At 44.9% G+C, this 115,343-nt stretch carries 82 protein-coding genes, 1 tRNA gene and 10 pseudogenes (2 of these 93 running past the window's edge); 71 read left to right on the plus strand and 22 right to left on the minus strand.

Translation table 11 applies throughout. From position 1 onward, the window contains the following. From mazG to ACUN2T_RS07590, 9 genes are all read left to right on the plus strand, one after another. Nucleotides 1-405 carry the 3' portion of a nucleoside triphosphate pyrophosphohydrolase gene (gene mazG, locus ACUN2T_RS07550; protein ID WP_445496943.1) on the plus strand. 381 nt of this gene lie to the left of the window's left edge, so only the last 405 of its 786 coding nucleotides appear in the window; the start codon falls outside the window, past its left edge; it ends in the stop codon at nucleotides 403-405. Nucleotides 406-920: 515 nt separating this feature from the next. Further along, on the plus strand, nucleotides 921-1,778 hold the full coding sequence (locus tag ACUN2T_RS07555) for a hypothetical protein (RefSeq protein WP_445496944.1): 858 nt from the start codon (nucleotides 921-923) through the stop codon (nucleotides 1,776-1,778). Then, nucleotides 1,771-2,598: a DUF692 domain-containing protein gene (locus tag ACUN2T_RS07560; protein WP_445496945.1), complete on the plus strand. Its 828-nt coding sequence runs from the start codon at nucleotides 1,771-1,773 to the stop codon at nucleotides 2,596-2,598. Before ACUN2T_RS07555 ends, ACUN2T_RS07560 begins: the two co-directional genes overlap by 8 nt. Further along, nucleotides 2,595-3,833, plus strand: a complete 1,239-nt coding sequence (locus ACUN2T_RS07565; protein ID WP_445496946.1) for a hypothetical protein — start codon at nucleotides 2,595-2,597, stop codon at nucleotides 3,831-3,833. The genes ACUN2T_RS07560 and ACUN2T_RS07565 overlap by 4 nt, the downstream gene beginning before the upstream one ends. Next, nucleotides 3,830-4,600, plus strand: a complete 771-nt coding sequence (locus ACUN2T_RS07570) for a phytanoyl-CoA dioxygenase family protein (RefSeq protein ID WP_445496947.1) — start codon at nucleotides 3,830-3,832, stop codon at nucleotides 4,598-4,600. The genes ACUN2T_RS07565 and ACUN2T_RS07570 overlap by 4 nt, the downstream gene beginning before the upstream one ends. Before the next feature lie 118 nt (nucleotides 4,601-4,718). Then, nucleotides 4,719-5,762 (plus strand): pyridoxal phosphate-dependent aminotransferase, encoded by a 1,044-nt coding sequence (locus ACUN2T_RS07575; protein WP_445496948.1) that lies wholly within the window; start codon nucleotides 4,719-4,721, stop codon nucleotides 5,760-5,762. 7 nt (nucleotides 5,763-5,769) lie between these two features. Beyond that, complete coding sequence (locus tag ACUN2T_RS07580; RefSeq protein ID WP_445496949.1) at nucleotides 5,770-6,582, plus strand: hypothetical protein; 813 nt, start codon at nucleotides 5,770-5,772, stop codon at nucleotides 6,580-6,582. Then, nucleotides 6,582-7,376, plus strand: a complete 795-nt coding sequence (locus ACUN2T_RS07585) for a TauD/TfdA family dioxygenase (RefSeq protein ID WP_445496950.1) — start codon at nucleotides 6,582-6,584, stop codon at nucleotides 7,374-7,376. Before ACUN2T_RS07580 ends, ACUN2T_RS07585 begins: the two co-directional genes overlap by 1 nt. Nucleotides 7,377-8,504: 1,128 nt before the next feature. After that, complete coding sequence (locus ACUN2T_RS07590; RefSeq protein ID WP_445496951.1) at nucleotides 8,505-9,134, plus strand: ATP-binding cassette domain-containing protein; 630 nt, start codon at nucleotides 8,505-8,507, stop codon at nucleotides 9,132-9,134. A gap of 192 nt (nucleotides 9,135-9,326) precedes the next feature. Here the strand turns inward: ACUN2T_RS07590 and ACUN2T_RS07595 are convergent, their stop codons facing one another. From ACUN2T_RS07595 to ACUN2T_RS07605, 3 genes are all read right to left on the minus strand, one after another. Then, on the minus strand, nucleotides 9,327-9,557 hold the full coding sequence (locus ACUN2T_RS07595; protein ID WP_445497829.1) for a phage tail tip fiber protein: 231 nt from the start codon (nucleotides 9,555-9,557) through the stop codon (nucleotides 9,327-9,329). Between the two features lie 61 nt (nucleotides 9,558-9,618). Next, nucleotides 9,619-10,038, minus strand: a complete 420-nt coding sequence (locus ACUN2T_RS07600; protein ID WP_445496952.1) for a hypothetical protein — start codon at nucleotides 10,036-10,038, stop codon at nucleotides 9,619-9,621. Further along, entirely contained in the window at nucleotides 10,038-10,598 is a 561-nt protein-coding gene (locus tag ACUN2T_RS07605; protein WP_445496953.1) for a Panacea domain-containing protein, read from the minus strand. The genes ACUN2T_RS07600 and ACUN2T_RS07605 overlap by 1 nt, the downstream gene beginning before the upstream one ends. Nucleotides 10,599-10,978: 380 nt before the next feature. Here ACUN2T_RS07605 and pyrG point away from each other — a divergent pair, with 380 nt between their 5' ends. Both pyrG and eno read left to right on the plus strand, forming a co-directional pair. Then, nucleotides 10,979-12,616, plus strand: coding sequence for a glutamine hydrolyzing CTP synthase (pyrG, locus tag ACUN2T_RS07610; RefSeq protein ID WP_445496954.1), 1,638 nt, complete (start codon nucleotides 10,979-10,981; stop codon nucleotides 12,614-12,616). Between the two features lie 72 nt (nucleotides 12,617-12,688). Beyond that, nucleotides 12,689-13,990 (plus strand): phosphopyruvate hydratase, encoded by a 1,302-nt coding sequence (eno, locus tag ACUN2T_RS07615; RefSeq protein ID WP_445496955.1) that lies wholly within the window; start codon nucleotides 12,689-12,691, stop codon nucleotides 13,988-13,990. 304 nt (nucleotides 13,991-14,294) lie between these two features. Here eno and ACUN2T_RS07620 read toward each other — a convergent pair. After that, nucleotides 14,295-14,396 (minus strand): annotated as a pseudogene (locus tag ACUN2T_RS07620) (RNA-guided endonuclease InsQ/TnpB family protein); the annotation flags it as partial. Nucleotides 14,397-15,360: 964 nt separating this feature from the next. Between ACUN2T_RS07620 and ACUN2T_RS07625 the strand changes: the two are divergent. Next, nucleotides 15,361-16,746 (plus strand): SLC13 family permease, encoded by a 1,386-nt coding sequence (locus ACUN2T_RS07625; RefSeq protein ID WP_445496956.1) that lies wholly within the window; start codon nucleotides 15,361-15,363, stop codon nucleotides 16,744-16,746. 35 nt (nucleotides 16,747-16,781) lie between these two features. On the opposite strand, the gene ACUN2T_RS07630 is transcribed toward ACUN2T_RS07625, so the two are convergent. After that, nucleotides 16,782-16,982 (minus strand): hypothetical protein, encoded by a 201-nt coding sequence (locus ACUN2T_RS07630; RefSeq protein ID WP_445496957.1) that lies wholly within the window; start codon nucleotides 16,980-16,982, stop codon nucleotides 16,782-16,784. Continuing rightward, entirely contained in the window at nucleotides 16,975-17,256 is a 282-nt protein-coding gene (locus tag ACUN2T_RS07635) for a hypothetical protein (RefSeq protein WP_445496958.1), read from the minus strand. Before ACUN2T_RS07635 ends, ACUN2T_RS07630 begins: the two co-directional genes overlap by 8 nt. 290 nt (nucleotides 17,257-17,546) lie before the next feature. Between ACUN2T_RS07635 and ACUN2T_RS07640 the strand changes: the two genes are divergently transcribed. Together ACUN2T_RS07640 and ACUN2T_RS07645 are read left to right on the plus strand one after the other, a co-directional pair. Next, on the plus strand, nucleotides 17,547-17,780 hold the full coding sequence (locus ACUN2T_RS07640) for an AbrB/MazE/SpoVT family DNA-binding domain-containing protein (RefSeq protein ID WP_445496959.1): 234 nt from the start codon (nucleotides 17,547-17,549) through the stop codon (nucleotides 17,778-17,780). Continuing rightward, nucleotides 17,767-18,183 (plus strand): PIN domain-containing protein, encoded by a 417-nt coding sequence (locus ACUN2T_RS07645; protein ID WP_445496960.1) that lies wholly within the window; start codon nucleotides 17,767-17,769, stop codon nucleotides 18,181-18,183. The genes ACUN2T_RS07640 and ACUN2T_RS07645 overlap by 14 nt, the downstream gene beginning before the upstream one ends. Nucleotides 18,184-18,383: 200 nt before the next feature. Here the strand turns inward: ACUN2T_RS07645 and ACUN2T_RS07650 are convergent, their stop codons facing one another. From ACUN2T_RS07650 to gloB, 3 genes are all read right to left on the minus strand, one after another. Continuing rightward, nucleotides 18,384-19,100, minus strand: coding sequence for a 2OG-Fe(II) oxygenase family protein (locus ACUN2T_RS07650; protein WP_445496961.1), 717 nt, complete (start codon nucleotides 19,098-19,100; stop codon nucleotides 18,384-18,386). Between the two features lie 793 nt (nucleotides 19,101-19,893). Next, nucleotides 19,894-21,258, minus strand: coding sequence for a murein transglycosylase D (gene mltD, locus ACUN2T_RS07655; protein ID WP_445496962.1), 1,365 nt, complete (start codon nucleotides 21,256-21,258; stop codon nucleotides 19,894-19,896). A gap of 71 nt (nucleotides 21,259-21,329) precedes the next feature. Continuing rightward, on the minus strand, nucleotides 21,330-22,082 hold the full coding sequence (gloB, locus tag ACUN2T_RS07660) for a hydroxyacylglutathione hydrolase (RefSeq protein WP_445496963.1): 753 nt from the start codon (nucleotides 22,080-22,082) through the stop codon (nucleotides 21,330-21,332). A gap of 43 nt (nucleotides 22,083-22,125) precedes the next feature. Here gloB and ACUN2T_RS07665 point away from each other — a divergent pair, with 43 nt between their 5' ends. Beyond that, nucleotides 22,126-22,842 carry a class I SAM-dependent methyltransferase gene (locus ACUN2T_RS07665; RefSeq protein WP_445496964.1) on the plus strand — a complete coding sequence of 239 codons (717 nt, stop codon included), beginning with the start codon at nucleotides 22,126-22,128 and terminating at the stop codon, nucleotides 22,840-22,842. Here the strand turns inward: ACUN2T_RS07665 and rnhA are convergent. Beyond that, nucleotides 22,839-23,309 (minus strand): ribonuclease HI, encoded by a 471-nt coding sequence (gene rnhA / locus ACUN2T_RS07670; protein WP_445496965.1) that lies wholly within the window; start codon nucleotides 23,307-23,309, stop codon nucleotides 22,839-22,841. The two genes, ACUN2T_RS07665 and rnhA, sit on opposite strands and share 4 nt — an antisense overlap. A 57-nt stretch (nucleotides 23,310-23,366) precedes the next feature. Between rnhA and dnaQ the strand changes: the two genes are divergently transcribed. Both dnaQ and ACUN2T_RS07680 read left to right on the plus strand, forming a co-directional pair. After that, complete coding sequence (gene dnaQ / locus ACUN2T_RS07675) at nucleotides 23,367-24,113, plus strand: DNA polymerase III subunit epsilon (protein WP_445496966.1); 747 nt, start codon at nucleotides 23,367-23,369, stop codon at nucleotides 24,111-24,113. A gap of 129 nt (nucleotides 24,114-24,242) precedes the next feature. Continuing rightward, nucleotides 24,243-24,319 (plus strand) — tRNA-Asp (locus ACUN2T_RS07680). A 109-nt stretch (nucleotides 24,320-24,428) separates the two neighbouring features. Here the strand turns inward: ACUN2T_RS07680 and ACUN2T_RS07685 are convergent. After that, nucleotides 24,429-24,695, minus strand: coding sequence for a helix-turn-helix domain-containing protein (locus tag ACUN2T_RS07685; RefSeq protein WP_445497830.1), 267 nt, complete (start codon nucleotides 24,693-24,695; stop codon nucleotides 24,429-24,431). A 150-nt stretch (nucleotides 24,696-24,845) separates the two neighbouring features. Beyond that, nucleotides 24,846-25,268 (minus strand): PAS domain-containing protein, encoded by a 423-nt coding sequence (locus ACUN2T_RS07690; protein ID WP_445496967.1) that lies wholly within the window; start codon nucleotides 25,266-25,268, stop codon nucleotides 24,846-24,848. 615 nt (nucleotides 25,269-25,883) lie between these two features. On the opposite strand from ACUN2T_RS07690, the gene tkt reads away from it, so the two are divergent. Next, complete coding sequence (tkt, locus tag ACUN2T_RS07695; RefSeq protein ID WP_445496968.1) at nucleotides 25,884-27,878, plus strand: transketolase; 1,995 nt, start codon at nucleotides 25,884-25,886, stop codon at nucleotides 27,876-27,878. Between the two features lie 60 nt (nucleotides 27,879-27,938). Here the strand turns inward: tkt and ACUN2T_RS07700 are convergent, their stop codons facing one another. Together ACUN2T_RS07700 and ACUN2T_RS07705 are read right to left on the minus strand one after the other, a co-directional pair. Further along, on the minus strand, nucleotides 27,939-28,310 hold the full coding sequence (locus ACUN2T_RS07700) for an antibiotic biosynthesis monooxygenase family protein (RefSeq protein WP_152963079.1): 372 nt from the start codon (nucleotides 28,308-28,310) through the stop codon (nucleotides 27,939-27,941). A gap of 139 nt (nucleotides 28,311-28,449) precedes the next feature. Then, nucleotides 28,450-28,956: a MarR family winged helix-turn-helix transcriptional regulator gene (locus tag ACUN2T_RS07705; protein WP_445496969.1), complete on the minus strand. Its 507-nt coding sequence runs from the start codon at nucleotides 28,954-28,956 to the stop codon at nucleotides 28,450-28,452. A 422-nt stretch (nucleotides 28,957-29,378) separates the two neighbouring features. On the opposite strand from ACUN2T_RS07705, the gene epd reads away from it, so the two are divergent. From epd to ACUN2T_RS07735, 6 genes and pseudogenes are all read left to right on the plus strand, one after another. Then, nucleotides 29,379-30,398, plus strand: a complete 1,020-nt coding sequence (gene epd, locus ACUN2T_RS07710; RefSeq protein ID WP_445496970.1) for an erythrose-4-phosphate dehydrogenase — start codon at nucleotides 29,379-29,381, stop codon at nucleotides 30,396-30,398. Nucleotides 30,399-30,483: 85 nt separating this feature from the next. Then, on the plus strand, nucleotides 30,484-31,647 hold the full coding sequence (gene pgk, locus ACUN2T_RS07715) for a phosphoglycerate kinase (RefSeq protein ID WP_445496971.1): 1,164 nt from the start codon (nucleotides 30,484-30,486) through the stop codon (nucleotides 31,645-31,647). Nucleotides 31,648-31,700: 53 nt separating this feature from the next. Then, nucleotides 31,701-32,777: a class II fructose-bisphosphate aldolase gene (gene fbaA / locus ACUN2T_RS07720; RefSeq protein WP_445496972.1), complete on the plus strand. Its 1,077-nt coding sequence runs from the start codon at nucleotides 31,701-31,703 to the stop codon at nucleotides 32,775-32,777. A gap of 258 nt (nucleotides 32,778-33,035) precedes the next feature. Beyond that, nucleotides 33,036-33,389, plus strand: a pseudogene (locus ACUN2T_RS07725) (IS30 family transposase); the annotation flags it as partial. A 328-nt stretch (nucleotides 33,390-33,717) separates the two neighbouring features. Continuing rightward, nucleotides 33,718-35,367 (plus strand): condensation domain-containing protein, encoded by a 1,650-nt coding sequence (locus ACUN2T_RS07730; RefSeq protein ID WP_445496973.1) that lies wholly within the window; start codon nucleotides 33,718-33,720, stop codon nucleotides 35,365-35,367. Nucleotides 35,368-35,449: 82 nt separating this feature from the next. Further along, on the plus strand, nucleotides 35,450-38,581 hold the full coding sequence (locus ACUN2T_RS07735) for an amino acid adenylation domain-containing protein (protein WP_445496974.1): 3,132 nt from the start codon (nucleotides 35,450-35,452) through the stop codon (nucleotides 38,579-38,581). A 98-nt stretch (nucleotides 38,582-38,679) separates the two neighbouring features. Here the strand turns inward: ACUN2T_RS07735 and ACUN2T_RS07740 are convergent. Further along, a pseudogene (locus tag ACUN2T_RS07740) lies at nucleotides 38,680-38,907 on the minus strand (zinc ribbon domain-containing protein); the annotation flags it as partial. Further along, complete coding sequence (locus ACUN2T_RS07745) at nucleotides 38,811-39,014, minus strand: helix-turn-helix domain-containing protein (RefSeq protein WP_445497831.1); 204 nt, start codon at nucleotides 39,012-39,014, stop codon at nucleotides 38,811-38,813. The pseudogene ACUN2T_RS07740 and the gene ACUN2T_RS07745, both read right to left, overlap by 97 nt. Between ACUN2T_RS07745 and ACUN2T_RS07750 the strand changes: the two are divergent. From ACUN2T_RS07750 to tssL, 5 genes and pseudogenes are all read left to right on the plus strand, one after another. Continuing rightward, nucleotides 38,993-39,294, plus strand: a pseudogene (locus ACUN2T_RS07750) (transposase). The gene ACUN2T_RS07745 and the pseudogene ACUN2T_RS07750 sit on opposite strands and share 22 nt — an antisense overlap. Before the next feature lie 1,034 nt (nucleotides 39,295-40,328). Continuing rightward, nucleotides 40,329-40,826, plus strand: a complete 498-nt coding sequence (gene tssB, locus ACUN2T_RS07755; protein WP_445493457.1) for a type VI secretion system contractile sheath small subunit — start codon at nucleotides 40,329-40,331, stop codon at nucleotides 40,824-40,826. A gap of 31 nt (nucleotides 40,827-40,857) precedes the next feature. After that, on the plus strand, nucleotides 40,858-42,390 hold the full coding sequence (gene tssC / locus ACUN2T_RS07760; RefSeq protein WP_445496975.1) for a type VI secretion system contractile sheath large subunit: 1,533 nt from the start codon (nucleotides 40,858-40,860) through the stop codon (nucleotides 42,388-42,390). Between the two features lie 4 nt (nucleotides 42,391-42,394). Further along, a complete protein-coding gene (tssK, locus tag ACUN2T_RS07765; protein WP_445493459.1) occupies nucleotides 42,395-43,741 on the plus strand; it encodes a type VI secretion system baseplate subunit TssK in 1,347 nt (448 codons plus the stop codon). Next, nucleotides 43,738-44,400, plus strand: coding sequence for a type VI secretion system protein TssL, short form (gene tssL / locus ACUN2T_RS07770; protein ID WP_445493460.1), 663 nt, complete (start codon nucleotides 43,738-43,740; stop codon nucleotides 44,398-44,400). The genes tssK and tssL overlap by 4 nt, the downstream gene beginning before the upstream one ends. Nucleotides 44,401-44,520: 120 nt before the next feature. Here tssL and ACUN2T_RS07775 read toward each other — a convergent pair whose 3' ends face one another. After that, nucleotides 44,521-44,739 (minus strand): hypothetical protein, encoded by a 219-nt coding sequence (locus ACUN2T_RS07775; RefSeq protein ID WP_445493461.1) that lies wholly within the window; start codon nucleotides 44,737-44,739, stop codon nucleotides 44,521-44,523. Nucleotides 44,740-45,041: 302 nt separating this feature from the next. Between ACUN2T_RS07775 and ACUN2T_RS07780 the strand changes: the two genes are divergently transcribed. The 21 genes from ACUN2T_RS07780 to ACUN2T_RS07880 all read left to right on the plus strand — a co-directional run bounded on the left by ACUN2T_RS07780 (nucleotide 45,042) and on the right by ACUN2T_RS07880 (nucleotide 71,322). Then, nucleotides 45,042-46,139: an OmpA family protein gene (locus tag ACUN2T_RS07780; RefSeq protein WP_445496976.1), complete on the plus strand. Its 1,098-nt coding sequence runs from the start codon at nucleotides 45,042-45,044 to the stop codon at nucleotides 46,137-46,139. A gap of 4 nt (nucleotides 46,140-46,143) precedes the next feature. After that, nucleotides 46,144-46,635, plus strand: coding sequence for an Hcp family type VI secretion system effector (locus ACUN2T_RS07785; RefSeq protein ID WP_445493463.1), 492 nt, complete (start codon nucleotides 46,144-46,146; stop codon nucleotides 46,633-46,635). 169 nt (nucleotides 46,636-46,804) lie between these two features. Continuing rightward, on the plus strand, nucleotides 46,805-49,471 hold the full coding sequence (gene tssH / locus ACUN2T_RS07790) for a type VI secretion system ATPase TssH (RefSeq protein ID WP_445496977.1): 2,667 nt from the start codon (nucleotides 46,805-46,807) through the stop codon (nucleotides 49,469-49,471). Then, on the plus strand, nucleotides 49,468-51,861 hold the full coding sequence (locus tag ACUN2T_RS07795) for a type VI secretion system Vgr family protein (RefSeq protein ID WP_445496978.1): 2,394 nt from the start codon (nucleotides 49,468-49,470) through the stop codon (nucleotides 51,859-51,861). Before tssH ends, ACUN2T_RS07795 begins: the two co-directional genes overlap by 4 nt. A gap of 13 nt (nucleotides 51,862-51,874) precedes the next feature. Continuing rightward, the gene (locus ACUN2T_RS07800; protein WP_445496979.1) at nucleotides 51,875-54,151 is read left to right on the plus strand and encodes a glycoside hydrolase family protein; all 2,277 of its coding nucleotides are present in this window, start codon (nucleotides 51,875-51,877) and stop codon (nucleotides 54,149-54,151) included. Next, the gene (locus ACUN2T_RS07805) at nucleotides 54,151-54,966 is read left to right on the plus strand and encodes a lysozyme inhibitor LprI family protein (protein ID WP_445496980.1); all 816 of its coding nucleotides are present in this window, start codon (nucleotides 54,151-54,153) and stop codon (nucleotides 54,964-54,966) included. The genes ACUN2T_RS07800 and ACUN2T_RS07805 overlap by 1 nt, the downstream gene beginning before the upstream one ends. Before the next feature lie 197 nt (nucleotides 54,967-55,163). Further along, nucleotides 55,164-55,541 (plus strand): hypothetical protein, encoded by a 378-nt coding sequence (locus ACUN2T_RS07810; protein WP_445496981.1) that lies wholly within the window; start codon nucleotides 55,164-55,166, stop codon nucleotides 55,539-55,541. A 131-nt stretch (nucleotides 55,542-55,672) separates the two neighbouring features. Next, nucleotides 55,673-56,140 carry a hypothetical protein gene (locus ACUN2T_RS07815; protein ID WP_445496982.1) on the plus strand — a complete coding sequence of 156 codons (468 nt, stop codon included), beginning with the start codon at nucleotides 55,673-55,675 and terminating at the stop codon, nucleotides 56,138-56,140. Nucleotides 56,141-56,832: 692 nt separating this feature from the next. Further along, nucleotides 56,833-57,018: a hypothetical protein gene (locus tag ACUN2T_RS07820; protein ID WP_445496983.1), complete on the plus strand. Its 186-nt coding sequence runs from the start codon at nucleotides 56,833-56,835 to the stop codon at nucleotides 57,016-57,018. Further along, entirely contained in the window at nucleotides 57,019-58,527 is a 1,509-nt protein-coding gene (locus ACUN2T_RS07825) for a glycoside hydrolase family protein (RefSeq protein WP_445496984.1), read from the plus strand. A gap of 15 nt (nucleotides 58,528-58,542) precedes the next feature. Beyond that, complete coding sequence (locus ACUN2T_RS07830) at nucleotides 58,543-59,103, plus strand: hypothetical protein (protein ID WP_445496985.1); 561 nt, start codon at nucleotides 58,543-58,545, stop codon at nucleotides 59,101-59,103. A gap of 23 nt (nucleotides 59,104-59,126) precedes the next feature. After that, a complete protein-coding gene (locus tag ACUN2T_RS07835; protein ID WP_445496986.1) occupies nucleotides 59,127-59,408 on the plus strand; it encodes a hypothetical protein in 282 nt (93 codons plus the stop codon). Nucleotides 59,409-59,611: 203 nt separating this feature from the next. Next, nucleotides 59,612-59,869, plus strand: a complete 258-nt coding sequence (locus ACUN2T_RS07840) for a PAAR domain-containing protein (protein WP_445496987.1) — start codon at nucleotides 59,612-59,614, stop codon at nucleotides 59,867-59,869. 1 nt (nucleotide 59,870) lies between these two features. Continuing rightward, the gene (locus ACUN2T_RS07845; protein ID WP_445496988.1) at nucleotides 59,871-61,052 is read left to right on the plus strand and encodes a hypothetical protein; all 1,182 of its coding nucleotides are present in this window, start codon (nucleotides 59,871-59,873) and stop codon (nucleotides 61,050-61,052) included. Further along, complete coding sequence (locus ACUN2T_RS07850; protein WP_445496989.1) at nucleotides 61,049-64,471, plus strand: ImcF-related family protein; 3,423 nt, start codon at nucleotides 61,049-61,051, stop codon at nucleotides 64,469-64,471. Before ACUN2T_RS07845 ends, ACUN2T_RS07850 begins: the two co-directional genes overlap by 4 nt. Beyond that, nucleotides 64,456-66,030, plus strand: coding sequence for a type VI secretion system protein TssA (tssA, locus tag ACUN2T_RS07855; protein ID WP_445496990.1), 1,575 nt, complete (start codon nucleotides 64,456-64,458; stop codon nucleotides 66,028-66,030). The genes ACUN2T_RS07850 and tssA overlap by 16 nt, the downstream gene beginning before the upstream one ends. A gap of 96 nt (nucleotides 66,031-66,126) precedes the next feature. After that, nucleotides 66,127-67,899: a type VI secretion system baseplate subunit TssF gene (gene tssF / locus ACUN2T_RS07860; protein ID WP_445496991.1), complete on the plus strand. Its 1,773-nt coding sequence runs from the start codon at nucleotides 66,127-66,129 to the stop codon at nucleotides 67,897-67,899. After that, nucleotides 67,863-68,951: a type VI secretion system baseplate subunit TssG gene (gene tssG, locus ACUN2T_RS07865; protein WP_445496992.1), complete on the plus strand. Its 1,089-nt coding sequence runs from the start codon at nucleotides 67,863-67,865 to the stop codon at nucleotides 68,949-68,951. The genes tssF and tssG overlap by 37 nt, the downstream gene beginning before the upstream one ends. Next, nucleotides 68,929-69,468, plus strand: a complete 540-nt coding sequence (gene tssJ / locus ACUN2T_RS07870; protein WP_445496993.1) for a type VI secretion system lipoprotein TssJ — start codon at nucleotides 68,929-68,931, stop codon at nucleotides 69,466-69,468. The genes tssG and tssJ overlap by 23 nt, the downstream gene beginning before the upstream one ends. Before the next feature lie 4 nt (nucleotides 69,469-69,472). Then, nucleotides 69,473-69,913, plus strand: a complete 441-nt coding sequence (tssE, locus tag ACUN2T_RS07875) for a type VI secretion system baseplate subunit TssE (RefSeq protein ID WP_445496994.1) — start codon at nucleotides 69,473-69,475, stop codon at nucleotides 69,911-69,913. Nucleotides 69,914-69,972: 59 nt separating this feature from the next. Further along, nucleotides 69,973-71,322 (plus strand): VasL domain-containing protein, encoded by a 1,350-nt coding sequence (locus tag ACUN2T_RS07880; RefSeq protein WP_445496995.1) that lies wholly within the window; start codon nucleotides 69,973-69,975, stop codon nucleotides 71,320-71,322. Nucleotides 71,323-71,553: 231 nt separating this feature from the next. Here the strand turns inward: ACUN2T_RS07880 and ACUN2T_RS07885 are convergent, their stop codons facing one another. Further along, a complete protein-coding gene (locus ACUN2T_RS07885) occupies nucleotides 71,554-72,156 on the minus strand; it encodes a helix-turn-helix domain-containing protein (RefSeq protein WP_445496996.1) in 603 nt (200 codons plus the stop codon). Between the two features lie 406 nt (nucleotides 72,157-72,562). Here ACUN2T_RS07885 and ACUN2T_RS07890 point away from each other — a divergent pair. The 4 genes and pseudogenes from ACUN2T_RS07890 to ACUN2T_RS07905 form a co-directional block, all read left to right on the plus strand. Further along, a pseudogene (locus ACUN2T_RS07890) lies at nucleotides 72,563-72,721 on the plus strand (PAS domain-containing protein); the annotation flags it as partial. Nucleotides 72,722-72,827: 106 nt separating this feature from the next. Further along, complete coding sequence (locus ACUN2T_RS07895; protein ID WP_445496997.1) at nucleotides 72,828-73,514, plus strand: helix-turn-helix transcriptional regulator; 687 nt, start codon at nucleotides 72,828-72,830, stop codon at nucleotides 73,512-73,514. 19 nt (nucleotides 73,515-73,533) lie between these two features. Continuing rightward, complete coding sequence (locus ACUN2T_RS07900) at nucleotides 73,534-74,202, plus strand: LuxR C-terminal-related transcriptional regulator (RefSeq protein ID WP_445496998.1); 669 nt, start codon at nucleotides 73,534-73,536, stop codon at nucleotides 74,200-74,202. 251 nt (nucleotides 74,203-74,453) lie between these two features. Next, entirely contained in the window at nucleotides 74,454-75,152 is a 699-nt protein-coding gene (locus ACUN2T_RS07905) for a helix-turn-helix transcriptional regulator (RefSeq protein ID WP_445496999.1), read from the plus strand. Between the two features lie 268 nt (nucleotides 75,153-75,420). Here ACUN2T_RS07905 and ACUN2T_RS07910 read toward each other — a convergent pair whose 3' ends face one another. Next, nucleotides 75,421-76,761 carry a condensation domain-containing protein gene (locus ACUN2T_RS07910; protein WP_445497000.1) on the minus strand — a complete coding sequence of 447 codons (1,341 nt, stop codon included), beginning with the start codon at nucleotides 76,759-76,761 and terminating at the stop codon, nucleotides 75,421-75,423. A gap of 368 nt (nucleotides 76,762-77,129) precedes the next feature. Here ACUN2T_RS07910 and fepB point away from each other — a divergent pair, with 368 nt between their 5' ends. From fepB to ACUN2T_RS07990, 16 genes and pseudogenes are all read left to right on the plus strand, one after another. Next, entirely contained in the window at nucleotides 77,130-78,170 is a 1,041-nt protein-coding gene (gene fepB / locus ACUN2T_RS07915) for a Fe2+-enterobactin ABC transporter substrate-binding protein (RefSeq protein ID WP_445497001.1), read from the plus strand. Between the two features lie 23 nt (nucleotides 78,171-78,193). Then, on the plus strand, nucleotides 78,194-79,246 hold the full coding sequence (locus tag ACUN2T_RS07920) for a FecCD family ABC transporter permease (RefSeq protein WP_445497002.1): 1,053 nt from the start codon (nucleotides 78,194-78,196) through the stop codon (nucleotides 79,244-79,246). Beyond that, nucleotides 79,243-80,307: a FecCD family ABC transporter permease gene (locus tag ACUN2T_RS07925; protein ID WP_445497003.1), complete on the plus strand. Its 1,065-nt coding sequence runs from the start codon at nucleotides 79,243-79,245 to the stop codon at nucleotides 80,305-80,307. Before ACUN2T_RS07920 ends, ACUN2T_RS07925 begins: the two co-directional genes overlap by 4 nt. Before the next feature lie 687 nt (nucleotides 80,308-80,994). Beyond that, entirely contained in the window at nucleotides 80,995-83,109 is a 2,115-nt protein-coding gene (locus ACUN2T_RS07930; RefSeq protein ID WP_445497004.1) for a TonB-dependent receptor, read from the plus strand. Nucleotides 83,110-83,289: 180 nt separating this feature from the next. After that, a complete protein-coding gene (locus ACUN2T_RS07935; protein WP_445497005.1) occupies nucleotides 83,290-86,379 on the plus strand; it encodes a condensation domain-containing protein in 3,090 nt (1,029 codons plus the stop codon). Between the two features lie 100 nt (nucleotides 86,380-86,479). Continuing rightward, on the plus strand, nucleotides 86,480-87,319 hold the full coding sequence (locus tag ACUN2T_RS07940) for an ABC transporter ATP-binding protein (RefSeq protein ID WP_445497832.1): 840 nt from the start codon (nucleotides 86,480-86,482) through the stop codon (nucleotides 87,317-87,319). A gap of 322 nt (nucleotides 87,320-87,641) precedes the next feature. Next, the gene (locus ACUN2T_RS07945; RefSeq protein WP_445497006.1) at nucleotides 87,642-88,823 is read left to right on the plus strand and encodes an isochorismate synthase; all 1,182 of its coding nucleotides are present in this window, start codon (nucleotides 87,642-87,644) and stop codon (nucleotides 88,821-88,823) included. After that, entirely contained in the window at nucleotides 88,820-90,463 is a 1,644-nt protein-coding gene (locus tag ACUN2T_RS07950) for a (2,3-dihydroxybenzoyl)adenylate synthase (protein ID WP_445497007.1), read from the plus strand. The genes ACUN2T_RS07945 and ACUN2T_RS07950 overlap by 4 nt, the downstream gene beginning before the upstream one ends. Then, nucleotides 90,450-91,325, plus strand: coding sequence for an isochorismatase family protein (locus ACUN2T_RS07955; protein WP_445497008.1), 876 nt, complete (start codon nucleotides 90,450-90,452; stop codon nucleotides 91,323-91,325). The genes ACUN2T_RS07950 and ACUN2T_RS07955 overlap by 14 nt, the downstream gene beginning before the upstream one ends. Before the next feature lies 1 nt (nucleotide 91,326). Continuing rightward, entirely contained in the window at nucleotides 91,327-92,085 is a 759-nt protein-coding gene (dhbA, locus tag ACUN2T_RS07960) for a 2,3-dihydro-2,3-dihydroxybenzoate dehydrogenase (RefSeq protein WP_445497009.1), read from the plus strand. Between the two features lie 841 nt (nucleotides 92,086-92,926). Then, nucleotides 92,927-93,157, plus strand: a pseudogene (locus tag ACUN2T_RS07965) (type VI secretion system tip protein VgrG); the annotation flags it as partial. Nucleotides 93,158-93,159: 2 nt separating this feature from the next. Continuing rightward, complete coding sequence (locus ACUN2T_RS07970; protein ID WP_445497010.1) at nucleotides 93,160-93,477, plus strand: hypothetical protein; 318 nt, start codon at nucleotides 93,160-93,162, stop codon at nucleotides 93,475-93,477. Continuing rightward, nucleotides 93,452-93,814: a VRR-NUC domain-containing protein gene (locus ACUN2T_RS07975; RefSeq protein ID WP_445497011.1), complete on the plus strand. Its 363-nt coding sequence runs from the start codon at nucleotides 93,452-93,454 to the stop codon at nucleotides 93,812-93,814. The genes ACUN2T_RS07970 and ACUN2T_RS07975 overlap by 26 nt, the downstream gene beginning before the upstream one ends. Beyond that, nucleotides 93,735-94,844 carry a DUF3396 domain-containing protein gene (locus ACUN2T_RS07980; RefSeq protein WP_445497012.1) on the plus strand — a complete coding sequence of 370 codons (1,110 nt, stop codon included), beginning with the start codon at nucleotides 93,735-93,737 and terminating at the stop codon, nucleotides 94,842-94,844. The genes ACUN2T_RS07975 and ACUN2T_RS07980 overlap by 80 nt, the downstream gene beginning before the upstream one ends. 3 nt (nucleotides 94,845-94,847) lie before the next feature. Continuing rightward, nucleotides 94,848-95,006: pseudogene (locus ACUN2T_RS07985) on the plus strand (PAAR domain-containing protein); the annotation flags it as partial. Between the two features lie 1,859 nt (nucleotides 95,007-96,865). Next, nucleotides 96,866-97,481: pseudogene (locus ACUN2T_RS07990) on the plus strand (IS630 family transposase); the annotation flags it as partial. Between the two features lie 418 nt (nucleotides 97,482-97,899). On the opposite strand, the pseudogene ACUN2T_RS07995 reads toward ACUN2T_RS07990, so the two are convergent. Continuing rightward, nucleotides 97,900-98,064: pseudogene (locus tag ACUN2T_RS07995) on the minus strand (transposase); the annotation flags it as partial. Beyond that, nucleotides 98,007-98,228 (minus strand): hypothetical protein, encoded by a 222-nt coding sequence (locus ACUN2T_RS08000; RefSeq protein ID WP_445498003.1) that lies wholly within the window; start codon nucleotides 98,226-98,228, stop codon nucleotides 98,007-98,009. The gene ACUN2T_RS08000 and the pseudogene ACUN2T_RS07995, both read right to left, overlap by 58 nt. 997 nt (nucleotides 98,229-99,225) lie before the next feature. Here ACUN2T_RS08000 and ACUN2T_RS08005 point away from each other — a divergent pair. Continuing rightward, complete coding sequence (locus ACUN2T_RS08005) at nucleotides 99,226-114,846, plus strand: amino acid adenylation domain-containing protein (protein ID WP_445497013.1); 15,621 nt, start codon at nucleotides 99,226-99,228, stop codon at nucleotides 114,844-114,846. A gap of 182 nt (nucleotides 114,847-115,028) precedes the next feature. On the opposite strand, the pseudogene ACUN2T_RS08010 reads toward ACUN2T_RS08005, so the two are convergent. Continuing rightward, nucleotides 115,029-115,343 (minus strand): annotated as a pseudogene (locus ACUN2T_RS08010) (fucose-binding lectin II); its annotated part runs 551 nt beyond the window's last position; the annotation flags it as partial.

Here is a 115,343-nt window from a genome sequence, read left to right on the forward strand (position 1 = left end):
AAAGATCTTCATTCGCTCCTTGACGACATTCCGGCAAGTCTGCCGGCGTTAATGAAAGCTTATAAAATGCAGAAGCGTTGTGCTTCCGTCGGTTTTGACTGGGATACTCTGGGACCTGTGTTAGACAAAGTTTATGAAGAGATCGACGAAGTGATGGATGAGGCTCATCAAGCAGTTGTTGATGAGCAGCATTTGGAAGAAGAGATTGGTGACTTGCTGTTTACTGTTGTGAATTTGTCGCGCCATTTGGGGTACAAACCTGAAATTGCATTGCAAAAAGCATGTAATAAGTTTGAGCGTCGTTTTAAAGGCGTGGAAAAGCTGATATTGAGTAAAGGCCAGACGTTAGAAGCGGCGACATTGGCAGAAATGGAAAAAATGTGGCAACAGGTTAAGAAACAATGAGTTGAAGGAATAGCCTGAAAGCTGAAATTTTTAGTTTTTTGAGGGGAAAATTTATGTTGAATAAATTTTCCTGGGCTTTGTTTGAGATAGTGTTAAGTGTTGCTAAATTAATTTTTTATTAAACATATCTGACCTGTTTAACTTCATTATGAGAATTTACCCAACCTAATTATCTCTACAAAGTAATATGAAATTTCTTCATGTTGTAATATCAAAACATTCATATGGAATTATAATTCTTTTATTTTCATATGGTTGAAGTTATTGTTTTATTATCATCACTTTTAGATAAAAATTTGACATATGGGAATATGCATCTAATATTATAAATGTTAACATTTGGTTATAAGTTAATATTTTTGAAACAATTCTGTATCAGTAATAGGGGATTAAAATGGAAATCGAATTAATTGAAGAGTCTGAACCAGAAGTTGAGGTCCTTTGTAATAGTGTTGATTGTCCATAATAACTAAATTAATCCCCCCTTATTGAATTAGGGGGGAAGGCATATAATTATGAATAAAAGAGAAATAAATATATATTTATCAAAATTAATATCAAATCCAAAGTATTCAATAAAAATGTATGAAAATCCAAATAAATTTATGGATAAATATCGTGTTGCTCAGGAAAATAGAGAGGTCTTGATTAATTTTTTTAGAAAAAATGGCGGAAGATTTGTTAACTCATCAATTTTGCAAAAAATAAAGAGAATGGATGGTCTGAAAGGAGCACTCCCTAATATATATAAATATCTAGGTGAAGAAAAGTTTGAATTTGAATTTGAAAAATATTTAAATAGTCTTAATTTTAATAACGAAGTTAAAAAAAATCCTGTCATTGAATCTGAAGTTTTTTGCAATTTCATGATTAACTCAACCGAAGATGAGATATTAGAACTAATTGCATTGTATGAAAAGGAAAAGAATCGTCTTATAATTGATCTGCAAAATATGAATAATAATAGTTGGAAGGATTATATACCAAAGACTGATATAGGTAAGATGGAAAAAATATTTGTTATTTCTCATCCAACTGTGAGGATCAAAAAATTTGCTAAAAATATTAGTGTACTATTGAATCTCCTTCATAAAGGGGAACCTCCGAATGTTTTGAAAGACCATTTAATGGAAAAAAGAAGTAATATTCTGTTTTATAAAAAAGACAAATCTAGGGAAATTGTCTCATGTATGATAGGTGATATTATCTGTCATATAATATTGTCATGTAAGAACGAAATATTAGCTAGTAATATGTTTAATGAGGCAAGTGAATATTATGGTATTGATAAAAATACTTTTGTATCTACTCTTAAGACATTAAATTCAAAAGGTTTAATCTTTCTTAGTGCTAAGGATATTCGTAATGAATAAATATGAAAAAATAGGTGTTGGTGTTAACTATAGATCATCTTTTTCAAAAGAAATTTTTCAAAATATTCAACATATTGATATTCTTGAGGTACACTCTGAAAAATTTTTTTGGGATGAAGAAGACCCTTACTTAGAAAAATGTTGTAAAGAGGTGCCAATTATATTTCATGGGCTTGATATGTCATTAGGAAGTGAGGACAGTTTGGATGATGAATATATAAGTAAACTAAGGCGAGTTATTACTGATAAGAAACCACAATGGTATAGTGATCATTTATCAGCAACACGGCATGGAGATATTGAGGTTGGACATCTAATGCCAATTCAATTTTCAATTGAAAGTTCATATCAGATAATAGACAAAATTAAAAAAATAAAATCACAAGTTAGTGATGATTTCATAATTGAAAATATTACCTATTATTATGAAATGCCTATGTCCGATTTATCAGAAATTGAGTTTATGAATAGAATAATTAAAGGCAGTGATTGTGGTATGTTGTTAGATATTAATAACTTATATATTAATTCAATGAATCATAATTATGATCCGAAAGAATTTTTGCTCAAACTACCATTAGATCATGTTGTCGAAATTCATTTGGCTGGTGGCGCATATAAATTTGATATGATTATAGACACCCATGCTAATGATATATGGAGTGAAGTATGGGAATTATATGAATTTGCACTTTCAAAAACTGATGTCAGTGGAGTTATAATTGAAAGGGATTCTAACATTGAGGATTATACTACTATTGTTGATGAGATATCTATTGCTCGTGATATATATAAGAAAGTGTATGGGAAAATAGTATGAATTTTCTAATTGTTGCACATCCTGATGATGAAATTATATGGTTTAATCCAAAGAATTTTGATTACATAATTATAGTTTTCTCTGGTAGAGAAAATAAACCGTCATTTCATAAGAAAAGAAATAAAGCACTATATGAACATCCTTATTTTTCTAAAATTATTAACCTAGGTTTAAATGAATCTGGAGATTGGGAGAATTTTGAAACGGATTTTTTAAATAAAAAACATTTTAAGACTATATGTAACTCTCTAGAGGATCTAAACATTTCTGAATATGATTCTATTACTACACATGCTGTAGATGGTGAATATGGGCATTATGATCATATTACTGTCCATAATGCTGTAATTGAAATCTATGGAAAGAGAAACACTATCTATACATCTAATGGATACAATAGGAGCCAAGATGAAATATTGTTTTCTAATTATATAAATGATTATGTGAAGATAAAAAGAATTTATCAGGCTCATGGTGTATGGACTTGGAATAAATATAAACTTCCTCTAGGTGTTCCTTCAACTAAACTAGTAATTGATAATAAGAACCTGAGAATAGCATCCATAGCAAGTATACCAGAAAGAGAATATAATTTACAAATTACTATCAACTCCATCTATTCACAGTTAGATGAATTAAATGTATATTTAAATGGATACGAAAAGATACCTCAATTTTTAAATAGAGATAAAATTAAAGTCTATATGAGTTCTCAGTTTGGGGATTATGGTGATGCTTCAAAATTTTTTCCACTGAAAAATAAATCTGGGTATTTATTTACACTTGATGATGATTTAATTTACCCATCAAACTATATTAAAAAGCTTGTATTGAAAATAGAGAAATATAAACGGCAGCAATTTATATGTGTACATGGGAATATTATTGATAGGAAATCTTTATTGTCATATTATAAATATAAAAAAGGAATTCATTTTAGTTGTTCACTTGATAATGATATCACTGTAAATGTTCCTGGTACTGGCACATTGGCTTATCATTCATCACTTTATTCATTTTCAATGGAATCTTTTCAATTAAAAAACATGTCCGATATTTGGGTTGCAGTTATTGCTAAAAAAACAAACATAGCAATTATTTCTGTTGATAGACCTGATTACTGGATTAGGTCATCAATATCAAAGTCTGACCCTAATTCTATTTACAGTAATAGGGAATATTTAGATAAGAAAATATGTGAAGTAATTGAAAGAGAGGAGTTATATAAGATATGATGAATAAATATAAAGAAGAATTAAATTGTAAAGGATATGTTCTAATAAAGAATTTTTTATGTTATGAGGAAAAAGAACTACTTAGTGCAACTGTACAATTTCTTGATGACCGTGAAGATATTCCCGGAAAAATAATGAAATATTATGAATCTAGTGTGATTGATAATAAGAAAATACTTAATAGGATAGAAAACTTTATTGATGCTAAAGAAGCTTTTTTTATAAAAAAAATTGAAAAAAAAGCTTATGAGTTATTATATTTTATTATGATGGAAGATTATTTTCTGTTTAAAGATAAAATTAATTTTAAGTTAAGCGGCGGAGGTGGATTTTCTCCCCACCAAGATTATCCTGCATTCACTAGATTCATTAATAAAGAAATGTTTAATGTGATGATTCCAGTTGATGATACTAATATAGATAATGGTTGTTTATATATTTCAAATATGCCATTTGAAAAAAAATTGATTCCTCATAGCGAAGGGAAGGCATTGAAAAATGCGTATGAAAAATATGGTTGGGACTCTATTCAAGCTAATGCTGGAGATCTATTGATTTTTAGTTCATTTTTATTGCATATGTCAAAAGATAATCTATCTCACAATAGGAGAAGATGTATTTTTCTTACGTACAATAGTTTTTCTGAAGGTGATCTTAGAAGTAAATATTTTGACTTCAAAAGAAAAGTTTTTCCTCCATTAATAGAGCGTGATAAAGGTCATGATTATTCAAAATGGATAAATAATTTGGCTAGAAAGATTTTGTAATATGTTTTTTCAGCGTGAGAATATTATTTCTTTGTTGAGAATGAGATGAAGTATTTATTAATCTATTAGTATGGTAAATATCATGTGCATGAAAAGACACTATTTTTATAGGAACAGGTTGTACAATGAAATCCCTGATTTTAAAATTACTCCAGTTAATAAAAATTTAAGTTTGATGGAGTTTCCTTATCAGATAAAACTGGATTCAAAGTTATATTCTGATAACCTAAAAGAAATTAATATAAATCGTTATCCTATTTTTGATACAAATATAATTAAAGAAAAATTATGCGAAATTAATGGTGTTAGTTATGATAGAAACATTCTTCTTGGCAATGGTCTTTTGGAATTGATTCAAACCATTTTATTATCTTTTTCTACAAAAAAAACTAATTTATTAATTCCTGATCCTTCATTCTTTATGTTTACGAGATTAGCAAACATATGTAGAGTTGATGTACATAAAATTCCTTTAAATAATGATTTTGGTCTTGATGTACAAGCATTTATCTATGCATCCCAAAAATATGAAAACTCACTAATTATTATTGATAATCCGAATAATCCAACTGGAGTATTATTTGGGGTAGATGAAATAAGATGTATTGTTGAAAACTGTAAGTGTCCTGTTATTATTGATGAAGCATATGTAGCCTATTCAACACAAGGCTCAAATATATTAAATCTTACTTCAAAATATGATAATCTCATTGTTCTTCGTGGTTTTTCTAAAATTGGTTTTGCAGGATTGCGTTTTGGATATATATTTTCAAATCAGGATTTAATTTCATATATTAATAAGTTTTCTTTAATGTATTCATTGTGTGATATGAAAATGAATTTAGTTCTAAATATTATAAATGAAGGTAGAATTAATATAGAGAATATATTAAATATAAAAAAATATAGAGATGTTATGATAAATAAAATATCAAAGCTAAATAATGTTATTGTGAGTAGAAGTCAAGCTAATTTTATTTTCTTTTCAGGAAATGTTGATAATATTAATTTATTTAAAAATAAAGTCATTAAAAATGGGATAAAAATAAGTACTTTCCCATTAGGTTATTCAAAGATTACAGATAATAGTGTAAGATTATCTGTTGGTGATAAATTAACAAATGACATTATTTTAAACCTTATCTTAGATAGTTTTTATTGAGGCTTATATGTATTATATTATTGGATATGAAAATGTTATTGAATTCGTTAATAAGACTACGGGTTTACATGGTACATCATTGAATTATTACAATGAATTTATCAAAAAGCACTCTGTTTTTAATAAAATACCCGACTCTAATATACCTCTTATAACTTCATATGAAGGTGCTTTACCGTATTGTTACGACCACCTATTTGCATTAAAAGATAAGTATACAAATAATTCTGCCAAGATCAGTTCAATGCTTATAAATAATGTTTTTTATGAATGGCTCTATACTTTGTCAAAGTATGATAAGATCTATGAATTAATGAATAGGATCATTAAAATCGTTATTATAAATAAACTATCTTCATATACAAATGGTACAACACAAAAAACAATTGGTCTTGCTTCTATGGATTTTAAAGATGAATTTGATTATCAGGACTTTGTTGAGTTGATGTTTCATCAATTGACTCATATGATTTTGTTTATTGATGATATTGCCAATATGCATATGAATGAAAATACAAAAAAAATTCACGTAGAGGTTGACGGAGTTAAATCTGTTTTTGGTAATAACATGTTTCCTGTATATTTGCTTTTTCATAGCTATATAGTAGGTGTAGAGATTCTTTCTTTTAGAGCTCAATTGTTTGGATTAAATTCATCTGCAAAATATCATGGTTCTACGGATAGAATTGTGAGATTGTGTAAAAAAATGTCAAGTGTTATTAAAGAAAATATAGATATGTTTTACGAACGTTCGAGGGAGATTTTTGAAGAATCTCTAAATTTATTGAACTTATTTGAATCTTATGAGGAAATAAAATAATGTATAATGATTACCCCTTATTTAATAATATTAAGAAAATCATCAACTCTGACTATTATAATTTTAGTGAGTTACACAATGATAAAATAATCAAATATATGCATAAGGATGATATTGAACGTAGATTAAGCAATGGGATTTATAAAGAAATATCTTCATATGGGAGTGTATATGTAATTGATTTTTATAATGATCAGGATGTTTTTGATATATCATCATGGATTGAGCGTATATTTGGAAAACCTATCACTTATAAGAATAGAGGTCTTAAAGAATATGAAACAATAAAACTTATTGATAATCCAAGATGGTTTTTCGAATCAAATGGATCTCAGCCAGTGCACACAGATGAAGGGCATGAAGAAAAACAACCAGACATAGTTGCATTATATTGTCAACACCCTTCTTATGAAGGCGGTGATAGTATATTAGTGGACTCAGGTGCCGTTTATAATTTTATTTTGAAAAAATATGGAGAAAAATCTAGTCTATTATTTAATGATGAATGTATTGTTCGTTTTTCCAATGATAAATTTTTTCAAAAAAGAATATTTTCAAGAATAGAGGATAATATTGGAATATCATTCTCACCATTACTCAATAATTTTAAATGTACGGAGGAGGTTTACTCAATGCTTATGGATATCAATATATTTATACATCAAAAGGAAAATCAATGTCGATTGCATTTAAGGAAAAACCAATGTATTGTGTTTAGTAACTATTTGTATTTACATTCTAGGACGAGATTTCCAAAAGATTCGCAAAGGACGTTGTTTAGATTTTGGTTTTAGAGGGGTATATGAATTTAATAATCGCTGATGCATTAGAGTATAAAGGAAGGATAAAGAAATTTGCTTCCGGGAATAAAAATGTCATTATATTTCTCTGTTTTTTATTACTCCCGGCAAAAGCCAGTGGTTTAATTGAAATCTTAATTTTTTTGTCTTCGAATATTGTTACGCCAGGGAGTTACATTAAATCATTTTATTTTTCTTCGATATCGCTAATAATTTATGTGTTATTTTATTTGATTAACATAAGGTTTTTCCCTACGGCAAGAAAAAGTTCATTTATTGTTTCTTTGGTAGATAAAAAAACATTGTTTCTTGGTAGTGTCGTTTTTTTTATTTACAGTGCTTTCCCGATGATTATTTTCTTTTCCTTAGGTTTTTTCTCTGTAAATGTTAATTATTTGTATTATTTCTCATCTATGCTGTTTTTGATTATTTCTTTTGCTGTAATTGGATTTTGCTTATCTGAGTTAAACTTCTTATGTTTTGTTTTTGTTGTTGCATTCTTTATTTTATTTGCATCATTCAGAAGTGGAATATTATATAATTTTGTTTTCACGTTAGCTATTTTATTGATGGCATTTAGATTATATTTAAACCTTCCATCAGGTTACACAATTAATCAAAACAAGAAGTTATTTTCATCAGGATTTTTTTCATTACCTTATATTATAAATCTCCGATATTATTTTCGTAAAAATAAAATATCGTCACTTATTATGTTATTATTCGTTATAATATTATATATATTATGTGAAAGTGCTTTTTCTCAAATTCCAGCCAAGGCTGATTATATATTATTAGTATACTTCAGTGTTGTCATATATATATGCATGTTATTGTTCTATAGTTTTTCATATATTGAAATGAACTATCTTTCATATTTATCTAATTTTTTGTCTATGCGGAAAATTTTGTTTTATAATTATTGTATTTCTTTGTTTTTATTTTCTTTTTTAACTTTTGCTTTTTGTTCTCTGGTTGTTAAATCATTCCCTGTTATTATGTTTATATCTTATGTTTTTCTTTCAGTTATTTTGTCATTTATTTCTCTATTAAGAACACAGTACACGAAACTTATTATTCTTTGTGTTATTTTCTTTTTTACATATTTTTTCGGGGTTATTTATGCTTGAAGTTATTGAACTGGAAGTTATTATTAATGATAAGACTATTTTTTCAGGAGTTAATTGTAATTTTTATGTCGGATTAAACCGTATAGCGGGAATTAATGGTTCAGGAAAAACGACTTTTCTTTCAAGTATTGCTGGTGTAAATAAGGTTAAAAAAGGAATGGTTAACTTTATAAAAAATGAGGAAAAATATCGATTTAGTTTACAAAGGCATGGTTTTTACATCTCAGATAATGTTGATTTTTATAACTTTATTACTGGAATGGATGTGATAAAGCTAGGTAAACGTTATAGGAAAAGTAATTTAAAACACCCATTAGAATACTATTTAAATGGTTTTGGCATATCTAAATATTCTGGTATTGAATATGGAAAAATGTCACTTGGGACAAAAAAGAAATTTTTATTGACATCGGCTTTTATTACGGAAGCAGATGTTTATATTTTTGATGAACCAACAAATGGCCTTGACTCAGATTCTATAACATTTTTAATAGCATTGATGACTGCTCTCGCAGAAGAGAAAATTGTTATTTTTAGTTCACATGATGACAGCTTTTTACAGGAATTAAACTTCACTACCTATGAAATAAAGGATAATAAAATAGTGCGTCATGGGGAATAAAATAGACCGCTAGTTTTTCTCCAATATTTAATAATGGGTAGATTCACATAATAAATGCAACATCATAACGTTAAAAGTAACCCAATTCGTTTGTTGTTAATCCGTTTATGAAAAGATCATCCTTGGTTGAAAACATGATTAAAACCGGCTTCTTTTGGAAAATAGATTATCTGATTAACCTATTTTATATTTTTATTTATCCTTTTTTCTAGGAGACATAAGTATTAATAAAGCCAGTTTTTTCTCATTTTTCGCTGTCATGAATGGTACTAACTTTCCGTTTACTGAATTCATAAATGTGAAATTCTCAGCATTAAAGCCAATATTTGTTGTTACTTTTCCATTTTTAACTTCTGAACTGATAACCATACCAGCATCGTATTCCTTCCCATTGTATTTAATGCCCGCTTTAACGGTATAAATAGCAGAACTTTCCTCTCATGTTTCACTTATAAAAAAACCACACTGAAGTGCAGCCTTGAATTTAATGTTTAAAACGAAATTTAATTAATACAATATTTTTATAGAAATTTCGAATTTCTAAAGTTACATGCGGAGACGTATCAAACCCAGAAAGAATTCGATTAAAAACAGAATCATTACATGGTTCATGGATTTTAATATCACCAGCAGCTATATGCTGCCCAACGGTTACTGAACCAAAAATATCAGCACGACCATAGAAAACAAAACTCGAATGTCTAATAAAAGGATGATCGCCACAATTTAATATACATGTACAATCATACGGTATATCCGGTTTTAAAGAACTAATATTTACAGCCAGAAAACATGCCTTGGTTTTTTTAGGGTAAAAAACTGGATCACAGCAGATAATATATAGGTGATCTGTATACCCGGACGGGATAAGTAAACTTCCTTTCCTTAAAATCCCATCCGACATCACCGTAACCCTTGAAGAAAACAGTCCAATTGTTGCCTTTCTATTAACTCTCGCGCCAATTTTTCAGCAACTTCAGGTGATTTACCTACAGCAATAAAAACAGAGCTCGGTGAAATAGGATAAGAACTACCGTCCGGATCCTGCCACTCAGAACAATGTTTATGGGTATACTCCACAATATCAAAGCGGCTCATGTGGCCGAACTGTCTCCAAATGACATCTAGAACCCCTAATTCAGCATCAGAAAGAGATTCAAAATCATCCCTTGTTACATTTTTCCGTCTGAGTGAAATTTCATAATTCTTTTCATTTTTAATCCACGCCCCCCAGCCAAATTCATCACTGGCGTAATCTCCGGTGATTAAATTCAAGGTTTGCGATAAAACTGGTCCCTTAGGCATAGATACCATTCGATCACCCGTGATAGGGTAACCATAGTTATTCATAGACACCCTGTCTGCCAGATAAAGCAACTTCATAAGTTTCAGATATGCCATGCGTCCGCCGCGCTTATGCAGCAGGTAGGCAGCCATTTGAGCTACTTTTTCTTCGCAAAACATAGAAATCTCCAAGACTTTTTCGAAATACCAAATTGGTAATTTACACATAAAGTGTACCCATAAACGCGCAACCTTGGCAAGATTAATTCTAATAAAGTCAATGAGTTAAAGACTATATGGCTGATATGTAAAGAATTAAAGATTTAAAAATTCTTTAATCTTTAGGCAATAAAATCGTTTGACATTAAGAAGAGCCAATCACGATTGGCTTCATGAAAAATGAAGTTTGTGTACGTACTCATGTCTGCATTGAAAATGCTGTGAGGGGAAAAAATACCTTTATTGCGTGCAGATTATTTGTAGCGAATTTAAGGTTCGGGTATACTGCTTTCCCGTCCTGTTATATCCATCATCTTTAAACCTAAACTTTCAGGTTCAGCATGAAAACTAATTATATTTTTGTGACCGGCGGGGTCGTATCCTCTCTGGGTAAAGGCATTGCCGCAGCCTCTTTGGCCGCTATACTTGAAGCCCGTGGACTCAATGTCACTATTATGAAACTGGATCCGTACATCAACGTCGATCCGGGGACGATGAGCCCAATCCAGCATGGGGAAGTTTTCGTTACTGAAGACGGCGCTGAAACTGATCTCGATTTAGGTCACTATGAGCGTTTCATCCGCACTAAAATGACGCGTCGTAATAACTTCACCACGGGTCGGGTTTATTCCGAAGTCTTGCGTAAAGAGCGTCGTGGCGATTATCTGGGAGCGACCGTTCAGGTTATTCCTCACATCACCAATGAAATCAAAGATCGCATCATCAGCGGTGGTGAAGGCCATGATGTGGTGCTGGTAGAAATCGGTGGTACTGTCGGTGATATCGAATCATTGCCATTCCTTGAAGCGATTCGTCAAATGGCAGTAGAAGTTGGCCGTGAGCACACGTTATATCTGCACCTGACACTTGTTCCTTATCTGGCAGCGGCTGGGGAAGTAAAAACCAAGCCAACCCAACATTCTGTAAAAGAGCTACTTTCTATCGGTATTCAGCCGGATATTCTGATTTGTCGTTCAGACCGCGTCATTCCTGCTAATGAGCGGGCAAAAATTGCCCTTTTCTGTAACGTGCCGGAGAAAGCGGTTATCTCCCTAAAAGACGTTGATTCCATTTATAAAATCCCAGGGCTATTGAAATCTCAGGGTTTAGATGATTATATTTGTAAACGATTCAGCCTTGATTGCCCGGAAGCAAATCTGTCCGAATGGGAACAGGTTATTTACGAAGAAGCCAATCCTGTCGGTGAAGTGACTATTGGAATGGTGGGTAAGTATATTGAACTGCCCGATGCGTACAAATCGGTGATTGAAGCGTTGAAGCATGGCGGATTGAAAAATCGTCTGACGGTTAACATCAAACTGATTGATTCCCAAGATATTGAAACCCGTGGCGTTGAACTGCTAAAAAATCTGGATGCGATTCTGGTTCCTGGTGGTTTTGGTGGTCGTGGTGTAGAGGGCAAAATTATGACAGCCTGCTATGCTCGTGAGAATAAAATTCCTTATCTGGGGATTTGCTTGGGGATGCAAGTTGCCTTGATTGAGTTCTCACGCCATGTTGCGGGCTTGGAAAAAGCCAGCTCAACAGAATTCGAACCTGATTGCCGGTTCTCGGTTGTTGGCCTGATCACCGAATGGCGTGATGAGGAAGGTAATTTAGAAGTGCGTAGCGAAGAGAGTGATCTCGGTGGAACGATGCGTGTGGGTGGTCAGCCATGCCATCTGACAAAAGACAGCCTAGTGCGTACCTTGTATGGGGCAGATACCATTGTTGAGCGCCATCGTCATCGTTATGAAGTTAATAATTTGCTGTTGAAACGTATTGAAGATGCCGGTCTGCGGGTAGCAGGTCGTTCAGTAGACAATAAATTAGTGGAAATTATTGAAATTCCAGACCATCCTTGGTTCGTGGCTTGTCAGTTCCACCCAGAATTTACTTCCACTCCTCGTGATGGTCATCCGTTGTTTGCCGGTTTTGTCAAAGCAGCCGGTAAATACCAGAAAGGCCAGCTCAAATAAGATGTGCAGTAATTGACGGCATGGCGTATGCCGTCAATTACCTGAAATGTAACTTGTACTGAGGAAAACCTAATGTCCAAAATCGTTAAAGTGATCGGTCGTGAAATCATTGACTCCCGTGGTAACCCAACCGTAGAAGCAGAAGTGCATCTGGAAGGGGGCTTTGTTGGTTTAGCGGCTGCGCCATCAGGTGCATCTACCGGCTCCCGCGAAGCGTTGGAACTGCGTGACGGTGACAAATCCCGCTTTATGGGTAAAGGTGTACTGAAAGCTGTTGATGCAGTAAATGGACTTATTGCCCAGGCAGTTATCGGTCAGGATGCTAAAGATCAGGCTAACATCGACAGGCTCATGATCACCCTGGATGGTACTGAAAACAAATCTAAATTCGGTGCTAACGCGATTCTGGCGGTTTCTTTGGCTAATGCGAAAGCAGCGGCAGCAGCGAAAGGTATGCCATTGTATGAGCACATTGCTGAACTGAATGGTACTCCTGGTAAATTCTCTATGCCACTGCCAATGATGAACATCATCAATGGTGGTGAACACGCGGATAACAACGTTGATATCCAGGAATTTATGATTCAGCCGATTGGCGCAAGAACGCTGAAAGAAGCGGTTCGTATCGGTTCTGAAGTGTTCCACAACCTGGCTAAGGTTCTGAAAGCGAAAGGGATGAGCACCGCTGTGGGTGACGAAGGTGGTTATGCGCCTAACCTGGAATCCAACGCTGCTGCACTGGCCGCGATCAAAGAAGCGGTAGAACAGGCAGGCTATGTTTTGGGTAGAGATGTTACTCTGGCGATGGATTGTGCTGCTTCTGAATTCTACAACTCAGAAACCGGTAACTACGAACTGAAAGGTGAAGGTAAGACTTTCACTTCTCAGGAATTCACTCATTATCTGGAAGATTTGACCAGAAAATACCCAATCGTATCTATCGAAGATGGCTTGAATGAATCTGACTGGGATGGTTTCGCTTACCAGACGAAAGTATTGGGTGAGAAGATTCAGTTGGTTGGTGACGACCTGTTCGTTACCAATACTAACATCCTGAAAGAAGGTATTGAGAAAGGTATCGTTAACTCCATTCTGATTAAATTCAACCAGATCGGTTCTCTAACTGAAACTCTGGCAGCGATCAAAATGGCAAAAGACGCAGGTTACACTGCGGTAATCTCTCATCGTTCCGGTGAAACTGAAGATGCGACCATTGCTGATCTGGCAGTAGGTACAGCAGCAGGTCAGATCAAAACCGGTTCTATGAGCCGCTCTGATCGTGTTGCTAAATATAACCAACTGATCCGTATCGAAGAAGCTTTGGGTAACCGTGCTCCTTTCTATGGCTTGAAAGAAGTAAAAGGCCAGGCTTGATCGGCATTAAGTATTAGTTAAACAGGAGGGGTAAAACCCTCCTTGATGCCTTAATAAACATATTTATTAAGGCATTATAGGTTGTTGATAATCCTTCATAAGGGTAATAACCCGATAATTTCTATAACGTCAACTTTTGAGTTTTCCTGAGCCGGATGTTCGCCAAGCGAAGCCAAGATGAATGTGGTCAATTACCGAGGATATCCGTGGCGTTCGATCATCATGGGATATTCCGCCTCCAGTTCTTGATAAATAACCTCAGTGACTGCTCCCCGCCGTAAAAAACGGCGAGGCTTCCCACTTCTCAAGCCGCCACCGTCTTTATGACGGATTGACGCTGGCCTCCGTGGGCAGAAACGACGTGTCCCGCCGCCTGTAATTCTGTTATGCCCTTGCGCTGTCGGTTAAATGTCTCCTTCAACGGTCATTCAGCCAGTCGATAATTATCGACTGGCTGATTTGTTGTTGCACTTATTAGTCGAATCTGCCAGTGATTAAGGATTTTTAAAAGTGGGTAAAAAACTCGATGCTATACTGACATTGGAAGAGAAAACGGGTTTTAATTTGATTAAGAAAGTGACCAAATAGATAGCATTAATCCAATAACAGGAGTATGCGGTTATATCAAAACATTTAACCCGATTAACTGAGAAAAAAGGAATAAAAAAGTTTATTTAATCTTATTAAAAATGGTTAAAGGAATAAGGGTTGTCTTAAAATCATTAGCATACCTGTTCTCCTCTTTGGTTTTAAGTCTAAAAAATAAAATATAAAAGAGGGAAAAATTAAGTATCAGTGTAATGAAAACGGTTAAGTTAAGTATGGTTCAGGAAACGAAAAAACCATTAGGTTTAAAAAAAATGTTAAAACTTTTTGCTGATTAAAACCAGAAGCTCAAATAATGGCTTTTAATAACCGTTTAAAACCTACCCGTCATAAAGCTATCGGTGAAAAATGAAAAAAATGGTCTTATTAATGTTTAAATGCCCGTCCAATCTATAACCTTTCTGGTAAATCAATTCGCCAGATTTTTAACCATCGTTGATGCTAAAATACCCTCTTGTTTTTTTAATGGGTTTGCCAGCAGCTTGAGGAAAAGTCAAACTCACCTGCTTTGATGCCCAAAAAAACTGCATAAAACGTAACGATTTCCTATGCCTATAAAGGTGTAATCATGTGATGTAACAACGAAAATCTGTATGAAATACCGTCTATTATAATTTTATTGATTGGTTCTTGCGCTTTAGATCCCAAAATTCAAAGAACTGTATTTGCTTCCTGGAGAAGACTCCTTATATTCGCACGTCTTGTATTTTTTTAACAATTGTAGCAATGGTGGATCAGATATCACCGGCGCTAATGGAGTCACCATGGATGTTTCTGAATCTTTAACCACAGCTATAAGGCCAAATTTTTCGAATAAAAAAGGCTTAATTATTCTGGCTGCTGATATTGCATTACTATTTATTCTACTTAATGCATTACCATTTGGTGAAAAGGCTAATGCAGGTTTAGCACTAATGGTATTTGTTGGCGTACTGTGGCTTACCGAAGCTATTCACGTCACTATTACTGCATTATGTATTCCAATTCTGGCAGTGGGTATGGGATTGATGAATACGGGAGATGCGCTGAAATCTTTTGCTAATCCCATTATCTTCCTGTTTTTTGGTGGTTTTGCTCTGGCAACTGCACTTCACATCCAAGGATTGGACAGACTGATTGCTAACCGTCTACTGATGATTGCCCGTGGACGTTTGTCTGTAGCAGTGATGTTGTTGTTTGGTGTGACGGCAGGTCTTTCCATGTGGATCAGTAACACAGCGACTGCCGCGATGATGCTGCCATTAGTTTTGGGTATTTTGTCTAACCTGGATGTGCGTTCTGAGCGCCATACGTTTGTATTTGTGCTGTTGGGTGTAGCTTATAGTGCAAGTATCGGTGGCTTAGGTACTTTGGTGGGAAGCCCGCCAAACGCGATTGCAGCAGCACAACTGGGTATCGATTTCTTCAATTGGATGAAGTTTGGGGTTCCGTTGGTGGTTATTCTGTTGCCAATGATGGTGGGTGTTATGTATCTGATGTTGCGCCCGAATTTGAATCATAAATTCGACATGAAGCTGGAAAAACTGGATTGGACTGGCAATCGTCTGGTGACTATGCTGATTTTCCTATTAACCGTATTTTGCTGGATCTTTAGCACGGTTATCAGTTCTGTCTTAGGGGGTGTGAAAGATCTGGATACCATTATCGCTGTCGGTGCTGCCGTTCTGATTGGTATAACGGGGGTGGCGAGTTGGTCCCAGATTCAGAATAACACCGAGTGGGGTGTGTTGATGCTGTTCGGTGGTGGCCTGACTTTAAGCGCTGTTTTGAAAAACTCAGGTGCTAGTGAAATCATGGCGAATGGTATGGCCGCCACTTTCGGTGTAAGCCACTGGTTTGTGATTATTGTTGCAGTAGCTGCGTTTATTATCTTCTTGACTGAATTTACCAGTAATACAGCAAGTGCAGCTCTGTTGGTACCCGTATTTGCAACGGTTGCGGAAGCATTGGGTATGCCGATAATAACGCTGACGCTTATTATCGGATTTGGGGCATCCTGTGCCTTTATGTTACCAGTTGCTACACCACCTAATGCGATTGTTTTCAGCTCCGGTCATATTAAACAGACTGAAATGGTCAGAGTGGGTATGGTGCTGAATATTGCCTGTATCGCGATCATCTCGCTGTTTGCTTGGTTATTCTGGTTGTAACTGAAAATTGACTCATGTCCCTCTGGATACAATAATTATTCAATATCCCCATCAAATGTATGGTGGGGAAATAAAGCCAGAGGGCGAAGATTCATAGAGAAAGATTTGTCGAACGCGTCAGCCAGAAATCCAATATTGTCAATGTAAGGCCAATGACCAATCCGACGGATAGCCCGGCCATTGCTGTGCTTGAACCTCCTGCGACTAACCCAATAGTGGCTAATGGCACTAAGCATAAGATCCCCAGATTATGGAATGTTTCTGCAAAGGCCAGAACCATACCTTTGTTAGGGCCTGCTCGTGTTGCAGAGCGTAGGAAAATGCATAGCTGGATACCAGCCAGGATGCTCCGACCGCCGTTGTCCCGAAGGCCACTGCAAGAGGGTTAAGCATGGATGACAACATGAATTCGGTTGCGCCAACAAAGAATACGGTGACTGAAAGGATAAATAAAAACGTGTATTTTGTACTCTGTTCCAGAGTGGATGAATATTGTGTTTTTTTGTTCATAAGATCGATTTAACTCCATATGTAGAGAGATGTTCGTATATTTCTTGTGGTAAAGCGTGATCAATTGGTAACGTGAAAAAGCTATTGTGAAATGCTTAGGATGGAGATGATGTCAGACTAGATCAGGCTGATGTGAAAGTATTCGGTATTGCAAAGCAGGGGAGGAAGCTCATCACCTACAGGAAACCTGGTAAAAGTCTTCCCTGTATTCGGGCGAGATACATTTGGTTAAGCTTGTATTTTGCAAGAGTGGATATACAATAAAATTGTATATCTAAGGAAGTAATATCATGCAAGTAGCAAAATGGGGTAACAGCCTTGCCATACGTCTGCCGGCTAGCTTAGTTGAAATTCTGGAATTGCGTGAAGGTGATGATATTGAGATTGTAGTGGATGATCCGCGTACCTTCGCCGTATGCAAGAAGCCTGGATCTGAGGTGTTGTTGGAGCGTCTTCGGACATTCCGCGGTAAGTTGCCGGCAGATTTCAAGTTCAGTAGAGATGAAGCGAATGGTAGGAGCTAAGTCTTGTGGTTTCATTGACAGCAATGTGGTGCTCTACCTGCTGTCGCAAGACGTGATCAAGGCCGATAGTGCTGAAGCGCTGCTGAAGGCGAATCCGGTCATCAGTGTGCAGGTGCTCAACGAAGTGGCACACGTGTGTGTGCGTAAACTTAAGATGAGTTGGGAAGAGATAGCGGAGTTCTTCGATATTGTACGTAGTTTTTGCAAAGTCGTGCCTCTTACGGTTGAAGTTCATGACCGAGCTAGGCTTATTGCAGAGCGTTATCGCTTGTCATTCTACGATTCTTGTATTGTGGCGGCTGCGGTCATCGTAGGTTGTCGGACGCTCTATAGTGAAGACATGAATCACGGGCAGATGTTGGAAGACAGCTTGGTTATTAAAAATCCATTCTCATATGTCTGACGATTTGGTGAGCCCGAGAGGGATCGAGGTTCACCTGCTGATTTAACCTGACAGACATCGATATATACCCGTTATCTTTCAAGTTGCCTCTTTGTTGGCTGCACTCACTCACCCCGGTCACATCGTTATCTATGCTCCCGGGGATTCGCTCCCTTGCCGCCGCGATCCATCTTGAAATCCATAGGGTATAAAGGTATCTGTCAGCTCAAATCTGCGTTATGGCCTTGATTTATTGTGCGTTCTGTACGAACAACGCCATGCACATTGGCCCGAACATTTGGCATTAAATTTTCTGTCAGCACTTCGATCGAACTACCAAAGTTAATGATCAGGTATCCCGGAACAGGATCAATAGCCAAAAGTTCATCATTTATGTAAGCCAATAGGCCACGTTCAGTCGATCTTAGGATGGTCACCCATCCTGAATCCCGATGAAATTTAGAGCCTCGGGTGGCTTTCTCTGATCGGAAGTGGTTAAACGATAACATTTGGTTCCTTAGGCCTTCTGAAATACCATTGGTGACGAGTTCCCAATCACGACGAGGAATGCCAACATAAGTTAGCACAGAGCGTAGTATACATATGCCGACGTGTGCCATATGGTGACCCAGTGTCGCGACCTCTGATGGCATGAGGTTCCAGTGTTCCCGTTCGACGCGGAAATGTTCCCATTGATCATGTTCTCGGTCGAAATAACCTTCGTGACCATTGGAAAAAGTACATGATTTGAATCCCGTATAGGGTCGAAGGTCACCTTCCGTGGCGGGTTCAAAGAAATGGTATGCAAATCGATCGCTATATTCAAAATCCATATATGATGGTGCTTTCAGGAGGAAAAAACCATCCCGGAGTGCTCGGTTAAAGCCGCCGTTGTCAGTAAAAATAAGATTATCTCCTTCTAGATAGGAGCGAGCCATGTCTGCTGATTTGTATATTTTTGAGACTTCGCTTTCCGATGGCATTGGTGGTAGTTTGACTGGCGTTCGCATTGTTGATGATGTTGTCATAATGATAGTCCTTAGATGCGGTGAAAGAACTTTTGTTTATTCTTTTGTATCTCGGAAATGCATATTACCGATATTACATGTGGTGCTTATTTTTATATTGTTTTCTTATCGTGTATTAATCTGTTTTTTCGTTATATCAAAGTCTGGATAATTATATTAACAAGTTTATTTGTTAAAACGCTAAGTAACTATTCGGCAAAGTAATTGATATTGATTGTTAGCTATCCTAGCTGACTTTTTGAATATTACAAGAATTTAATAGTTTATATATGAAAAATAATTGAAATATAAATAGCAACAATGGAGTCATATCTTTTTAATTGGTTGTTAATATGAAATCTTTATAAATTACTTGGTGATACTTTATTGCTTTTGTTATTTATTGTTAAGTGTAATGGTTTGTTAATGATATTTTTATAATTTTCATTAAGTATAGTAATTAATTTTTTATCGTGATTATATTATTTAAATGCTATTTCTTAAATAGCATGTTTAACATCTTGCGATATTGGTAATTAATCCGATTTTAATAATTGAGTGTTATATTTATCAATTGATTATATGGTTTCATTGTACTGTTTATCAATTCGTTTAATTTCGGAAAGAGTCAGCTAAGGTTTACTTCACTAAAGATGAAAAGATGGCCCAAAAAGAGGGCCATCTATTATTTTTCTACAACAATAAGACACTGCTGGAGAAGGTCTTAAACTTCATCATAATATTCATCAACATAAAGCATTAATTCAATTCCTGGTTTTACCTCAGTCGTTTTGATGCCATTGTTCCAGTTCATTACGTCCTGAATATTGATACCGTGACGTTTAGCAATACTGGCAATTGAATCACCTTGGCGGACACGATAAATAATAGCATTGTTATTATTTACCCTTAATATTTGTCCAATTTTCAATAACCTGGATGTTTTTAGGTTATTCATATGTTGTAATTCACGGGTAGAGACATTAAACCGTTTTGCAATAGCGGATAATGTATCTCCTGAGCGAACTTTATATTGATTTTGCTTATTCAGTCGCCGGTTGTTCTTTGCAACTTCCTGGCGCATATTGCTCAGAATAGTTTCATTTGCCAGCGAGTTTTTAAACTGATCAACTTTTGCCTTTGGCAGCATGATGTAATGCGGACCGTTAGGCGATGTGACTCCCCGTTTATATCCAGGGTTATAGGCTTTAATGGACGTCAGGGACATGCCAGCCATTTCTGCGGCTTGAGACAGTGTGATTTGCTGACCAACATCAATCTGATCAAGTGCTCGTTGATTATTGGATTTTGGTAGCGTAATGCCATATTTATCACTGTGGCGAATGACATCACTGAGCGCCAGAACTTTAGGTACATAGAGCGCAGTTTCTCTTGGCAGTGATAAGGACCAAAAATCGGTTGATCTACCTTTTGCTGCATTTTCTTTCATTGCACGCATAACACGGCCTTCGCCGCTGTTGTAAGCAGCAATAGTCAATAACCAGTCACCATTGAACATTTTATTAAGGCGTTGTAACAGATTCAGGGCGGCAGTTGTTGAGGCCGCAACGTCCCGGCGTGCGTCATACCATTTATCTTGAGTGAGACCGTAGCTGCGACCCGTGTCCGGGACAATCTGCCACAGACCTGCTGCTTTAGCGCGTGAGGTAGCATGCGGGTTAAAAGCACTCTCCACTATGGGTACCAGTACCAGTTCCATCGGCATATCGCGCTGCTTGATTTGCCTGACTATCCAGTACATATACGGTTCAGCCCGTAAAGTTACATCGTGGAGATAGCTCTTGTTTTTCAGGTAATAATTTCGTTGTTCACGAACCCTGTGATTATCAGGGATCTGCATCCTCAACTCGTCACGGATGTATCTCCACAGCTCCTGTTGAGCGCTGGGATCACCATCCTTCCAGTAGGCAGCAAACTGATTGGTGCCATCAGTTGCTGCTATCTTGCCTGTTTTTAGACTCGTTGAAGACGAATTCTGTGCCCGTTGCCCGGCTGTCGTCGACCAATCAGGTCCGGATTGACAGCCAACCAGCAAGACAGATGCGAACAGAATCGCTTTTGTCTTCATAATTAATTTTTATAGTTGCTTAAAAGACGAGCAATAATACTTATCTTGGCTTGAGATAGCAACTATCTAAATCAGAATTGGTCTTTTTGTATTCTTAGCTGACGGAAAACGCTGGAAAGCGGTTGAGAATGAGGTGTGATTCCAATATTTCTTTGTAAATCAATGTCATCACATTTTAAGAAAATATTGATTTTTTTCTCAGTTTGTAACGTGGTTGGTATTGTTGGTTGATTATTTTCCCTCATTCTAGTTACTTTTTGCTGGTATTCGCTAATAGTCTGATTGGGCAAAACAGCGTGAGCAAATTTCATATTTGAAACGGTATATTCATGGGCGCAACAGATAAGTGTGTCATCAGGTAATTCAGCTATTTTTCCTATAGATGCGTACATCTGTTCAGCGGTGCCTTCAAAGAGACGCCCGCAGCCACCAGAGAACAATGTATCTCCACAAAAAAGGTAAGGAGCTTGATAAAAAGCGATGTGTCCCAGAGTATGGCCTGGAACATCAATAACCTGGAAAGAAAAACAACCAAAATTGATGCTATTACCTCCACGTACTATTATTGTGGTGCCTTTGTTCTGGGTTTCCTCTGGGCCGTATACTGGCAGATCAGGGAATTGAGCAATAATCCCAGGGACGCCACCAACATGATCGTGATGATGGTGGGTAAGTAAAATTGCATCGGGTATCCAGCCACGGGATTTCAAGGTATCAAGAACAGGTTGTGATTCTGCCGGATCAATGATTACAGAGTGTCTATTTTCATCACAAAGTAACCAAATGTAATTATCCGAAAGGGCAGGAATGCTGATAAGCTCCATTGTATGCCTCTTATTAACAGCGGTTTATTAAGGAAAAGAAGCCATGAAATCTGCACATACAACACAGAACATGAGTCCCCCGGCTTCTTGGTCTGATTTACCTTGGGGGGAGTATTACCGTGCCGCTTTGGAACATCAATTACAACCCTGGTGGCAAAAAATATTTGGTTTCCATCTGTTGAAAATCGGTAATTTGAGTGCTGAGATTGACAGCAAGGAGTGTTCGATCTTCAATCAGATTAATGTGGGTAAGGAAGGAAAGAATATGCAGGTGATTTCCGATCCTTACCATCTGCCGTTTGAAGAAAAGTCTGTTGATGCTTGTTTGCTGAGTCATGTGCTGGCTTACAGTGCTGACCCTCATCGCCTTTTACGGGAAGTTGACCGGGTGATGATTGATGATGGCTGGCTTATCCTCAGTGGTTTCAATTCATTGAGTCTGCTGGGTTTAGGGAAATTGGTACCAGGATTATGGCGGCATCAGCCCTATTGCAGCCGTATGTTTTCTCTAATGCGTCAACTTGATTGGTTGAGTCTGCTTAATTATGAAGTGATGTATCGTGGGAGTTTTCAAGTATTACCCTGGCGAAATGAAGCCGGCTTTTTTAACCGGCATTTGCCTGTATTTGGTTGTGTAAGTCTGATTATTGCCCGTAAGCGGACATTGCCATTAACGTTAAACCAGATAAAAATGACGCTATTAAGGCCTAAACTGGGTAGTGCTGTTGGTGTAACAAAATGTTACCGAAAGCGCGATTAATCTGTATTTTCAACATACCCGGCATCAGTTTTGGTTGGTGAGTTTGCGGCGGCTCGAGCCAATTCATCACAACGCTCATTTTCGTCATGCCCGGCATGGCCTTTAACCCATTGCCAGTCAATATCATGGCGGGTAATTGCCTGATCGAGACGTTGCCATAAATCGACGTTGATGACAGGCGATTTATCTGCTTTACGCCAGCTGCGCTTTTTCCAATTATGGATCCATTGTGTAATACCTTGGCGCACGTATTGACTGTCGGTGGTTAATACAATTTTGCAAGGACGGGTCAGGGTTTCCAATCCAATAATTGCGGCCATCAGCTCCATTCTGTTGTTGGTTGTGTGATAAAAACCGTCACTGAGGGTTCTTTCGTGTTGTTGATAACGTAATAAAACACCATATCCACCTGGCCCTGGGTTTCCAAGACAAGATCCATCGGTGAAAATTTCTACCTGCTTGCTCATATCTGGTAGACTCTTCTTATTCAATCCAAAACCTTAAGTCTGACATAAAAAAGCGTTATGAGCACTGCGATTACACGACAAGTTGTCCTTGATACCGAAACCACCGGTATGAATAAGTTAGGTGTTCACTATGAAGGACACAAAATTATTGAAATTGGTGCCGTGGAGGTTATTAACCGCCGCCTGACTGGCCGCCATTTTCATATCTATATTAAGCCGGACAGATTGGTTGATCCTGAGGCATTTGAAGTTCATGGAATCAGTGATGAATTTTTGCAGGATAAGCCGATGTTTGCTGATATTGCAGATGAATTCATTGAATTCATTCGTGGCGCTGAGTTAATTATCCATAATGCACCCTTCGATATCGGTTTTATGGATTATGAATTTGGCAAACTGGGCCGTGATATCCCACCAACGGCTGATTTCTGCAAGATTACCGATAGCTTGCAATTAGCAAGAGCGTTGTTTCCGGGAAAAAGAAACAACCTTGATGCGTTGTGTGATCGTTATGATATAGACAATTCTAAACGCACCTTACACGGGGCGTTGCTTGATGCCGAAATATTGTCTGATGTCTATTTGATCATGACAGGCGGGCAGACTTCGCTTGCATTTTCAATGGAGGGGGACGTCTCTGGCAATGCGGGTGTTTCTGAAGTGCAGCGTATTACCCGGCCTCAAACTGCATTAAAAGTTATTTATGCAGCGGATGAAGAACTTGTTGCTCATGAATCCAGATTGGATTTAGTTGAGAAGAAAGGTGGGAGCTGTTTGTGGCGTACAACTTTTGGACAAAGTTAAAATAAAATTGCAGATAAATCACCTTTAAGGGTGAAAAGTTGATCAAGTGCGCTACTTTGTAATAAAAAATATTGACGGGATGATCTTGGGTTCGTAATATTTACCTCGTTCTCAACCAGAACGCTGTGCGGTGCGGTAGTTCAGTTGGTTAGAATACCGGCCTGTCACGCCGGGGGTCGCGGGTTCGAGCCCCGTCCGCACCGCCAAAGATTTTGAAGCCCTGGGTAATCGCCCGGGGCTTCCTCATTTTTTATATCATGCCGCAGTTTCTTTATTGGCAATGATGAAATTGCATTGAAATAAGACATAGAGAAGCTACCAGCTTTCTATACTTCTTGTTTCTCCAACCTTTATCAGGAACTTATTTTCTTTACCAGGTTCATAGCGTGATGGCCAAATAGTCGATGGATGTAAACCTAATTCGGTGGCGATTAACGCTTCTCCCTTTGGCCATGGACGATGCAATGCATTACTCAGTGTCGATGATGCCAAACCTGCTTTGCGGGAAACGGCTGAAAGGTTTGTCCCTTGTTTTCTTAAGGCTGCAATAATATCTGCTGGATGCCAATCTTGAATATTCATCATAATCCCCTAATTTTAATTATTAAAAAACATCGATAATAGATAACTTATTAATTTTTTTACTGTTTGGCAGTAATTAGGTATAGATTATCAATGAGGGTTAATTAAAGAGGCTATCGAAACGATTACTTAATAAGAGTGTTGGTTATTTTATAACAAAATAAGACCTATATATTGAAGGTGTTTTTGCTGGATGTAAAGGTCATAGTTATTATCTTTTAAAAGTATAGAAAAGTTTTCAGCTTTGGACATATGAAAAGTGATACCAATGCAGTGACCATTTTCATCACAAAGTGGATATTTATCACAACGGTAGGTTTGCTTGACGTTATTTTTTCCAAACAGGTGAGTTTCAAGTGATGTAACTGTTTGCATAGTTTGAATAACTTTTTGATCCTGACGACAGAATTTTTCTTCATGTTCTGCGGTAGATGAGGGTAATTCTCCCGCTGAAAGCCCGGTAATATCGAAATCTTCTGGCAGATTGAGCAGTTGATAAAAAGCTGGATTGGCATAGATAAATCTTGACTGGCAATCTTTAGCTCCCCAGGGTTCATTACTTCTTTCCCACATGTAAATTAATTGCGGAGTGATATTATTTCGTTTTTTTTATATTTAACATGAAAATCCCTTGCTAACTAATTAAATAATTATCTGAATGGCTATTTTTCTTATTCTATTTAAAATAACCTAATTATATAATGGATTGCAATAATTAATTAATCAAAGAATACTGTTTTTTATTTTGGTTATATTCTCGTTGGTTAAATTTCTTATTGTTTTATTTAAGAAATAATCATATAAGGAAATATAACCATAAGTATTATTCTATTTTAAATTATTTATTTGTTTATTGATCTAATGATATTGATATCTGGAAGGTGTTTTTTCTGCACATTAATTATTTATAAATTGAATAACTCATGGATCATTGGTGCGTAATAATATGTTCAAGGCAGATTCGACTAATAGTTATGTTTAATTAAATTACCTCTCTATATTGCGTAATGAGCTTGTTTATTACTCTGATAACGATGAAATTCATGTAAATCAGTAACCTAAATCAAAGAATTGTCGTTTAAGTGAAATTAAGATAGTTTTCTTATATCTGGCTTTAAAGATTGCGGTTTGTACGCTGTGCTGAGAAAATTATCCCCCTAAACGTTTTGATCCCACTTGGAGTAGAAAATGACCACTCGTAAAACCCTTGCTAATGCTATTCGCTTCCTTAGCATGGATGCTGTGCAGAAAGCAAAATCAGGGCACCCTGGTGCGCCTATGGGAATGGCTGATATCGCTGAAGTTTTATGGCGTGATTATTTAAATCATAACCCAACTGATCCACATTGGGTTGATCGTGATCGTTTTGTATTGTCTAACGGCCATGGCTCTATGCTGATTTATAGCCTGTTACATCTCACCGGTTATGACGTTTCTATTGATGATCTGAAAAACTTCCGTCAGTTACACGCCAAAACTCCAGGCCATCCTGAGTATGGTTATGCGCCAGGCGTAGAGACAACGACCGGTCCTTTGGGGCAAGGGATTGCCAACGCGGTAGGTTTTGCTATTGCTGAACGTACTCTGGCTACGCAATTTAACCGTCTTGGTCATGATATCGTTGACCATAACACTTATGTGTTTATGGGAGATGGTTGCATGATGGAAGGCATTTCTCATGAAGTTTGTTCTCTGGCGGGAACGTTAAAGCTGGGCAAGCTGATTGCTTTCTATGATGACAATGGCATTTCTATTGATGGTCATGTTGAAGGCTGGTTTACCGATGATACCGCAGGTCGTTTTGAGGCGTATGGCTGGCATGTGGTTCGCGGCGTTGATGGTCATAATGCAGATGCAGTCAAAGCAGCGATTGAAGAAGCACGTAAAGTTTCTGATAAGCCTTCACTGCTAATGTGTAAAACAGTTATCGGTTTTGGTGCGCCAACCAAAGCGGGTACTCATGATTCTCACGGTGCCCCACTGGGTGACGCTGAAATTGCCGCAACGCGTGAAGTGCTGGGTTGGAATCATCCAGCCTTTGAAATTCCAGCGGAAATCTATTCTGAGTGGGATGCAAAAGAAATAGGTAACGCGAAACAAGCAACCTGGAATGAGAAATTCGCTGCTTATGAAAAAGCGTATCCTGAGTTAGCGGCTGAATTCAAACGTCGTACCCGTGGCGAATTACCGGCAAACTGGGGAACCGAATCAGAAGCATTTATCGAACAATTGCAACAAAATCCTGCCAATATTGCCAGCCGTAAAGCCTCTCAGAATGCCTTGGAGGCTTTCGGTAAAGTGCTGCCTGAATTTATGGGGGGTTCTGCTGATCTGGCGCCAAGTAATCTGACGATGTGGTCTGGTTCTAAGCCATTGAACGAAGATCAGGCAGGTAACTACATCCATTATGGTGTTCGTGAATTTGGCATGTCCGCCATAATGAACGGTATTGCTCTGCATGGTGGTTTTGTGCCTTATGGTGCAACGTTCCTGATGTTCGTTGAATATGCCCGTAACGCCGTGCGGATGGCTGCATTGATGAAAATTCGCAGCATCTTTGTTTATACCCATGACTCAATCGGTTTGGGTGAAGATGGCCCGACTCACCAGCCGGTAGAACAGATTGCCAGTTTGCGTGTGACGCCAAACTTAAGCACTTGGCGTCCATGTGATCAGGTTGAATCTGCGGTTGCGTGGAAATACGCTATTGAACGTAAAACAGGCCCATCAGCACTCATTTTCTCTCGTCAGAATCTGGCACAGCAAGAACGTACTGCTGAACAGTTGGCTAATATTGAGAAAGGTGCTTACATCCTGAAAGATTGTGAAGGTCAGCCAGAGTTGATTCTGATCGCAACAGGTTCAGAAGTGGAATTGGCCATAGGGGCTTATAATCAATTGACTCAGGAAGGTCGTAAGGTACGTGTAGTTTCTATGCCGTCTACTGATGCTTTTGATAAGCAGGATGCTGCGTATCGTGAAGCGGCATTGCCAATGGCGGTTTCTGCGCGTGTGGCAATTGAAGCGGGTATTGCTGATTACTGGTTTAAATATGTCGGTATGCATGGCGCTATCGTGGGTATGGCGACATTTGGTGAATCGGCTCCCGCTGATCAGCTGTTTAACGTGTTCGGTTTCACTGTAGAGAATGTAGTCGCTAAGGCTAAAGCTCTGCTGAAATAATGAGTTAGTCTATAAGTGAGCGCATCCGGGGTAAGACGTTGATCGGGTGCGCTCTTTTACTTATGCCTCGCAGATTCCGGGAACTGCTAGTTTTTGAAATATGTGCGGCGACCCGGTTATCCCATTGGGATACTTGGCGAGCTTCGCCTGAAATTCTGGATTAGTGAATGCAGCGCGAAAACACTCCAAATTTTCCCAAACGGCATAGTTCATGAACGTACCACTGCCAGCAATCCCGCGATGCAATTGTGCGGAAATTAGACCGGTTTGTGCCAGCATATACTCCGCATCTTCCTTCCAGGCAGCCTCCAGGATGTCCGCTTGTGCGGGATCAACATGGAATATGTTCATCAGCACTATGGAGCCATCGGTGTTTGAAAATAATTGTTCCCGCATGGTCACATGGGTGTCCATTTCTTCTAGTTTGAGCATCTTTATCTCCTGAAAGTTACTTGTATTTATGTTTGTTTTACTACTCTGCCGGGGTAAGCCGCGCGATGCATGCGGTTCACGGCGGCGATATGCCAACGTAGGTATGAAGGTTGTGCCGCGCCGTTGGTGCGTCGTACTTTTAGTCGAATTCTTTGTCGTGATTGATAAACCAATCCTCAGTACTATCTGGCATCGATGGATCTTCCAGTCTGGTTTCCAGGCTGAGTAATGTGTCCAACGTCATTTTCAGTTCGTTGAGTTCAGCGTCTTTTACGAGCGATTCCATCCATTCGGTTTCAAGCGACGTCGCCGTATCAACGGTACGCTGACCAAGCCCAGTGAGTCGATAGAGCGGTGAGCGTTCATGCCGGGGATTAATGATGGCTTTCACCATTCCGGCCTTTAATCCAAGATTCAGTTGTTTCTGCGCACCTTGGCGTGTGATGCGCATCGCTGCGGCAATCTGGGGCGCTGAGAGTGGATGCGGTGCGAGTGCAATCGCACTGAGCACCTGCCATATCGCGCTCGTGATTCCCAACGGGGCAACGCGCTTATCCCCTTTAGAGAGCAGTTGGGCATTGAGCCGGAACACCGCCAATGTGATTTCGTTGAATACCTCAGACGCTGGAGTTTTCCTGATCAACACGATTGACTTCCTTTCTTGGACTTCAATAAACGACAACCAGTTTCCACATATTGAAACGGGTTGTCAATGTTTGAGCGAATGGTGTTGATAGATCAAGGTATTGGATTTGATTTATATCAAATTATGGCACAAAAAAGTGACAGTTGATTGTCATATTCATCATTTGTGGAAAGGTCGTTGTTTAATCTAGGCGGGTTCCTATGGCACGTTTTTCCATTTCGTGAGTTGATCACTTTTTACTATTGTCATCAATCTCTTTTTCCCTTAATCTCATTGTCATTAGCTGAATCGTTTCATTTTGTTGTCTGGAGAGGTTTTTTGTGCCACAGTTTTAGCAATTTTGTGATAAACAATCAGTACATTAGTGATTGAGTCAGTTATCCTAAACGGTTGCGTGGTAATAACTATATTCAGGGAGTAACATGACAATCAAGGTAGCAATAAACGGTTTTGGCAGGATAGGGCGCAGTATTTTACGTGCTCTTTATGAGTCTGGGCGTCGGGCTGAAATTGTTATTATTGCTGTTAATGAGTTGGCAGATGCCGAAGGGATTGCCCACTTGCTGAAATATGACTCCAGTCATGGTCGTTTTGCCTGGGATGTGCGTCTGAATAATGATTTGTTGCAGGTTGGTGACGATAATATTCGTCTGTTTCATCAACCCGATATATCGGCATTGTCCTGGCAAGAGCTGGGGATTGATATTGTTCTTGATTGCAGTGGGATATATGGCAGCAGAGCTGATGGGGAAGCGCATCTTGCCAGTGGCGCAAAAAAGGTGCTGTTTTCTCATCCGGGTGGCAATGACTTAGATGCGACTGTGGTCTATGGCGTGAATCAGGACTTACTGACAGCAGAGGATCGCATTGTATCCAATGCTTCTTGCACCACCAACTGCATTATTCCTATCATTAAATTATTGGATGATGCATTTGAGATTGAATCTGGCACAGTGACAACAATTCATGCCTCAATGAATGACCAGCCTGTGATTGATGCCTATCATCAAGATTTACGGCGTACCCGGGCTGCCAGCCAGTCTATCATTCCGGTGGATACCAAACTGGCCGCAGGGATAACCCGGATTTTTCCAAAATTCTGTGACCGTTTTGAAGCCATTTCAGTACGCGTACCAACGATTAATGTTACTGCTATTGATTTGAGCGTTACAGTAAAATCTCCAGTGAATGTCAAAAAAATCAATGAATTAATGCAAAAATCAGCAGCAACTTCATTTCGTGGTATAGTTGACTATACCGAATTACCGTTAGTCTCAACGGATTTTAACCACGATCCCCACAGCGCGATTGTTGATGGCACACAAACGCGGGTCAGTGGGCAACATCTGATTAAGACATTAGTTTGGTGTGATAATGAGTGGGGTTTTGCTAACCGAATGTTAGATACAACGTTAGCAATGGCTGCTACGGGTTTCAAATGATCTGTTGCTGACAGACAGTGCATAATAATAGATCTGCACACGGCACAAGATTAAACAATTTAGAGAATCAACGAGAGGATTCACCATGTCTGTAATTAAGATGACCGATTTAGATCTGGCGGGTAAGCGAGTTTTGATCCGCGCTGACCTGAACGTTCCGGTAAAAGATGGCAAAGTCACCTCTGATGCGCGTATCCGTGCTTCTTTGCCAACCATCGAAGCAGCATTAAAACAGGGCGCTAAGGTTATGATCACTTCTCACCTCGGCCGCCCTACTGAAGGCGAATACAATGAAGAATTCTCGCTGAAACCAGTAGTAGATTACCTAAAAGAGAAATTGTCTTCTCCGGTTCGTCTGGAAAAAGAGTATCTGGAAGGTGTGGACATAGCGGAAAGTGAGCTGGTTGTTCTGGAAAATGTTCGCTTTAATAAAGGTGAGAAGAAAGACGACGAAACTCTGGCTAAAAAATATGCTTCCCTGTGTGATATTTATGTCATGGATGCATTCGGTACGGCGCATCGTGCCCAGGCTTCTACCCACGGTGTCGCTAAGTTTGCTCCTGTTGCCTGTTCAGGTCCTCTGCTGTCCGCAGAACTGGAAGCATTGGGTAAAGCGCTGGATAAGCCAGCCCGTCCAATGGTTGCTATCGTTGGTGGTTCTAAAGTTTCAACCAAGCTGACCGTATTGGACACACTGTCCAAAATCGCGGATCAACTGATTGTGGGTGGGGGTATCGCGAATACTTTTGTTGCCGCGGAAGGCCACAATGTGGGCCGTTCGCTGTATGAAGATGACTTGATCCCAGAAGCGAAAAAACTGCTGATAAGCTGCGATATTCCCGTGCCAACTGATGTTCGTGTAGCAACAGAATTCTCTGAAACTGCGGAAGCCACTTTGAAATCTACCGGCGATATTAAAGATGATGAGCAAATCCTCGATCTGGGAGATGAATCCGCTCAACGTCTGGCAGATATCCTGAAAAATGCCAAAACTATTCTGTGGAATGGTCCGGTTGGTGTATTCGAATTCCCTAATTTCCGTCAAGGAACTGAAATTATCGCCCGCGCAATTGCTGATAGTGACGCATTCTCTATCGCAGGTGGCGGCGATACTCTGGCAGCAATTGACCTGTTTGGTATTGCTGACAAAATTTCTTACATCTCTACTGGTGGCGGTGCTTTCCTTGAATTTGTCGAAGGAAAGAAATTGCCTGCGGTGGTGATGCTGGAAGAACGCGCAAAACAGTAATTAAGTCATGACGGGCAGTTTTATCTGCCCGCTCTAAACGGGACCCACGTAACATGTCTAAAATTTTTGATTTCGTAAAACCGGGTGTCATCACTGGTGATGATGTTCAAAAAGTGTTCGCGATAGCCAAAGAAAACCACTTTGCGTTGCCGGCGGTAAACTGTGTAGGTACTGATTCAATCAACGCAGTGTTGGAAACGGCCGCCAACGTTCGTTCTCCCGTTATCATTCAGTTCTCTAACGGTGGTGCTGCTTTTATTGCCGGTAAGGGTGTGAAAGCTGAAGGTCAGCAAGCGGCTATTCTGGGTTCAATTTCTGGTGCTCACCATGTTCATCAGATGGCTGAACATTATGGTGTTCCTGTGATCCTGCATACTGACCACTGTGCGCGTAAACTATTGCCGTGGATTGACGGTTTGTTAGATGCGGGTGAAAAGCATTACGCGGCGACGGGTAAACCGTTGTTCTCTTCCCATATGATCGATCTGTCAGAAGAGTCGCTGGAAGAAAATATTGAAATTTGCAGCAAGTATCTGGCTCGTATGGCAAAAATTGATATGACGTTGGAAATCGAGTTAGGTTGTACTGGTGGTGAAGAAGATGGTGTTGATAACAGCCATATGGATAGCTCCGCCCTATACACTCAACCGGAAGACGTTGCTTATGCTTATGAGAAACTGAACGCTATCAGTCCACGTTTTACCATTGCTGCTTCTTTCGGTAACGTTCATGGTGTTTATAAGCCAGGCAACGTTAAACTGACACCAAAAATTCTGCGTAACTCGCAGGACTATGTTGCTGAAAAATTCAATCTGCCACACAACAGCCTGGACTTTGTTTTTCACGGTGGTTCTGGTTCTACAGCGGAAGAGATCAAGGAAGCTGTCAGCTACGGCGTTGTTAAAATGAATATTGATACCGACACCCAATGGGCGACTTGGGAAGGTATTCTGAATTATTACAAAAAGAACGAAGGCTATCTGCAAGGCCAGTTGGGTAATCCAGAAGGCGCAGATAAACCCAATAAGAAATTCTACGATCCACGCGTATGGCTGCGTGCCGGTCAGGTTTCTATGATTGCTCGTCTGGAACAGGCTTTCCGGGAACTGAATGCGGTTGATGTGCTGTAATTGGTATTGATGTTATAAGTAACCCCCTGAATGGAAATTCAGAGGGTTTTTTCGCAGGTGTTTCTATATCCAATTAACGATGTTATAGAAACACCTTTGTTTTATTTGAAGTAGCACTCCAAATTAATATTTTTATTGTGAAGCCCTCCTCATTCCTAATTTATCAGCAATAGCTGCGGAGCGAATATTAATAGCCTCTGTTGGCAGATTCGACTAATAAGTACAATTTTTCAGAAGGGCGGTCAGTTGCTATAGTAGGCATCAGAAGTCGCGAAAGCGGCAGTGAAAGTATTATACCCGTTAAAACAAAAAGTTAAGACCATCTCGTTCGATAACGGTTTGGCGTTCGCAGATCATGAAATCATCAGTGAAGAATTAGAAACCCAAATTTACTTTGCTTGCCCTTATTCGCCTTGGGAAAGAGGGATCAATGAGAATATCAATGGGTTAATCAGACAATACTTTCCAAAGGGAACCCATTTTAATGAAATCGTTGATCAGGAAATAAATTTTGTAGTAAATCGATTAAATAATCGCCCTCGAAAAACACGGGGTGGGAAAACACCGAGTGAATTATTTAAAGGAATACGAACATGTTTACTTCCAGATTAACGATATTGCACTTATCATTCGAATCCAAGATTGATAACTATTTTGTATAACTTAATTTGACTTCGTAAATAATTCTGTATAACAGCACACTAAGCGAAAAATGAGCCGTCAAGTAAAATTGCTGATGGGCGATTTGCACAGTAATGGTTTCTGATTAAATGATTCATATGTGAAGGCTATTTTTCAACCGTTGGCTTATCCATATATGCCGTTGTCATCGGGCTAATTCATATTCATGTTGCTTTATTTATCAAATAATAATAATTTTTATTATCATTTGTAATCGTATTCTTGTTGTAGCTGATAATCTAAACTTTATGGAAACTAAATGAGAGAGCTAACGACCATGCAGGCCGCTTATTGGGTTGGCCGGCAGTATGAACAGACGTTGGGTGGTGTTACCGCACATTTGTATGCAGAGTTTGATGGTACTGGGCTTGATCTTGAGCGGTTGAAAACTGCCGTACAGTATCTCTTTGATATCCATCCGATGTTGCGATTACGCGTTACACCGGATGGCATGCAAACCATAGAAAGCCTGTCTTCCAACGACAAATTGCACATTGATGATGTCAGCATATGTGATGAGAAAGCCATTGCTGATTTTCTGGAAAGTAAACGAAAAAGTAAAACCCACCAGAAACTGGATCTTGAACATGGTCAGTCTATCGACTTGAGTGTCACCCTTTTAACGAATGGAGATTTTCGTTTGCATATCGACCTGGACATGGTTGCAGGTGATGCGCAAAGTTTTCGTATTCTCATGGAAGATCTGGCCCGGTTTTATCACCAGCCTGAGCATCAACCAAAAAGTGGAGGAAGCACTTATTTTCACTATTTAGAGCGGATGCAGGCTGATAAATCCTTATTAACGTTACGTGAGCGCGATAAAAAGTGGTGGAATACGCGTATTGCCCAAATTCCACCTGCCCCTAAACTTCCTCATATCCATCGCACTTTCCCGAAGGGAGAATACTTTAGTGATCGATTCGCGGTTCAACTGACCAAAGAAGAAAAGTTGTCGTTAAAGACAACCGCCAAAAAATATCAGATTACGCTGTCAACATTATTTCTGTCTCTTTTCGCGTGTACAGTCGGGATTGGTACGCAGTCTGACAAATTTAGATTAAATATGCCTACATTCCAACGAGAAAGTTACCTCAGTGATGTGGACAAAATTGTTGGTGATTTTTCAGATTTATCTATTTTAAGTGTTGAATTACAGCGTCATGAGCCGATGATTGCGTTATGCCGTCGTTTTGCTGATCAAATCGCTTTACTCCTCTCTCACCGTGCTTATCCGGGCGTCAGTGTTATGCGGGATCTCTCCAGATACCACGGTAACATGCAAATCTCGCCTATCGTTTTTACCTCCGGTTTTGGTATCAGTGGCGATAATTTATTGTCCGAAAATGTAACCCGTGCTTTCGGTGAAATGGTCTTTGTTGTTTCGCAAGGGCCACAGGTTGCCTTGGATGTCCAGGTTGCGCCTGCTTATGAAGGAATTTTGGTCAACTGGGATGTTCGTCTGGATATTTTCCCTGAATCGTATATCCGCAGAATGTTTGATATCTATCTCTCTTTGATTCGGATGATCATTCGTTCGCCTGAACTGATAAACCAGTCTTTGGACTATTTTTTCTCATCTCATTTTTCTGCTTCGCATCAAGATGTGGGTACTGAAAAGGTGACATCCTCTTGTATTGAGCAAATGCTCATTATTTTGCTGTCCCGGCTGACGAATGAAGAAACTATCAACGCTCATACTTCTCTTTCCACATTGGATATTGATGCTGATGTTGCAGAAGAATTAACGGGATTTATTAGCAAATATATCCCACAGGCAGGACTGATGATTGAAGATATTCAGGCTCATCAAACATTAAAGGCACTGGCACAGACAATGGCATTGAGATCGCGGGGAGCGGCTGAAAAGGCGGCTGAGGCACTAGTGAAAATCCTTAATCGACAGAAGTAATCTTTCTTTTTGAAAGAGGTTAAATGTTTAGCTTGTTAATTAGATTTTGCGCTTTCTCACAATCGAAAATTGAGGAAATATCATGGATACCGCACTGACACCATTACAACGCGCGTACCTGCTAGGACGAAGTGAATTGTTACCACTGGGTGGTGTTGCCATGCATGATTTCAGGGAATTCAGAGGTCATATCGAGTTTTCTGTTATTAAGGCCCGGCTCACCAGATTAGTACAGCAATATGAAGCGTTACGTACCCATATAGATGAAAGTTCATTGGTTCAACATGTCTCCGATACTATTATCCTGAATCTTGATGAAATTGATTTCACGGGTATCCCGCGTTCAGCGGCTTATCAAAAGATAGATGAGATGAGGCAGGCGTATTCTCATAAAATCCACGATCTTTCTCGCTCTCCTTGGCATATTTGGGTCATTAAATTGACAGAGCCAGAAGATGGGGATCATGACCTTTTTACGACCGTGGTCTTTGTGAGCTTTGATGCACTGATTTTGGATGGCAGCGCTATCTCTCTCATCTTATTTAAATTGTTTAAGGAAGATGAGAATGAGCAGAAAAGATCCAGGCCAACGGGAAATATTGCTCATTTGCTTCAACCGCCTTCTGTTTCGAAAAAGCAAAGCGATACTGAATATTGGTCAGAAAAGCTAAAAGAATATCCCGGCCCACCGGCGTTGCCCTGGAAGAGACCGCCAGAATCGATTAAATCCTCTCGCTACAGAAGGGAGAAGGTCACCATTCCCAGCGCGACGTTGAATCATTTGTCTAAAATCGCTTCATCTTATGGCCTGTTTCAAAATACGATTTTATCCACCATTATCCTAGAGGTAATGTCATTTTGGACACAAGATAGTAAGTTATGTATTGGTGTTCCGGTTGCTATTCCCACCCAGAAAATGCAGTTCAGTAATGAATCTTCATTTGTCGCTGTTTGTTTTAAAAGAGACCAAGTGCCATTTTTAGAAAGAGCGACAGCTTTTCAACATGATATTTTTACCTCTCTGGAACATCTGGATTTTTCCGGCGTTGATATTAACAGGCTGATATTCAATCAACATCAGATAGGTTTGGCGCTACCGGTTGTGTTAACGAATGGTTTGTCATGGAAAACATTGCCTGCATCTGGTGATGTCTCTTTTTATGATGGATTAACGCAGACGCCGCAAGTTGCGATGGATATTCGTTTGTCCTTGGACCAGGACAAAAATTTGGTGTTATCCATTGATTATGCAGAAAAAGCGCTGGAACAAAATATCGTGCAGGATATTTTACAAACCATCACTCAGGCAATAGCGCAGATCTGTCGTCAGGAAAAACTCGCGGTGGATTTTTCTGAGGTGATTGATTATCACCATTATAAAGATAATGGTAATGACAGTGATTTTATCTGTTCAAATTTCCTGGCTCGTATTGCGGATAACCTATTGACGGGAAAATTAAAAAAAGCGGCTATTATCTGTGGGGATCAGCAGATTACGTATTCTGAGTTGGGGGCGTGTGTTCAAAAGATAGTGAATAATCTGAATCGCTGTGGGATGCGTAAAGGCAGTGTGGTTGCGATTTGTTTGCCTCGTAGTCCCGAACATGTGATGGTGACAATGGCGTGTGCGCTTTTGGGGATTATTTGGGTGCCTATTGATGTGAATTCTCCCTCTGAACGACGGGATTATCTGCTAACGAATTGCCATTCTGATCTCATTGTGAATACCGGACAGTTTAATAGTGATAAAGCCATCACATTGGAAACACTGCTCACATCAGTTTCTGAAAACGTTTTACTCCCCTTAGAGACTTTATCATCACTGAGTCATAGCATTGAACCCGCATATTATCTGTATACCTCCGGAACAACGGGTAAACCCAAATGTGTGGTGCTCAATAACAAGGCAACATCTAATGTTATCGGGCAAACGCTGAATAAATGGGAGGTTAAACAGGATGATGTGTTTATTTCCGTTACGCCATTACATCATGATATGTCTGTTTTCGACCTCTTTGCATCACTGACGGTTGGCGCAACGCTGGTTATCCCTGAACCCCATGCAGAGAAAGATGCTATCCATTGGAATCGGCTGGTTTCGCAGCACAAAGTTTCTATTTGGTGCTCAGTGCCTGCGATTTTAGAAATGTTAATGGCGTGCCAAAAGGGGGGCTCTCTCTCTTCCCTCAGATTGATAGCGCAGGGCGGTGATTATATTAAGCCTGCTCTCATCAAGGAAATTAGTGCGACGTATTCTGATACCCGGTTGTTTTCTTTGGGAGGGCCGACTGAAACGACGATTTGGAGTATATGGCATGAAATTACGTCAGAGGATGTCAGCCTTATTCCCTATGGTAAACCCCTGCCTGCGACTCAATATTTTATCTGTAATGATATCAATGAACATTGCCCGGCGTTTGTGACTGGCCGGATTTATACTACAGGAGTCAATCTTGCCTTAGGCTATCTGGAAGAGGGTCTTGTTGTACAAAAAGATTTTGTCACTATCACCTCGCCTACCGGTGAACAATTAAGAGCATTCAGAACCGGGGATCAGGGCTATTACCGAAAAGATGGCACCATCATTTTTGCCAGCAGAGTCAATGGTTATATCAAAATTCGGGGGATTAGGGTCTCTCTGCCTGATATTGAAAGTGAGTTATGTAAGCACCCACAAATCAATAATATTGTCGTCGTTGATTATCCAAATGAGCAGAATGGCGATGCAACATTAGGCGCTATGTATACGACACTAAATGGTCAGGAAATTCCCACCTCAGAATGGCGGGATTATTCTCACGGGCTTTTACCTGTTTCTCATATACCAACGCGTTTTGCTCATACTCAGGCGTTTCCTTTGTCTGCAAACGGTAAAACGGATCGACATCAAATCAGGGCATTCTTTGCGCAACCGAAGCCGGATAATTTGGCTGATAAGCAGTTTGTTACATCGGAGAACCAAAGAGTCAATAACAGCGCAGAGGATGAATATTATCAATCGATCCTCGGCATTTATTTGCATACCATTGGTGCGCAGCCGTTAACCGGTTTGAATGAAGATTCTGAATTTTTAGCGCTGGGATTAAGGCCTTCACATCTCAAAGAAATCGCTTGGCGTCTCACTGAAAAATTTGGTGTCATTCTGACGCCTCAGCTTTTAGTTAAATGCAGAAATGCCCGGCAGGTTTCTTCTTTACTTTTACAAAGTATTTAACCTGTTTTTGCTAAAGAACCGGAGTCAGACTCCGGTTCAGATTGCTGTCCGCAGAGTGACTGCTCCCCGCCGTAAAAAACGGCGAGGCTTCCCACTTCTCAGGCCGCAACCGTTGGTGCAACGGATTTACGCAGGCCTCCATGAGCAGAGACGACGTGTCCCGCCGCCTGTAATTCAACTATCCCTTTTTGCCGAATGTTGATAGCCGCATTGATGTCGCGGTCATGTTCTACCGCGCATTCAGGGCATTGCTGGCGCCGTTTATGCAGCGGCATTTCCGACATCTTGCAACCACAACAGTGACACCTTCTGGAACTCGCATACCACTACAGAGCGCTTTGTTAAAGACGCAACGCACTGCACCGAACTGGGCATTCAGAAATTCAGCCTGTTCAACAGTGGGATATTCAAATGAGTGCGCACAATGATGAATTAAAAAATTATCGACGTCGGCGACACAGTATCAGCAGGTTAGTTGTCCATTTAATCTTTACAACAAAATATCGTCGTCAGCTCCTCGATGAAACAATGATCCAACAAACCCGAGAGGCTTTTTTATCCGCAGCCGCCATGTCAGAATTTTAAATACGCATTTATCTCGTCAGTCAAAAACCCGTGCATTATGGTCACGATCTTATTTTGCATGTAGTGCAGGCGGCGCAACGATTGAAACGTTGAAAACCTATGTCAGATCGCAGGAAACCCCTGGTTAGCTCCCCTTATATCGCCGCCCGATTGGGCGACGGTTTACGGGGCAATGGCTAAAACAGTAACTTCCACCCTGTTCATTCCATCCATTGCGCCCCATATATTGTGTAACGATTTCCAGAGAGGAAAACACGAGAACGTTATTATGATTATGTCTCCAACCCTGGGTGAATATCATTTTAATTATCGGCGTTCAGCGGTGTTTTATAACACCTATCGTTGACTTAAATGGACCGGCGTCTCCGGGACATAAATATAAAACGGAATATCCGAAAACAAATCATCGTCTCCATTATCAATAATCGCATTTTCCCGTACTTCGGCTCCCTATTTCAGAAACAACCTCTTCAATAACTTTCATGCCATCAAAAAGAGCCAAAAAAATATCCCTGATTATCGCATAGGATAGGACTTCCTCATTTCCATCCGCATTATCCTGCAAAGTCTATAATTAACCCGCGGGTTACCCGGCAATATCATGAATATGACGCGGCTTAATTGAATGTATTCTCATTCGCATAATCTGACTGATAACCATTCTCTTTTTTACCCCTCCAATCAGGCACGGTTTATTGATGATTTAGTGAGTTGAAAAATAATATAAAGTTAAAAAATATCACTGAGTTTGATTGTGCTGAATGGTCTTAATGATAACAAAATAAACAAGTCGCTATCATTTTATAAAAACAAACACCACTTTATTGTGAAAAAATCTGGAAATCGTTTAGGTTTGATTTATATATTATCTGTTTTTACCCTCGTATGTCAGGTTTTATCGCTCAATAGTCTTGAACAAAAAGTGCTATTCGATAAAAAATATCTTGCTTTTAGATAAATCAGTTTACAAAATCGGCCTGGTTAGGAAATGATCTGCCCGGTAAAAACGTTTATTTATGGCGGCGGATCTTGTCGGTGTTCTCTTATTTACTGCCCGGTTAACGGCCTGCTCTGAAATATCTGAATCCGTTTTTTGTTCCTGAAATTTATTGGGCATGATCCTCATGCCTGGCGTTCTTTTTTTATTGCTGAGGAGCCGGTGATGGCCCAGAGTTTTCAAAATGAAATCCCCAAAGCCCGGGTGAATATTAAATTGGATTTGCATACCGGTGGTGCGCGGAAAAAGGTTGAACTGCCGCTGAAATTATTGGTGATGGGCGATTACAGTTATGGCCGGGATAATCGTCCCCTCTCGGAAAGAGAAAAAATCTCTATTAACAAAAACAATTTTGACAGCGTGATGGCGGAATTCAGCCCTGCGCTTAACCTGACGGTGCAAAATACCCTGGCTGAACATGGCGGCGAAGAAAATATCGCCCTCACGTTCCAGCAAATAAAGGATTTCGATCCTGAACACGTGGCCCGCCAAATTCCCTCACTGCGGGCGTTACTTTCTATGCGTAATTTATTGCGCGATCTGAGATCCAACCTGCTTGACAACGCCACCTTTCGCCGGGAGCTGGAGCACATTCTCCAGGATGACACGTTGAACGATCAATTGCGGGCTGAACTGGCGGCGCTGGTGCCGACAGCCATTTGATGATGACCGTATTGTAGTCAGGAGAGAAGTGATGACGGTACAAGAACAAACCGCTTCTGCTGCGGCAGGCACACCCTACGCCGAAGGCAGTGTTTATCAATCCTTGTGTGAAAAAATCCATTTACAGCCGGTCGAACGACTGAGTGATATCGACCGCTTTCAGTGCAGTGATGCGCTGGCGGATGTCACGGCGGATGAACGGGTGACCGCGGCGGTCAGCGTTTTTCTCACGCTGTTGAAAGCCTCAGCACGAAAAGTCGAGCGGCTGGATAAGGCCTTGCTGGATAACCATATCAGCGAGCTGGACCAGCAAATCAGCCGTCAGTTGGATGTGGTGATGCATCATCCGGCTTTCCAGCAAGTTGAATCCGCCTGGCGGGGTCTGAAATTTTTGGTTGACCGGACGGATTTTCGTCAAAACGTCAGCATTGACCTATTGGATGTGACCAAAGACGACTTACGGCAGGATTTTGACGATGCGCCGGAAATTGTGCAAAGCGGCTTCTATCTCCACACTTACATTCAGGAATACGATACGCCGGGCGGTGAGCCGATCGGCTCGGTGATTGCCAATTACGAATTTGATGCTGGCGCACAGGATATTGCCCTGTTGCGTCATATCGCCAAAGTATCAGCTGCGGCGCACATGCCCTTCATTAGCGCGGTCGGGCCCGCCTTTTTTGGTAAAAAAACCATGGAAGAAGTGGCAGCGATTAAAGACATCGCCAGCTACTTTGACCGTGCGGAATACATCAAGTGGCAGGCGTTCCGCGACAGCGACGATGCCCGTTATATTGGCCTGACGATGCCCCGTGTACTCGGGCGTTTGCCCTATGGTCCGGATACCGTGCCGGTACGCGCCTTTAACTATGTCGAAGAGGTCACCGGGCCGGATCACAATAAATATTTGTGGACCAACGCCGCGTTTGCGTTTGCCGCCAACCTGGTCAGGAGCTTTATCAGCAATGGCTGGTGTGTGCAGATCCGCGGGCCGAAAGCGGGGGGCGCGGTCACGGATTTACCGATCCATCTCTACGATCTGGGGACCGGCAATCAGGTCAAAATTCCGTCAGAAGTGATGATCCCGGAAACCCGCGAGTTTGAATTCGCCAATCTGGGGTTTATGCCGCTCTCGTACTACAAAAACCGCGATTACGCCTGCTTCTTTTCGGCCAACTCGGCGCAAAAACCGGCGTTGTACGACACCAATGAAGCCACCGCCAACAGCCGTATCAATGCGCGTCTGCCCTATATCTTTCTGCTGTCACGGATTTCTCACTATTTGAAGTTAATCCAGCGGGAGAACATCGGCACCACCAAGGACAGGCGTCTGCTCGAAATTGAATTGAACAACTGGATCAACACGCTGGTCACGGAGATGACCGATCCGTCAGACGCTGTGCAGGCATCTCACCCGCTGCGCGAAGCGCGCGTCATGGTTGAAGATATTGACGACAACCCCGGTTTCTTCCGGGTCCGGTTGTACGCCGTGCCCCATTTTCAGGTGGAAGGACTGGACGTCAATCTGTCTCTGGTTTCTCAGATGCCGAAAGCCAGGGGGTGACACCATGAAAATTGAGCGTCCGTTATGGGTGACGGGCACTATCCTGTCGCCCCAACAGTTTCAGCAACAGGCCCGCTGGGAGGCGTATGCCCGTGAATGTGTTGCCCGACTGGGGGGGCTGCCTCCCTGGGGGGTGCTGACCGCCGTGTTTGATACAGACACCCTGGCGCTGGGGCACCTAAAAGCCCATCACCTGTGTGTGCGTTTTGCTGATGGATCGCTGATTGACACCGATCAGGCGGATCGCTTACCCCCGGTGCTGGAGCTGGCGACAGTGTTGTCGCCAGAGACGCAACAGGCCACCGTCTTACTGGCGTTGCCGCACACTTACGCGAACGGGGGGAATTGCCTTAAACCCGATGAACAGGCTGATCGTCCGGTGCGTTACCGGCAGGAGTGGGTGCCGGTACAGGATGAATTCAGTGACCGCCATGAATCGATGGCGGTGGCCCGTTATGCCGTGTCGCTGCGCGTTGACGGGATGGAAAACGGCCAGTATCTCACCTGTCCCGTTGCCCGTTTGTTACGTGACGCCCAGGGCAACTGGGCCTTTGACCAACAGTTTGTGCCGCCGTTACTGCGGCTGAGGGCGAATGCCGGGCTGATGGACCGGCTCGATCGATTGCTGACGCAGTTGCGGGCTAAACAGGCCCGGTTGATGGGCATGCGCCGTGAGAGTAACGAGCGGATGGCGGATTTTGCTGTGGCGGACGTCTCATTGTTTTGGCTGCTCAATGCGCTGAACAGCTATGAACCGGTACTGCGTGATTTTCGGGCGCACGGGGAGGGGCACCCGGCGTTGTTTTACCGTGAAGCGGTCAAGCTGGCGGGCAGTCTGCTGACATTTTCGCTCGATCATGACGCCGGGGGGATCCCGCGTTATCAGCACGATAACCTGACGGCGGTGTTGCCGCCGCTGTTTGACCTGCTGAGTCAGTTACTGGAAATCAGCCTGCCGTCGCGGATGGTCGCCATTGAGCTGACAAAATCGGCACAGCAATGGACCGGGACGCTCCACGATACCCGCCTGCGTGACGCGGCGGATTTTTATCTTTCTGTCCGTTCCGCCGTTCCCGCACACCAGTTGCAGACCCGGTTTCCGCTGTTGTGTAAAGCCGGGGCACCGGATGAGGTTAACCAGATGATTAACCGGGCGCTGACCGGGATCCCGCTGGTGCCGATGAATCATGTCCCGGCGGCGGTCCCATTGCGGCTGGAGAACCAGTATTTTGCCCTTGACCTGTCCCATCCGGCGGCGAAAGCCATGCTGGCGGCGGGAACCTGTGCTTTCTATGTGTCCGATGTCCTGGGCGATATTCAGCTTGAACTGTTTGCGGTCTTGAGAACATGAATCCATCACACTTATTCACTAAAAAATTGTCACCGGATATTGATGCCCTGTTGCAAAACAGCTACTTACTGGTCACCAAACTGCGCCAGGGCGTGCCAGTGGATCAGGGGAGCACGGTATGGCAACACTGTATCGACGAGATAGAACAGGCGCAGGGGGCGCTGTCTGCTGCCGGCGTCAGTGACGCCGCACGGGGACACATCCGTTATGCGTTGTGTGCGCTGTTGGATGAAACCGTACTGACACGGGCACCGGACGAGGGCTATGCAGCCTGGCGCGCCACCTCGTTGCAGGCCCATTTCTTTGGCACCGCTGAAGCGGGCAACCGGTTATATGAGCGGATACGTACGGTTCTGGATGAACCGGTGCCCGATCAGGCGGTCCTGACCTGTTTTCACCGGGTGTTGCTGCTGGGGTTCCAGGGGGATGACCGGGAGGACACGTCATTGATACGTGAACAACTGATCACCCGCTTAAGTCAGCACATCTTACCGTTCGACAGTTTTCAGCCCTCGCCTGCGCGGGTCAGAATCTTACCGTCTTTTGCCGGGCTACGTGCCATTGGCGGTCCGCTGATCACGACGATAATCGTGCTGACCGGTGTCTGGTGGGGGTTGAGGCAGTATCTGATCACGCTGCTGCCGGGGTGGGCGCAATGAGTGTGATGTGGCGACGGGCGCTATGGGGATGGGCTGCCGGGTTAGGGCTGCTGCTCTGTCTGGTCTGGCTCCCCTTATCGCCGGGAGGCCGATGGGTGAGTGGCGCTATTATCCTGCTCTTCACGCTGGTCGGCCTGTTTTATCCCGCGCGATCCCGGCGACGGCAACACCCTGACCGCCTGTCGGCAATGCTGCCCCCGGACCGCGATCGTCGCCCGGTGGTGCTGGTGTGCAGTCACGTCCAGGACAGCCTGTTTGGTGATGCACCGTGGCGTCAGACGCCGCAGGGCGGCTGGTTATGTTTACCGTCAGGGATCGCGTTGTCTGATAGCGTGGCAAGCCTGCTGGCTGCCCGGCCGGCCTGGGGCGGCCAATTGAGCGTGATGGCCGTCATCACCCCGCAACAGTCCCGGGATGAGAGGGCCCTGGCGGGTTGGGTACGGGAACTGCGCTGGCAGCTTTCTCAGGTCCGTCGCCGCCAGGGTATTCCGTTACCTTTCGTGCTGATCGGTTACTTAGCCGGGGTGCCTCAACGTCCTGATTCACCGTGGTTTGCGTGGCAGGCGGGTCAAAACACCGTCACGGTCTGGCGCCAGGGCGTCTCGGCGCAACCGCTGGCGGACTGGTTGGGCGAGGGCAGCGTGGCGGAACAGGCCGCCCGTTTTCAGTGTGGGGTTGAGCTGACCAGCTGGGCCGGCTGGATGCAGGCAGGCGTATTACCCGCTTGCCTGACCCCCGAATACGCCCTGCCGCCGTGTCCGCCTCAGGCGATGGCGCTGACCTTTGTGCCGGCATTACCGCAGCGGTTAACCGGTCATCTCTGGCAACAGTGGTTGCAAACCCAAACGGCGCTCAACAGCGCCGGTGACCCGGTCAGCTCACCGGATACCGGGAGGCCGGTATTACCCTTCCCGGACCCGGTATGGCCTCTGTTACCCGTGAGATCATGGCAGCCCGCTGGGCTGCGGGCTCTGAGGCGGGCGTTAGGGCTGTTTCTGCTGGCGGGAATGACCGCGCTGGGCTGTTCGGCCTGGTATAACCGGCAAGAGTTGCGTCAGGTGGACGATGACTGGCAGCACTATCACGCTGTCGCCATGACGGATGCGCGCGGCAGAGCGCAGGCGGTGGCAGTATTGCGGGACGATGCCGGTCGTCTTGAAGAGTATGACCGTAACGGGGTGCCGTGGCGTCTGGGATTGGGGCTGTATCAGGGGGCGCGATTACGTCTGCCGTTACAGGCGGCGATTGCCCGTTATCACCCTGAGCATCGGGAGAAAACGCCGGTGGCGCCCCGGGTACCCCAGACAATCAGCCTGAATAGCCTGGCCCTGTTTGATGTGGGACAGGCGACCCTGAAACCGGGTTCGACCCCAGAATTAATCAATGCGTTGATCAATATCCGCGCCAAACCGGGCCGGATGATTTTCATCACCGGCCATACCGATGCCACTGGCAATGCCGCGAAAAACCAGGCGCTGTCACTGGCACGGGCCGAAGCCGTCCGTGACTGGCTATTACAGACCGGCGCGTTGTCGCCTGCCTGCTTCGTCGTACAAGGCGACGGGGCGGGGCGACCGATCGCGACAAATACCACCGCGGCAGGGCGTGCCGCTAACCGCAGAGTTGAAATCCGTCTGATACCGAACGCGGTCGCCTGTCCGCGACCGCCAACGGTGCCGGGCGTTTCAGCAACAACGTCGCCGAGACTGGCGACATCATTGACACAACAACAGGAGTAAACTTATGGCGATCCCCGCTTATTTGTGGTTGAAAGATGACGGCGGTGCCGACATCAAAGGGTCTGTGGATGTTCAGGACCGGGAAGGCAGTATCGAAATTGTGGCGTTGGAACATGCATTGCATATCCCGACCGACAACAATACCGGCAAGCTGACTGGGACCCGCGTGCATGCCCCACTGGTGTTCACCAAAGAGGTTGATGCCGCGACCCCGTATTTGTATAAAGCGGTCACTTCGGGTCAAACCCTGAAATCTGCCGAGATCAAGTGGTACAAAATTGACGACGCAGGGCAGGAAAAAGAGTACTTCAACACCCAGCTGGAAAACGTGAAGGTGGTGAAAGTGGCGCCGCTGATGCATGACATCAAAGATCCGGCCAAAGAGAAGCACAACCATCTGGAACATGTTGAGTTCCGCTACGAAAAAATCACCTGGACTTACAAAGACGGCAACGTCATTCACTCCGATGCCTGGAGTGAACGTTCGACGGCGTAACGTCCGCGTTTTTTTATTTTTTATCGTTTAGAGGCCGGTGGGGCCGTGGGCCCCGCCGGGGACCAAAACACCCGAAATAATGAAGCATCCTGACCTGATGGGCCTCGGTATACGGCTATGGGCGGTAGCGTACCCGAAGCAACCGAGGAACAGGATGGAGAAAACTGTCATGGAAAATCCGTCAGCTATTTTACTGCGCCGGTTAAATCCCTATTGTGCTCAAGCACTGGCGGCCGCGGCCACTTTATGCCAGACACGGGCTCATGCGGAGATCACCGTAGAACACTGGTTACTCAAACTGCTTGAAGGCGGTGAAGGTGATATCACGGTGATTGCCCGACATTATGCGTGGGATATGAATGCGTTGTGGCAGTTGCTGTTGACGCGAATTAATGGCCTGCCCCGCCGTATTCATCGACGTCCCCGATTATCGGCCCCTCTGTGTGAGCTATTACAGATAGCCGGGGCGGTGGCGACGCAGGAAGCGGGCAATGAATCGATTCGTTCCGTGCACCTTTTACAGGGTCTGAGCGGTCAGCTCGCCGGGGAGTGGGCGAGTGATGCGTGGCCGTTACCCTGTTTGAGTGTGACGCAACTGCAACGCTTGCGCCCGCTGTTGGATCGCCACTCAGACGAGTGCCCGGAAAAACAGGTTACGGCGCGTTTGACTGAGGCAGGATCGGCTGTTGACCTGGCGGAGACCGGCGCAGATAACTCCGCGCTCAATCCTCACGCATTATCCCCGGCTTTGCAAAACGTGTTGGATAAATTCACGCGGGATATCACTGCCTGCGCCGCTGAAGGCGGCATTGATCCGGTCTTTGGCCGTGATAATGAAATTCGCCAGATGATCGACATTTTATCGCGCCGGCGTAAAAACAACCCAATCCTGGTGGGAGAGCCGGGCGTGGGGAAAACCGCATTAGTGGAAGGACTGGCGCTGCGGATTGCTGAGGGCGATGTCCCGACCAGCCTGAAAACGGTCAGTGTGCGGGCGCTGGATCTGGGCCTGTTGCAGGCGGGCGCAGGGGTGAAAGGCGAATTTGAGCAACGGCTGAAAAACGTGATTGAAGCTGTCCGGCAATCGTCCACCCCCATCTTACTGTTTATTGATGAAGCCCACACCTTGATTGGCGCCGGTAATCAGGCGGGCGGCGCAGACGCCGCTAACTTACTGAAACCCGCGTTGGCGCGGGGGGAATTGCGGACTATCGCGGCGACCACCTGGTCGGAGTACAAACGCTATTTTGAACAGGATGCCGCGCTGGAGCGCCGTTTCCAGCGGATTAACGTTGATGAGCCGGATGATGAAACCGCTTGCCTGATGTTGCGCGGGCTGAAAGCGCGTTATGCCCGCCACCACGGCGTCCATATTCTTGATAGTGCGGTACAGGCGGCAGTGACACTTTCCCGTCGTTACCTGGCTGGGCGTCAGCTCCCGGATAAAGCGGTGGATCTGCTGGACACCGCCAGTGCCCGGGTGCGCATGAGCTTAGAGACTTCACCGGCATCGCTGACACAGTTAAAAACCGAGCGTGATTCGCTGGCGATGGAACGGCAGGCGATTGAAGCCGATCAAAATGTGTTGTCAGGTGAAGAGGTTACCCGTCTGGACGCCATCGCGTCCCGGTGGGCCGTGGTGGCGGATCAGGCGGCTCAACTTACTGAACAATATCAACAGGAAAAGGCGCTGGCTGAGCGCATTCTCGCGCAGCGTCAACATTCACCTCAAACACCGGAACTGAAGGCGGATTTGGCGGCGCTGGCGGCGTTACAAGGAGCTGAACCGCTGCTCTCACTGCATGTTGATGTTCGCATGGTCGCCACCGTGGTGGCCGACTGGACGGGCATTCCGTTAAGCAGCGTATTAAAAGACGAACAAACCGGCCTGCTCCGTTTGGAACAGCATTTGGGCGAACGGGTGATAGGTCAGGCGGCGGCGCTGTGGGACATTGCTCAACGTTTACGGGCCGCTAAAACGGGTCTGACGCCGGAGCACGGTCCACTGGGGGTTTTCCTGCTGGTTGGGCCGAGTGGGGTAGGGAAAACTGAAACGGCGCTGGCATTAGCGGATAGCCTGTTTGGCGGGGCGCGTTCACTGATCACGATCAACCTGTCGGAATATCAGGAGCCGCACACGGTTTCCCAGTTGAAAGGTTCCCCACCGGGTTATGTGGGATACGGTCAGGGCGGGATACTGACAGAAGCGGTCCGTCAACGACCTTACAGCGTGGTGCTGCTGGATGAAGTGGAAAAAGCCCATCGTGACGTGCTGAATCTGTTCTATCAGGTATTTGATCGCGGTTTTATGCGTGATGGTGAAGGGCGGGAGATCGATTTTCGCCATACCGTGATGGTAATGACGTCGAATCTGGGCAGTGATCACCTGATGGCGCTATTGGCGCAACAGCCTGACGCATCGAATGCCGCGTTGCATGAACTGTTGCATCCTGTGCTGCGGGATCACTTCCAGCCCGCCCTGCTGGCGCGCTTTCAGACGGTGATTTACCGCCCGTTACCGCCTGAGGCGCTCAAACGTATTGTCGACATCAAACTGGGGCAGGTGACCCGGCGACTCAATACCCATTATGGCCTGACCTGTCAGGTGGAAAGCGCCCTCGGTGACACGCTGGTCAGCGCCTGTCTGCTGCCGGACAGCGGCGCCCGCAATATCGACAGCCTGCTCAACCAGCAAATTTTGCCGGTGTTATCACAGGCGCTGCTGGAACGTCTGGCCCATCACCCTAAACCGGCCGGGGTGATATTGGGCGCCGATGAAACCGGTGAGATCACCCTGACATTCACTGAAACCGAGAAAACCGAGAGCCCGTCATGAACAACACCACCCCGGCGATCATTTTTGATCACAGCCGTTACAAACTGAAAGTCTGGAAAAATACCGCGCCGCTGGATGTGGTGGCGTTTAGCGGGCAGGAAGGCTTAAGCCGGCCTTTTCGTTACGCGATTGAATTCACCAGCCCGGTGAAAGAGATCAAACCGGCGCAGATGCTGATGCGGGACGCGGCGTTTACCCTGACGTCACCCGCGTTCAATCCGGGGATGCGGGGCATGCCGGTGATACCGCCGGCGCCGTTGCGCACGATCTACGGGGTGATCAGCGAATTTAAACTGTTATCCACCTCGCGGGATGAAAGCCGTTATGAAGTGACTCTGGAACCGCGGCTGGCGTTGCTGTCGAGAAGTCACCAATGTGCCCTTTATCAGAAGATGTCGGTACCGGAAATCGTGGAAAAAATCCTGCGTGAACGTCACGGTTTTCGCGGGCAGGATTTCTTATTCACCCTGGCGTACCCCTGCCCGAAGCGGGATCAGGTGATGCAATACGGCGAAGATGACTTGCATTTTGTGCAACGCCTGCTGGCGGAAGTGGGGATCTGGTACAAACTGACGGCGGACGACCGGCTGAAAATCGATGTGGTGGAGTTTTACGACGATCAGCGTTACTACCAGTTTAATGTCTATATGCCGGCCCGCCATCCATCAGGCATGCACGGTGGGGAAGAAGACGCGGTATGGGGCATGGAAACCGCGCATCAGGTGGTGGCAGGCAAAGTGGTGACCCGCGATTATGACTACCGTGACGCGCTGCCGCAATACGGTATGGATGCCGAAGTGGATGTGACGCGGGGCGATGAAACCCTGTATGGCGAAGCGTACCATTACCTGGATAACAACTACCGGGTGTTAGGCAACCGTTACGACCTGGATCCGGCAGTCGAAAGCGGGGTGTTCTATTCCCGGCTGCAACATGAACGTTACCTGAATCGACAGACCCAACTGCGGGGGTTGACGACATCCGCCACGCTGTTGCCGGGTCAGGAGTTGAAAGTCAGGGGTGAAGCGCCGGAAGCGTTCCGTAAAGGGGCGGTGATAACCGCTATTCGCAGCAGTGCGCGCCGGGATCGCAGTTTTGAAATGGCGTTTACCGCCATTCCCTACTCTGAAACCGTGTGCTTCCGACCTGTGTTAATCCCGAAACCACGCATAGCGGGCACCCTGCCCGCCCGGGTGAGCAGCTCGGTAGTGAACGACCGGTACGGGGATATTGATAAAGACGGGTTGTATCGGGTGTCGTTTGACTTTGACCGGGCGGAATGGCCACAGGGGGGAGAAAGCCTGTGGGTGCGTCTGGCCCGCCCTTATGCGGGTGACACCTACGGTTTTCACTGGCCGTTGCTGATAGGTACGGAAGTGGCGATCGCATTTGAAGGAGGCGACCCGGATCGGCCCTACATCGCCCATGCACTGCACGACTCAAAACACCCGGATCATGTCACCTTATTCAACTACAAACGCAATGTGCTGCGTACCCCGGCGAATAACAAATTGCGGATGGATGACGAGCGCGGTCGGGAGCACATCAAACTGAGTACCGAATACGGCGGTAAGAGCCAGCTCAACCTGGGGCATCTGGTTGACAGCCAGAAACCGCACCCGGATAAACGGGGTGAAGGGTTTGAGCTGCGTACTGATGACTGGGGTGCGATCCGGGCCGGGAAAGGGCTGTTTATCAGTGCAGATGAACAGTTAAAAGCACAGGGAAAAACGCTGGAGATGCAGGCGGCATTGTCGGCCCTGGCACAGGCTAACCAGCAAATGCAAACGCTCAGTGAAGCGGCTACACAGGCGGCGTCTCTTGCCGCTGATGTACAAACACAATTGAGTTATGTTCAGGAACGGGTTACGCAGTTGCAGACAGCGGTATTGTTAGCCAGCTCACCGGCAGGCATTTCTTTGGTCAGTGGTGCACACATGCAAATGGCTGCCAAAGAAAACCTGATGATCAATGTTGGCAAACACGCTGATATTGGGGTGATGAAACGTTTGTTTATCGGCGTAGGAGAGGCATTTGGTTTGTTTGTCCAAAAACTCGGCATCAAGCTCATTGCCAATCAGGGCAAGGTACTGATACAGGCGCAGCATGATGGGATGGAATTGATGGCACAACAGGAAATAACGCTTTCCAGTAGCGATAACAACATCACGATTACCACACCCAAAACGCTGACGTTGAACGCGGGGGGAACCTATCTGAAGCTGGATGGAAACGGTATCGAGTTTGGGACGCCGGGGAATTATCAGGTGAAATGCCAGAGTTACAACGTGAAGAAAGGGGGGGCATCAATCGATACGAAAGTATCCGCTTTCCCCCAAACAGAATTAACAGAAACGACCCCCGATCATACGGGTTCAATTTCAGGATAAGGAGCCTGTACGAATGAAAATTTGTTTTCCTGTCAGCCGAGAAAATGACGGTCAGCCTTATCAGGCCACCGATGATAAAAGCCTGCAAGCCATGCTGGCGAAACTGCGTTCTGAGCCCAATGGTGCCTGGCTGGTTGGGGCGAATGGCCTGTGGCACGGTGGAGTGCATCTCAGTGACCGGGCCAGTGCCCCGTATTCCAAACTGGCGCCGGATTTATTGCAACAGAACAAAGTGATGCCGCTGCGCTGCATGGCTGGGGGGGAATTGGTAGCTTACCGGCTGAATAAAGCGTATTTAGAAGCCCCCTACTTTCGTGATGAACAACTGAAATACTCCAGCACTTTTGCGTTGGTGAAATCAGAGTACAAGGCACAGGATGAAACACTGCTGACATTCTACAGCCTGTATATGCATCTGGCGCCGGTGAGCGATTACCCGGCGTACCCACGTTATAGAGCGATTGTGCAGCACACGCTGAATACCCACCGATTTACCGCAAATAATGAGGAGCAGTACGGTATACCATCTGATGTGACGGAACGGGGGGAACGGCGTGATTATGATATTCCGCCGACAAACGGCAGTTTGAAACACGGTGATGAGTTTTTGGTCTATCAGACTGCGGATTTCTTTATGACCACCATCATCTCGACCCGTTATGACAAAGTACGCTTTGGTCTGGCGCAGAAACTAGAGGGAGGCGTAGTAAAAGATAAGAAAAAATTTTGGGTGGAATTAGATCCTCATTTTGTTGAGCAGACAGGTGAAGCTCATCCTCAGATGCCGGTTTGGATGCAAGCGGCAGTTAAAAAAGGGGCGTTTGATAGTATACAAACTTTGATGGGTGATGAGGTTATCCGCATAAACGCCGGAGACCCGATAGGCCATCTGGGATTATTTGAATCGCCTGCGGCCCGGTTGCCTGACCGAATGTCTTACTATTTTACGCATATTGAAGTGTTGAGTGCTGACGATAACTTGCCGGATTTTGTCAATAACACGAAACACCTGGCGGATGGCCGGAAATATGTTACCTGCGGACTTGATCAGATGTTGCACAGCTATGATGCGACACACAAAACTTTTACCCCCTTGAAGGTCAGAACGCAGCAGGAAATCGTTCTGGCGAAAGCGCTGACCAGCCCGGTTAAGGATAAAAACGGAGTAAACTGGTACAAAGTGACGCAGACTGGCTGGGTAAAACAGAATGGGGAACTTGTAACGGAGGTAGATCAACATGACCTGAATAAACTGGGATTTCGTTTGTTGGAAGAGGAGGCGACCACGGATTTCAGCAAGTTAACGGCAGAAGAGTGTGTGAAAGTCTTATTGCGTCATTTACTGGCGGTGGCAAAACAGGACAGGCGGATAGATCATGCCTTGGTTCCGGTCCGTTATGAACGTATTTTGCGGAAGCTGGATAAAGACGGCGATAGGCAGTTGAATGCGCAGGAGGTGCGCCTTGGGTTGTATAACCCGGAAATGATTAACGTAGTGACGAGGTTTATCGTGAAGCACAGCAGTGAGTGGTATGAAGACAGTCAGGGGGGACCGTGGGAGAACTTTTTTACGAATGTGGTAAAAAACCGCACGGCGAATAAGTTCTGGCGGCAGTATCTGGATGATCAGGTGTGGATGAAGGCGGTGGGGCCGTTTAGCAGAGGGAAACCAGTATGGCATATGCATCCCGTGGTGTTTTTGGATGCCCTGAAATGTGAATCAGCTACAGGTATATCAGAAGATGGTCTGCGTTTTATTTTTAATATTGAATCTCTAAAAGGGGTAAGTAACCATCTTCATTGGCCTAGGGGGGGCAGTGGAGTAACGTTAGGTCCAGGATATGATATGAAAGAGCGTTCTCAGTCTTCCATAAAAGAAACTATGCGTAATATTGGATTAGATTCTGATATAGCAGAGAAAATTAGTAAGGGAGCAGGACTTACTAATAATGACGCAAGTAATTTTGCAAGAGATAACCGTAATCTTGTCTCATTAACTGCTGAACAGGAGACCAAGCTACTCAAGTATATAGTACCTGCTTATGAAGATTTAGTGAGAAGAAAAATAAAAGTTCCATTAAGGCAAAATCAATTTGATGCATTAGTGAGTTTTGCCTATAACCCAGGGGGGAGATTTAATAACGTGACTAGATTTATCAACAATGGTGAGGTAAATAATGCAATGGAGGAAATGAAAAAAGCTGTGACATCGGGGGGAGTGGTTGTTAATGGATTAGTTAACAGAAGGAAATATGAAGTTAATCTTTATACAAAAGGAGATTACCGATAATGAGTATGTATAGAGAATTGATTAAAAGAGTAATTTTGGGTGGTTTACTTTTCAATGCGAGTTTTAGTTCGTTTTCTGAGTCATTGACCCCAGTTTCCTTATATGGAAACTGGCAAATTAGACAGGTTGAAATAAATAATAATTCAACTAGGCGGCTTAATTATCAATTCAATGATCCTAGATTAGTTGGTAGGGTGTTAGATATTAGTGCTAATAGACTATCTTCTAATTTTCCTGAGGATGGGACATGTTTATCTTTATCAGTCTCATCAGGAACGGAAACAATAAATAGGTTAATATCGAAAATATCAGCGGGGGGTAAAAATACAACAGCTAAAGATTACGAATTGAGTATTGACGGTAATAGAATATATCCCGTGGAGAAGTTCTCTTGTAAATCAGGTTATTTTGGCCCTGGCGTTGGTAATGATGACAATAGAACATGGTTTTTTATTATAGATAGAGATACTTTATTAACTAATTGGTTTGATTTGACTATTATCAAAATGAACCGACTGCCTCAAAAACCCACTCCAATTGCGTCATTTAACTGTAAGAATGCTCAAAGTAAAACAGAAAGAGCTATCTGTCAAAATTTTGATTTGGCAGCATGGGATAATAGTGTTAATAAGGCTTGGATATTAATGAAAAAGTTACAGCAATCTATGGGAGATCGAGATAATTTAAGAAATTTACACGCGGAACAAGTGGAATGGTTAAAAAACAGAAACAAATGTGGTAGTGATGAAAGATGTTTAACTAAAATAATGAAAATTCGCATAGAGCAATTAATGTCAATGAACACTTCCGAGTGATTCTGGATGATCTAAAATTTAAGATTAGGTTGTCACATGGAACATTAATTATCCTTATGAAGATCAAGATAATTTTTTGTGAATGTCAGAAAGGGATATTTTGAATCATTAACATATACAAATGGTATTTGTAATAATTAAGTGAAATATTTTGCAGGATGATTAGGTAGAGTTAATGATTGTTTAAAGGTGATTATATGAAAAAGATTTTGTTTTTATTATTGTTTTATTGCTCCCAAGCATTTGCTTTTTCTGGCTATTGGATTTCACAGTATAATAATGACACTTATAAGCTTTACTTAAAGGAGAATAAAAATGTAATAGTAGGCAGGTATTGTTTTATAACAAATAATGGCAATAGGATAGATTGTGAGGATAATGATGTGTTAAATATAAAAGGTCATATAAATGGTAATGTTGCTGATGTTTATTTTATGAGTACTTTTGGTGGTAGTGGAACAGCGAGAATAACAAAAGAAAATAATAAACTTATATGGGTTATTGAAGATTCAAAACCATTTGATGATGTTAATATGAGTGTGAAAAGAAAAATAATATTTATACGGAGTAAATAAATTTTCAATGACTATTTTGTTAATTTTATATTGAATTGATTAATGCCCTAAGAGCAAAGGACTGACTGTATTTTTCTCGAATATACAACGGCCTCGTCAGAATGGATATGATGTAAAAATGAGTAGGAATTATGATGCGATTATATCTCACAGGTAGTTTAGTATTTTTGCTTTCTTTACTTTCTTTTCACAACTCTTATGCTAAGAGTGAAAATAATTCAGATGTTTATTTTTCATGTAATACAAAGAAAGGTAATGTAAAATTGGAAATAAAAGATGGCACGTTATCATACTCTTTGTCAAAAGAGGGAATAAACAGTTTTATATTTAATTCTTTTGGAGATAACTATTCTGGTTTTTTATATAATCATTATACGAGATATCAAACGGAGTATATTTATGTTTCTTTTGTCAATGAAAATTATAGATATACAGTATTTGATAATTATGAAAATAATGAAAAATCTAGTGGGGTAAGTGTTGTAAATAATGATAATAAAAAAGAGTTTCTGCTGATGTGTAAGACAGTGAAAAAAAACAATCTTAGAAATCTCATTACGTTTTTAGCGTGTGATAAGGATAATGCGTTGGGGTGTTGAGAAAATATAAGAGGCTGTAATATAACAGTAAATACTATAGTGTACTTGGAAAGGATTTATTGATTTATTCTAATGATCGGATTTCTGATCTTTCAAAAAATTAAGGTGGTTGGTATGTTTAGAAAAATAATTTTCATTATCTTTTGTTTTTTCCCTTTTTTTCTAATGCCAGTGTAAATTCTTATGTTAACTGTTTTACTTCCAGTGATCAGAAAGGAATTAATTTAAAGTTTGTTACTATAAATGATGGAGGGAGAGATAAATGGTTAGGTGGATATGTAAAATATGAGAAATCTAATTACCCTATAACTGTTGTTCCGATTAAAGAAAGTGCAGAGGAATTTACTGAAGGAAGGTCGTATGAATAAATAACTTTCCAAAATAGTGCTCCACTTCGTACAACGCTTTGTGTAGCAAGGGTTGTGCGCTATGCATAGCAGAGCGATAAGTTAGTGCTGCCTATCAAGCATCAGACTTGCACTACTCGGACATTAATCAAATAGACCAACTGTATCGGTATTATGAAAAGCTATTTATACTACAACTTGGATAGAAATTATCAATGGTAAACCTGAAGGTAAATACATAACTGTAAGACAAGGCGCTATTTTCTCTTTTTTTGTATATATAAACACAAAGTCGAAAAAACGGTACGATTTCACACAGGTATTTGATGCTATGAATGATGGTTCTTGTCAATGGAAAAAGCACTGACTAGTCCGGTTAAAGATAAAAACGGGGTGAACCGGTACAAAGTGACGCAGACCGGCTCGGTAAAACAAAATGGGAAACTTACGGCGGAAGTAGATCAACATGACCTGAATAAACTGGGATTTCGTTTGTTCGAAGAGGAGACGACTACGGATTTCAACAAGTAAATGGCAGAGGAATGCGTGAAAATCCTATTACGCCATTTACTGGCGGTGGCAAAACAGGACAGGCGGATAGATCATGCCTTGGTTCCGGTCCGTTATGAACGTATTTTGCGGAAGCTGGATAGAGACGGCTACGGGCAGTTGAATGCGCAGGAAGTGCGTCTTGGGTTGTATAACCCGGAAATGATTAACGTGGTGACGCGATTTATCGTGAAGCACAGCAGTGAATGGTATGAAGACAGTCAGGGAGGACCGTGGGAGAGCTTTTTTACAAATGTGGTAAAGAACCGCACGGCGAATAAGTTTTGGCGGCAGTATCTGGATGATCAGGTGTGGATGAAGGCGGTGGGGCCGTTTAGCAGAGGGAAACCAGTATGGCATATGCATCCTGTGGTGTTTTTGGATGCACTGAAATGTGAAAATGAAAAACAGATAATTTTCCCGCTAACGGTAAAACCTGAAAATAATCCAGGGAATAAGTGGTCTCATTACTATTGGAGAGATATTCATCAAAGGAATATGGCGGCTTTTGGAGCAAATCGTTCTGGAAGCAGAAGGAAGCACGCTGCGCGAGATCTATATACAAACCCTCATGAGAAGGTTGTGGCAATATGTGATGGTATAGTTCTGGATGTTCGTAGTTTTTATAGTCGGACTCATCAGGTAACAGTAAAACATTCAACAAAAGATGGTAGGAACTTTATTATTCGCTATGGTGAACTAGATCCCAATAGTATAAAAGTTGAGATTAATGAGAAGATAAAACAAAATCAACATATTGGGAATACTGGTAGGCTTATTAATAATGATGGTTCTCCTGTGCTTAAATTAAACGGTAGCACTGTATTCATGCTTCATTTTGAGTATTATACAGGAGATGATGGGCTGAATATAAATCACTCATTGACTAACCGTGATAATCTACCATTCATACGTCGAAGTGATTTATCAGATCCATTAAATATTTTAGATGAAGGATATCGAAATACTTTTCAAAATGATAATTATAGTGACACCAGATTGAATGTTAATGGATTATTTACCTCCGAAAAGGGTAAAAATTTTATAAAATCGTGGGAGGCACTAGAATTGGAGGCGTATAATGACGCTAATGGGTTTTGTACTATTGGTTATGGGCATCTAATCCAGAAAAAGAGTTGTGAGGATATTAATTTACCAGTTGATTTAGAAGGAAAAATAACGCAACAAAAAGCTGATGAAGTATTTGGAAATGATTTGCCGCGTTTTGAGAATGCAGTGAAGAAGGCTATTTCCGTTAATTTATATCAGAATGAGTTTGACGCGCTGGTAAGTCTATTATTTAATTGTGGTGAGAATTTCTTTGCCCAAAATAGAGCGCCTAATCTGGTGAATTTACTTAATAATCAAGACTATGTCAGCGCCGCTGAAGAATTTTTAGATATTACGAGTGGTGGAATAAGTGGTTTGGTGAATAGAAGGCGTGCGGAATACGATATTTTTTTGAATAAAATATACAATTCCGATCACTAATGGGGAGGAGTAAATATGAAGAATAAATTTAGTATAGCTTTTATTTTTTTATTTATTTGGTTGTTTTTTCAATCATTTTCTTATGGGGGAAATAAAGAAGTTGCTGCAAGTCCTATTAAAATAGAGTTAAATAATTCTGAATGGGGATATTCTTATGTGTCAGAGCCTATTGTGGACACATCTGATGAAGTGAGTAAAGGTGTTATTGAAAATATATTTAAGATGAGAAATATAAGTTTTAATAATAATATCATTAATGTCACTGGATTGTGCTCTTATGAGTATCTCGCTGAGAAAAAGACACCTATCGGATATTGGTATAGCAACAAGACAGTAGAATTTTATAGGGAATTTTTCTCTAAATATAATATCAAACTGGATGATTATATTTATAATATTTCTCCAGTTAGTCCTGATGAAACATGTGAATATCCATTCTCTGATTTTATTTACATAGGCAATAAGTTTGTTTTGATTTATAAGGGATATGCTGTGTTTTATTCCAAAATAGACAACTCAAAGCCATTATCCAATGCTAAAAAAATAGTTTTTGTAAACATAGAGAACAATCTATAGAGTCAGTTTATGAGAACGGAGATGTGACGGAATGTGGCTACAATGGTGTTAATATTGTAGAAGCATATGCAGCACTTAGAAATAATTATATTGAAGGAAGTGATGGATTTTATCTTACTGAGAAACTCAATGTGGCGAAAAATATAACAGTTAAATGCGATAGGGATTGTATGGAGATTAAATATCTCTGGATAAATAAAAACAAAGTGAAAATTATTATCGAGTTTTCTGGAGGCACAACAGAAATTTGTTTTAAAGAAAACAAAAATGGCACCAAAGTAATAACAAAGTCTTATCCAGATTAAAATTACCATTGATATCTTATTTGTTGCAATGGAACAAATCAGTCTTTGTGTTTTTTTATTATCAATATATATCAGGTTTTATTTTTGTTTATGGATATGTGTTAATAGTAAAATATCTGAGCCAGGTAAATATAGTATTGAAAAGAGGTATTTCTTTTCACCGATTTTTTATCAATTAATCACTTTAAATATGGAGGGCATTTATGCCGACATTTATTCGCAAGGGTGATAAAACTTCATCCGGAGGAACTGTTTTAGAAGGATCTGACTTAATCGAGTTTGATAATATTCCTGTTGCCCGAAAAGGCGATAAGGTTTCTTGTCCTAAACATGGTGAAACGACAATTGCTGAGGGCTGTCCTGATTATCTTGATGATGGGCGGGAAGTCGCACTGAATGGGCATCGTTGTGCCTGTGGTTGTACGTTAATCAGTTCATTTTCAGAGGGGGCGATAGCATAATATGTCTGTCAATCTTGATGCTATTCCGGATAAAGCCCCACGTCCGGTACGCCCAATTACTTTACGCTGGTTAATATTTTTGCTCATTTGTCTGGTAACAGGCGCAATAACGACATTATGGTTTTGGAAAGATGCCCGTTCAGGCAGTGTGTTCTGGTACTGTTTTTTCGTTTTCCCATTTTCATTCTGGTTGCTTTGTTTTGGAATACGGCGACTCGGTTATCAATGTTGGCATGTGTGGGCCGATGGTTGGGACAGGGAATGTCAAACCATTCGGGAACAGGAAATCCACAGAGGGCAGCGCAGTGCCCGGTTGATTTCCGCTCATGCGTTTACGCCTGCGGGCAGTGATGTCACACAACTTCCCGGTACGCTGCAAGAGAAACAGGTGTGGATGTCGCCGGTAACAGCAAAGGATCAAGACATAGTGATCCAGTATGCCCGGCTTTCTGCCGAATTACCGGTCGCCGAACGTTTCATGATGGCGCGAGATTTATTTTTGGCTGATGTGGTCCCGCTCATGGAGGCGCTTCCTTCCCACTGGCGTCGCTACTGTTCTATTCAGCTCAATGTGAGTGAATCCGATGTCATGACGCCGGCGATATCTTTGCCAAATACATTGCCTTGTCCAGGGCAAGGACTGACGGTTTTGGATAACTGGCTGGATATGGATCCGGCTTCACCTTCCGTTTTGATCATTATTGCCGCAGAAGTACAGGATATGCCTCGGGATATCGCCGGAGAAGCCGTTGTGGCCTTGATTTTCTCTAATCATCCCATCCCGGAGGAAATTGTGACTGAGCTGACGATGATCCACCGACCACACTGTGAGCCTGTTGCGCGGACGTCTGTGGTTATAGAGCGGGCATTACTCTGGGCAAAACAAGCGGCAGATAACATTCGCAATGGCTGGGTAACCGGTTGGGGAACATCGACTGACAGTGTGTGGAGTACGGCGATAGAACAACAAGGGCTGCTATTTAAGGATGGGGAAACCAGCTGGGCGCTGGAGAAATCCTTTGGTTATACAGGATATGCGGCACCCTGGTTAGCATTGATTTGTGCCAGTGAGCAAGCCAGGCAAGGACAGACTGCACAATTGTATGCGCATAAAACCGGCGCTAATCAACTTTGGGTGGGGGTTATTACACCTTTACTCTCAGATCAGCAGGATATTTCATGAAACTTCATTCTCTATTTGCATCTATTCTCGCAGTCATTATTGGCATATTGCTCTTGTGCGGGGGGGCATTATTGATGCTGCCAGATCAGGTCGCTCAGTGGTTTGGCTGGGACGCTCCATTTCGCCACACGATACTGATGGCTTGTGGCTTCCTTATTGCACTGTGCGTCATGGTGGGTTGGCTGATAAATATGTGGCTGACGGCCAGCGGGAAGGGAAATGCCCGGTTAGTGTGGGGTAGGTTTCTGGCAGAAGGTAATGACAATAACGAAAAGATTGCTGAAAGGACTCAACTGTCTGAGTCAATCTCTGAACTGGAAAGCTTGCCTGATCGCCTGTACCGCCGTTACGGGGTGTTCTGGGGGTATAAAGTCCGTATCTTGTTGTTGGTGGGCGAACCTGAACAGGTGGAAGCCATCGCGCCGGGGCTGACGACGCAACACTGGCTGGAGGGCCATCGCACGCTCCTGCTGTGGGGCGGCAGTTTACAACACACGGAACCCGATACCGCGCAACTGGCGGCCCTGCGTCGCCTGCGCCGTCTCCGTCCGCTCAACGGCATTGTCTGGGCGCTGACCGAACAACAGAGCGCGCAGCCGGTCTGGATGGATAACGCCCTGCGCCTGTTGCAGAAACAGGCCCGACAGTTACGCTGGCAGGCACCCGTCTATTTGTGGCAGGTGTGTCACAGTCTCTGGTCACAGGAGGGGCGGGTGACTCAGGCGGTGGGCAGCTTTTTTCCTGAACGCTGTACCCCCGAGATTGTGGAGACCCAGCTGCAACAGTTGATTGACCCGATACGCCGGCAGGGGATGCAGCAAGTCCTGGCCGAGAATGCCCATGATTTTTTGTATCGGCTGGCCGCCACCCTGGAGAAAAAAGGCCTTGCCCACTGGCGCAGGGTGTTGACGCCGTGGCTGGCGGAGTACAGTGAGGTGGTGTTGCTGCGCGGGTTGATGTTCAGTCTGCCGCTGAAAGCGACCCCGGATGCAGGACCGCAAAACTGGTTGCCCGATTTTGCCTGGCAGGGGGTGTTGGCTGACAGTCGGCACCGGCACGGCAGACGGATCGGGTGGATCCAGCGGCGCAACGTCTATCGTGGCCTGATGGTGCTGGCTTTATTGTGGGGTGCCGGGACTGTACTCTCCTTTTTCACCAACCGCGATCAGATAGCGGTGGTCAACGCGGCAGTGACCGACCTGAAAGCCCGCCCGGAAGCGTCTGACGCCCAGTTGCTGGCGTTTAAGGCACTGCGTAATGAACTGGGCCGGTTGCAGTACCGGGCCGAACACGGGGCCCCCTGGTATCAGCGTTTCGGGCTGGATCAAAATCAGCCGCTATTGACGGCGGTGCTGCCGTATTACACCCAGATGAATAACCGGCTGATACGGGATAAAGCGGCGGCGATACTGCACCAAAAACTGAGCGCGCTGGTGAATCTGCCCCCGGGCAGCCCGCAACGGGCCCGTCAGGCGAAAGCCGCGCACAACCAGCTTAAAGCCTATCTGATGATGGCGCACCCGGAAAAAGCGGAGGCCGCGTTTTTAACCCGCGTCCTCAATGAAAACGAGCCGGCCCGGGCGGGTATTGCCCCCGGCGTCTGGTTGAGTGCGGCCCCGGATTTGTGGGATTTTTATGCGGAGAATCTGCCTGCCCATCCGGCATGGCGGATTACGCCGGACACGGTGTTGGTCAGTCAGGTGCGGCGGATATTGCTGGACCAGATGGGCCGACACAATGCGGAAGCCACGCTCTACCAGCAGATACTGCAATCGGTGGCGAAGAATTATGCCGACCTGACCTTAAGGCAGATGACCGGCGACACCGAAGCGGCACGGCTGTTTACCACGACACGCGTGGTGCCGGGGATGTTTACCCGTCAGGCATGGGACGGGCAGATACAGAAAGCGATGGATAATGCGGTGGCCTCACGTCAGGAAGCGATTGACTGGGTATTGAGTGATAACCGTCAGGCCGTCCCGGCCGCCGTCTCACCGGCGGAGCTGAAAGCCCGTCTGACCGCGCGTTATTTTACCGATTTCGCCGGGGCCTGGCAGGATTTTCTCAACAGCCTGCGCTGGAACAACGCGCGTAATCTGGCCGAGGTGACAGACCAGTTAACCCTGATGACGGACGGGCGTCAGTCCCCGCTGATTGCGTTGATGAACACCGTGGCGTATCAGGGGCAGACCGGCCAGCAAGGCCCGGCGTTATCGGCGTCACTGATGAAATCCGCGAAGGCGTTGCTGAATAAAACAGCGGTGCCGGTGATTAACCCGCAAACGCCCGAACTGAGCGGGCCCATGGACCGCACCTTCGGGCCGTTACTGGCGCTGATGGGGAAAAATAAGGCATCGGATGTCATAACGGCGGACAGCAACCTCAACCTGCAAACCTTCCTGACCCGGGTCACGCAGGTGCGGCTGAAACTGCAACAGATGAACGCCAGTGATGACCCGTTGGAAATGGCGGGAAGGCTGGCGCAGACGGTGTTTCAGGGCAAAAGCAGTGACCTGACGGAGACGCAGGGTTACGGCAATCTGATGGCGGCCAGTTTGGGGGCGCAGTGGCAGGGTTTTGGTCAGACGATGTTCGTGCAGCCATTAAATCAGGCGTGGCAGGGGATACTGAAACCGTCTGCGGCCAGTCTGAATGCGCAGTGGCAGACGGCGATAGTGGCTAACTGGAATAGGGCTTTTGCCGGTCGTTACCCGTTTGCCGGAGGGGAGAGTGATATCTCATTGCCGATGCTGGGGCAGTTTATCCGCCCGGATACCGGGCGCATTGAGCAGTTTTTGACGCGTCAGTTAGGCGGGGTGCTGCATAAAGAGGGTAATCGCTGGGTGCCGGACAGGGTGAACAGTCAGGGATTGCCGGTTAACCGGCGTTTCCTGAACGCGGTGAATCAGCTCAGTCAGTTATCGGATGTGCTGTTTGCGGACGGCAGTCAGGGGCTGCGGTTTGAGCTGCGGGCCCGGGCGGCGCGGGATGTGGTGGAAACCGACCTGACGATAGACGGGCAGAAACTGCGTTACTTCAACCAGATGGAAAGCTGGCAGCGTTTTCGCTGGCCGGGAGAGACCTATAAACCGGGGGTGATGCTGACCTGGACCAGTGTCAATGCGGGGGCGAGGCTGTTCGGTGATTATTCGGGAACCTGGGGGCTCATTCGCTGGCTGGCGCAGGCGAAAGCGGAAAAGCTGGATGAAAGCCGCTATCGGCTGACATGGATGATGCCGGACGGTTTACCGATAACCTGGATATTACGCACGGAAATGGGCAGCGGGCCGCTGGCGTTGCTGAAACTGCGGGGATTTACGCTGCCGAAAACGATTTTTGACACGACACCGGGGGACGACACAAAAATGTCGGCGGTCGATGACGATGACCTGACGGAGGGATCATGTTGCAACGATTGATAACAACCTGTCTGGGTGAGTGTGATGTGTTGGCCCTCGCCCGAGAGCAGACCGAACGGTGGACGACGTGGTTGTTGCCCATTAGCGCGGAAGCGCCGACCGGGGAGGATCCGGTTCATCACGATGATTTTCAGCGCATACGGGAGGAGGTGAATAAACTCAGTGGCATTGATACCGCCCTTATCTGTCAACTGGCGGAAAAATTGCTGATGACCCACTGTAAAGATGTTCGCGTGGTGACCTATTACGTCTGGGCGCGTCTGCATCAGGAGGGTGAAAACGGTCTGGCTGAGGGGCTGACGTTGTTAGCCGCGCTGGCGGATCGTTTCGGTGAAACCTTGCTACCCCTTCGGGCGGGCCGCCGTCAGGCCGCACTGGTGTGGCTGACCGGGAGCAAAATTCAGGTCAGTTTATCCCGCCACCCGGAAGTGAATCGCGCCGATGTTGAACGCGTGCTGGCCGCGCTGGCGTTACTGGAACAGGTGTTTGCCGGCTGGGACGCGGCGACTCGTCCAACCCTCGCCGGGCTGGCGGGACTACTGGAAAACCGTCTGGCCCAATCGGGCGGTGTTGACGCTGTGGTGCCGCAAACTGTCGCACAGACCGCGTCGGCGAACGGTGACGGGCCATCACCCGTCGTGCGGCCCGTGCAGTCCGGGCGCGATGTGCTGGAGCAGGCGCGTGAACTGGCGCGTTATCTGCGTGATCAACCGCAAGGGTGGTTATCCAGTCATCGCCTGATGAAAAGTCTGCGTTGGGATACGGTCCATCAGTTACCGCAACAGGATGCCACCGGACTGACCCGTTTGGCACCGCCCCGTACTGAATACCGGGCGCAGTTGAAACGGCTCTACCGGCAACAAAGTTGGCGTGAATTGTTGACGCAGGTTGATGGGATGTTTGCGGAAGGGGTTAACCACTTTTGGCTCGATTTACAGTGGTATCTCTGTCAGGCGTTAAGCAAATTGGGCCATCCTGATGAAAGTTGGGGGGATATTGTGAAACAGGATCTGAGCATCCTGCTTGGGCGCCTGCCGGGGCTGGAGAATTTGGCCTATAACGACGGGACACCGTTTGCTGATGAGGTGACCGGTCAGTGGATAGCGCGGGACGGGGTGGCCGCCCTGGATCACGGGTTACCGGACGTCCCCCCGGCACCGGGGGAAAATGACATTCTGGCACTGGAAGCGGAGGCGTTACAACTGGCGGACAGTGAAGGTATTGAGGCTGCGTTGCGTTGGCTGGGGCAATTGCCGGGGATCATGGGGGTGCGTTCCCGCTGGCTCCTGCGCTTGTTGATGGCGCGGGTGGCAGAGCAGTACGGCAAAAATGAGATGGCGTTGCATCTGCTCGCGGAGCTGGACACCGACGACCGGTTGGGTCTGAGTGATTGGGAACCGGCGCTGATGTTTGAGGTGAAAGCCCGGCGACTTAAGTTGCTGCGGATGAAAGCGCAGCGTAGCGAACAGGATAAAGCGCTGACGGCACAACGCAGGGAGACTTTGCTGGCCGGATTGGTGGCAATTGATCCCGTCAGGGCGGCGGTGTTGTGTCGCTGATCGCCCTGGAACACGGCAGGGCAATCTTATCCCTGTGCGAGCCGTTTTACCCTCTTCACGGTATTTATTTTGAACTATTTATTTGAGGACAATCCAATGGATGATTTAATCCTGCGCTATTACGAGGCAGAAATGCGCTACCTGCGCGAAGCGGGCAAAGAGTTTGCCAAAGCTTATCCTGACCGGGCGGCGATGCTCAATCTGGACAGAGTCGGCATACGTGACCCCTATGTGGAGCGGCTGTTTGAAGGCTTTGCCTTTCTGATGGGCCGCCTGCGCGAGAAGCTGGATGATGACTTGCCGGAGTTGACGGAAGGGCTGGTCAGTTTGCTGTGGCCGCATTACCTGCGCACGATCCCTTCACTGTCCATTGTGGAACTGGGCGCGGATTGGGCACAGTTGCAACAGCTGAAAAATCCGGTGCAGGTGAAAAAGGGCTTTGAGGTGCTTTCGCAACCGATCGGCCCACAACAGACCCGGTGTCGCTATACCACCACTCAGGCGGTTCAGTTGCTGCCGATGGCGCTGACTGACGCCAGCCTTAAGGCGGAGCCGGATGGCCGTGCTGTCATTCGTTTGCATTTTGAGTGTGGAACTTTGGTGGACTGGCGCCAGATTGATTTGAGCCGTTTGCCACTGTATCTGAGTGCGGACAGCCCGCTGGCCTGTGCGTTACATCGGGCATTGACCCTTCAGACGCAACAGCTTTATTTGCGCCTGCCCGGCCAGCCTGACCGCCAGCCGTTTGACGGGGGATTCTCGCCGTGGGGATTTGGCGATGAGGAAAGGCTGTGGCCGAAAGGGGACAGTGCGTTCAGTGGTTATCAGCTGCTGCTGGAGTATTTTACCTTCCGCGAGAAATTCATGTTTGTCACGCTTTGTGGGCTGGAAAAGCTGACTGTTCCCGACAGAACACCGTGGTTTGAGCTGGATGTGGTGCTGCGTGAAAGCTGGCCTGGTGAGTGGCCGTTTTCTGCGGAGCATATCCGTTTGCATTGCGCTCCGGTGATTAATCTGTTTCCGCTGGAATCCGATCCGTTGCCGCTGTCACCGTTGAAAACGGAGTATTTGCTGCACCCGATGCGCATTCAGGACGGGCATACCGAGATTTATTCGGTGGATGCGGTGGTGTCCTCGAAACGCAGTGAGCACCATGCGTATGTGCCCTTCAGTAGTTTCCGTCACAAAGGCGGTATGTTGCGCCATGACGCGCCGGAGCGTTACTACCATACTCGGGTGAAACAGGGGCCGTCAGGTTTGTACGACACCTGGCTGATTCTGGGCGGGGAGGCGGTCGATAATGGGGGATCCGAGGAAGAAGAAAATCTGTCACTGACGATGACCGGCACCCATGGGCAACTGCCTCGCCGGGCATTGCAGGAGACGCTGCTGGATACGGCGGTTTCTCCCCCTTTGACGGGGCTGACCGTGCGTAATTTGTGTGAACCGACATTGCCGTGTTATCCGCCAAATCGGGATCGCTTTCACTGGCGGGTACTCAGTCATCTCGGCTCTAATTTCCTCAGTTTGATGGATAACCCGGAAGTGTTGCGCGGGACGCTGGCCCTGTACGACTGGACTGACGATGACATGAATGCGCGTCGTCTGGCGGCCATCGTGGCGGTGAAACATGCGCTCATTGAGCGGTTTGAGCAGGGGGGCCTGCAACGGGGGGTGCACATTGAAGTCACGCTGGACAGCAAGGGTTTTTCGGGGGCGGGCGATATTTGCCTGTTCGGCGAGATGCTCAGTCGCTTCTTTGCCTTGTACACCGATATTCATCTGTTTAACCGGCTGACGCTGATCTTACAACCCACAGGGGAACGTTTGTTATGGCAAGAGAAACACAGTCAGTACATTCCCGGCTAATGTCCGTACTGAAAGCCGATATTTCGACGCTCAATTTCTATCAGTTCTGTCAGGCCATTGAGCGCGTGTTCCCGGATCGGCTACCCTTGGGCAGTACGGATAACCCCGCCGATGATGTGATACGTTTCCGTCCCCATCCGGGGATGGGGTTCCCTATCGGTGAACTGAAAACGATAGAAACGGACAGTCATCATCCGGATCGTCCACCGACGGTCAGAACCACATTTATGGGGCTGTACGGTGTGGATTCCCCGTTGCCGACCGCTTACCTGAATGATATTGCTCAGCGCCGGGAAGGGCATGATGCGGTTGAAGCCTTTCTGGATATGTTTAATCACCGGATATTCACCCAGTTTTACCGTATCTGGCGTAAATATTCCTACCCGGCGACGTTTGCTGCCGGGGGCAGCGACCCAACATCGCAGTGTTTGCTGGGGCTGATTGGCTTGGGCATCCCGGGCAGTCAGCAGCAGATTACCACGCCGGCCGCCCGTTTTCTGGCGTTGCTCAGTGTGATGCGTCTGCCGACCCGGACGGCGGAAGGCGTATCGGCGCTGGTGACATTGCTGGCACCGCAGACTCGTGTCGTGGTGACGCCCTCCTGCCCGCGGCAGATCCCGCTGATGCAACCGGCTGGTTTTTCAGACTCGCAACCGATTTCCCTGGCGCAACGTACCGTGCTGGGCAGGATCGGCACGGATATCAACAGCCAGTTATTGCTGGCGCTGCACACGGATTGCCCGGAGGAAGCGCGGGGCTGGCTGCCGGGCGGGCAATTGCAGACGGATTTATGGGTGTTGTTGCGCGTTTATCTGGGCTGGCGGTACCGGGCCCGGCTGCAATTGACCCTTCAGACCCGAATATTACCGGTGCCGGTGTTGGGCGAGCAGTCTGTTCAACTGGGGCTGACCGGGGTGTTAGGGCTGAAAGCTGAAGATAACCGGGGGGCGGTACCTGACAAAATGACGGTGGATCTGGGGGATTATCAGGGGATACCGCCGGACAATTATCAAAACACAGGAGGACACGATGTTAACTATGCCTTTATATAAAGCCGTGCCGATGATAGCGGCAATAACCTTACTGCTGACCGGTTGCGGTCTGACTCAGACGGTAACGGAGGGCACGGTATCTGTTACCCAGGCCCTTTTTCATCGGCAGGTGAAAACATTGCGGCTGGATTTTACGCCCCGGGCAGCGGTCAACACGGATAGGGGGGAACATGTTGCCCTGTCCGTCCCGGCGCTGGTCCGGGTTTATCAGCTGCGGGATAACAAAACGTTGGAAAAGGCGGATTATGCGGATGTGCTGGAGAACGGTGACCGTGTGTTCGGCGCCGATTGTCTGGCGAGCGGGGAGGTGGTGGTCAAACCTGGGGGACATGCCTCGCTTAATATGCCGATGGCGGCACAAACGAAATATGTCGCAGTGGTGGGCCTGTTCAGACGTCCCGATTTAGCCGGGGCGACCTGGCGTACCATCATCAGGCGCCATGCGCTGTTACCGGATAAGCCCCGCACCATTGAGTTGAATGCGGGTGGCTTGACGTTGTTGCCTGAAAAGGAGTGAGTGTATGAAAAAGAAAATCCACAAGCCTTCCCTGCATGAATGCCTTTTCGGCAACGTTAGCGGCGGGTTGGATTTGCATCAGGTCAGCGAAGAGAACCAGGTGATTTTGTCGGTACTGGACAATATGCAGTATATCCTCAATTGCCGGGCGGATTCGCTGACCCATCTGCCGGATTATGGCCTGCCTGATCTCAGCACTATCCTGCAAGGGTTACCCGCGTCGTCACAGCGTTTAATCTCGACGATTGAACACACGCTGTTGACTTATGAGCCCCGCTTGAAGCAGGTCGGTGTCACGTTATTGCCGGAGATTGAACCGGCACATTTGCGTTATGAAATCCACGCTGAACTGAAAGGGGTGGGGCGGGTGCAGTTTAACACCGAATTTGTCCCGGAAGGGAAAGTCTTGATCCGCCATCTGCGCCAACAAGGGCGGATAGATTAATCTGCGGCAGACTGCCTGTTTCGCTGATTTCAGCAACAAACCTGGATGAAAATACAGTGATGACTGAAAATATTGTCTATACCGGGGATGATCCCCGGACACAACCTGAATTCAGTGCGCTGAAAGACGAAATGAGCAAACTGAGTCATCCGGCACGGCCTGACGTTGATTGGGCCAGAGTTGAACAGCTTTGTTTGACGCTATTTCAGGTCAACGGGGTAGAACTGCAAAGTGCCGCCTGGTACACATTGGCCCGGGCACATCGTGCCGGATTAGCGGGTATTCATGAAGGGTTGACCCTGATTGCGGGATTAGTGACCCCGCAATGGCCGCAATTCTGGCCTCAATCTACCCCTGTCAGGGTTGCGATATTTGCCGGGCTGGTCGCACGGCTACAGCAAATATTACGGACCTGCGTTTTCTCTTATATTGACCTGCCGCTGATTTATCGTGTGGAAAAGGTTCTTGAGCATCTGTGTGAAGTGCTTCAACGTCTGGAACTGAAACATATGAGTCAACTCGATAGCCTCCGCGAGTGGTTTCACAACAGCGCCCGGCGCTTAGAGTGTCTGAGGCCGGAAACGGGGATGATGCCTGGTGTCTCTGCCGCCTCGATACACCCTGAGGGCAATGCTATTTTGACGCCCACAGAACACCTTCGGCCACAACGGATATATGTCGTGCGTGAAACGGTCTCTGGTGTCTCCCGCCAGAGCAATGTGGTCCGGGCAGTACCCCGCTGGAAAGCCTGGCACGGTTTTGTCGCGGGTGTTGCGTTGTGCGCGCTGGCAGTGACCGGCGTCTGGGGGGTGAATGAAATGCAACAAGCCCCGCCGTTGGCGCAGGCACTGCGGGCGACCACGCAACCTTTACCGGGGACGTTGCCCCCAACGCAGCTTGCGGAGTTACGCCATCCGGACAACGCGGTACTGTTGAACCGGTTGCAGGATGAAACGCTGGCAGCCAGTCGGGAGAGGCTGGCCAGTTTGGATGCGTTGCCTGTGTTGTGGCGATGGGAATACGGAGCGCAGTTATTACACCAACTGCGAACATTGTGGCCAGCCAGCCAAACGGTGCAGGAGATGGGGAAACAGTGGCAACAGCACCGTGAAGCCACGGCGTTGCCGGTCTCTGAATTGGAAAATTACCATCTGGCCCAATTGCGGCTGCAACAATTGGCTGCCCAGCTTGATGCGCTGGACAAAAAAGGCGGTCGTTATCTGACCGGCTCTGAATTGAAATCGATGGTATTTGGCATTCAGCAACCGTTGATGAGGACACCGCCATTGGAAGAATTGCTGCGCCAATTGGCCGAACAGCAAAAAAGTGGCATGACTTCCCCGGCATTGTGCCAGCAAATTGATACCCGTTTTAATCAATTACTCAATCGCTATGCACTGCTAAAGTAAAAAATTTATTTAAGTCTCTTTTACGTTTAAAAATGACAGATTTTATTATTAGAAGTGAAATTGAAATTAACCAATATTGCATAATTGGATTTTCTGGATGGGTAATTTTTCGGCTGTGCTAAACGTCACAGCCCTTTTTTAAGGTGATTGGTAGAATGGTACGCTTATTCAGCGCCTAAAAATTCCCTAAAGAGGGATTGAGTACAGAGAGAGTTTGTGTCTGGGGCAATGTTATTTATATATTGATATCACGTCAAAAATTTTGCTCAATAACAACTTTGCATCTTCCAGCGTCATCGTGTCTAATTTTTGTTTGCGTTTATTAGCATCGGTGCATAAAGCTGAATTCGGCCCGTTTAAGCCGAGAATTAACCACTCAATTGACGTATTGCTGGCGTGTGCAAGTGTAGCCACTTTATCAATTGATGGATAAGTTGAACCGTTTAAGTAGTTCCAGATTGCTGTTTCTGACAGACCACAACGCCGGGCAAATGTGGCGATGGGTTCATCTTGCATGGCTTCACGTAAACGCTGACCGAAATGAGTGATTCTATCATCGTGGAGCCCTAGAATTAACCATTCAATTGACGTATTGCTGGCGTGTGCAAGTGCAGCGACTTTTTCAATCGATGGGTAAGTTAAACCGTCCAAATAGTTCCATATCGCTTTATCGGACAGACCACAGCGCCGGGCAAATTTGGCGGTGGGTTCATCTTGCATAGCTTCACGTAAACGCTGACCAAAATGGGTGACCCTATCGTCAATGATCATGCGATCTGGCTTATTATTTTTTTTACCTTTTTGAGTGGTTTTTTCTTCGTATGAATCTGTCATTGAGTCGTTTCTCGCAAATTTGAGAAAAAAAGTGGTTTTGGCTTTACATCTTCTTTTTTATTCAATATTGTTTACCCACAAATAGTCATTTATGGTTTTTATCAGAACACGTAAGCGTATCATGCCCATATAATATATGCGAGCAGGTAGGATTGGTATTGCATAATCAAAAAAACTCGGTGAAATTTTGCACAAAAATGTTATTTGTGAACAATCGAATGGACAGTGAAATTAGTTTAAATGTAAAAATATAACTATATGTCACCATAATAAGAAATTTCATTGTGAAGTAATATCATCTTTTATTTTATAAATAGAGTAAAATCATCGTATTTTTTGACGAATAAATTATTGTGACCTAACCTTTCCTTCAAGGAATATATTATTTAATAAGTGAGAAATTTCTGTGTCAAATAAGAAAGCCAATCAGCCGAATAATATCGATCCGCAATTAATTCATATGTGGGAAAAAAGTCATGAACCTTGGGGAACTAAAGATCTGCAATCAAGGTTTATCTATGCTAATCCGGCTTTCTATCAACTGCTCAACTTGCTGGAAGATTTCTGCAAAGAAAATAACTTAGATCGTTATGTTCCTGAAAAGTTTGTTACTATCGGTAGTAGCAGATTATAAATTTATCACTAACATAACTGTACAATAGGATTTTACTATGAAAGACACTAATCAGATAACTATTTCATCGCAAATAGTCAATACTATGGGTATAAATAATGATCCTTGGGGAATCAAAGACAAAAATTCATGCTTCATTTATGGTAATCTGGCCTTAAAGTCTCTCAAGAATTTCTCAGACTCATTTGATTTTGAGGGGCTTTATGATGATGAACTCCCCTGGGATGGCGCTGAGTTTGCAAAAGAATTTGTTGCACATGATAAAAAAGTGATGGAAAAAAATAAAAGAATATGTTCACTTGAAACTCATGTTTTTGGGAAAGATAAAATTATGTCATCTTACTTTTTGGAAAAATTTCCAATATATGATGATAAAAATGAATGCATTGGGCTCCTTTTTCATGCATGGAAAGCCCAGGATTTTTCATTGACTCGTTTGTATCATGGAAAACTTCCTGCATCCATTATGTTTCAGCCGCCAACTGATTTATTTACACAACGGGAATGGGATGTTATTTTTCTCTCTTTGCATAAATACACCAGTAAACAAATCGGGAAGATATTGAATATTTCCTATCGCACGGTTGAAGCCCATATATTTCGGATATATAAAAAGATCGGCGTTAACTCCTGTTATCAATTGGAGGAATATTGTCGCCTTAATGATTTTGATCTCTATGTACCAGAAAGATTTGTGCACCCAGAAAGCAGAATGTTTATTTAACCCTTTATAGTGGATTTTTATGAAGAAGAACTATGTGATATCGTCTCAGATTATCAACACAATGGAATTAAGCAATGAACCGTGGGGAATAAAAGATAGTTCTTCATGTTTTATTTACGGTAACTTAGCATTAAAGTCTCTCAAGAATTTCTCAGATTCATTTGATTTTGAGGGGCTTTATGATGATGAACTCCCCTGGGATGGCGCTGGGTTTGCAAAAGAATTTATTGAACATGATAAAAAAGTGATGGAAAAAAATAAAAGGATATGCTCACTTGAAACTCATGTTTTTGGGAAAGAAAAAATTCTGTCATCTTATTTCCAGGAAAAATCTCCAATTTATGATGATAAAAATGAATGCATTGGGCTCCTTATTCATGTATGGAAAGCCAAAGGCTATTCATTATCCTATCTGTACCAATATTATGATAAACTCCCCCCATCCATTTTGTTCCAACCTCCGACAGATTTTTTTACTGAACGTGAGTGGGATATTATTTTCTTTTTTTTACAGAAATACACAAGCAAGCAGATTGGAACAATATTGAATCTTAACTCTAGTGCAATTGAAAACCATATGATCAGGATATATCATAAAATAAACATTAACTCCCATCTTCAATTAGAAGAATACTGCCGAGTCAATAATTTTGATCGCTATGTTCCCGAAAAATTTTTATTATATTAGCGTCCTGTATTCTTTGGTTACTCTGTCTATCGTATTAACATGAAGTCATCTTATCTTGAGTGCCTAATTGACCGATGCAGAAGTAATATAATGCGTAATCCTTATCGATTATGTTTATTTTTGCCTGCTATTATACCGTATTTTCAATTATTTTTTATTTATGATAAATTGGGATCATTATTACCAGCAAGGACATGCATTTATATATTAAATAATTTAATTAAACATCATGTTTTAAGGACTGATTATATATGAATCAATCGAGATGCAAAAATTTTCCTTTAATTACGCATCAGCTAACAAATATGTGGGATAGAAGCTCTGAACTGTGGTTTGTAAAAGATAGAGAATGCCGTTTAATTTATGTGAACAGGGCATTTATTAAAGTTAACAAACTCCCTAAAGATTTTGACGTTATTGGGTATTCTGAAAAAGAATTATTGACACCGTTTCATCATCTTGCGGATTTGTTTGAAGAACACGACCGTAAGGTTTTAACACAGATGCAGCGAATCTCATCTATAGGGATTTACCCTTTTGGAGAAGGAAAGCGATTTAGATCTTATTTTTATAATAAATTCCCATTAATGGATGAAAATAATCAATGTATTGGTGTCGTTTCCCATGCAAGAGAAATAGAATATTTTGCAATGGCTCATTATATTAAATACAATATGTTTACTCCTGTTAAGCTTAAACCGCCAAATAATATATTAAGATCGAAAGAGTGGGTGGTTATTTTTCTGTTTTGCTGTGGTCTCAGTAATAAAGATATAGCAGTCGAAATGGGTATTTCATGCCGTACTGTGGAAAAACATTTCGAAGATATCTATGAGAAATTTTCTGTTGGATCAGTTATAGAGTTAAGATTGTTTTGTAAAAAAAATGGCTACGATCTTTATGTTCCACCAAAATATTATAAACCTATGGGCTATTTTTTATTAGATTAACATTATGGTTTGCCAAGTTTTAGGGGTTAAAAATAAGAATCTCAGCTTGTCTATCAGTAGAGTAGTTACTAATTATCTAATGATTTTTGTGATCATTAGATAATATTTTTATGGAATTTATCATCATTAAAGCGATCTGATCAGCCTCTTTTATAAAAAAGTAATTTTAACGATGACTATTTTTAACTATATCAATGAAATACCTGACTCATGTGCTCTGAACCGGAGTCAGACTCCGGTTCTTTATATATTAAGTTATTTTTTTATTCTATGAATAAAGCGCTTTTATAGGCAGGAAAAGCGAATTGCCTGTGAGCACTTTTTGTAGAAAATCAGTCAGGTTTTTCTGATGGTTTTTAACCTCTTCTTTGCCAAATATTGTTGAATCAGCATCAATATCAATAATTAATTCTCCGGCATCTACTTTCCCGCGATAGATAATGTTAAAGCTAAAGCAATCATAGAGCCCGCTGGTGAGTATATGGCGTTTAACCTGGCAATCGACAAAATTGGGAGAATCAAAAGGTAACACATTGATGAGTGGAGAAAATAAATAACGGGTATCTTGAGGTAGTTTATGATCTAAACAGATCTGTTCTATACGATATCTGGCATGAGTTCGTTGAGTATGAAGCGCGTTGATTGTCTTTCTCAAAAAGGTCTCTAATGTCTCATCCGGATTGGTGTTTATCAATAAGGGAAGAATATTCGTCATTAATGCTGGTGTATTGGTTCTGAAACGGGTTCGGCGATTCATATAGGGTAGCCATAATGGCATTGAGTATTCACCATTTTGTGTCTGTGCAGCGAAATAGTGAAGCAGGTAGATGCTTGAAAGCGCCACTAACAGATCAGGCCAGGCGATAGCTGTATCAGCCGATAAACGTGTTAAGCCTGTAACAATATTCCTGGAGAGCGCACAACTGGTGTAATGGTGTTTAGTACTATAGTCGGCACGGGCGATATCCACGGTTGGAAAGTGCGCGGATGAAAGATAATTTTGCCAGTATAAGCGATCCTTTTCATATTGCTCGCTGTTACAGTACTCTTGTTCTTCAATAAGGTAGCTGCTGAGTGAGTGAAAAGAAGCATCGGCACTGGCTTTACCAAGACAGTACGAATAGAAATGCGCACAACGATGTTCAATGAGCGCCATACCAAATCCATCAAGTAGAATATGATGAGCCCGGTTGTACCAGAGATAATGAGACTCGCTTAATTTAAATAGCCACTGAGCGGATAGCAGTTGAGTTAATAAATTCAGCGGAGATTCCACATCGGCTCGCATAAGTTGTAATGCGGTGTGGAAGGGATCGGGTTGCGTCTGTAACTCGATGAATTTTAACTGTGGTGTGGCGGCTTGATTCGGTTGTTGTAAAGGATGCAGTTCTTCTTCAAGGAGTTTAAAACGGACAGAGAGCACATCTGTTTCACTAATCCCCATCGTTATTGCTTTGCAAAGTGCTTCTTGATCGACATTACCCTGAATATCAAGATAGTGAGCGACAGTCGAAACAACTTTTTCGGAATGCAGGCTGAACTCGTGCCAGTAATATTGTTGTGCCTGCGTCAATGGCATCCAGCTAGAAGTTTGATCGATGTTTATCATTGTAAACCTTATGAATTCATCATAGAAAATAGAATAAAAAATAAGAAAACAGATAAAACTTTCTTCTATGTTTGTGATAGGTGTTCACACAATGTTAAGCTACGATATTCCCGTCTGAACAAGCCAACGCATAATCGCCTATTTATTCCCATGACATTCATTCTCCTGTTTGATCACCATTTTTCGTTGATTGTTTCTGGTTGAAATCTGAATTGGTTTTATATCTGAGAAAATGAAACATTTGTTGTGCGATACAACAAGAATGTGACGTATTTCGTGATCAGCGTTATTGTATATGATAATCATTATTAATCTCATTGTCGGATATTAGACAAAATGATACATTACGTCCACTTTGGATTATCTGAATGGGTATGCGAGGTTTCTGCATCGCAGATCCACAATCACTGTCTGAGAATGCCAGAATGAAATCGATATTAACCCTTGTATATGGCTTGGTAATTACTCTGGTCACGCTATTTGGGGGGACTGTTTATGCTGTAAACGCGAAAAATGCAGCTCAGACGGAAAACCTTTCTTGGCCAAGAGATTTTAAAAATGCTGATGGCACTATCACCTCTATTCCGACAAAACCCCAGCGTATTTTATCGACCACTGTTTCGATAACCGGAATACTGTTATCAATTGACGCGCCTGTGGTTGCGAGTGCAACGGCCACGAATGGGAAATTTTTCGCTCAATGGGACAACGTTGCTCAAGAGCGGAAAATTGAAAAGCTCTGGTCAGCCGGCAATATTGATCTGGAAATGGCTTATGTTGTCGCGCCCGATCTAATCGTGGTTTCTGTGAGCGGCGCTGATTCCGCATATGCTCAGGTAGAGCAACTTAAACAAATCGCGCCTACGATTATCTTAGATTATGGTAAACAGACATGGCAGGATTTGGCGACTGAATTAGGCGAAGCGACAGGGCTTGAAGATAAAGTTGCGGCCAGAATTACGGGTTTTAATCATTTTCTTGCTGAGTGCCGGACAAAAATTGCGATTCCCGAAGGTAAGGTTAATATTATCAGCTATGCGGGGCCGGGCACCATTAACCCCATATCAACGAGTATAAGCCCACATGCTTTGCTGCTTTCACAGCTTGGGTTTACTATCGAGTCGGCAGATCCTGCCTGGCATAATAATGCAAATAAAACCGGGGACTTTGTTTGGGCACAATATGAAAATATTACCCAGTTAACCGCGCCCACGACATTTCTTTTAAGTGCAGGAGAGCACAGAGCGACTGAATTCTTAAAGGATCCTGTCCTCGCTAATTTGGCCTCAGTCAAAACAAGACAGGTTTATGGTCTTGGGATGAATTCGTTTCGAATTGATTATTACAGTGCAAAAGAAATTGCCGATAGCATTGTTAAACGGTTTGGCATTAAGCAGAAAGCGAAATAACTTAGCAATTGTTTGAGTTGGATATGAAAAAATTGATTTTTTCAGTTGCTAATTCTGTTGTGCAATCCGATAACCGGCAATTTAAATTTCAGCGAAAAGGGTTGCTGATTTGCGGGTTATTACTTGTGGCATTTTCAGTTTTTAGCCTTTTTGTTGGGTCTCGTCCTGTCACGATTAAAGTTACCTGGGAGGCATTCACTGCTTTTAATCCTGCCAATAGTGAACATTTATTGGTTCGTTATCTGAGAGTGCCCCGGACTCTGCTGGCGATTATCGTTGGTTGTTCATTGGGTGTTGCGGGTGCCATTATGCAGGCGCTTACTCGCAATCCACTGGCTGATCCGGGTATCCTGGGCGTCAATGCTGGCGCAGCGGTTTCCATTGTCTCGGCAATTGCTTTTTTGGGCATTTCCGATGTTGTTGGCTATATGTGGTTTGGTCTGGCAGGGGCAACAATTGCAGGTGGTGGCGTGTATCTGTTTGGGGGGATCCAGCATGGGTTGAACCCGGTAAGAATGGTATTGGCGGGCGCTGCACTGTCCGTTGTATTACTTGCTGTTACCCAGATTATCACCATAAACAGTGAAGATGAGGTATTTAATCAATTTCGGCACTGGGTGGTGGGTTCACTCCAAGGACGAGGTTATGAGGTGCTTTTCCCTATCTCTATACTGGTGGCCTCCGGAGTGATAATTGCTTTAATGCTGACAAAGTCTCTTGATACGGTAGCACTTGGTCATGATCTGGGAAAATCACTGGGTGTTAACCAAACCAAAGTTTGGATTCTATCTGCACTGGTTATCATTATGTTATCTGGCGGTGCCACGGCAGCGGCGGGGCCCATTAGTTTCATCGGCCTGACCGCCCCTCATTTTGCCCGTTTAATTGCAGGGCCTGATTATCGTTGGGTACTTCCTTATTCTATGCTGATATCTGGCGTTATGGTGGTAGCGGCTGATAGCCTAGGGCGAGTCGTAGGATATCCTGGGGAAATTAGTGTTGGCATTATGGTGGCGCTAATCGGAGGGCCGTTCTTTGTTTTCTTGGTCAGAAAATGGAAAATTGTCCAATTATGAGCAGACGGAATGATGGTGAGACCGAGGTTAATATTTCCGGTAAGGTCTGGCGACAAGGAAAAGTGTCTCTTGTTTTTGTTCCCAGAAATCTTATGGTGATTTGTGCCATATTGCTGTTGATTATGGCATTAGCGCTTTTTTCCATGACTACCGGCAAATTCAATATCACAATTGAACAAATTATCACTATTTTTTTTGGGCAGGGTTCTGGTTCTGTCCGCGAAAAAATCATCATGGATATTCGTTTGCCCCGTGTATTAACCGCAATTTTTGTTGGTGTGGCACTGGGGGTATCTGGTGCGGTTTTTCAGTCTATTTCCCGAAATGCGTTAGGTTCTCCAGATGTGATTGGTCTTACAACCGGTGCCGCGACGGGGGCGATTATACAGATAGTTTTATTTGATAATAGTGCAGTGCAAGTAGCGATTGCTGCTGTTGCCGGAGGAGTATTAACTGCAGCGGTAGTGTATTTGTTATCTTTAAAATCCGGCGCAATAGGGGGATATCGTCTTATCCTGATGGGTATTGGTGTGGGCTCAGTGTTAAGTGCCCTGAACGGCTTATTACTGGTAAAAGGTAATCTGGATAATGCTGTGATGGCAAATTTATGGCTTGTTGGATCACTTAATGCCCGTACATGGGTACATGTTTTTCCTGTTTTAATAGGAGTTGTATTGCTGGTACCTTTGGTTCTTTTTATGGCCAGGAAACTGACCATTATCGAGATGGGGGATGATATTGCCAGTCAGCTCGGTATCAGGGTGGAACGCGTTCGTCTTATTATGATATTTTGCGCTGTGGTTTTAGCGGCTCTTGCCACTGGTGCTTCAGGGCCGATTGCTTTTGTTGCTTTGGCCGCCCCTCAACTTGTGGTTCGCCTGACCCGTTCGAGAAATATGCCAGTTGTCAGTGCGGCGCTAATGGGGGCTTGTCTTTTACTGTCAGCGGATCTGCTTACGCAGCTGTTACCTTTACGATCAGCAGTTCCTATTGGGCTTATGACAGGACTCGTTGGCGGAATTTATCTGATTTGGTTGTTGACTCGTTCCCGGCAAATTTAGTAAGAATTGCCGTAAATCTTCTCCTAATGTGAGGGGAGATATCAGGGGCAGCCATTCAGGTAATGAATATAATAATATACTCAATAGATTTCAAGTTGCAGCGCGGCGGCAAGTGAACGCCGCCAACAAAGCAGCAACTTGAAAGATGAAGGGGATATATTTTTTTGGTCTTTATCTGTCTTAATTGATGGAATATTTTCGTTATTTATATTCTTACTTTAGTCTGTGAATTATTTCTTTATTTTCCAAGTCTGCTTTTTTAGATCTCAAATTAATGCCAAAAAATATAGGTGTATACTTTCAGTGGATCTCTTTCTGGCTAAATATCGCTCTAAAACCACATATTTTACCGAGTTATCTTTTATTTTTTTTATTTCCTTAAAATAATAAATTGTTTTATATAGGAATTTTATTTTTCTGTTGCATTGATCACAGTTAATGATAATGATTTTTATTTACATACAATAATACACCTTGTTATGATAATTATTACTATTTAAGAAATATTATAATAAAGAAGCACCGAAGAGTAATAGTAACATAAATAAACTACTCTGCATGAAATTAGCATGGGCTGAATCACACCATGTTTTTTCCAGACTGGGATCCACCGGTCAGCAATGTCACGATTTAACTCACTAATCTATTAAAACGATTTCGTGTAAGCTGGCTAAAGGAGAAAAATGAATGAATAGGTTGCACTCAACTCTGCAACATGATGTATCAGAAAAAGAACATACTGAGAAATCAAATTTTGTAGGTATTTTTGGGGCTTTATTTTTTGGTGCTATTGTGCTGACAGGAACTGATGCTATTGCGGCAGAGGAAAACAACACACAAAGCGCCCAAAAAGGAAATACCAAGGCATTATCATCAGAAGAAGATGTATTAGTGGTAACTGGAGAGAAAGTTAACCGCTCTATTTATGATAGTGGTTCAAGTGTCGAGGTTTATAATCTTCGCAAAATGAAATCTATTCCTAATCCTGATGTTAACATGTTGCTGCAAATGACGCCGAACGTTGTTGATAATGGTATTAGTAATGCTCTTCCCGCCGTTCGGGGTGTTGATGGTTCGGGCCCTTCACAGGGGGGAATGGCTTTCATTAGTGGGACGCGTCCCAGAATTAACGTCTCTATTGATGGGCGTTCGTTTACCTATAATGAATTGGCTTTCGGTACGCAATCTTTGTGGGATATAGAGAGTGTCGAAGTATTTCGTGATCCACAAAGTTATATTCAGGGAAGGAATGCAATTGCAGGCGCGGTGATCATTAAATCACTCGATCCTACCTTTTATTGGGAGAGTGCAATCAAAAGTGGATTCGCTAATCAAGGCTATCAGCAAGTCGCTGCGATGGCTTCCGGTCCTTTGATTGACGATCAACTGGCTTTCCGTCTTAGTGTCGATCGTCAAAATCGCGATAGCTTTGCTAACTTGGTTTCTTATGATCCGGTTGGCGATCCGCACAAAATTGAATCAACAACAGTCCGTGCGAAGCTGTTGTTTGAACCACTGTCTATTCCTGAGTTATCCACCAAATTAACGGTTAACCATCTTGATAGTCGGGCTCCTCAGAACGAAGCATACAATCCAAGGGATACGCTTAATTTAAGGCATGAGCTGTTCAGACCCGTTGTAGAACGAAAAACGACCAGTGGGATCTGGGATATTTCATGGGCTTTGTCAGATACGATGAGTCTGGAAAATAAATTGATTTATACCGATCTTGCTTATCGCAGATTAACCTCGTCTAAAATTCCAAAAGCTGATACTGATGGTAAAGAGTTAGAAGTTGAACCTATTATCCGTTTTCAAGGGTTTGATAGTCGGTTGAATGGTTTGGTGGGGGTGCGTTATTTCCATGGTAAACAGGATGAGTCTATCAATCTTTTCGGGGGCAGCAAGTTTGATGACAAAACGGAAACCGCCTCTGCCTATACTGTCTTGACCTACACGGTTGTTCCTGAAATTGATGTGACTTTATCAAGCCGCTTTGAACGTGAACACAGAACACGTAAAGGGGGAAGCGAAAGTGTAGCAATCGATTTTGATAAAACCTATAACGCTTTTCTGCCTAAAATTGATGTAGCCTGGAAACCGCAGAAAGATCAAACCGTCGGGGTAGCTGTTGGTAGAGGCTATAACGCAGGAGGGGCGGGAGTGACCTTTGGCAAGCCTGTCATTAGTTATACCTATGACCCTGAATATGTCTGGAACTACAGCCTTTATACACGTAACAGCCTGCTGGATGGTAAACTGGAACTCACCTCTAATCTTTTCTATAACGATTATAAGGATATGCAGTTGCCTTACTATCTGTCACTCGATTCAACCATGATCCGTAATGCTAATAAGGTTGAAACGTATGGTGCAGAAATCGGTGCCCGCTGGCAGCCGGTCGAAAAATTTGAGCTAAACGGTAATATTGGCTTGCTGAAAACGAAGATTAAAAGCTTCGCGGAGAGTGGAGTTCAGGGTAATGAATTACCTCGGGCACCGGGATATACCGCAAACCTCTTGGCTAAATATTTACTGACAGAGGATATTGATGTTAGCGGCAATGTTATGTTCTCAGATACTTATTACTCTCAGTATGACAATTCTGCCCGTGGAAAAATCCCAGCATATTGGATAGCTAACCTTCAACTGGGTTATAACTTCACGTGGGGACGCGCCACAATATTTGCTCAGAATCTGTTTGACTCTGATAAACGTTTATTAGTTCCGGATAATAACGTTAATTCGATAATTTATCAGCGTCCGAGGATGATTGGTGCGACGTTTGAACTGAAGTTCTAAGGCGATTAATCAATGGCCTAGAACATTAACGCAATAAGTAACCGGACAGCGGGTGTAAAACTTATTCTGCCTGACAAAAAATGGAGGGCTGTTATATGAGTGGGATCGCATCCTCTGTCCGAAAAATGGCAAAAGATTAATGTGTAGATGTAGCCCTGCGTTGACTGGAGAAGCGGGAATATGGCAAGAGAGTTTAAGCGGATACTGACAGATGATGAAGCATTGCTTTTGGATGAAGTATTCAATGCCCATGCTGATGGTCATTCATCTTCGGAAGCCCAAGAAACTGAAAAGGATTTAACTGAATTTGAAGAGATGATGTGGCTTCATCATCAACAGGACCCTGATGCTTCTGGTCAGTTTGCTTGTGCCTGGTTACTGACAGGAAATATCAACATAGGCCGGCTCATCAGGGCAGTCGAGCTTCTTACTAAAGAGATAGTTGGGATTAATGTTAGGTATCGTTTTGATGATGAAGGCGATTTGCGTAAATATTGCAATCCAACAGCGGATTATCCTCTCGAAATTTATCAGATTCAGTCTGATGAAGAAGCGATAAATAGGTTACTTAAGGAGCAGTGCAAACCTATTGGGCTTGATGAACATCCACCCATCAAATTCATGTTGTTTATGAATGGCAAGCGTGGGGTTATTTTGGGTGTGATTGTGCATCATATTCTGAGAGATAGCGTGTCATGGCCACAGATGTTTACCATGCTTTCTGATGTCTATAATAATGGCCTAAGTACTATCGGATTTGGTAAGGAAGATTTATTTAGAAAGGCAATCCCAACTAAATGGTTATCATGTGAATCTGGAAAGATTGGCATTCCTTGGCTCTATAAATCTGATATCGCCAGGGGTGCGCTAATTAAAGAAACGGGTAAAATCAGTTACCTTGATGATTCTCTTCATAATCGTCTTGTGGGCAGATATCGTACTACAATCAATGTTGATGAACTTGCTCCATTTTTGCCTGCGGAAAACACAGCGTATTCAGCATTGGCAACAGTAACGGCATTATTTGGTTACTATATTGCAATGATAGGCCCTCATTTGGACGTGAATGTCAGTGTGTCGTGCGACCCAGAATATACACATGATGAACTCAACAGCCGATTTTTCTACTCAGAATTAATGTTGTTGCGTGTGTGCCGGGATGATAGAAGCCTGGATAAAATAATTGCCGATATTGAAAGGCAGATAGAAAGCGGCAATCTACAAACTGGCAATAATGAGGTAGAGTTCGGGCATGACAGCCCACATATTCTTGTGACTTGGCTTAATCAATCCCAGTCATCATTCAAACTGAATGATGCAATGGTTGAGTTATTACCTATTCCACCGTTGAACGCGTATTTTGATATTTCTCTGGCTGCCGGAAATGTCAATGAGGGGCAATGGTTTTTTGAATTAATAACGGGCCCGTCAGTATCCGCACATATTGGCGCATTTCTGTTAGAGGGTTTTTGCTCATTTATTTATGAACAAAATGTCACTATTGCGCCAAAACTTACGTCTGTTTTTTCGCCTCCAACGAAGAAAAAACATGAAGATATCAGTGATACAGCACTTATTATCGCCAAACAGCAAAAAGAACATGGGGCAACTGACGGAAGCGATAGCCATCGTAAAATAGCCAATATTATCCTGAATGAATTCAGACAAGCGCTCTCCTCACCAGAAATGACAGCCAGTGATGACTTTTTCGATCTTGGCGGGCATTCACTCATTGCCACTCGCGTGATAGGCAGATTACTGAGCTTACATAATATAGAGATCCATATTAATCATCTCTTTAGTTATCCGACGGCATTGAAACTTGCCGAATATGCGCAATGCCATGATCCTATTGATGAAAACAACGATGAATTGAGCGAAGAACAATCGGCAGAAGATATTTCGGTTGTCGCACCTTTATCTCTTGCGCAAAAATCTCTATGGAAAGCGTATGCGGCGTTTGATTTCAACGATATCTTCAACTTACCTTTTATTTTAAAATTTTCTGCAATTATTAATGAACAGGTACTTAAGCAAGCCTTTTTTGATGTACTGCAAAGACATTCTGTATTGCGTAGCCTATTTTATCAGGAAGGGGGCGAAGTCTATCAACGTGTCGTCCCAATGAAGGATTTATCGGACTATCAGTGGTTTTGGGGTTCTCATGAATATGGCTCGCTTTCCTCAGAAGAAATATTAAAAAAAGAGGGGAAATATCAGTTTGATCTATCTGAAGAACTGCCTTTGCGCATTAAGTTTGTCACCGATAACGTTTCAGGGCAGCAGTTTTTATCCATGTTGTTTCATCATGTGGCACTTGATGAGTGGTCTGTTACTTTGCTGATGGAAGAGCTAAAACATGCCTATAAATACAGGTTGGTAAATGAGACGCCAGCATGGCAAGAACAACCTTTACCGTTCCTTCAATATGCAATCAGGCAAAATAATGAGGGGATGAATCAGTCTCATCTTGATTATTGGGTTAATAATTTACGGGGTGCGCCAAGCGGAGAACCCATTTTTAAAAATGCGGCCAGCGAGTTATCTGGGCAGGCGAATTCCTGTGAAAGTATTGAGTTTGAGATTGAAAAAGTGGTGGCTCAAGGCTTGCAGTCACTCGCCAGAAAAAATGGCGCTTCATTCTTTAATATTCTTTACGCCAGTATTGTTGCATCGCTCAATTTACTGGGGGCAACCGATGATCTTATGGTGGGAACATCAGCTTCAGGGCGTGATGATGCGAGCTTCTTTGACACTGTCGGTTATTTCACCACGGTTGTGATACACCGGGTGCGCTTTACTGAACAAATGACATTGACTGATTTGATCACTCAGGTTAAGAACAACATCAATGACTCGTTGCCTTATACTGATATCCCCATTGATCTGATTGAAGAAGCCTTATCAGGCCATGCAGATCAAGGAAAAGATCATTTATTCGAGGTATATATTCAGTTACATGCAAAAAATAGTTTAAGTGGTGAGTTCCATATGTTGGATGGAAGCCATATTGCATTTCAACAGATCGTTTTGGAAAAGCAGGAATCGCTTCTGGGGCTTCACTTTGAAATTATGGAAGAAATGATTGCAGGTGAAGAAACGGTACGAGTTTTGTTTAATTATCGTTCTGATCGTTATAGTGCGGCTCAAATCACTCAAATATCAGAGACTATCAATGGAATTTTGGGGCTGTTTGCAAAAACGCAGGATAGCAATATACCACTTAGGGCGATCTTGCCAAAATTATCCGAGTGCATAGGTACTTTTTGAACATCAGAGTTTCTATTCAACACTGAATAATCCTCTTGCAGTCTGCATTGATATGAATATTGATGCAGACTGGATTAATAACGTTTTTGTGAGAGAATTGATGACAACGCTAACGCTAAAACATGATAACCAACGTGTTTTATCACCTTGTCGCTTGAGTGTGGAAGAATTGCGCCTGGGTTACGGTGAACATATCGTCTGTGATGAACTGAATCTGCGTATCCCTGATGGTCGTTTTACCGTGATTATCGGTCCTAATGGCTGTGGTAAATCCACGCTGCTGAGAAGTTTATGTCGTCTGCTGCGCCCGGAATATGGCAGGGTTTGCCTTGATGGTCATGATATTCACACTATACCAACCCGCGCTTTGGCTCGTCAGCTGGGGTTATTACCGCAAAGTGTGCAGGCTCCTCAGGGGATCAAAGTTGTTGATTTAGTCGCGCGCGGGCGTTTTCCTCATCAGCGGTTATTACGTCAATGGAGCCATGAGGATTATGAAGCGGTGCGCCAGGCAATGAATGCGACCGGTGTAACATCGCTTGCTGAATGCGTTGTTGACGAACTTTCAGGTGGGCAGCGCCAACGGGTTTGGGTTGCTATGGTGCTGGCTCAACAAACGCCATTGTTACTGCTTGATGAACCGACAACCTATCTTGATATTGCTCATCAAATTGAGTTGCTTGAGTTGTTTTGTCGCCTTAATCAAGGATCCGGATATACGCTCATCGCTGTGCTTCATGATTTGAATCAGGCTTGCCGGTATGCAGATCATCTGATTGTGATGGCGGGGGGACGGATTGTGGTGGAAGGGGCACCTGGTGAGATCATTACGACTACATTAGTCTCTGAGGTTTTTGGACTCGATTGTGTCATTATTGATGATCCCGTCAGCCATACCCCCTTAATTATTCCGCAGGGACGGCGTTTTACAAAGGGATAGATATGATGTTTAAATGTATTTTTTTATAATAATATTGATACTTATTATGAAAATAATATGAATATCGTTGATCTATGCCTGATAGATTCAATCAACAACTTTTAAGATCAGGCAGAATAACAGGATGGTGCGAAATGAGATCTCCAAATGGAATAAGGGAGAAATGTTTTAAAGATATACATTTTTATAAAATTAAATCATATCGAAATCTTATTATTGGCAATTTAAGTCATCGTTTTATTTATAGTAAGTGATGCAAAGTTATGTCGAGACAAGAATTCCATTTTCGTGATTACACGATTAACTGATAGGGGTAATACTTGTGCCATATCTATATAGAGATACTTTGCTGACTGGTTTTAATGATCTTAATAATAAGGATTTTCTGTTTCTTTCATCCAGTAAAAGTCTGTTGGCACAGGGGCAATATGCGATTGTGTCAAAGCCACTTGATGATGCAGCAAACCCTGATAGCCTGATTCAGCAAGAAATACGTCAATTATTCCAGCAAGCGAAGAGCGATGGGATTGAAAATCCTGTTCTGGTGGGGGCAATTCCATTCAATAAACAGCAAAATGCGGCACTTTTTGTCCCTGAACAATGTAATTGGTTCCAGAGAAAGCAGTTTCCCACGCTTATTTCCAATTCAACCTATACAGAAAAAAGACGCACCCAGTGGCCCGATAAAGCACACTTTAGCCGGATGGTGAACACCGCGATTGATGCAATGCGCAATCATACATTAGATAAAATTGTCCTTTCGCGGTTACTTGATATCGAAACCCATCAGCCATTAGATTCAATTCAACTATTACAACATCTTAATCAGCAAAATAGTTGGTGTTATAACTTCCATGTTCCGTTGGAAAGTGGGGCATTGATTGGTGCGAGCCCAGAATTATTAGTGCGTAAACAGGGTAATACTATTTTTTCTCAGCCGCTGGCAGGGTCTGCAAAGCGCAGTGAAAACCAGCCAGACGATGACAAATTACGCCAGGCGCTTATTCAGTCCGTCAAAGATAATTATGAGCATCGGTTAGTGACCGATATGATGAGAAACGTACTCGAAAGCCGTTGTCAAAAACTACATATCTCTGAAATGCCTTCCACCATCAGCACGCCTGTACTTTGGCACCTTGCCACCGATATTGAGGGAGAGCTGAAGTCACCACAGGAAAATGCACTTTCTGTTGCTTGCCTGCTTCATCCTACGCCGGCCCTTTGTGGCACACCGTATCAGACCGCGAAAAATCTCATTGAGGAATTAGAGCCGTTTAAACGAAACCTCTTTGGCGGCATTGTGGGGTGGTGTGACGAGAAAGGGAACGGTGAATGGGTGGTGACTATCCGTTGTGGTGAAGTAAATGGTTCGCGGGTAAGACTGTTTGCGGGAGCAGGCATTGTGCCTGATTCGAAACCAGAGTCAGAGTGGCAGGAAACAGAGGTTAAGTTTTCAACGATGATGCGTGCATTCGAGTTTTCACAGGAGGCATGTCCGGCATGATAGTTGAATTTAATCGTTGGCCAAAAGCGCTGGAACAGCGCTATCGTCAACTTGGGTATTGGATAGATCTCCCGCTTAGCGACATTTTTACCCGTCAGTCAGACAACGGGAAAATTGCGCTTATCTGTGGCGATCGTCAGTTCAGCTATGCTGAACTTAATCTGCTGGTGGATAGTTTGGCCGCAGCGTTACAACGACAAGGTGTTAAACGAGGGCAAACCGCCTTAGTTCAATTGGGGAATGAGGCCGAGTTTTATATTGTTTTCTTTGCCTTATTACGGCTTGGGGTAGTTCCGGTTAACGCTATATTTAGCCATCAGCGCAGTGAACTTTGTGCTTATGTTGATCAGATTAACCCCGCATTGTTAATTGCCGATCGCAACCATTCCCTGTTTAGTAACGACAATTTTATTGATGAGCTCAGCGCCTGTACGCCGTCTTTGTGTCATGTTGTTTTACGTGGTGATAATGACAGTATTCTGGATTTTGAGGCGCTATTGGCAGAAGGCGCGGGCGATTTTATCGCTAATCCAACACCGGCTGATGAAGTTGCATTTTTCCAATTGTCGGGGGGGAGTACGGGGACACCTAAACTTATTCCCCGAACGCATAATGATTACTACTACAGCATTCGCGCCAGTGCGGAAATTTGTCAGCTTAATGCTGAAACTCGCTATTTATGCGCACTTCCTGCTGCACATAACTTTCCTATGAGCTCACCGGGGGCATTAGGGGCGTTTTACAGCGGAGGGCAGGTTATTTTAGCGAATAACCCCAGTGCTGATTGCTGTTTTCCACTTATCCAACAACATCAGGTGAATGTTACTGCATTGATACCGCCGGCAGTCAGTGTATGGCTTGAAGCGATAGCACTAAGTGGTAACCGTGATGCACTCAACAGCTTGCGATTGTTACAGGTCGGTGGGGCAAGGTTAAGCGAGAGCCTGGCAAGACGTATTCCAAAAGAGATGGGATGCCAGTTACAACAAGTTTTCGGTATGGCTGAAGGATTAGTGAACTATACCCGGCTGGATGATGACGAACAGCATCTTTTTACGACGCAAGGTCGTCCGACCAGTCAGGATGATGAAGTTTGGATTGCCGACAATGATGGCAATCCTGTTCCTCCGGGCATCGCTGGCCGATTGATGACTCAGGGGCCTTATACCTTCCGTGGGTATTACCGCAGTCCACAGCATAATCAGCAATGTTTTGATAGTAATGGATTCTACTGTTCTGGTGATCTCGTCATCATGACACCTGATGGTTATTTACAAGTCGTGGGGCGTGAAAAAGATCAAATCAATCGCGGTGGGGAAAAAATTGCGGCTGAGGAAGTTGAGAATCTGCTGCTTCGGCACCCTGATGTCATTTATGCCGCGCTTGTCGCTATTCCTGATTCGCTAATGGGTGAAAAAAGCTGTGCTTTTGTCGTATTACGAAAACCGATAAAAGCCGTAGTCTTACGGCGTTATCTGCGTGAGCAGGGAATAGCAGATTATAAATTGCCTGACCGGTTTGAGCCTGTTCCTTCACTGCCGATAACACCTATCGGAAAAATAGACAAGCAACAATTACGTCAACTGGCTAAACAATTTGTACAGCCATCACTCGTTGGAGAAAGAAATGAGCATTCCTAAACTTAATAGTTATGACTTACCTGTGGCAGAAGGACTTCCGACAAACAAAGTCAATTGGTCGTTGGATAAAAATCGGGCTGCGTTGTTAATTCATGATATGCAAAATTACTTTCTTAACTTCTGGGAAGAAAATAGCCCATTAATTAATCAAGTTGTGACGAATATTACCAGGCTGATAGAAATCTGTCGGGAAAATGGAATACCGATATTTTATTCTGCTCAACCTAATCAGCAGAGTGATGAGGAGAGGGCGCTGTTAAATGATATGTGGGGACCGGGGCTGAACTGCCACCCTGAACTGCAAAAAATTACAGATGCCCTCGCACCTCAGGCGGGTGATATTGTCATGGATAAATGGCGATATAGCGCATTCCAGCGCACTGATTTCGAGCAACAGCTCAAAATAGCTGGGCGTGACCAACTTATTATCTGTGGCGTTTATGCCCATATTGGCTGTCTAATGACCGCGACTGACGCGTTCATGCGTGATATACAGCCCTTTATGGTTGCGGATGCGTTAGCCGATTTCAGTTATGAAGAACATATGATGGCGCTTAAATATACCGCTGGGCGCTGTGGGCGTGTAGAGACGACCGAGCAGGTTCTTATTGCCTTAGATGTAAAACAAGTGCAATGGAATAAAACCCGTCTCAAAGCGCTATTACTGCCTTTATTAGATGAGGATAGCGACGATATTGGTGATGATGAGAACTTGCTTGATTATGGGCTGGATTCTGTACGCATTATGTCTCTCATTTCCCATTGGCGCCAGCAAGGATATGAAGTGGATTTCATTTCGTTAATGAAAAATCCAACAATAAATGGTTGGATGACATTATTCACTGAACGTCAGGGAGCCTGAAATGAGTATTGCGCTTGATTTTAGCGATAAAATTGTCTGGGTAACTGGTGCCGGTAGCGGTATTGGTTATCAGACGGCTTACCGTTTTCAGCAAGCAGGCGCGAAGGTAATTGGGTTTGACATCACGTTCCCCGAGGGGGATTTGCCTTTTACGCCGTATTTGCTTGATATCAGTGATCCTATTGCCGTTTCACGCTGTTGTGAACAACGCCTTGCACAACAACCACAACTAGATGTGCTGGTCAATGGTGCAGGAATATTACGCCTTGGCGCGATTGAAGAGATAACGTTTGAAGATTGGCAACAGTGCTTGTCTGTCAATGTGGGAGGGGCATTCAATCTATTTCAGGCGACTATTCCCCAATTTCAACGCCAAAAGGCGGGGGCAATTGTCACTATTGCGTCAAATGCGGCTCATGTTCCTCGTGTTGGCATGTCGGCCTATTGTGCTTCTAAAGCTGCACTGCGTAGTCTCTGCCTGAGTGTTGGGTTGGAATTAGCACCTTATGGCGTTCGTTGTAATCTTGTTTCACCAGGATCGACAGATACGCCAATGCAGCGGGGCATGTGGCAAACAGAAGCGTCTAAACAGCAAGTCATTCAGGGGTTTCCTGAGCTGTTCAAGCTTGGCATCCCACTTGGGAAGATAGCGACACCAACAGAAATTGCTGATGCGGTATTGTTTATGGCCTCTGATCTCGCAAGCCATATTACTTTACAAGATATTGTCATCGATGGTGGTGCAACGCTTGGTGCTTAATCGTCTGTCATGATGAATAAAGCGCTGTATTAGAGATTGCTGGAAATAAAAATACCCTTTTTCATTTCCAGCATTTGAAATCTTCAATACAGACTTACGTTTTCGGCAGCATTAAAACGACCTGATCATCATCTTTCATAAAAAGTAAGCTACCGCTCTGGTTTTTACCCATAATATCTATGCTAAAAATGTGAGATTTCGCCCTGCGGTATAAAGAAGAGTTATTGGTCAGTTAGTTGCTCAATTAATTCTGCACACCATTTTATCTCATTACTATTCAATTAAAGGTGATCGTTAAGACGGTCACCGAATTCAAATAGAAATATAATATTTAAAACATATATCTTGACGCTTTTGGGGTTTTATATTTCTTCCGCATCAGGCGAAAATTTACGGTGATTTTTATTCATTTCATACGATGAACAGTGATGAATTGGTTATTTTTTGTGATATGTATCGCATTTTTATCATGTTTATATGATAAATATCGTGATCTTGTGGTCCTAGAATTCAGAGTGCGAAATTCTCTATTATTTATTTCCACGCTACTCAGCTGGACGCTGTTTATTGTTCTCTACAAATGCCACGTATTAAGTGACTTAGTTTTCTGCTTTCACTACGGAACAGGCTGGAACTATTTTTGTATTCAGAGCCATAAAGTTGAAACACCGGCTCGGTAATATGAAGAAGCACTGTATGGCGCTATTTACGTGATTATTCGTTTAATGGCCGCTGGCAGGTGCTCTCTGTCACTCATCATGGGCGGCAGCCTATTGCGTCAAACGACGGCGGCGAAGGGACAACACTGACAAACGATGTCATTTTCATTCCAGGGCGACAGGAGCAGAGCGGTAAGCCGCTGGTGGATACCCTCTACACTATCACCACCGCTGACGGGCAGACCCTTTCCGGTAAAACCGACGCGCTGGGCAGAACCGTGACTGTACAGAGTAAGGTTGAAGAAAATCTGCAACTGAGTTCACCGGAAGCCCCACCGAAACCGAAGAAAACCGTATACCGAGCCAGCGGTAATACGCCGGTAGAGTATGTTATGGAATTTACGGAGAAATAAGTATGACAATATCCAACAGCGGTAAAATGTGCCCGGCCGTTACCTCAATTAACTGTACGATGGAAATCGGGGTCTTTCCGGCCGATGAAGACCCCTGCTATTTGGCGGAAAAAGCTGAATATGCCCTGCGTCTGCCGGCGATGATTGTGACTAAACAGGGGGCGATCCGCTTTCTTAATCAAATCATTATGAGTGGGTTGATTAAGGTTGAAGAGCTTAAACATGACTTTTTATGGTCCTATAAAGCGGAAGTGGTGGTTTGCTATCAGAGGAAAGCAGGATGTTCCTCTGCCCATGCTGGCGACCAGTCAAGTTTCTAAGCAGCGTTATGGTGATAATTTACCGCAATCCAGTAATCCGTTTGCCCGGCCTTCTGCCGCCGATGCGGAGAAATTTGGTGTTAAGCGTATTCGCCGCCCCGATATTATTCTGGTTAAAGAGGACGCTCTCCGCTGGCCGGGCAGAAATGCCACTTACTTTGATGGTTCTGTGCACCCTGATAATCTGAAGATGTTAATTGAGGTGAAATTTCCGGGTGATAAACTTACTGAAGACCAAGAGAAAGATTATATCCAGATTGCTACCCGTTCTTCTTTTTATCAATGGCGATGGACTGACTGTTTCCCGTCTGGGCCTCTCGATAACCCTGTTTTTTAAACAGGGCTACACTCAGGAGAAAAAACAGCGCATTCTGGCCTGTTATCGCCGCTTTCGCGAAGAATTTGGTACTCATCTGCGTTTTCATAGCCATTCACTGAAAGGGTTAAGCAAATATTCATCGGAAAATATTATTAAAATAGAGGAAGGCATTCTCGCCAGGAAAAAAAATCAGCCTTGTGGCTGGGTTGTCAGTGATGCTAAAAATGAAGATGAGGCACCTCATTATCTGATGCGTTATCTGGATTCCGATGAAATTGATGGTGACGACAGTAGCGCTTACCTGAGTCTGGTATTGCCTTGGGATTATCTGAAAGAGCAAGATGGCATGATTCGTTTTATGGCATGGCTGGACTTTCTGTGTGAACAACTCGAACCTGACTGGGGAGACTGTGGTTATTGTCTGGCCCTGCCCAAAGACTACTATGATTATTTTCCCTTAGAGTACCAACTGGCCTTACGCTACCCGACCCTGCAAGTCAACTCTACAGTTCATACCACACTGGATGATTATGCCCACTCGATACGGAGCATGAACTGGATCACCCTGCTGTCCAAACGCTTTGTAGGACGATTGGGTGGGGAACATTGGATACGTCAAACGCTGGCCCGCTACCCGGATGTGGTAATTAGCCCTTATCGCGATGGCCTGATGATCCGCGCTGGTGAATACCCAGACTTGACACCGCTGCCGGGCAGTGTCCCGGAGAGTTACTTTGCCATTAACCAGCTAATACGTCCGATACGGTTTGTGCCGGGAGAAGGTGATTCCCTGCACTTCTATGGTGCCGGTCATTTTGATGATATGTCCACACTGGCCTGGTACGCCCGTTATGATCGTGGACCTCTGCATGTGACCCCTCTAAAGGGAAACAATCCTGCGCTAGTCAGCGGATTCTGGCGAACCGACAGCATCCCTAACAAGCAGTATTTCTTTGCGCAGGGCGCGATGGCTTTTGATGTTCAGGGGGCGGAGTCGGGCACAACGATCTGGCATTTAATACGAGAAGCGGAAAATCCAACGGAGTAAATCATGCGAAGTGTGGTAGAAGGAAAAAAAATTATCCTTAAAGGTGATACCACCACAACCGGAGGCGATGTTTTAAAGGGCTCTGGTTTAGTAAACCAACAATCGTCGGTTGCCTGTAAAGGCGATCCGGTATTTTGTCCCGCCTGTAAACAAACCGGTGCCTACCGATTAAAGGTGCGGTCATAAATATCACATTCCAAGGCCCTTAATGGAAATACCCATAAAACCAGAGCAGGTTTTAAACTGTTATTAAAAACTATTGTTTTAATTTATAGTTTTAATCGGTATAACATTTTCACCGTTGTTTTTACCGCTTTTAATACCTGCTTTTTATTAAGTTTAATCATCATTAGCCATCGTGTTTTACGTTTAACTAACGCTAATCATACCCACTTTTTATCTTTACTAATGCTGTTTTACCCGCAGTTTTAATAAGTTACACCCCTTTCTGTGTTTTCCAATAATCAATCCTTTTCTCAGGGCTTAGATCCTGCTAGATTAACCGGTTTATCCCCTTTTTATTGCATTATTTTTATGATTTTCTTCATGAAATAACCGGAGAAAAAGTACTTAAATACCTGTCTGTTCGGATAATGCTCTTTTACGTGCGGATTTCTTTTCGGTTTTCTATTGATGGTTAATAATTTTCGATTAAATGCCATTAACTTTTCTTTTGAAAAGTTGTATTTACTGCGTTAAATCCGCCCTTGATATAAACGCTTTTATCTCTCTGTATTCCTGCTTTTAAATGATGATGGCATACATCTAAAATTATTAAAAAAGTGCTGGTTTTTTTATCCGGCATTCTGCTTTAATCAGGGAAAACATCATGAAAAAGGGGTTTTAAATTGATTAATAAGGTAACGGAACTAACCAAATAACAAAACATGGGATTAGATTAAAATATTTAATAGGATTAACCGGATAGTGAAAAAATAGCATTTAGCAGTATTAAAAATGATTAAAGAAATGGACTTTGATTTTAATACCATTGGTATATCGCTTACCCTCTCTGGTTTTAAACCTGAGAAATCAAATGTAGTCATGAAGCGAGTAATGATCGTGGAGCGAAGGGCTGGCAGACAGATCGAGCGTAAGAGGGCAACAATGACCGTACACAGCAACGACGGGCTATCATGGTTAACAAAATGAGGCACCTGTTGAGCAGTGAGTGAAAGTCGGGTCCTTCAGGGGCCTGCTTAAATGGCTACGCCGTTTACTTGAATAGCCACAACATCCCGTTAGTCGTTGCATTGCTTTCCAGCCTGCTCTTAGCTCTGTGGACGTTCAAAACCCTTGAGCAACCGGCAGTGAAGGGCACGTACAAGGTGATCGCTGATCTCCACCGTCAGCTTTGGGGAATGTTGAAGGAGCAAGCACAATGACGGCAATGTTTGTGGGTCTTGATGCCTTCATAGACAAGCCCACGAGCATGAACTTGCCATTTATGCCCTTTCTTGTCTCGATGGTGAGCTTTACCAGTGATGTGCGTTTTGAACAATTAAACCTGCGTAGCCGATCTTCGTATTCACGGAATATACCCCAGAGTTCGCGGGTAAGTACGTTGGCTTCACTGATGTTGTTCAGCTTAGGTGGCTCGGCGGTAAACTGTTTTTTTTCATGAACGGGGAAATTACCGGACTGGCAGGATCAAGTGACAGGCAAAAGCGGATCAAGAAATAAGCGTCACACTTTTGTGTCAATAGGGCGCTGGTGAAGGACATGCTGAATGAAAAAACTAACTCATGGTCAGGATAAGATGCTCAATATTGAGCATCTTATCCTGACCATACAAATTACCTTTATAAGAAAGTTAAGCAAAGGTTAAGGGTTTTTATATTTATAGCTATTTTTTTCAAAAATAACGAATTAATTAAAATAACAGTAGGGAAGGCACAGGGTGAGATCATGAATGCTCATTTATTACTCCAGGCATTAAATCCTGCGGCTAATACCTTATCTATACCCGTAATCATTGAAGATGCTTGATTTTATCCGAAATGGAGATCATTATCCTGGCTATGAAAATATTTATTACATCAGAACAAAAAATCAAACTTGGACGTCTTCACGACACCACTCGTGATGGTCAGGTACGAGACAGAATAAAAGCGATCCTTCTGGCTTCTGAAGGGGGGAGGTCTGTGATGATAGCCCAGGCATTGCGACTTCATCAGACCACCGTTGACCGCCATATCGGTGATTACCGCAATCAGGGGAAACTTCAATCTGATAATGGGGGTCTGATAGTTGACTTTCTCAAGAACAAACTGATTTTTTAATCAATCACTTATCTCAACATCTTTTCCATCACACCCATGAAATCGTGGCCTATGTTGCTCAGCTCTGGAATATGACCTTTAGCATTCCCGGCATGAATAAATGGCTACACCGTCAGGGTTTTTCTTATAAAAAACCTTACGGCGTCCCTCATAAATTCGAGGCAGAAAAACAGCGACAATTTATTGAATATGATGAAAATCTTAAAGTCGCGGCGAAAGACGACCCCATCCTCTTTCTTGACGCGGTTCACCCGACTCAAGGCACCAAACTCGGTTATGGCTGGATGCGAAAAGGCGAGAAAAAACAGTCAAAACAACAGGAAGCCGAACTCGCCTGAATATATTGGGCGCGCTTGGTACATGATGCCGCGCGCGATAAATTTCCCTTATTCGCGCAATAAATGAAGCGGTAATTGTGTTTCATCTATTGAAAAGTTTTTACATAACTAACCGTCATAGATATGACTGTAGTTTATCCAATTTACCCATTTTTCCTTTGAATCTGTAGTACGAGCCTGTAGGGCAACTCGATATCGAGACGCAACTTACTACCAGTCGCTTCAACACAATGTTTGAGGGAAAACAGTATCAAATCGCGACCAAGCTTCCCCATGTCAAAAACTGTGGATTGGTAATAACTTTGGGTTCTTCATTCGCCAGTATTTCAAAATGATTCAACCTTTCGGTTCAATACCACGTGCCAGCAGCTCTTTGCGCAAAATTCGTTTTATCCATGTTGCTAGGGGATGTTGACGTTTTGTGTTCATCATTATTTATTCTGCCCACATTGGCAGCCATATAATGACAAATGCCAGTGCTGACATACTAGCGTAATTTCTTGCTGATTTATCGTATCTTGTTGCAATAGCTCGAAAATGTTTTATTCAGGCAAACGCATTTTCGACCAAATGTCGATAACGATATAAAACATCATCAATACTCTTATCAGATTTTCGGCTATTTTTCCGATCTTGAAGAGTCCTGGCTTTAATTTATGCTCTCCTGTTTCACCTTCTTTGGCAAAGATCGCTGTTATTGCGACTAGGTACCATGATGGCATATAAGCAATTAACGTCAACACGTGTGCCTTTTCGGCATACATCTATAATCGCGTGAGCTTCTTAATCTTTACATACCGAATAGTTTTTAATGAAATTATACCGAACTGACAGAATTAATAGATATATATTATTAATATTATAGTCAGCTTGTTTTTTTATATTCATATTTATCAGGCTAAAGTACTGTCCATTTATAGATATTGGCTGAAAGCTGGGGTTTCATGTGACTCATTCTTCCATCAATAGAAATAAAATATATATTTGGATAAGTAATGAGTTATGTTATTTTTTATTTTGATATTATTTATTTAAGGTATTAAATTCAATTTATTTTCATATTCATAATGTTTTTCTATTATTACAAGGGAATATATACAAAAATTAGTATTTATTTGAAATTGTTTCATTCCGGTGTTAAATGTAATTAGCGTTTACATTAGTTGTATAATTTGATTATTATAAAATAATATGTCGTTAAGTTAGTTTATATTTTATATGGGGAAATATGCATATATTTATTGTAACACCATGATAACTAATATTTTTATTGGGTTTTCTCGTTGCTTGGTTGTTGGGGGGATTGATATTTATAAACACCTGGTTTTATCTGAAATAATTTCAATCAGATATTAATACTAAATGGACAAAATACAGCAAGGACTTAGCGCTCATGCCAGTAGATATATTCAATAGATCCATTTTTATTTAGTTGTGGAATTCAGCGTCGGCCAATAAAAAATTGACGTAAATCAAAGACGCTTATCTAAAAAACAGGAAAAAAATGGAATGCCTTATTTCGGTTCATCTGATGAACCATTTATTCCGTTGTCAGGAAAATTATCGTCGCAAAATTGTTAATTATGCGGATGTTAACCGGGCTATTACATCCAACAGCTGAGAGAAAGTATTGCTGGAGTCTCTTTTGATGCCTGGTGTGCCCGTTGTTATTTTTCCGAAAAGTCAAAGAAAAACATTTGTGATGGTTACTGGGAATAACCGTTTTCAAATATCCAATAGATTCGTTGAGGTAGTAAGCAGATGAAAGAGAGAATTGCCAGAAAGGAAAATACCCTTGGCGCGGGGTTAATGAGTGTGTCGTCAGAAACGGAGAGTGACGACATATCTGTCCGAAAGTTTAATGTGTTATCTGAGGCTGAACGCACATTGTTGCTGGAAACTTGGAACGCCACTGAAACAGGGTATCCTGACCAGCTGTGTATCCATCAGCTGTTTGAACAACAGGCAGAGAAAACCCCGGCCGCCACGGCGCTAATCGCCGGGGATCAGATCCTGAGTTATGCGGAATTGAACGCCCGGGCCAACCGGCTGGCTTGTCAACTGATTGAACAGGGAATTTACCCGAATGACCATGTGGCGATCCTGTTAGAGCGCTCGGTTGAACTGGTGGTGGCTCAATTGGCTATCCTTAAGGCTGGTGCGGTTTATGTCCCCGTCGATCCTAACGTACCGAATGAGCGAAAAAGCTGGCTGATAAACGATTGTGCCGCCAAATTACTGCTGACGGATATACAGACGGAGATCCCAACTGACTTGGGTGTCCCACGGCTCCGTCTTACCCCCGAGACAGAACCGATCCGGGAAGAAGAGCGTTGCAATCTTGAGTTATTGGGTTCCAGCACGGGGCCGGCGTATATCATGTATACCTCCGGTTCGACGGGGATACCAAAAGGGGTCATCGTGCCTCACCGGGCGGTCGTCCGGCTGGTCATCAATAATGGCTATGCTGACATCGACCCCAATGACCGGATTGCTTTCGCGGCTAACCCGGCTTTCGATGCCAGCACCTTCGAAGTTTGGGCACCATTGCTCAACGGTGCTGCGCTAGTGGTTATTGATCATACTACGTTGCTGACGCCGCGGGATTTTGTCCGGGCATTACAGGCGCATCGCATTACAGTTCTGTGGATGAGTGTCGGGCTGTTTAACCGGCTGGCGGCGGAGCTATCCCCGGTGTTGCCTCAACTTAAAATGTTGTTGGTCGGGGGCGATGTCCTCGATCCGCATGTCATTGCTCAAGTGCTGCGTAAGAACCCGCCACAACAGTTGTTGAATGCTTACGGCCCGAGTGAGGGAACCACGTTTACCACGACCTACCATATTGACGCGTTAACATCGGGGATGACTTCTATTCCTATTGGTCGGCCCATTGCCAACACCCGGATTTATGTGTTGGATACTGACGGTCAGCCGGCACCATTGGGGATAATCGGTGAGATTTATGTCGGGGGTGACGGCGTGGCCTGCGGTTATTTCAATCGCCCTGAACTGACCGCTGAACGCTTTCTCACCGATCCATTTAGCGATAAACCGAATGCGCGTATGTACCGAACCGGAGATTTGGCCCGTTATCTGCCGGACGGCAATCTGGAATTCCTGGGCCGTAACGACCAGCAGGTGAAAATCCGCGGTTTCCGGATTGAACCGGGGGAAATTGAGGCCCGGCTGGTGGAATATCCGGCGATACGTGAAGCCGTGGTGCTAGCGTTAGGGGAGGGGCAGGACAAACAACTGGTTGCCTATGTGCTGACCCAAGAGAATGACGGATTGGCTGCCCGCCTGCGTGAACACCTGAGTGCGCGGTTGCCGGATTATATGGTACCGGTGGCCTTTGTGCGTCTGGATGAATTCCCCTTGACGCCGAATGGTAAATTGGATCGTAAGGCGTTGCCGGCACCGGGGGAGGACGCCTTCGCTCGTCAGGTTTATGCAGCGCCGCGAGGAGAGATGGAGATTGTTCTGGCGACCCTTTGGCGCGAATTACTGGGTATTGAGCGGATTAGCCGACATGACAGTTTCTTTGCATTGGGCGGTCATTCTCTGCTCGGTGTACGGATGATTGAACGCTTGCGCAGCCTGGGATTGACACTGGCTGCCCGTAACCTGTTCCAGAGCCCGGTGCTATCAGAACTGGCCCAAACATTGGAGCAACATCAGGTTGTCGTGGTGCCGGCCAATATCATCACATTAGCGACCACGGCGTTGACGCCAGAGATGTTGCCGCTGATTGATCTGACCCAGCCTGAGATTGACCACATTGTTGAACAGGTGCCGGGCGGGATCGCCAATATTCAGGATATCTACGCTCTGTCGCCGTTGCAGGACGGTATCTTGTTCCACCATCTGCTGGCGAAGGAAGGCGATCCTTATCTGCTGGCCTATCCGATGATTTTTGCTGACCGGGCGTTGCTGGACCGCTATCTGGTGGCGATGCAACAGGTGGTTGATCGCCATGCTATCCTGCGGACTGCGTTTATCTGGCAGGGATTATCTACACCGGCGCAGGTGGTCTGGCGTCAGGCACCTTTATCGGTCACTGAACTGATCTTGGATCCGGCTGACGGGCCGGTTGGCGAGCAATTGGCTCACCGTTTTGACCCGCGTCAGTATCGTTTTGATCTGAGTCAAGCCCCATTGTTGCGTTTTGTGGTGGCGCAGGAAACCGATGGCCGCTGGCATGTGCTGCAATTGCAGCATCACCTGATTGGCGACCATACGACAATGGACGTGATGCACCACGAAGTGCAAGTCTGTCTTGCCGGGCAGAGCGACAACTTGCCGGTACCGGCACCTTTCCGCAATCTGGTGGCGCAGGCCCGGCTGGATGTCAATCAGGCAGAGCATACCCGCTTCTTTACCGACATGCTGGCTGACGTGGATGAGCCGACGCTGCCGTTTGGCCTGACCGAGGTGCATCGTGATGGTTCGCAGGTGACACAATCGCACCGGATGTTATCGCCGGAGCTAAACGATCGCCTTCGTCAGCAGGCGAAACGTCTGGGCGTCAGTGTGGCAACATTGTGTCATCTGGCCTGGGCGCAGGTGCTGTCCCGGACCAGCGGGCAGAAGAAAGTGGTATTCGGCACCGTGTTGTTTGGGCGCATGGCGGCGGGGGAAGGGGCTGACAGCGGTATGGGGCTGTTTATCAATACCTTGCCGCTGCGATTGGATATGGATGACACGCCGGTGCACGACAGTGTACGGCTGGCACAGTCCCAGCTGGCCGGATTGCTGGATTATGAACATGCGTCACTGGCGCTGGCCCAGCGTTGCAGTGGGGTAGCGGGCGGCACGCCACTGTTTAGTGCCCTGTTGAACTACCGGCATAATGAGCCGCCGCTGATCTCTCATGAGTCTGTACCGGGTATCGAATTCCTGGGCGAACAGGAGCAGACCAACTACCCGTTTGTGTTGTCGGTAGAGGATGGGGGTTCTACTCTGGGGCTGACTGCGCAGGTAGTACAGCCGTTTGAACCGGATCGGGTATGCGGTTATATGCAACAGGCGCTGGCAAGTCTGGCAGAAGCGCTGGAATGGGCACCGGAAACGCCGGTACGGGCACTGAACATTTTGCCTGAAACGGAACGCGCGTTATTGCTGGAAACCTGGAACGCGACCGAAACACCGTATCCTGAGCAGTTATGTATTCATCAGTTGATTGAACAACAGGTAGAAAAAACGCCTGAGGCCATAGCGTTGCTGTATGAAGGACAGACCCTGAGCTATGCCGAATTGAATGCTGATGCCAATCGGCTGGCCCATCAACTGATTGCTCTGGGAATCACGCCGGATCAGCGGGTGGCGATCTGCATGGCAAGCTCACTGGCGCGGGTAGTGGGGTTGTTGGCGGTGCTGAAAGCCGGTGGTGTCTATGTGCCGCTGGACCCGGCTTATCCGGGGGAACGTCTGGCGCATATTCTGAATGATGCGGCCCCCTCAATCATATTGGCTGATGAGATCGGCCGGGTCGCGTTGGGCGAGGAGGCGCTTACCGGGCTGACTCTGCTTGATCCAAATACCTTGCCTGATCAACCGGACAACAACCCGCAGGTACCGGCGCTGACTTCCCGTCATCTGGCCTATGTGATTTACACCTCCGGTTCTACCGGCATGCCCAAAGGGGTGATGGTTGAACATCGTGGGCTGGTTAATCTTATTCGGGATAAAATTGTCCAGTTTGGTATTCATTCCGGTAACCGGGTGTTGCAGTTCGCTTCATTTGGTTTCGATGCCAGTGTCTGGGAAACCATGATGGCGCTGATCGGTGGAGCGGATTTGGCTATTCCGACCGACACGGTTCGTCAGGATCCGCACCGCCTCTGGTATTACCTGGAAGAACAAGCGGTGACGCACGCTTGTTTGACTCCGGCTTTGCTACGGGATGGGGCTGATTTACCGGCGCTGACGATAAAGCCGACCGTGATACTGGGCGGTGAAGCGCCCAGCCCGGCGCTACTCCAGACATTGAGCCGCCGGGCCAGGCTGTTCAATGCCTATGGCCCGACAGAAATTACCGTGTGTGCCACCCACTGGCACTGTCCGTCAAACTATACCGATGTGTTGGCACCTATTGGACGTCCGACGGCGAATACCCGGGTTTATTTGCTGGATGACTATGGTCAGCCAGTGCCATTGGGGGCGGTGGGGGAGCTGTATATTGGCGGTGCCGGTGTGACGCGCGGCTATCTCAATCTCCCTGACTTGACTGACGAACGTTTCCTGGCCGATCCATTTAGTGATGTCCCTGATGCGAGAATGTACCGCACCGGGGATTTGGCCCGTTATTTGCCGGATAGCAATCTGGTGTTTGTTGGCCGTAATGACCAGCAGGTTAAAATCCGTGGATTTCGGATTGAACCGGGTGAAATTGAAGCCCGGTTGACAGAATATCCTGTGGTGCGCGAAGCGTGGGTGCTGGCGCAGGGCGACGGGCAGAACAAACGTCTGGTCGCTTATGTCGTGGCAGAAGAAGATAACGGATTGGCGGCCTGTTTGCGTGAACATCTGAGTGCTATTTTGCCTGATTATATGGTGCCGGCGGCTTTTGTGCGTCTGGATGCCTTTCCGCTGACGCCAAACGGTAAGCTGGATCGGCGGGCGCTACCGGTGCCGGATCAGAATGCCTTTGTTCGTCAGGTTTACACTGCACCACAAGGGGAGACAGAAACTGCACTGGCGGCTATCTGGTGTGAATTATTAGGCATTGAGCAGATAGGCCGACATGACAACTTCTTTGCGTTGGGGGGGCATTCATTGTTGGCGGTACGGGTTATGAACCGTATCGCCGCTTTCGATGTTGAACTGCCGCTGGTTGCCTTATTTACGTCACCGTCACTTGCGGCCTTTGCGGAGAGGATCTGCGCCCAGCGCAATGTGGGAGGGAATAAATTATCTGAGATTATTCCCGTATCCCGTAATAGCGCCTTACCATTGTCATTCGCTCAACAGCGTCTGTGGTTCCTGGCGCAGTTTGATGGCGTCAGTGATACCTATCATATTCCGCTGGCACTGCACCTGCGTGGTCAGCTTAATATTACCGCCTGGCAGCAGGCGCTGAATCATCTGTTTGCCCGCCACGAAGCGCTGCGTTCAGTTTTTATCATGGTTGACGGTCAGCCTCAGGTTGAACTGTTACCGGCGGAATTTGGTCTGCCGGTGAAACAATACGATCTGCGTAACGCGCCTGAAGTGGATGAACAACGTAAGCGCCTGTGTGCACAGGAAACAGAAACGCCGTTTGATCTTGCCCGTGGTCCTTTAATCCGTTGCGCATTGATACAACGGGCCGATGAGGATTACGTCTTCTTGCTGACTCAGCATCACATTGTGTCCGATGGTTGGTCTTTAGAGATATTGAAATCAGAACTGGGTGCACTTTATGCGGCCTGTTTAAATGAACAGCCTGATCCATTACCGCCCTTGGCGATTCAATATCCTGATTATGCTGTTTGGCAGCGTAAGGTGTTCTCTGGTGAAGGGTTACGGGTGCAAAGTGATTACTGGCACCGCACGCTGGCTGATGCTCCGGTATTGCTGGAATTGCCGACAGATCGGCCCCGTCCATCCCGGCAATCATTTACCGGTGGCCGGATACCGGTGCAGATTGATGCCACGTTGGTACAGGCCCTGAAACAGTTGGGGCAACAGCACGGTACCACATTGTTTATGACATTGCTGACCGCTTGGGCGGCATTATTGTCGCGCCTGTCCGGGCAGGAGGATCTGGTGATCGGTATACCGAGCGCCAACCGCAACCGGCGGGAGATCGAACCGCTGATCGGATTTTTTGTCAATACCCTGGCGTTGCGCATTGATTTGTCCGGTACACCGGATATGGTCACACTGCTCCAGCGTGTGCGGCAGACGACACTGGGCGCACAGGCGCATCAGGACCTGCCTTTCGAGCAGGTGGTTGAGATCGTACAACCGCCCCGCAGACCGGAGCATACCCCGCTATTTCAGGTGATGTTTGCCTGGCAGGAGAGTGACACCGAACAGTGGCAACTGCCGGGATTAGCGGTGACGCCAGTTGTACAGGGATACGATATTGCTAAATTCGATCTGCAACTGGAATTGACCGAAAAAGCGGGTGAGGTTGTTGGGGAGCTGAATTATTCTTCTGCCCTGTTTGATCCTGAAACGATTGAAAGGCAGGTCGGCTATTTGCAGGCCCTATTACGGGCGATGGTGAACCATCCTCAGCAATCAGTCACGACCGTCGATATTTTGTCATCCACTGAGCGGACGTTATTGCTGGAAACCTGGAATGCCACCACAGCGCCGTATCCTGAACAGTTGTGTGTTCATCAGTTGTTTGAACAACAGGTGGAGAAGACCCCGGACGCCATAGCGGTAAGGTATGAAAATCAGACGCTCAGCTATGCCGAACTGAATGCCCGTGCCAATCGGCTGGCGCATCAGCTGATTGCATTAGGTGTAATACCAGACCAACCAGTAGCCATTTGTGTGACACGATCACTGGAGAGAGTCGTGGGATTGCTGGCGGTGTTAAAAGCGGGTGGGGCTTATGTGCCATTGGATCCGGCTTATCCGGGTGAACGTCTGGCTTACCTGCTCACTGATGCCGCGCCAACGATTTTGCTAGCGGACAACATTGGGCGGACGGCACTGGGTGAAGAAGCACTGGCGATGCTAACCGTGCTCGATCCGAATACCCTGACGGATCAGCCGGACAACAACCCACAGGTTCCTGAACTCACCTCACGGCATCTGGCGTATGTGATCTACACTTCCGGCTCCACCGGCAGACCGAAAGGGGTGATGATTGAACATCAGAGTGTGGTTAACCTGACGCTGGAACAAATTGCCCAGTTTGATGTTGGTGTAACCAGCCGGATGTTGCAGTTTGCCTCATTTGGCTTTGATGCCAGCGTCTGGGAAATCATGATGGCGCTGGGCAGTGGGGCTATGCTGGTTATTCCTGCTGAAACAATCCGGCAAGACCCGCACCGTCTCTGGCATTACCTAGAAGAACAGGGGGTGACGCACGCCTGCATGACACCGGCCATGCTTCACGATGGTGCGGGTTTGCCGGCGATAGCCATAAAACCCACATTAGTATTCGCAGGAGAAGCGCCGGCTACTGCTCTGTTTCAGACATTGTGCGGCCGGGCAGATTTGTTCAACGCCTATGGCCCGACGGAAATCACCGTTTGTGCCATCACCTGGCATTGCCCGTCAGATTATACGGGAGGATTAATTCCCATTGGTAGACCGACAGTGAACAAACGTGTCTATCTGTTGGACAAACAGGGTCAGCCGGTGCCGCTGGGCGCAGTAGGTGAGTTATATATTGGCGGTGTGGGTGTGGCGCGTGGCTATCTCAATCGCCCTGAACTCACAGCCGAACGCTTCCTGACGGATCCGTTTAGTGATGACGCTGATGCCCGGATGTATCGCACCGGGGATTTAGCCCGTTACCTGTCGGACGGTAATCTGGTGTTTGCTGGCCGTAATGACCAGCAGGTTAAAATCCGCGGTTTCCGTATTGAGCCGGGTGAAATTGAGGCGCATCTGACCGAACATCCGACGGTGAGTGAAGCGTGGGTACTGGCGTTGGGTGATGGTCAGGATAAGCGTTTAGTTGCCTATGTAGTGGCAAATAATGTAGTGGTAGAAACGGATAACGGACTGGCCGCCAGTCTGCGTGAACACCTGAGTGCGATTTTACCTGACTACATGGTACCGGCGGCTTTTGTACGTCTGGATACTTTTCCGTTGACTCCGAACGGTAAATTGGATCGCCGGGCGTTGCCGGTGCCTGATCAACATGCCTTTGCCCGCCAGGTTTATGAAGCGCCGCAAGGGGAAATTGAGCGGGCGCTCGCCACTATCTGGAGTGAATTGCTGGAGGTTGAGCAGATTAGCCGGCATGATAGCTTCTTTGCACTGGGTGGTCACTCGCTGCTGGCTGTCAGGATGATTGAACGTTTGCGGCGTAGGGGGCTGGGCGTATCGGTCCAAACGCTATTTGAGCATCCGACACTCAGTGTTTTGGCCCAGTCTCTGGCGCAACATTGTGAAATCAGGGTACCTGACAACCGCATTACACCGGATTTTCTTACACTGACGCCAGAAATGTTGCCGTTGATTGAGCTGACTCAGCCTGAGATTGACTGCATAGTTGAGCAAATTCCGGGCGGGATTACCAACATTCAGGATATTTATGCCCTGTCACCGCTACAGGATGGCATTTTATTCCACCATTTGCTGGCAAATGAAGGCGATCCTTATCTGCTGATAACCCAACAGGCTTTTGCGGATCGGTCTTTACTGGATCGTTATCTGGCCGCGGTTCAACAGGTGATTGACCGCCATGATATCCTGCGTACCGCGTTTATTTGGGAGGGGCTATCAGCTCCGGCTCAGGTGGTTTGCCGTCAGGTACCCTTATTCATCACAGAATTGACACTCAATCCGGTTGACGGTTCGATCAGTGATCAACTGGGCCAACGCTTTGATCCGCGCCGGCATCGTATTGATCTGAGTCAGGCGCCATTGTTGCGCTTTGTCATTGCTCAGGATACGGATGGCCGCTGGATCCTGCTGCAACTGCTGCATCACCTGATTGGCGACCATACCACGTTGGAAGTGATGAACAGCGAAGTGCAGGCGTATCTTACCGGACGGGGAGACAGCTTACCGGCTTCGACACCTTTCCGTCATCTGGTGGCGCAGGCTCGGTTGGGCACCCGCCAGCCAGAGCATACCCGTTTCTTTACCGATATGCTGGCGGCGGTGGATGAGCCGACGTTGCCGTTCGGATTGACGGAAGTCCACCATGACGGCTCGCAGGTGACGGAATCGCACCGGAGGTTGACGTTTGTACTGAATAACCGTCTGCGTAATCAGGCCCGGCGGTTGGGCGTCAGCGTGGCGGTGCTGTGTCATTTGGCCTGGGCGCAGGTGTTATCGCGTACCAGTGGTCAGAAGCAAGTGGTATTTGGCACGGTGTTGTTTGGGCGTATGCAGGCTGGCGAAGGTGCCGACAATGGCATGGGACTGTTTATTAATACCCTGCCGTTACGGTTGGATATGGATGAAACCCCGGTGCGAGAGAGTGTACAGACCGCCCATACCCGATTAGCAGGATTATTAGTGCATGAACATGCCTCACTGGCGCTGGCTCAACGTTGCAGTGGGGTAGCCAGTGGGACACCGTTGTTCAATGCGTTGTTGAATTACCGACATAATACCCAGCCGGTCACGCCGGATGAAATCATCAGCGGTATTGAATTCCTTGGGGCACAGGAGCGGACCAACTACCCGTTTGTGTTGTCGGTAGAGGATGGTGGTTCCGATTTGGGGCTGACTGCTCAGGTCGTGCAGCCATTTGATCCGGAAAGGATATGTGGTTATATGCAGCAGGCGCTGGAAAGTCTGGTGATAGCACTTGAACAGGCACCGGAAGCGCCGGTACAGACATTGGAAATCCTGCCGGAAACGGAGCGCACATTGTTGCTGAAAACCTGGAATGCGACTGAAACAACCTATCCTGACCAACTGTGTATTCATCAACTGTTTGAACAACAGGCAGAGAATGCCCCGGACGCCACAGCATTGGTATATGAAAACCAATCCTTTAGCTATGCGGAATTGAATACCCGTGCCAACCGGTTGGCCCATCAGCTTATCGCGCTGGGTGTCGCACCGGATCAACGGGTGGCGATTTGCGTGGCAAGTTCACCAGCGCGGATAGTCGGGCTGTTGGCCATATTGAAAGCCGGTGGTGCCTACGTGCCGCTGGATCCTGCTTATCCGGGTGAGCGTCTGGTTCATATTTTGACCGATGCTGAGCCGGCTATTTTGTTGGCAGATGATACTGGCCGTTCAGCATTAAATGAGCAAATGCTTGCACAACAAGTTGTTCTTGATCCGAATTCATTGCCTGATCAGCCGGACAACAACCCACAAGTTTTTGCATTGACCTCCCGTCATCTGGCTTATGTGATTTACACCTCCGGCTCAACCGGTACGCCGAAAGGCGTGATGGTTGAACATTGCGGGCTGGTCAACCTTATCCGGGATAAAATCGCCCAGTTCGCCATTCATTCCCATAGCCGGATGTTGCAATTCGCTTCATTTGGTTTCGATGCCAGTGTCTGGGAAATTATGATGACATTAGGCAGTGGTGCCAGCCTGGCTATTCCTGACGATGCTGTTCGCCAGGATCCGCGCCGCCTCTGGCATTATCTGGAAGAGCAATCGGTGACGCACGCTTGTTTGACGCCCGCCCTGCTGCGGGATGGCGCTGATTTACCGGCGATGACCATCAAACCAACATTGATACTGGGCGGTGAAGCGCCCAGTGTGGCTTTGCTCCAGACACTGAATGGTCGGGCAACGGTATTCAATGCTTATGGCCCGACAGAAATCACTGTTTGCGCCAGCGCTTGGCGTTGTCCATCAGACTATCGGGATGGATTCATTCCTATTGGGCGTCCGACAGCCAACACCTGTATTTATCTGCTGGATGCTTGTGGCCAGCCGGTGCCTTTGGGAGCGGTGGGTGAACTGTATATTGGTGGTGTCGGTGTAGCGCGTGGCTATCTCAATCGTCCTGAACTGACTGGCGAACGTTTCCTTGCTGATCCGTTTAGTGACGCAGCCAATGCACGGATGTATCGCACCGGGGATTTGGTTCGCTACCTGCCGGACGGCAATCTGGTATTTGTTGGCCGCAACGACCAGCAGATTAAAATCCGTGGTTTCCGGATTGAACCGGGGGAAATTGAAGTTCGGCTGACAGAACATTCTGCGGTACGTGAAGCGCTGGCATTGGCGCTGGGTGATGGGCAGGACAAACGTCTGGTTGCTTATGTAGTAGCAGAAGCGGATGACGGGCTGGTTAACCACTTGCGTGAACATCTGAGCGCGTCACTGCCTGACTACATGGTACCGGCGGCCTTTGTCCGTCTGGATGCATTCCCGCTGACACCTAATGGCAAACTGGATCGCCGGGCGCTTCCGGCACCGGGGGAGGAAGCCTTTGCCCGCCAGATTTACGTGGCACCACAAGGGGACACGGAAACCGCACTCGCCGCTATTTGGCATGACTTACTGGGCGTTGAGCAGATAAGCCGATACGACAGCTTCTTTGCTTTAGGGGGGCATTCATTGCTCGCGGTGCGGATGGTTGAACGCTTGCGTAATCTGGGTTTAACGCTGGCAGTACGTGACCTGTTCCAATCTCCTGTACTGTCTGAACTTGCTCAAACCTTGAAACTGAATCAGGGCGAAGGTGTGCCTGCCAACGTCATTACACCGGCAACGATGGCGTTGACACCGGAAATGTTACCGTTGATTGATCTCACTCAGCCTGAGATTGATCACATCGTCGAACAGATACCGGGCGGGATCAGCAATATTCAGGATATCTATGCATTGTCGCCGTTACAGGACGGCATTCTGTTCCACCATCTACTGGCAAACGAAGGTGACCCGTATTTGCTGGCTGGCCAGATGGCTTTCGCTGATCGGCCTCTATTGGACCGTTATCTGGCGGCGGTTCAACAGGTCATTAACCGCCATGACATCCTGCGTACCGCTTTTATCTGGGAAGGATTATCGGTTCCTGCTCAGGTGGTTTGCCGTCAAGTGCGATTGTCAGTGACTGAACTGACACTGGATCCGGCTGATGGACCGGTCAGTGACCAGTTAGCTCAACATTTTGATCCGCGCCGGCATCGTATTGATTTGGGACAGGCACCGTTGCTGCGCTTTGTCGTGGCACCGGAGGCTGATGGCCGCTGGATTGTACTGCAACTGATGCATCATCTGATTGGTGACCATACCGCGCTGGATGTGATGAGCAACGAAGTTCAGGCCTATCTTGATGGACAGCTTGACGGACAGGAAAGCAACCTGCCTGCGCCGGCACCCTTCCGCAATCTGGTGGCGCAGGCCCGGCTGGGGGTAAGTCAGGAGCAGCATGTTCGCTTCTTTACCGACATGTTGGCCGAGGTGGATGAACCCACGTTGCCGTTCGGATTGACTGAGGTACATCATGATGGCTCGCAAATGACAGAATTACACCGGATGTTGACCACCGGGCTGAATGACCGCTTACGTGGTCAGGCCCGGCGTCTGGGTGTGAGCCTGGCCGCCTTGTGCCATCTGGCCTGGGCGCAGGTATTGTCGCGTACCAGCGGACAGGAACAAGTAGTATTCGGCACAGTATTGTTCGGGCGCATGGCCGCCGGTGAAGGTGCAGACAATGGCATGGGATTGTTTATCAATACCTTACCGCTGCGGCTGGATATGGATGACACGCCGGTACAGGACAGTGTACAGGCGGCACACAATCGGCTGGCGGGATTGTTGACACATGAACATGCATCACTGGCGTTGGCTCAACGTTGCAGTGGGGTGCAGGGTGGAACTCCACTGTTCAGTACCTTGCTGAACTACCGGCACAACGCATTGCCGACGGCTTCGAATGAAATCATGGACGGTGTTGAATTCCTTGGCGCACAGGAGCGGACCAACTATCCGTTCACGCTGTCAGTGGAAGATTTTGGTGAAGCGCTGGGTTTAACTGCGCAAATTGTCCAGCCATTTGACCCGGAGCGGGTATGCGATTATATGCAACAGGCGCTGGAAAGCTTGGTGGCGGCACTTGAACAGGCCCCGGAAACACCGGTACGGATGCTGGAAATCTTGCCTGAAACCGAGAGGCATTTGCTGCTGAAAACCTGGAACGCGACGGAAACCGCGTATACTGACCAGCTGTGCATCCATCAACTGTTTGAACAACAAGCCGAGAAAACCCCCGATGCCACGGCGTTGATTTATGAAGAGCAAGCCGTCAGTTATGCGGAGCTGAACGCTGGTGCCAACCGGCTGGCTCATCAATTAATTGAACTGGGTGTGCAGCCTGATCAACCGGTGGCGATTTGTGTGAAGCGTTCACCATCAAGGATTACAGGGCTATTAGCAGTACTGAAAGCGGGTGGTGCTTACGTACCATTGGATCCGGCCTATCCGGGTGATCGTCTGGCTTATATGCTGAATGATGCCGCTCCGTTAGATCCTGTCCCGTTAATAGTACTGGCGGATAATACCGGGTGTGCCGCACTGGGTGAAGACGCGCTTGCGAGATTAACCGTACTTGACCCGAACACCCTGCCTGATCAGCCGGACAACAACCCGCAGGTTCCTGCGTTAACTTCACGGCATCTGGCCTATGTGATTTATACTTCCGGCTCGACTGGTATGCCGAAAGGGGTGATGGTTGAACATCGTGGGTTGGTCAACCTTATCCGGGATAAAATCAACCAGTTTGGCATTCATTCCCATAGCCGGATGTTGCAATTCGCCTCATTTGGTTTCGATGCCAGCGTCTGGGAAATCATGATGGCATTGTGTGGTGGTGCCACCCTGGATATTCCTGCCGACACGGTTCGTCAGGATCCGCTGCGCCTTTGGCATTATCTGGAAGCACAGGCGGTGACTCATGCCTGCCTGACACCGGCTCTGTTGCGGGATGGTGCGGACTTACCGGAGATAACCATAAGACCAACATTGATACTGGGCGGTGAAGCGCCTAGCGCGGCGCTGCTTCAGGCACTGCGTGGCCGGGCCACGCTGTTCAATGCCTATGGCCCGACAGAAATCACGGTATGTGCCACGACTTGGCGTTGTCCGGCAGATTATACCGATGCATTAACGCCTATTGGACGTCCAACGGCCAACACCAGTGTTTATCTGCTGGATGCTTGTGGTCAGCCGGTCCCATTGGGAGCGGTAGGGGAATTGTATCTCGGTGGTGACGGTGTAGCGCGTGGCTATCTCAATCGTCCTGACCTGACCGCTGAACGTTTCCTGGCTGACCCGTTTAGTCAGACACCGGATGCGCGGATGTACCGAACCGGGGATTTGGCCCGCTACTTGCCGGATGGCAACCTGATATTTATTGGCCGTAATGACCAGCAAGTTAAAATCCGCGGATTCCGGATTGAACCGGGTGAGATCGAAGCTCGGCTGACGGAGTACCCGGCGGTGCGTGAAGCTATCGTACTGGCTCTGGGGGACGGGCAGGATAAACGGCTGGTGGCTTATGTGGTGGCACCGGCGGATGATGGATTGGCTACCTGTTTGTATAGCCATCTGAGAGCACTGTTGCCTGACTACATGGTACCGGCGGCTTTTGTCCGTCTGGACGCATTCCCGCTGACCCCTAACGGTAAGCTGGATCGCCGGGCACTGCCGGAACCTGATCAGAATGCCTTTGCTCATCAAGCCTATGAAGCGCCGCAAGGGGAGGTTGAGATCGCATTGGCGGCTATCTGGCGTGAATTGCTGAAAGTTGAGCAGATAAGCCGGTATGACAATTTCTTTGCGTTAGGTGGACACTCGCTGCTTGCTATGCGGATGATAAACCTTGCCGCAGGTCGTGGTTTGATGTGTACATTGAATAACCTGTTCCAATTCCCTGTGCTGGCTGAACTGGTATCAAAAATCACATTAGATCCACTGTCTCAGCCGCAAAGCAGTGCGATACCTGTGCGGCCATCAGGAATGGAACCGCCACTATTCTTTGTGCCTAGCGGCATGGATGATTACTCTTACGTTTTCGGGCTGGCTCAACATATTCAGTCAGACTATCCGATTTATGCTTTGCCCTGGCCGTCCATCAATGAAGAGCAGGTATCAACGATTGAAGCGTTGGCCGCCAAAATGATCACCTTTATGAAGGCGGTTCAACCGAAAGGCCGATACCGGATCTACGGTTACTCTTCTGGTGGTGTACTGGCTTATGCCATTGCCCAGCAACTTTTGAACGCCGGTGAGACCGTCGATTTCCTGGGTTTGATTGATACGCCAGCCCCTCACTGCTTCAAGCAGCAGGTCATTCAACCGAAACTCCAATTTCTTGCCGAACTGGCAAAACAATCGGGCGGGGAACATGAAGAGGAGATTGCGGTATTGCATCAGAGAATCGATAAACTGAATTTGGTGCAATTTATTGCCGCAGCGCAGCAACTGGAACTATACCCGGCAAACCTGCGTCCTGACTTGATCGCAAAACGTTGGGAACAGATGGGAAATTATGTGCAAATGGTCAAAGAATATGAACCACAAGCCTTGGCGATAACGCTCCACCAGTTCTATGCGATGGAATCTTATCCGCAGATCCCTTTCGTGACGGAAGCGACATTGCCCTCCTTGAGCATGGAACCGTCGCTAGGCTGGAAGCAGGTGGTACCTGATTCTTCGCTCCAGCTAACATCTGTACCGGGCGACCATTTTAGCCTGATGGAGGATAGTGAAAATAAAACCATTTTGGCTAAAACCTTAAGTATGGCATTGGCAATGAATTGTGAAGCGGAGGCGGTGTAATATCAGTGATATTGCAGGAATAGCAAGGGATTATTGACGACGATGTTGTCCGGTTAAAGGTATTTATAATGGGCAAGGATGCCCGCACCTTAATGAGTAATACCCCTTGTCGTTACCCATAACAAAAAAGCGACATAACGCCGCTTTTTTGTTTGTAGTGCATTTACCAAATTATTTTTAATTCACACTAGTGGCCAATTCAACATTACCACGCAGTCATTGTAATTATCCGTGGTATCGTTTTCAGCACCGATAGTTGCTATTCCTGGTTTTCCGTCAAGTATGTTATCGAAATAACGGAGTTTGTAGGGTTTGCCATCTCCTGTAATTTCAATACAGACTTTGCCTGTACCTGATGTGTAGGCTTTGGTGGCCGTCAGATTATTTTCTCCTTTACCGGTTAATGTGTCTACCAGGAGATCGTCAATATATACCTTTACCGTTTGCTGAATGTTCGTATTATTATAGGCTATCAAGCCAAACCGAATACTTTGAGG

Source organism: Photorhabdus machadonis, assembly GCF_052657765.1.

Excerpts from the sequence above, each read along its gene's own strand:
- ACUN2T_RS07555 (WP_445496944.1), top strand. The coding sequence starts at position 921 with ATGAATAAAAGAGAAATAAATATATATTTATCAAAATTAATATCAAAT.
- ACUN2T_RS07560 (WP_445496945.1), top strand. The coding sequence starts at position 1,771 with ATGAATAAATATGAAAAAATAGGTGTTGGTGTTAACTATAGATCATCT.
- ACUN2T_RS07565 (WP_445496946.1), top strand. The coding sequence starts at position 2,595 with ATGAATTTTCTAATTGTTGCACATCCTGATGATGAAATTATATGGTTT.
- ACUN2T_RS07570 (WP_445496947.1), top strand. The coding sequence starts at position 3,830 with ATGATGAATAAATATAAAGAAGAATTAAATTGTAAAGGATATGTTCTA.
- ACUN2T_RS07580 (WP_445496949.1), top strand. The coding sequence starts at position 5,770 with ATGTATTATATTATTGGATATGAAAATGTTATTGAATTCGTTAATAAG.
- ACUN2T_RS07585 (WP_445496950.1), top strand. The coding sequence starts at position 6,582 with ATGTATAATGATTACCCCTTATTTAATAATATTAAGAAAATCATCAAC.
- ACUN2T_RS07590 (WP_445496951.1), top strand. The coding sequence starts at position 8,505 with ATGCTTGAAGTTATTGAACTGGAAGTTATTATTAATGATAAGACTATT.
- ACUN2T_RS07600 (WP_445496952.1), bottom strand. The coding sequence starts at position 10,038 with ATGTCGGATGGGATTTTAAGGAAAGGAAGTTTACTTATCCCGTCCGGG.
- ACUN2T_RS07605 (WP_445496953.1), bottom strand. The coding sequence starts at position 10,598 with ATGTTTTGCGAAGAAAAAGTAGCTCAAATGGCTGCCTACCTGCTGCAT.
- pyrG (WP_445496954.1), top strand. The coding sequence starts at position 10,979 with ATGAAAACTAATTATATTTTTGTGACCGGCGGGGTCGTATCCTCTCTG.
- eno (WP_445496955.1), top strand. The coding sequence starts at position 12,689 with ATGTCCAAAATCGTTAAAGTGATCGGTCGTGAAATCATTGACTCCCGT.
- ACUN2T_RS07625 (WP_445496956.1), top strand. The coding sequence starts at position 15,361 with ATGGATGTTTCTGAATCTTTAACCACAGCTATAAGGCCAAATTTTTCG.
- ACUN2T_RS07630 (WP_445496957.1), bottom strand. The coding sequence starts at position 16,982 with ATGCTTAGTGCCATTAGCCACTATTGGGTTAGTCGCAGGAGGTTCAAG.
- ACUN2T_RS07635 (WP_445496958.1), bottom strand. The coding sequence starts at position 17,256 with ATGAACAAAAAAACACAATATTCATCCACTCTGGAACAGAGTACAAAA.
- ACUN2T_RS07640 (WP_445496959.1), top strand. The coding sequence starts at position 17,547 with ATGCAAGTAGCAAAATGGGGTAACAGCCTTGCCATACGTCTGCCGGCT.
- ACUN2T_RS07645 (WP_445496960.1), top strand. The coding sequence starts at position 17,767 with ATGGTAGGAGCTAAGTCTTGTGGTTTCATTGACAGCAATGTGGTGCTC.
- ACUN2T_RS07650 (WP_445496961.1), bottom strand. The coding sequence starts at position 19,100 with ATGGCTCGCTCCTATCTAGAAGGAGATAATCTTATTTTTACTGACAAC.
- mltD (WP_445496962.1), bottom strand. The coding sequence starts at position 21,258 with ATGAAGACAAAAGCGATTCTGTTCGCATCTGTCTTGCTGGTTGGCTGT.
- gloB (WP_445496963.1), bottom strand. The coding sequence starts at position 22,082 with ATGGAGCTTATCAGCATTCCTGCCCTTTCGGATAATTACATTTGGTTA.
- ACUN2T_RS07665 (WP_445496964.1), top strand. The coding sequence starts at position 22,126 with ATGAAATCTGCACATACAACACAGAACATGAGTCCCCCGGCTTCTTGG.
- rnhA (WP_445496965.1), bottom strand. The coding sequence starts at position 23,309 with ATGAGCAAGCAGGTAGAAATTTTCACCGATGGATCTTGTCTTGGAAAC.
- dnaQ (WP_445496966.1), top strand. The coding sequence starts at position 23,367 with ATGAGCACTGCGATTACACGACAAGTTGTCCTTGATACCGAAACCACC.
- ACUN2T_RS07685 (WP_445497830.1), bottom strand. The coding sequence starts at position 24,695 with ATGAATATTCAAGATTGGCATCCAGCAGATATTATTGCAGCCTTAAGA.
- ACUN2T_RS07690 (WP_445496967.1), bottom strand. The coding sequence starts at position 25,268 with ATGTGGGAAAGAAGTAATGAACCCTGGGGAGCTAAAGATTGCCAGTCA.
- tkt (WP_445496968.1), top strand. The coding sequence starts at position 25,884 with ATGACCACTCGTAAAACCCTTGCTAATGCTATTCGCTTCCTTAGCATG.
- ACUN2T_RS07700 (WP_152963079.1), bottom strand. The coding sequence starts at position 28,310 with ATGCTCAAACTAGAAGAAATGGACACCCATGTGACCATGCGGGAACAA.
- epd (WP_445496970.1), top strand. The coding sequence starts at position 29,379 with ATGACAATCAAGGTAGCAATAAACGGTTTTGGCAGGATAGGGCGCAGT.
- pgk (WP_445496971.1), top strand. The coding sequence starts at position 30,484 with ATGTCTGTAATTAAGATGACCGATTTAGATCTGGCGGGTAAGCGAGTT.
- fbaA (WP_445496972.1), top strand. The coding sequence starts at position 31,701 with ATGTCTAAAATTTTTGATTTCGTAAAACCGGGTGTCATCACTGGTGAT.
- ACUN2T_RS07730 (WP_445496973.1), top strand. The coding sequence starts at position 33,718 with ATGAGAGAGCTAACGACCATGCAGGCCGCTTATTGGGTTGGCCGGCAG.
- ACUN2T_RS07735 (WP_445496974.1), top strand. The coding sequence starts at position 35,450 with ATGGATACCGCACTGACACCATTACAACGCGCGTACCTGCTAGGACGA.
- tssB (WP_445493457.1), top strand. The coding sequence starts at position 40,329 with ATGGCCCAGAGTTTTCAAAATGAAATCCCCAAAGCCCGGGTGAATATT.
- tssC (WP_445496975.1), top strand. The coding sequence starts at position 40,858 with ATGACGGTACAAGAACAAACCGCTTCTGCTGCGGCAGGCACACCCTAC.
- tssK (WP_445493459.1), top strand. The coding sequence starts at position 42,395 with ATGAAAATTGAGCGTCCGTTATGGGTGACGGGCACTATCCTGTCGCCC.
- tssL (WP_445493460.1), top strand. The coding sequence starts at position 43,738 with ATGAATCCATCACACTTATTCACTAAAAAATTGTCACCGGATATTGAT.
- ACUN2T_RS07785 (WP_445493463.1), top strand. The coding sequence starts at position 46,144 with ATGGCGATCCCCGCTTATTTGTGGTTGAAAGATGACGGCGGTGCCGAC.
- tssH (WP_445496977.1), top strand. The coding sequence starts at position 46,805 with ATGGAAAATCCGTCAGCTATTTTACTGCGCCGGTTAAATCCCTATTGT.
- ACUN2T_RS07795 (WP_445496978.1), top strand. The coding sequence starts at position 49,468 with ATGAACAACACCACCCCGGCGATCATTTTTGATCACAGCCGTTACAAA.
- ACUN2T_RS07800 (WP_445496979.1), top strand. The coding sequence starts at position 51,875 with ATGAAAATTTGTTTTCCTGTCAGCCGAGAAAATGACGGTCAGCCTTAT.
- ACUN2T_RS07805 (WP_445496980.1), top strand. The coding sequence starts at position 54,151 with ATGAGTATGTATAGAGAATTGATTAAAAGAGTAATTTTGGGTGGTTTA.
- ACUN2T_RS07810 (WP_445496981.1), top strand. The coding sequence starts at position 55,164 with ATGAAAAAGATTTTGTTTTTATTATTGTTTTATTGCTCCCAAGCATTT.
- ACUN2T_RS07815 (WP_445496982.1), top strand. The coding sequence starts at position 55,673 with ATGATGCGATTATATCTCACAGGTAGTTTAGTATTTTTGCTTTCTTTA.
- ACUN2T_RS07825 (WP_445496984.1), top strand. The coding sequence starts at position 57,019 with ATGGCAGAGGAATGCGTGAAAATCCTATTACGCCATTTACTGGCGGTG.
- ACUN2T_RS07830 (WP_445496985.1), top strand. The coding sequence starts at position 58,543 with ATGAAGAATAAATTTAGTATAGCTTTTATTTTTTTATTTATTTGGTTG.
- ACUN2T_RS07840 (WP_445496987.1), top strand. The coding sequence starts at position 59,612 with ATGCCGACATTTATTCGCAAGGGTGATAAAACTTCATCCGGAGGAACT.
- ACUN2T_RS07845 (WP_445496988.1), top strand. The coding sequence starts at position 59,871 with ATGTCTGTCAATCTTGATGCTATTCCGGATAAAGCCCCACGTCCGGTA.
- ACUN2T_RS07850 (WP_445496989.1), top strand. The coding sequence starts at position 61,049 with ATGAAACTTCATTCTCTATTTGCATCTATTCTCGCAGTCATTATTGGC.
- tssA (WP_445496990.1), top strand. The coding sequence starts at position 64,456 with ATGTTGCAACGATTGATAACAACCTGTCTGGGTGAGTGTGATGTGTTG.
- tssF (WP_445496991.1), top strand. The coding sequence starts at position 66,127 with ATGGATGATTTAATCCTGCGCTATTACGAGGCAGAAATGCGCTACCTG.
- tssG (WP_445496992.1), top strand. The coding sequence starts at position 67,863 with ATGGCAAGAGAAACACAGTCAGTACATTCCCGGCTAATGTCCGTACTG.
- tssJ (WP_445496993.1), top strand. The coding sequence starts at position 68,929 with ATGTTAACTATGCCTTTATATAAAGCCGTGCCGATGATAGCGGCAATA.
- tssE (WP_445496994.1), top strand. The coding sequence starts at position 69,473 with ATGAAAAAGAAAATCCACAAGCCTTCCCTGCATGAATGCCTTTTCGGC.
- ACUN2T_RS07880 (WP_445496995.1), top strand. The coding sequence starts at position 69,973 with ATGACTGAAAATATTGTCTATACCGGGGATGATCCCCGGACACAACCT.
- ACUN2T_RS07885 (WP_445496996.1), bottom strand. The coding sequence starts at position 72,156 with ATGACAGATTCATACGAAGAAAAAACCACTCAAAAAGGTAAAAAAAAT.
- ACUN2T_RS07895 (WP_445496997.1), top strand. The coding sequence starts at position 72,828 with ATGAAAGACACTAATCAGATAACTATTTCATCGCAAATAGTCAATACT.
- ACUN2T_RS07900 (WP_445496998.1), top strand. The coding sequence starts at position 73,534 with ATGAAGAAGAACTATGTGATATCGTCTCAGATTATCAACACAATGGAA.
- ACUN2T_RS07905 (WP_445496999.1), top strand. The coding sequence starts at position 74,454 with ATGAATCAATCGAGATGCAAAAATTTTCCTTTAATTACGCATCAGCTA.
- ACUN2T_RS07910 (WP_445497000.1), bottom strand. The coding sequence starts at position 76,761 with ATGATAAACATCGATCAAACTTCTAGCTGGATGCCATTGACGCAGGCA.
- fepB (WP_445497001.1), top strand. The coding sequence starts at position 77,130 with ATGGGTATGCGAGGTTTCTGCATCGCAGATCCACAATCACTGTCTGAG.
- ACUN2T_RS07920 (WP_445497002.1), top strand. The coding sequence starts at position 78,194 with ATGAAAAAATTGATTTTTTCAGTTGCTAATTCTGTTGTGCAATCCGAT.
- ACUN2T_RS07925 (WP_445497003.1), top strand. The coding sequence starts at position 79,243 with ATGAGCAGACGGAATGATGGTGAGACCGAGGTTAATATTTCCGGTAAG.
- ACUN2T_RS07930 (WP_445497004.1), top strand. The coding sequence starts at position 80,995 with ATGAATAGGTTGCACTCAACTCTGCAACATGATGTATCAGAAAAAGAA.
- ACUN2T_RS07935 (WP_445497005.1), top strand. The coding sequence starts at position 83,290 with ATGGCAAGAGAGTTTAAGCGGATACTGACAGATGATGAAGCATTGCTT.
- ACUN2T_RS07940 (WP_445497832.1), top strand. The coding sequence starts at position 86,480 with ATGACAACGCTAACGCTAAAACATGATAACCAACGTGTTTTATCACCT.
- ACUN2T_RS07950 (WP_445497007.1), top strand. The coding sequence starts at position 88,820 with ATGATAGTTGAATTTAATCGTTGGCCAAAAGCGCTGGAACAGCGCTAT.
- ACUN2T_RS07955 (WP_445497008.1), top strand. The coding sequence starts at position 90,450 with ATGAGCATTCCTAAACTTAATAGTTATGACTTACCTGTGGCAGAAGGA.
- dhbA (WP_445497009.1), top strand. The coding sequence starts at position 91,327 with ATGAGTATTGCGCTTGATTTTAGCGATAAAATTGTCTGGGTAACTGGT.
- ACUN2T_RS07970 (WP_445497010.1), top strand. The coding sequence starts at position 93,160 with ATGACAATATCCAACAGCGGTAAAATGTGCCCGGCCGTTACCTCAATT.
- ACUN2T_RS07975 (WP_445497011.1), top strand. The coding sequence starts at position 93,452 with ATGCTGGCGACCAGTCAAGTTTCTAAGCAGCGTTATGGTGATAATTTA.
- ACUN2T_RS08000 (WP_445498003.1), bottom strand. The coding sequence starts at position 98,228 with ATGTATGCCGAAAAGGCACACGTGTTGACGTTAATTGCTTATATGCCA.
- ACUN2T_RS08005 (WP_445497013.1), top strand. The coding sequence starts at position 99,226 with ATGAAAGAGAGAATTGCCAGAAAGGAAAATACCCTTGGCGCGGGGTTA.